We start from the raw sequence: 112675 nt of genomic DNA on the forward strand, positions 1-112675 counted from the left end.
CTGGAAAGGTTGGCCATAGAAGGTGATAGCCCTGTATTTAAAAGGGCCATTCCAGTGAAGACGAGTAGGGCGGGGCACGTGAAACCCTGTCTGAATATGGGGGGACCATCCTCCAAGGCTAAATACTCCTGACCGACCGATAGTGAACCAGTACCGTGAGGGAAAGGCGAAAAGAACCCCGGAGAGGGGAGTGAAATAGATCCTGAAACCGTGTGCGTACAAGCAGTAGGAGCTCGCAAGAGTGACTGCGTACCTTTTGTATAATGGGTCAGCGACTTACTGTTCGTGGCAAGCTTAACCGTATAGGGGAGGCGAAGGGAAACCGAGTCTGATAAGGGCGCATAGTCGCGGGCAGTAGACCCGAAACCGGGTGATCTAGTCATGCCCAGGGTGAAGGTCAGGTAACACTGACTGGAGGCCCGAACCCACTCCCGTTGCAAAGGTAGGGGATGAGGTGTGATTAGGAGTGAAAAGCTAATCGAACCCGGAGATAGCTGGTTCTCCTCGAAAGCTATTTAGGTAGCGCCTCGGACGAATACTGCTGGGGGTAGAGCACTGTTATGGCTAGGGGGTCATCGCGACTTACCAAACCATTGCAAACTCCGAATACCAGTACGTACTATCCGGGAGACACACGGCGGGTGCTAACGTCCGTCGTGAAAAGGGAAACAACCCAGACCCACAGCTAAGGTCCCAAATTCACTGCTAAGTGGAAAACGATGTGGAAAGGCACAGACAGCCAGGAGGTTGGCTTAGAAGCAGCCACCCTTTAAAGAAAGCGTAATAGCTCACTGGTCGAGTCGGTCTGCGCGGAAGATTTAACGGGGCTAAGCAGTGAACCGAAGCTTGGGGTGCATCGCGATAAGCGATGCGCGGTAGAGGAGCGTTCCGTAAGCCTGCGAAGGTGGATTGAGAAGTCCGCTGGAGGTATCGGAAGTGCGAATGCTGACATGAGTAACGATAATGCGGGTGAAAAACCCGCACGCCGAAAGCCCAAGGTTTCCTTGCGCAACGTTAATCGGCGCAGGGTGAGTCGGCCCCTAAGGCGAGGGCGAAAGCCGTAGTCGATGGGAAGCAGGTTAATATTCCTGCACCTCGCGTAAGTGCGATGGAGGGACGGAGAAGGTTAGGTGTACCGGGCGTTGGTTGTCCCGGGGAAAGGCGGTAGGTTTGGATCTTTGGCAAATCCGGGATCCTTTAAGACCGAGCACCGAGACGAGTCTTTTAGACGAAGTCACTGATACCACGCTTCCAGGAAAAGCTCCTAAGCTTCAGCTTACGCAGACCGTACCGTAAACCGACACAGGTGGGTAGGATGAGAATTCTCAGGCGCTTGAGAGAACTCGGGTGAAGGAACTAGGCAACATGGCACCGTAACTTCGGGAGAAGGTGCACCCTTTTTGGTGGCTCATGCGAGCTATAGCTGAAGAGGGTCGCAGAAACCAGGCCGCTGCGACTGTTTATCAAAAACACAGCACTCTGCAAACACGAAAGTGGACGTATAGGGTGTGACGCCTGCCCGGTGCTGGAAGGTTAATTGATGGGGTCAGCCGCAAGGCGAAGCTCTTGATCGAAGCCCCAGTAAACGGCGGCCGTAACTATAACGGTCCTAAGGTAGCGAAATTCCTTGTCGGGTAAGTTCCGACCTGCACGAATGGCGTAACGACAGCGGCGCTGTCTCCACCCGAGACTCAGTGAAATTGAAATCGCTGTGAAGATGCAGCGTTCCCGTGGCAAGACGGAAAGACCCCGTGAACCTTTACTATAGCTTTACACTGAACGTTGAGTTCGTCTGTGTAGGATAGGTGGGAGGCTATGAAACCATGGCGCTAGCTGTGGTGGAGCCATCCTTGAAATACCACCCTGTCGTGCTTGACGTTCTAACCTAGGTCCGTAATCCGGATCGGGGACCGTGTATGGTGGGTAGTTTGACTGGGGCGGTCTCCTCCTAAAGAGTAACGGAGGAGCACGAAGGTACGCTCAGCGCGGTCGGACATCGCGCACTGTGTGCAAAGGCATAAGCGTGCTTGACTGCAAGATCGACGGATCAAGCAGGTACGAAAGTAGGTCTTAGTGATCCGGTGGTTCTGTATGGAAGGGCCATCGCTCAACGGATAAAAGGTACTCCGGGGATAACAGGCTGATACCGCCCAAGAGTTCATATCGACGGCGGTGTTTGGCACCTCGATGTCGGCTCATCACATCCTGGGGCTGTAGTCGGTCCCAAGGGTATGGCTGTTCGCCATTTAAAGTGGTACGCGAGCTGGGTTCAGAACGTCGTGAGACAGTTCGGTCCCTATCTGCCATGGGCGTTGGAAGTTTGAGAGGGGCTGCTCCTAGTACGAGAGGACCGGAGTGGACGAACCTCTGGTGTTCCGGTTGTCACGCCAGTGGCATTGCCGGGTAGCTATGTTCGGAAGCGATAACCGCTGAAAGCATCTAAGCGGGAAGCGCGCCTCAAGATGAGACTTCCCGGGGCACAAGCCCCTTAAGGAACCATGTAGACTACGTGGTTGATAGGTCAGGTGTGTAAGTGCAGCAATGCATTGAGCTAACTGATACTAATGATCCGTGCGGCTTGACCATATAACCTCAAGGTGCTTCCAAGCATCCCTTAGCACGACACACGTCGATAGCTATCCAATCGCTCGCTACGTCACACCCTATGAGAGGCTGGCGCCAGTTGCCTTCTTCGACCACGCACATCCGTGCCCCGTCCGAAGCAAGCAACCCGGCGACACTCCAACCGTCTCCCTGGTGAAATTAGCGCTGTGGAACCACCCGATCCCATCCCGAACTCGGAAGTGAAACGCAGCTGCGCCGATGGTAGTGTGGCTCAAGCCATGCGAGAGTAGGTCATCGCCAGGGGCTTTACCCCAAATCCCCGTCCCTCCAAGGACGGGGATTTTTTATTGGCCGCCAGAAACCTCAAGCGCACAGGCAAAGGCACGCGCCGGCGCTCAGTCCGACTGCGCGCTCACCACGCTGCCGTCCGTCGGATCCGCGTACACCTCCACCCGCTGACCCGTCGACGTGTGCGCCTGCGCTTCCCACAGCCCATCCTCGTACTTGAGGTCGTGCACCTGCGAGTAACCTGACGCCGTCAGCGCCGCCCGCACCTCCGCCTCGCTCAGCTTCGACGGCACCCCTTCCGCATAGACACGGCCGCCGCGCGGGCCCACCCGCACCTCGCCCCGCTTGCCATCGCCGCTCGTGCCCTCCGTCTTCCACAGGCCGTCCTCGAAGTGCAGCTTGTCCAGCTTGGTGTAGCCCTGCGCGCTCAGCAGCGCTTGCACCTGCGCCTGGGTCAGGGGGGCGCTCCCTGGGGGGGCCGGCGATTGGGCCTGGGCACTGCCGACGGCCAGCGCGAGCGACAGCGACATCGCCAGCAGCGGCCGGGACGGGATCGTATGGATGGCGTTCATGACGTTGCTCCGTTTGACCAGAAGCGCCATGCTCCCAACGGAGGGTTCTGCAGCAAGTGAATATGCGCGCGCTTTGTTCAGCTTGCGCCTTGCGTCAGCGCCCGGCGTCCAGCAGCCAGACCTCGACGCGTTCGTTGCGCGCCTTGGCCGCCGCGCCTTCGCCGCCGACCAGTGGACGCGCTGCGCCCAGTCCACGCGCGCGTTTGACCACGATGCCGCGCTGGGACAGATAGGCGGCGACCACGTCGGCGCGGTCGTTGCTGGCGATGGTCGGATACAGGCGGTTGGCCGAGTCCGGCGTGGCGAAGCCGATCACGCCCAAGGCGCGGCCGCGCATTGCCGGCTGCTGCATGAAGGCAATCACCCGGTCCAGATCCTGCGCGCTGCGCGCCTCGAACATCGAGTTCAGCGACTGCAGGCTGAAACGCAAGGTGGTGGTCAGGCGTTGCGCGCCGGCGCCGGCCTGCGCGTAGGCATCGGCCTGCGGCGCGTTCGCGGCGGCGGCCGTCTGCGGCGTCGGATCGGTCGCAATGCCCATCGGCAGCGGGCCGATCCGGCGCACGACCTGCTGCGCCTGCGCGCCGACCGAATACAGCGCCAGGCTGCGGCCGAGCGCCGACATCATCTGCCCGCCGTACAGGCTGTAGCGCTGCACCAGCGGATAGTCTTCGCCGCGGATGCTGGCCGGCGTGGGCGCGACGGCGATGCCGCCGTCGGCGATGGCGAGCGCGCGGGTGCCGGCCGGCAGCGGCGTGGTCAGTCCCACGATCGCCAATGCGGCCGGGCGACCGGCCACGGCCTGTGCCGCCTCGGCCAGGCTGGGGTGGATGCGTTGCGAGGCCGCTTGCGCGGTCGCCGGCAGCGGCAGGCGCTCGCGCAGGAAATCGCCCAGGCCGCTGTTCGCCGCGTTGCGCTGCACCTCGATCGGCAGATCGGCGCCGCCGAGTTGCGACCAGCGCGTCAGCCGGCCGCTGAGGATGTCGCGCAATTGCGCCAGGCTGAGCGAGGTCAGCGGGTTGTCGGCGGCGACCAGCACGCGCGCGCCGTCCAGGGCCACGACGAAGTTCTGGTCCGGGGAGGACAGGTCGCCCAGTTGCCAGGCGGCATCGCGCTCGCGCGCATCGGGCGCGCGCGCCAGCATCGCCAGTTCGGCGTCGCCGCGGATCAGGTCGGCGAAGCCGGCGGCCGAACCGGCGCCCCCGATCTCGACCACCAGCGGCATGTCATCGCGCAGCGCGGAGATTTCCAGCGTCGCCGCATCGACGCGGCGGCGCTGGATCTGCCGGTAGCCGATGCTCTGCAGCCAGGATTCGACCAGCGCCGGCATCAACCGCGCGGCCAGGCTGTTGGAGCCATGCACGCGCAGGCGCTCGGCCTCCTGCGCGGTGGCGGACGAGACGGCGCACAGCGCGACGGCACCTGCCAACAGCAGGCGCAAGATGAAACGCGACATCGGATCCCCCTGGATCGGCATAAGCGCGGCAGTGTTGGCGATCGGCGTGACACGGCGGTGACCGTGAGCGTGGTCACGCGGAGCTGGGCCGCACGGCGGCGCACAGCCTGGATACCTGCACGCGCTGGCGCAGGTATCAAGGCAGTCGTCTCCGGGTCGGGATTAACACGCCCGTGGGGCGCATGGGAGAACGTGGGGACGCCGCAGGTGCACAACGGCGCACGTCAACGGGAAGCTAAGACATCGTTGCACCGCTCACGATGGGCCGCTACTGGGGCATCAGCCTGGGCCGGCTCCTCAGGCATTTCCTGCGCCAACAAGTCGACAACCCGCCGAGCGCCCGGATTCTGCCTGGTCGCTGCATCGCGCCCGTGGTGCGCATCATGGACATCCTGGGCCCGCCACTGCCGCCACTGCCGCCACTGCCACCGAAGCCGCCGCGGCCATCGCGGCCGGCAATGGCGTTGCCGCCTGAATTGGCGGCGAGCACTGCCAAGGAAATTCGCCCTCGGCCGATGCCACCTGTGGGAGCGAGTTCAGTCGCGACGGGCTTTACCGATGGCGCTCGCCGCCGTCCAGATTGCTTCAGTCCCGCGCCGCCGGAGATCTGACCGCACGTATGCGGGGCCGGGCCACCGATGGCGCCGCCATGCGTGATGCGACACAGCGCACGCGCGGCGCACGAAGCGCCAAGGAGAAAGTTGCAGCTGACGATGTACGCACCGCTCAGCCCGGCGCTGTCGCCCGCTTCTCCGCTGCCTGCGCCCAGCGCGCGGCGACCAGCGGCGAGGTGATGCAGACCGCGCTGTCGGTCACCGTGGTCACCGCGCGCTCCAGCAGCTGGATGTCGGCTTCGTGCTGGCGCGCCACGTGCGGGTCCTCGAAGAAGATCGCGCGTTGGCAGCGCCGCTCCAGCACGCGGTCGGCGATCTGCGCGTCGCCGCCCATCGGGCCGCTCTGGTAGCGATGCACCCAGTCCTGGCCCTGCGGCCAGCCGCGGCTCCAGGCCAGTTCGTTGAGGCGCTGGCCGGTGGTGCCGGTGGCCACGCGCTCGGCGAAGCGCGACAGCAGCTCGAAGTGCGCGCTGGCGAAGGCCAGCATCTGCGGCTTCATCGCATCGTGCGCGATCAGTGCCAGGGTCTGGCGCTCCAGCGCGTGCAGGTCGTCGGCGCCGGCGTCGGCCGCCAGCCCGGCGTGCACGCGTTCCACCTCGACCCAGTCGCGTGCGCTGGCCACGGTGGAGATGAAGGGCTTGCCGTGGATCACGCACTGCCGCTTGAGCGCGATCGCCTCGGGAAAGATCGAGGAGGGGTCGACCGGATCGATGAAGTAGATCGCCCCGTCGAGCGTGCGCTCGGCGCCTTCCAGGCCCACCACTTCGGCGACCAGCTTCATCAGCCCGCCTTCGCGGCCGAACGGATAGCGCTTGAGCCCCGCATAGCCGGACAGCCGGCCGGCGCGCGCGATCGCCTCATGGGTGCGGCCGACCGCATGCAGGCCGAGCTGGAGTTCGCGGATGCCGGCCTCGCAGGCGCGCAGCCAACGGAACAGGGCGGCGTCCTTGCCCTGGTGGTGCAGTCGGTTGGCGGCCAGGCCCAGGCGCATACGTGGATCCGTGCGGAGGAGGAGCGACAGTCTCGCCGGATCGCGGTACGGACTCAATCGCGGCGGCGGCGGTCAACTGGTCACCGATGCCGCGGCAGATGGCGCCACCAGTGCCAATGACAAGCACCCGCCCGCCATCCGCATCCTCGTGCAACGCCGCCGTCAGCAGCGCCAGCATGCCGACACGACGCAAGCCTCACCTCGCGCCACACCCACCAATCCCCGATCCCCAATCCCGGCTACTGTGTAACCTGCTTCGCCCGCGCCGCCAGCACGCCCATCTGCGGCTTGTCGGCGCCGTCCTTGCCCGGTTGCAGGCTGAAGACGTAATCGGTCTTCCACCAGGCGCCCGCCGACCATGCGGTCCAGCCCATCCATACGTCGGCGTTGTCGTGCATGTAGCCGAGCATGCCGTCGAGCGCGGCCATGCAGGTGGCGTCGCTGCTGGCGCCGAATTCGCCGAGGAAGCCGCGATAGCCGTTGGCGCGCAGCCAAAGGGTGAAGCCCTGCAGCCTCTCCGAGCCGACGGTGGCGCTGACGCAGGCGGCGCTGGTGCCGGAGGAGTCCGCATCCAGGTACTGGTGCACCTCGAATGCCAGGTTCTCGGCCGGATCCTCGATCGACACCATCGCCTGCGCGTTGGACACGCCGTACCAGCCGCTGTACCAGCTGTGCGCGCCGGTGAACGCGGTGCCCGGCACCAGGATCAGGTTATAGGCGCCGGTGCCGCGGATCGCGTCGATCGCCAGTTGCGCGGTGGCGGCCCAGTCGCCGGAGGCGACGCCGTTGGGCTCGTTCATCAGCCCGAAGATCACGGTGTCGTCGTTGCCGAATTCGATGCTCAGGCGTCGCCATAAGTCGGCCAGCGCGCTGGCCGGCACCTGGTCGCCGCCGATCCGCACGCCGTAGTACTTGGCGTAGTTGTGCGGGTCCAGGATCAGCCGCAGGCCATGGTTCCTGGCGCGCTCCACCGCGGTGCGCAGGTAGCCCAGCTGCGCGGCGTCCAGTTCGCCGTTGGCGACCGGCTGCAGGCGCTCCCACAGGAACGGCAGGCGCACGATGTTCATGCCTTGCGCGGCGACGTAGGCGTAGGCGCTGTCGGCCGGATAGACGTAGTCCTTGAACACCACGCCCGGCTTCTTCGCCGAGTTGAATTCGGCGCCGGCCAGGTTGACCCCGGCATAGCGCAGCGCGTTCTGGGCGATGGCGCCCGGGATCCAGGCGGCCAGCGCCAGGCACAGTGATGCGCGCAGCAGCCAGCGCGCGGGTGCGATGGGACGGGAATCGCGTTGCATGGAGATTGCCTCATTCGTGGGGACAGCGAGCGGCGCCGCCGCGACGATGCGTGGGCGACGGGAGTCCCGTTGGTTGCAATCGTCATGCCAGCGCTGGCGCGGCCGGCGCGTCAAGCGCGTGGCGCGCGCGTTCTACGCACGCGCGCCGCCGGCGTGGCGGCGCGCTGCTTGTCCGGCATGCATCCACGGCCACCACTGCGCGCGCAGCGCCATCGCGCCGGATTGGGCGCGAAGGTGCGTGGCGTATGCGTCAGCGCGTGATGCGCTTTGCCCGGTTCGACAGGATCGACATCTGCGGCTTGTCGCGGCCGTCCTTGCCGGGCTGCACGTTGAACGGATAGTCCTGCCGCCACCAGGCGCCGCCGGCCCAATAGCTCCAGCCCAGCCACACCGCGCGGTTCTGCTCGATGTAGCCGAGCATGCCGTCCAGCGCCTGCCTGCAGGCGGCATTGTCGGCCGCGCCGAACTCGCCCAGGAAGCCGACGTGCCCGGTGGCGCGCAGCCAGCCGGTGAAGCTGCGCAGGCGCTCGGCGCCGATGCTGCCGTTCACGCAGACGGCGCTGGTGCCGCTGGAGTCGCTGTCCAGATACTGGTGCACTTCGATCGCCATGCGCTTGAGCGGGTCGTACAGCGAGGCCAGCGCGGTGGCGTTGGACTCGCCGGCCACGGTCGAGTACCAGCTGTGCGCGCCGCTCCACAGCGCGCCCGGCACCAGGATCAGGTTGCGCGCGCCGGTGACGCGGATCGCGTCGACCGCGGCCTGGGCGGCGGCGGCCCACAGGCCGGGCGAGATGTTGTTCGGTTCGTTCATCAGGCCGAACACCACGGTGTCGTCGTCCTTGAACTCGCGCGCCAGGCGTTGCCACAGGTCGCTGAAGGTCTTGATCGGCACCGCTGCGCTGCCGATCTTGTGGCCGTAGTAGCTGGCGTAGTTGTGGATGTCCACGATCAGGTACATCCGGCGCGCCCTGGCCTGCTTGGCCGCCGTCCTGATCAGCGCCACCTGCGCCGCGTCCAGCCGGCCCTGCGCGCCGGGTTGCAGGCGTTCCCACAGCACCGGCAGGCGCACGACGTTCATGCCCTTGCCGGCGAAATAGGCGTAGTCGGCATCGGCCGGATAGAAATAGTCGACGTTGGGCACGCCGGGCTTCTTGGCGGACGCGATCTCCGCGCCGGACAGATTGACGCCGGCCAGTTTCAGCCTGTCCTGTGCATGCAACTGCGGCAGCACGGCGAGCAGGGCCAGCAGCAGCGCCAGACGCATCGCGCGCAGGCGCGGCGACGAACGAACCATGGTGGGCCTCTTCTGGATCAGCGGGGGGACGCGCGCCGACGCATCGCGGCGGGCCGAGTGGACGGCGACGCGCTGGTGGCGAACGGTACGCCTGCTGCACCGTACTGCATTCGCGCGACCGCCACCACGGACGGCGGGCGCGCAGGGCTGGATCTGTGCGGGGCGTGGCACGGTGAACGCGCACTGGTTCTCGACCACGCCGGCGGGCATGCACGTTCGCAGATGCGCCGCTGCGCGCAGGCGTGGAGCGGCGGTCCGCCGCGCGTGCACCGGTCGGCATGCGCAAGCGCGGACGCGGCCCGGATGCGCGGGCCGCGCATGCCGCCATGGCGAACCGGGCATTGCGCCCGGCAGCGCCCGCTTACTTCCCGGTGATCTTGCGCGCGTGCCTGGACAGGATCGACATCTGCGGCTTGTCGCTGCCGTCCTTGCCGGGTTGCACGTTGAACGGGTAATCGTTCTTCCACCACGCCCCGGCCGCCCACCAGGTCCAGCCGACGATCACGTCGTTGTTCTTTTCCATGTAGCTGAGCATGCCTTCCAGCGCGTCGTTGCAGACCGGGTTGTCGCCGGTGGCGAACTCGCCGATGAAGCCGACCTTCTTGTTTTCGCGCAGCCAGCTGACGAAGCCGGACAGTTTCTCGACGCCGGCGGTGGCGCTGACGCACTCGCCCTTGGTGCCGCTGTTGTCCTTGTCCAGGTACTGGTGCGCCTCGAAGGCCATGCGATTGCCCGGATCCTTCAGCGGCTGCAGCGCCACCGCATTGGAAGTGCCGTAGTAGGTGCTGCGCCAGCTGTGCGCGCCGGAGTAGGCGGTGCCGGGCACCAGGATCAGGTTCTTGGCCCCGGTCTTGCGGATCGCGTTGATCGCGGCCTGCGCGGCCCCGGCCCAGTCGGTGGAGGAAACCGCGTTGGGTTCGTTCATCAGGCCGAAGACGACGGTGTCCTCGCCCTTGAACTCGGTCGCCAGGCGCCGCCACAGGTCGGCGAACACGTCCGCCGGCGCGCCGGCGCTGCCGATCAGCGCGCCGTTGTACTTGGCGTAGTTGTGCGGGTCCAGGATCAGGTGCATGCCGCTGGCCTTGGCCTGCGCCACCGCCTTCTTGATCTGCGCCAGCTGCGCGGGGTCGAAGTCGCCCTTGGCGGTGGGCTGCAGGCGTTCCCACAGGAACGGCAGGCGCACGATGTTCATGCCCTTGCCGGCGAAGTAGCCGTAGTCGGAGGCGGCCGGGTAGGTGTAGTCCTTGTACAGCTTGCCCGGCTTCTTGCCGGAGTTGAATTCGGCGCCGGAGAGATTGACGCCGGCGTACTTGAGCACGCCTTTGCCGTCCTGGGCGGACGCGCCGAAGGCGGCGGCGAGCAGGAACACGGCGGGAGCGAGGGGACGCAACCGCGACGACCACAGGGAGGAAAGCGACATGGGGGAGCTTCCTGGAGAGAGGGGAGGATGCCGTTTTGCCATCAAGGGGAGGGACCGGCAGTGCAAGGGTGCGCGGATCGCACCGCAGCGGCCAGCCTAGGCGCCGGCGCGTTAGCGGGACATTCACTCGCGCGAAAGACGGCGTTGTGTCGGTGCCCGGCAGCGGTGAATGGGCGGTGGCTGCGTGGCTCGGGGAGCGTCGTTAGCGTCGTTGCAGCCTGAGAGTTGCCTGGCATGGCATCGAGGGGCTGTGGGAGGAGTTTCAGCCCGCCAGATGGCCGGACCGCACAGGTCCCGACGCCGCTCGTCGCGGCTGAAGCCGCTCCTACAAGGGGTCTTCTGCGCCTGCTGGGTGCACTTGTAGGAGAGCTTCAGCCCCGACAGACAGTTGGGCCGTACGGCGTTCCGACGCCGATCGTCGCGGCTGAAGCCGCTCCTGCAGGAAGCTTCGGTAACTGATGGGCCTGCTTTTGGGAGAGGCTTCGGCCCTGGGCGCTGCCTGATGCGATCAAGTTTCGTCGCTCCGCTCGTCGCGACTGAAGTCGCTCCCACAGAGGGGTTGCCGACCGCGCGCGCAGCCGGCAACGCTGGCGCGCCACTCAGCGCGCGATCGATCTCGGTTTCAGGCCGCGGCCTGGGTGGTCACCGGCAGGCGGTTGCCGATCCATTCGGCGATGCTGGCGGCCGCGTCGCGGCCTTCGGCCACGGCGGTGACCACCAGGTCGGCGCCGCGCACCGCGTCGCCGCCGGCGAACAGCTTCGGGTTGGTGGTCTGGTAGGGCAGGCGCGCGTCGCCGCCGGCCAGGATGCGGCCGTTGGCGGTGCCTTCCACGCCCTGCGCGGCCAGCCATTCGGGCACGCTCGGCGAGAAACCGAAGGCGATGATCACCACGTCCGCGTCCAGCAGCGATTCGCTGCCCTCGACCGGCACCGCGGCCTGGCGGCCCTGCGCGTCGGGTTCGCCGAGGCGGGTCTGCACCACGCGCACGCCGGCCAGCTTGCCGGCGGCATCGGCTTCCACCGCCAGCGGCTGGCGGTTGAACAGGAAGCGCACGCCTTCCTCGCGCGCGTTGGCCACTTCGCGCGCCGAGCCGGGCATGTTGGCTTCGTCGCGGCGGTAGGCGCAGGTGACCTTGGCCGCGCCCAGGCGGATCGCGCTGCGCACGCAGTCCATGCCGGTGTCGCCGCCGCCCAGCACCACCACGCGCTTGCCGCTCAGGTCCGGCAGCGCGATCGTGTCTTCCCAGCCGGCGATCGGCCGGCCCCACGGATCGTTGCCGCCGACGATGCGGCTGTTCTGCACCAGGAACGGCAGCGCCGGCAGTACCCCGGGCAGGTCCTGGCCGGCCAGGCCGCCGTCGGTGTAGCGGTAGGCGCCGGTGCCGAGGAACACCGCGTCGTATTCGCCGAGCAGCTGTTCCAGGCTCACGTCGCGGCCGATCTCCACGCCCAGGCGGAACTCCACGCCCATGCCTTCGAGCACCTCGCGGCGCTTGCCGATCACGCTCTTGTCGAGCTTGAAGCTGGGGATGCCGAACTGCAGCAGGCCGCCGATCTGTTCGTAGCGGTCGTACACAACCGCGTGGATGCCGGCGCGGACCAGGCGGTCGGCGCAGCTGAGCCCGGCCGGGCCGGCGCCGATCACCGCCACGCGCTTGCCGGTGGCCTCGACCTGGCTCAGGTCCGGGCGCCAGCCGTTGTTGAGCGCGGTGTCGACGATGTACTTCTCCACCGCGCCGATGGTGACCGCGCCGAATTCCTCCAGCGTGCAGCTGCCTTCGCACAGGCGGTCCTGCGGGCACACCCGGCCGCACACTTCCGGCAGCGGATTGGTGCTGTGGCACAGCGCCGCCGCTTCCTCGATGCGGTTCTCCTGCACCAGCTGCAGCCACTGCGGGATCGCGTTGTGCACCGGGCATTTCCAGCTGCAGTACGGATTGCCGCAATCCAGGCAGCGCCCGGCCTGGTACTGCGCGTCGGCCTTGTCGAACTTGCCGTACAGCTCGTTCCAGTCGCCGGACGTGCGCAGTTCCACCGGGATGCGCTGCGGCATCTGCCGGGGCAGGTCGAGGAACTGGAAGGCTTGTTTGCGGCTCATAGGGCTGGGATTCGGAATTGGGGATTGGGGATTCGCAAATGCCGGGAGAGATCGCTGGGGCCGGACGAATCCCGAATCCCCAATCCCCAATCCCGGTCGTTGCGGCGTGCCGCCATCAGGCGGCGCGCCGCAACGACTCGGTCAGCGACTCGATGCTCGCCGCCTTCGGCTTGACCAGCCAGAACTTGCCGACGTAGTCGCGGAACTCGTCGAGGATCTGCTGCGCCCAGATGCTGCCGGTCAGTTCGCGATGGCGGCTGATCAGCTTGTGCAGGTGCTGGCGGTGGCTTTCGAAGCCTTCGGCGGAGATGCGGTGGATGTCGATCAGTTCGTGGTTGTAGCGGTCGACGAAATCGCGGTCCACGTCGAGCACGTAGGCCAGCCCGCCGGTGAAGCCGGCGCCGAAATTGAGCCCGACCTTTCCCAGCACCAGCACGATGCCGTCGGTCATGTACTCGCAGCAGTGGTCGCCGGCGCCTTCGATCACCGCCAGCGCGCCGGAGTTGCGCACGCCGAAGCGCTCGCCGGCGCGGCCGGCGGCGTACAGCTCGCCGCCGGTGGCGCCGTACAGGCAGGTGTTGCCGATGATCGCGGTGTTGCGCGCCTCGAAGCGCGCCCCGCGCGGCGGGCGCACCACCAGGCGGCCGCCGGCCATGCCCTTGCCGACGTAGTCGTTGGCCTCGCCTTCCAGCTCCAGCTGCAGGCCGCCGGCGTTGAACGCGCCGAAGCTCTGCCCGGCCGAGCCGCGGAAGCGCAGGGTCAGCGGCGCGTCGTCCATGCCGTGGTTGCCGTGCGTGCGGGCGATGGCGCCAGACAGGCGCGCGCCGATCGAGCGGTCGGTGTTGTGGATCAGGAAGCGGTGCTCGCCGCCGGTCTTGTTGGCGATCGCCTCGGCGAGCAGGCCGTCCATCTGCGTGGCCAGGCTGTCCGGCGATTCGTACAGGCGCTGCGCCGCGCAGTGGCCGCCGTCGTAGCGCACGTCCTTGAGCAGCCGCGACAGGTCCACGCGCACGCCTTCGCGCGGCGACACGTCCAGCTGCTCGAGCAGTTCGGTGCGGCCGACGATCTCGTCCAGCGAGCGCGCGCCCAGGTACGACAGCCACTGCCGCACTTCCTCCGATAGCAGCCGGAAAAAGTTCTCCACGCGCTCGGGCAGGCCGGTGAAGTAGTTCGCGCGCAGGCGCTCGTCCTGCGTGGCCACGCCGGTGGCGCAGTTGTTGAGGTGGCAGATGCGCAGGTACTTGCAGCCCAGCACGATCATCGGGCCGGTGCCGAAGCCGAAGCTGTCCGCGCCCAGGATCGCGGCCTTGACCACGTCCAGGCCGGTCTTCAGGCCGCCGTCGGTCTGCAGGATGGTGCGGTCGCGCAGGTTGTTGGCGACCAGCGCCTGGTGCGACTCGGCCACGCCCAGCTCCCACGGCACCCCGGCGTAGCGGATCGAGCTGACCGGGCTAGCGCCGGTGCCGCCGTCGTGGCCGGACACGGTGATCAGGTCGGCGCCGGCCTTGACCACGCCGGCGGCGATGGTGCCCACGCCGGCATGGCTGACCAGCTTTACCGACACCAGCGCGGTCGGGTTGACCTGCTTGAGGTCGTAGATCAGCTGCGCCAGGTCCTCGATCGAATAGATGTCGTGGTGCGGCGGCGGCGAGATCAGGCCGATGCCCGGCTTGGCGTAGCGCAGCCGCGCGATCAGTTCGTTGACCTTGTGCCCGGGCAGCTGGCCGCCTTCGCCGGGCTTGGCGCCCTGCGCGACCTTGATCTGCAGCACTTCGGCGTTGACCAGGTACTCGGGGGTGACGCCGAAGCGGCCGGAGGCCACCTGCTTGATCTTGGAACGCTTGTCGGTGCCGTAGCGCGCCGGGTCTTCGCCGCCTTCGCCGGAGTTGCTGCGCCCGCCGAGACGGTTCATCGCGATCGCCAGCGCCTCGTGCGCCTCGGGCGACAGCGCGCCCAGGCTGATCGCGGCGGTGTCGAAGCGGCGCAGCAGGTCCGATGCCGGGGCCACTTCATCCAGCGGGGTCGGCACCTCGGCGCGCTTGAGCTGCAGCAGGTCGCGCAGCGCCGACGGCGGGCGCGAATGCACCGCCTCGGCGTACGCCGCCCAATCGGCCTGCGCGCCGCTGCGCGTGGCGCGCTGCAGGGTCAGCACCACGTCCGGGTTGTACATGTGGTACTCGCCGCCGTGCACGTACTTGAGCAGGCCGCCCACTTCCGGCTTGAGCAGGTCGTTCCAGGCGCGCGCGGCCAGCTGCCGCGCCTCGGTGTCCAGCCGCGCCAGGTTCACCCCGCCGATGCGCGAGGCGGTGTCCGGGAAGCACAGCTGCACCACGTCCGGGTCCAGCCCGACGATCTCGAACAGCTGCGCGCCGCGGTAGCTGGCGATGGTGCAGATGCCCATCTTGGAGATGATCTTGGACAGGCCCTTGTAGATGCCCTTGCGGTACTTGCGGCCGATCTGCGCCTGCTCGCCGCCGGTCTTCAGCAGCAGGATGCCGCGCCGGCCCAGGTCGAACAGGGTCTGGTAGGCCAGGTACGGATACACCGCGGTGGCGCCGAACCCGAGCAGGCAGGCCATGTGGTGCGGGTCGCGCGCGGTGCCGGTCTCGATGATCAGGTTGACGTCGCAGCGCAGGCCCGCGCGCGAGAGATGGTGGTGCACCGCGCCGGTGGCCAGCAGCGCATGCGCCATCGGCCGTTCCGGCACCGGGTAGCGGTCGGTCAGCAGCAGCATGACCTTGCCGTCGCGCGCGGCCTGCTCGGCCTGTGCGCAGATCCGCTCCAGGCCGGCCTTGAGGCCTTCCTCGACGCTGTAGGACAGGTCGATCTGCGCGTTGCGGGTCTGGTACTGCTCCATCTTCAGCAGCTGGCGCAGCTTGCGCTGGCTGAGCACCGGCGAATTGAGGATGACGTGGTTCACCGTCTCCGGGCCGGCATGGAAGATGTTGGTCTCCTTGCCGAGCTGGGTGGTCAGCGACATCACGCAGTCTTCGCGCAGCGGATCGATCGGCGGGTTGGTGACCTGCGCGAACGCCTGGCGGAAATAGTCGTACAGCGGCCGGGTGTGGCGGCTGAGCACCGCCATCGGGGTGTCGTCGCCCATCGAGCCGGTGGCTTCCTGCTCGGTCTCGGCCAGCGGCCGCAGCACCTGCTCCACTTCCTCGGTGCTGAGCTGGAACAGCTTGTGGTAGCTGCGCAGGGTGCGCTCGTCGAACGGCTCCTCGACCAGCGAGGGGTCGATCAGCTCGGTCTGCAGATAGGTCACGCCCTGCTGCAGCCACTGCTTGTACGGGGCGCGGCCGCGGTTGATGCGGTCGATCGCGTCCGAGTCGAGCAGGTCGCCGCGCTTGAGGTCGATGGCCATCATCTCGCCCGGGCCGAGCTTGCCCTTGCGGGTCACGCGCTCGGCCGGCAGTTCCCACACGCCGGCCTCGGAGGCGACCAGGAAATGGCGGTCGGAGGTCAGCATCCAGCGCGCCGGGCGCAGCCCGTTGCGGTCGAGCATGCACGCCGCGTAGCGGCCGTCGCAGGCGACGATGCCGGCCGGGCCGTCCCACGGCTCGGTGTTGAGCCCGTAGAACTCGTAGAACGCGGCCAGGTCGGCGTCCTTGAACTCCAGCGACTGGGTCGCCGGCGGCACCAGGATGCGCAGCGCCTGCAGCAGGTCCATGCCGCCGGCGACCAGCAGCTCGAGCATGTTGTCCAGGCTCTGCGAATCGGAGCCGTGCATCGAGATCACCGGGTCGAACTCGGCGATGTCGAAGCGCGGGGTCTTCCATACCTTGCTGCGCGCCTGCGCCCAGTGCCGGTTGCCCTCGATGGTGTTGATCTCGCCGTTGTGCGCGAGCAGCCGGAACGGGTGCGCCAGCGGCCAGCGCGGCAGCGTGTTGGTCGAGAAGCGCTGGTGGAACACGATCGCGCTGGAGGCCAGGTCGCTGCGCTGCAGGTCCGGGTAGAAGGTGCTGAGCTTGTCCGGCAGCACCATGCCCTTGTAGCTGATGCCGTTGGGCGAGAGCGTGGTGACGTAGAAGTCGGCGACGTCGCGCAGGCGCTGCTCGGCGCGGCGGCGCGCCAGGAACAGGGCCAGCGCGAACGCCTCTTCGCCGTGCTCGGCGCCGGCATCGACGAACACCTGCTCGATGTGCGGCAAGGTGTCCTTGGCCAGCTGCCCGCACACCGAATCGTCGGTGGGAGTGACGCGCCAGCCGCGCGGCTGGGTGCCGGCGCGGACCAGTTCCTCTTCCAGCACCTGGCGGCAGCGCGCGGCGGCGTCCGCGTCGTCGCGCGGCATGAACACCTGGCCGGCGGCGAAGCGCGCGCCCACCGCCAGGCCGGCATCGCGCGCCAGCGCGCGCAGGAACGTGTCGGGTTTGCGGATCAGCAGGCCGCAGCCGTCGCCGGTCAGGCCGTCGGCGGCGACGCCGCCACGGTGGGTCATCCGCGACAGCGCGGCGATGGCGGTATCGACGAGCGCCCGCGACGGTTGGTCGTCGAGCTGCGCGACCATGCCGAAACCGCAGGCATCGCGTTCGTCTTGGGGGTCGTAGAGCCCGTGGCGGTTGCGGGGGGCCATGTCTGCCTCTGAAAAGCGATCCGAAGGAACGCGGCGACACTCGCCCCCGCTCTGTCCTGGAGCGCATCTTGAGGTCACCGGAACATCGACTAAAGCACAGTTGGTGCGGTGCCGCAATACACGGTTGCAGCTGCAACCGTAGCCATGGCCGGCGCGGGCGGCGAACCCGCTGCGCCGGCCGCGGCGTGGGGTCAGCCGCAGCGCACGCCGGTGACCACGTTCTTGGCGTCGACCTCGATGTTCAGGCGCTCGCCGTTGAATTCCATCGTCACCATCTGGTTCGGGGTCAGCACCCGCACGCTCTTGGACCCGGTATCGATGCGCGCCTGGTCCACCAGCGCCTTTTCCGCGGGCTGGCCGACCAGGCCCTGCGCCTGCGAGGCGTCGCAGGTGCCGACCGGCGGGGCCTCCGGCGCGCTGGCCGGATTGGGCTTGGCGGCCTGTTCGGCGGCCTGCTGTGCCTTGGCGGCGACCTGTTCCTGCTCGTCCGGCGGCGGCGCGCTGCACGCGGCCAATGCCAGCGCCAGGCACGCCGCGCCGAACAGGCCGGCACGCGCGGACGGACGAGAAGAAAGGAAATTGCTCATCGGGGCTCCAGGAGTCGAGGGGAGAAGAGGTCCAGCATAAGCCGACAGCATCGGCGAATCCGCGTTCGCGCTTCGTTAACCGCGCCGGCATTGACGCGGCCTAGCCGCGGCGCTGCCGACAATCCCCGCTCCCCTCGCCGCGCGCGGTTTTTCGATGACCAAGGCTTCCCGCTCCACCGATGCCGCCGAGGCGGCCCGCGCGCTGCAGGCCCGGCAGGCCGCCAGCAGCGCCGGCCTGGTCTACGTCAGCGACCACGAGCCCGGCATCACCCGCCGCCGCGCCGGCAAGGGCTTCGGCTACCGTATGCCCGACGGCAGCCCGGTGCGCGATGCGCAGACCCTGCAGCGCATCCGCCAGCTGGCGATCCCGCCGGCCTATACCGAGGTGTGGATCTGCACCAAGGCCAACGGCCACGTGCAGGCCACCGGCCGCGACGCGCGGCGGCGCAAGCAGTACCGCTACCACGCCGACTGGGCGCAGGTGCGCGGCGACGGCAAGTTCGAGCGGATCATGGCCTTCGGCCAGGCGCTGCCGCGGCTGCGCCGGCGCCTGCGCCGCGACCTGGCGCTGCCCGGCTACCCGCGCGACAAGGTGCTGGCGATGGTGGTGGCGCTGATGGCCGAGACCCTGGTGCGCGTGGGCAACGCCGAATACGCGCGCAGCAACCGCTCCTATGGCCTGACCACGCTGCGCAACCGGCACATGGAGTTCGTCAAGGGCGGCCGCGCGCGGCTGAAGTTCCGCGGCAAGGGCGGGCAGGAGCACGACATCGAGGTCGACGACGTGCAGCTGGTCAAGCTGATCCGCGGCTGCCAGCAACTGCCGGGGCAGGCGCTGTTCCAGTACCGCGACGACGACGGCACCCTGCAGCCGGTGGATTCGGGCGAGGTCAACGACTACCTGCGCGAGGCGATGGGCGAGAGCTTCACCGCCAAGGACTTCCGCACCTGGGGCGGCACCCGCGCCGCGCTGCAGCGGCTGGCGCAGCTGCCGTTGCCCGAGCCCAGCAGCGAGCGCGCGCTGAAGCTGGCGCAGAACGCGGTGATCCGCGAGGTGGCCGATGCGCTGGGCAACACCCCGGCGGTGTGCCGCAAGGCCTACATCGATCCGTGCGTGTTCGACGGCTGGCGCTGCGGCGACCTGCACGGCCTGTGCGAGCGTGTGCGCGGCGAGCGGCAATGGGACCTGGTGACGCTGAAATACCTGGCGCAGGCGCGCGCGGCGACCCGCAAGGCGGCCAAGGCCGCCAAGGGCACGGGCAAGGCGAAGGCGCGCTCCAAGGCGGCAGGAACAGTGGCGACATCGGCGACGCCGCGCCGGGTGGGCCGGCGCGCGGCGCCGGGCGAGGCTGCACGCCCGCGCCGGCGCGCCTGAGCGAAGCGGCGCCGCTGCGGGCGGCGACCGGACAGGTCGAGCACGAGAGCCGGTAGCGGATGCAGGAGTGGAGCTACGAGCCAGCCTGCGGCCGCCAGCGGCCGCGTCGGCTCGACGACGGCATGGGGAGCGACTTCAGTCGCGACAGGCTTGCCGCTGCCGCCTATCGCAATGGGCGGCGCGAGACCAGCCAACGCCGCTCTGCTGTCGGCGTGCAGCGGCATTGCGCCGCTACACGCCGGCGCCTCCGCCGCGTCGGCGGAGATACGCGCTCAACCGCAATAAAGCGTGGTGATGTTGTTGTACGGGCCGACCTCGATGGTCAGGCGCTCGCCGCCGCTCTCGCCGGCGCCGCGGGTCGCGCTGTCCACGCCGCTGGCGGTGGCGCCGCTGCGGTCCACGCTGCTGTTCACCACCTGCACCTGCAGGCTGTCGCTGTCGACGCGGGCGCGTTCGACGGTGGTCTGCGCGGCGGCCAGGCCCACCGCGCCGCGGACCTTGTCGACGTGGCACTGGCCGGAGATGACGCCGTCGATCGGCTGCACCTGGGCGATCTGGGTGGTACTGCAGGCGCCAAGCAGCAGGCTGGCGGCGAGCGCGACGGCGGGGGCGAGCGTGGGGCGGTTCATGGGGTGTCTCCTTCTGCGGATAGCGCGAGCCTGTCGCGGCGGATGTTTGCGCGGCATGAAGAGCGCCGCGCCCGCTTTCACCCGACGTGGCCGCGGGCTTGGCCAGACTGCGCTTCCCAGCCAAACCGGAGCCGATCATGGCCACCTGCGATGTCTGCGGCGACGACGCCACCTTCGTGCTGATCCAGGGCGCATCGCGCGGCGCCTCCGGTGCGTCGAGACGTGCGATCCCGACCGTCGCCACGCACGGCGCGCACTGCGGCTGCCGCACGATCGAAGGCAGCGTTGCCTGCGTCTAGCGCGTCGCCGGCTGGCCCATCCCGATCACCCATCGCGCCGCGCTTGCCGCTGCCGCCTCCTTCCACGTACCGGAGCAATGCCAATGGCCTCCAGCAAACGTCCCGCCGCCTCCAAGTCCGCCCCGTCCAAGACCGCCGCCGCGGCCAAGCCGGCCGGTTCCGCCGGCGCCGACAAGACCGCGCAGAAGCAGCGCGCCCTGCAGCGCGAGATCGACGCCAGCGAGGCGCAATCCAAGGCCAAGGCCAAGAAGTCCGCGCCGACCCAGGCCGGAACGCGCAAGCAGCCGGAGACGATGCCCAAGCAGCACCTGCGCAAGCCCGGCAAGGAGCAGGACCTGGCGCTGCAACCGCGTTTCGAGGCGCCGGACTACGTGGGCAGCGGCAAGCTGCGCGGCATGAGCGCGATCGTCACCGGCGCCGATTCCGGCATCGGCCGCGCGGTGGCGGTGCTGTTCGCGCGCGAGGGCGCCGACGTGGCGGTGCTGTACCTGGACGAGCACGAGGATGCCGAGGTGACCCGCGCGCATGTGGAGAAGGAGGGCCGCCGCTGCCTGACCATCGCCGGCGACGTGAAGGACCCGGCGTTCTGCGCGGACGCGGTGGCGCAGACCGTGCGCGCGTTCGGCGGGCTCGACGTGCTGGTCAACAACGCCGCCTTCCAGCTGCATTGCCATTCCCTGGAAGAGCTCAGCGACGAACACCTGCAGGAGACCCTGCAGACCAACATCGCCGGCTATTTCCACATGGCGCGCGCGGCGTTGCCGCATCTCAAGCGCGGCGCGGCGATCATCAACAGCGGTTCGGAGACCGGCCTGTTCGGCAGCAAGTCGCTGCTCGACTACTCGGCGACCAAGGGCGCGATCCACGCCTTCACCATGGCCCTGGCCAGCCAGCTGCAGCCCCGTGGCATTCGCGTCAACGCGGTCGCACCGGGCCCGGTGTGGACGCCGCTGAACCCGGCCGACAAGTCCGCCGAGGACGTGGCCGAGTTCGGCAAGAGCAGCGCGATGGGGCGCCCGGCGCAGCCGGAGGAACTGTCGCCGGCCTACGTGTTCCTGGCCTCGCCGATCACCGCCAGCTACATCAGTGGCGCGATCCTGCCGGTGATGGGCGGGCCGCAGGGCTGAGGCACGCGACGGGGCCGGCGGCGCCGCGCCCCGTTGTCCGCCGCGGCGGCGCGCCCGGCGGCTATTCCTCCGACGAGGCCCAGCGCGCGAGGTTCTGCCGCACGTCGCCGATGCCCTCCCACGGATCCTTGCGGCGCCGCTTCAGCTTGGCCGGCACCTCGCGCATCTTGAACGCGTCGGCGCGATGCAGCTTGGGCAGCTCGCTCCAGGCCAGCGGCATCGCGACCGGCGCGCCGGGACGCCCGCGCAGCGAATACGAGGCCACCGCGGTGGCGCCGCGCCCGTTGCGCAGGTAGTCGACGAAGATGCGCTTGTTGCGCAGGCGCTTGGTCGCGGTGGCCAGGAAGCGCTCGGGTTGCGACTGCGCCAGCGCGTCGGCGAAGCCGTGCGCGAAGCGCTTGGTCAGGTCCCAGTCGCAGCCCGGCGCGAGCGGCACCACCACGTGCAGGCCCTTGCCGCCGGAGACCCGCAGGAAGGACTCCAGTTCCAGCTGCGCGAGCAGCTTGCGGATGTCCGTGGCCGCCTGCTTGACCTCGGCGAACGGCACGTCGGGGCCGGGATCCAGGTCGAACACCACCCGGTTGGCCGAATCGGGACGCTCGGCGTACGACCCCCACGGATGGAATTCCAGCGCGTTGAACTGCACCAGTTCCAGCAAGCCGGCGGCATCGTTGACCACCAGGTAGTAGGCGTTGTTGCCGGCCTCCTCCTTCAGGCGCACCGAGGACACCAGTTCCAGGCCCGCGGTGTGGTGCTTCTGGAAGAAGCACGGCCGTTCGGCGCCGCTGGGGCAACGGATGATCGACAGCGGCCGGCCGGCGATTTCCGGCAGCAGGTGGTCCATGACCGCGCTGTAGTAGTCCCACACCTCCTGCTTGGTGGCGCCGATGTCGGGGAAGATGATCTTGCCGGGGCTGGACAGCGCCGGCGGCACGCGCCCGCCGTCATCGCCGCCGCCGGGTTTGCGGCGGCCCTTCGCCGCCGGTGCCGGCGCCGCTGCTTGCGTTGCCGGCGCGTCCGGCGCCGCGCGATCCGAATCGCGCAGGTCGGCGACGTCCTTGTCCGGCCGTACCGCCTTCAGCGAGGCCTGGCGCAGCAGCTGCTGGCCGCCGATGCCGCGGTAGAACACTTCCACCACGAAGCGCGGCGCGAACCATGTGGCCGCGCGCAGATCGGTTTCGGTGGTGGGCACGTGGGCGGTCGGGGTCTTGCCGCCGGCCTTGCCGATCAGTTTGGTCACCTCGCGCAGCAAGGTATCGGAAAAGCCCGAGCCCACGCGGCCGGCGTACAGCCAGCCGTGCTGCGGGTCGGGCCGGGCCAGCAGCAGCGAGCCGAAGCCGGAACGGCTGCCCTTGGGCGCGGTGTAGCCGACCACAGCGAACTCGTCGGAGACCAGCTGCTTGGTCTTGCGCCAGTCCTCGCTGCGGCCGCCGTGATAGCCGCGGTCGGCGCGCTTGGAAATGATGCCCTCGAAGTGCTGCTCCCCCGCTACCCGGAAGGCGGCCTCGCCATCGCCTTCGATGTGCGAACTGAAGGCCAGGTGCGCGTCGGCGCCGTGCAGCAGTTCCTGCAGCAGGGCCTTGCGCGCGGCCAGCGGCGTATCGGCGATATCCACGCCGTCGACGTGCAGCAGATCGAACAGCGCCAGCGCCAGCGCGGCCTGGCGTTCGCCGGACAGCACCGCCTGCAGCAGGTTGAAGTCCTCCTTGGTGCCCTTGCCGGCGATCAGCTCGCCGTCCAGTGCCGCGGAGGTCAGCCCCAGCGCGGCGATGGCATCGCGAACCTCGGGAATCTTGTCGGTCCATTCGATCGCATTGCGCGACCACAGGCGCACCGCGCCGTCGGCGACAGTGGCCAGGATCCGGTAGCCGTCCCACTTGATCTCGTGGATCCAGTGCTCGCCCTTGGGCGGGGCTTCGCCCAGTTTGGCCAGTTGCGCTTCGAACGGCCCGGATGGCGCGGCGGCGCGCTTGGCCTTGGGCAGGGCCAGGGCGCGCTTCGCCCAGTCGGTCTTCTTCGCCTTGCGCGGGAGCGCGATGGCGGTCAGCGCCTTGCGCTTGTCCGCCTTGCCCGCGCCGGCGCGCTTGAGGTCCTCCGGCGGCGGCGCGGTCACGTCGGCGAGCAGGTCGTCCGCCTCCACGTCGCTGGCGAAGGCATCGTCTTCCTTGAACAGCAGCCATTGCGGCTGGCGCGCCGGCTTGCCGGACCGCACCAGGTGCCAGCCGCCCTTGAGCTTGGTCCCGAACAGTTCGAAGCGCAGGTGGCCCTTGGCCAGCTGCGCTTCGGGATCGCCGTCAGTGGTCCACACGCCGTGGTCGAACTGCGCCACGTGCCCGCCGCCGTACTCGCCCTTGGGGATCTCGCCCTCGAAGGCGGCGTAGTCGACCGGATGGTCCTCGACCTCCACCGCCATGCGCTTGACCTGCGGGTCGTAGCTCGGGCCCTTCGGCACCGCCCAGCTCTTGAGCGCATCGCCGACCTGCAGCCGGAAGTCGTAGTGGCGGCGGCTGGCGTGGTGCAGCTGCACCACGAAGATCGGGCGCTGCCCCTTGGGCAACGCCTTGCCCGGCTCCGGCTCCCTGGTCTTGTCGAAGCTGCGCTTGCGGCGGTATTCGGCAAGACTCATCGCACGGGCCCGGACACGCTACTTGCCCAGGTGCGCGCGAACCGCCTTGGCCGTCGGACCTACCGCCTCGACCGCCGCACGCAGTTCGTCGGCGGAGACGCCGAGCGTCTTGGTCCAGTACTGCAGCTCGTAGTCTTCGTTGACATTGATGCGGTCCCGGTCCGGGGAACCGGATTTGTTCTTGTCGTCGCTCATGCTGGTGCTCCTGCTCACGATGGGAAGCGCCGAGGGCGTGGATACGTCGCCGGCTGTCGATCGACGCTGCGCAGGCCGGTCGCTGTGCGGTTGCGGCCTCGCGCGTTGTCTACGAACTTCTAATCGCGGCGGCGTCGGTTCGACGTGAACGGCGGAGACCCTGAATGCGGCGATCGGGATGCGGCGCGCGCAGGCGGCGCCGTCGCGCCACCGCTCTGCGCACGCCCGCTATTTCTCGCGATGGAACACCATCCCGCCGTGGTGCAGTTCGTCCTGGCCGACGAAGGTGCCGTCGGCGGTGAAGCCGGTGTCGTCCCAGTAGTCGATGTGGTTGCCGTCGATGGCGTAGCGGCCCTGGTAGGCGCTCTGGCGCGATCCGCGCGCTTCGTCGTAGCGGCCGTTGGGCAGCAGTTCCTGGCGGACATGGCCATCGGCCGTGACCCACATGCCCAGATACGGATGGTGTTGCATGGTCTGGCCTCGTTGCGTCGGTACAGCGGAGGGGGACGTGCCGGATGCGGCGGGCTGCGCGCTGGCGACGGCAACCGCGGCGGCGGCGAGCGCCGCCACCAGCCCGCACCGTGGTGCGTTCGCGCGCTTCACTGCGCACGCTCGCGTGCGGGAATGCGGCGCAGCACGTCGTCGTAGGCGGCAAGGTCGAGGAAGGCGTGCGCCTCGACGGCCTTCCCGTCCGCCATGCGGAAGATCCACGCGTAGCGATTGCGGTAGGGGCGGCCGTCGCGCGCGACGGCCCGGCCCTCCCAGTGCACGATGACGTGGTCGCCGTCGGCCCAGATCCGTCTGGAGACCGGCCGCACCGGCTCGCGCAAGCGGATGGCGAAGGGGCGCACGGCCTGCGCCATGAACGCGTCGCGGCCGCGATAGGTGCCCGCGCTCGGGCCGGAGCCTTCGATCGTCCAGACGACGTCGCGGGCGAGCAGCTCGTCGAAGAAGCCCGGGCTGCCCTCGGCCCAGCGCTCGAACGCGGCGCTGACGGCCTGCCGGTTGCGCTCGGTCTGCGCGGCCGCCGGTACCGCCGCCGGCGCGGCGTTCACCCGCGCCGGCCCGCATGCCGAAGCCGCCAGCACGAGCGCGGCGAGGATGGTCGTTGCTGCCTTGGTGCCGATGCATGCCATGGCCTCACCTCCGGCCCTGCACGGTGGAGGTGCCGAAGATCAGCTGCTGGCCCATCGGCCGGCCGATGAAGTTCTCCGGGAAGATCGGCGCGACCGCGCTGGCCTGGTCGAGGCGGCGGAGCTGGTCCTCGTCGAACACCACCTCCAGCGCGCCGAAGTTGTCTTCGGCCTGCTGCAGCGTGCGCGCGCCCATCACCGGCGCGACCACGGCCGGGTGCTGCAGCGTCCACGCCAGCGCCACCTGCGAGCGCGACACGCCCAGTTCCCCGGCGATCTGGCCGACGACGTCGGCGATGTCCAGCGCACGCGCGTTGAGATGGCCCGAGGAGGCGATGACGCCCTTGCGGGTCGCCGACACATCCGCGTCGTTGTCGTCGGTCAGGTCCGCGCGGCCGTACTTGCCGGTCAGGATGCCGCCGCCCAGCGGCGACCAGGGCAGCACGCCCAAGCCCATCGCCTGGGCCATCGGCAGCAGTTCGTGTTCGACCGTGCGCTCGACCAGGCTGTAGCCGATCTGCAGCGCGACGAAGGGCGACCAGCCGCGCAGGTCGGCAAGCGTCTGCATCTGCGCCACCCGCCATGCCGGCGTGTTGCAGATGCCGGCATAGACGATCTTGCCGGCGCGGACCAGGTCGTCGAGCCCGCGCATCACCTCGTCGGGCGCGGTGGTGAAGTCCCACGCGTGCAGATAGAACAGGTCGATGCGCTCGGTATCGAGCTGGCGCAGGCTGGTCTCGACCGACCGCACCAGGTTGAAGCGGTGATTGCCGCCGGAATTGATGTTGGCCGCGTCGCGCGCCATGGTGAACTTGGTGGCCAGCACGATGCGCTCGCGCCTGTCCTTCAGCAGCGCGCCGAGGATGCGCTCGGACGCGCCGTTGGTGTAGTTGACCGCGGTGTCGACGAAATTGCCGCCGCGCTCGGTGTAGGCGTCGAAGATGCGCTTGGCTTCGGCGTGGTCGGCGCCCCAGCCCCAGTCCTGGCCGAAGGTCATGGTGCCCAGCGCGAGCGGCGAGACGCGCAGGCCCGAGCGGCCGAGCAGGCGGTACTGGGAGAGGGAAGAGGGGGCGTTCATGGGCAGGCGCTCCTGGAAAGTGCGAGGCGCCATGGTTGCGCCGGGGCGGCCCGGGGCGATAGCCGGCTTGTCCGGAATGCTTGCACGATCGTCCGGTGCGGGCCGCGGCGCGCTTCCACGGCGGCGGCGGATGTGGAATAACACGGACATGACCCTGCGCACGCTGACCGACCTCATCGCCCGCCACGCACCGCACGACGGCACGTTCGATGGCCGCCTGCCCGGCGTGAAGCTCATCCGCGCGTCGATGCCGACCCTGCCCATGCCGGTGATCTACGAGCCGACCGTGTGCTTCGTCGCGCAGGGGCGCAAGCGCGCGATGCTGGGGACCACCAGCTACGTCTACGACCCGGCGCGCTACCTGGTCGCCTCCGTCGGCCTGCCGATCATGGGCTCGGTGATCGAGGCCAGCGCCGCGGCGCCGTATCTCAGCCTGCAACTGGATCTGGACCTGGCCGAACTGGGCGAACTCGCCATCCGCCACCCGCCCATGGCCGACGCGGCGGCCGCCACGCCGATGGGGCTGACCCTCAACCAGACCACGCCGGCGCTGCTGGACGCGGTCGTGCGCCTGGCCAGCCTGCTGGACACCCCGCGCGACATCGAGGCGCTGGCGCCGCTCACCATTCGCGAGATCCTGTACCGCCTGCTCACCGGGCCCGAAGGCGGCGTCATCCGGCACATGGCGCAGGCCGACAGCCGGCTCAACCACATCGCCCGCGCCATCGTCTGGATCCGCACCCACTTCCGCGGCGCCTGCCGCATCGAGGAGGCCGCGGAGATCGCGGGCATGAGCCGCTCCACGTTCCACCAGCACTTCAAGGCGGTCACCTCGTTGAGCCCGATCGAATTCCGCACCCAGTTGCGCATGCAGGAGGCGCGCCGGCTGATGGTCGGCAATGCGCTGGATGCCGCCAGCGCCGGGTTCCAGGTCGGCTACGACAGCCCGTCGCAGTTCAGCCGCGACTACGCGCGCCTGTTCGGCATGCCGCCGGCGACGCACGCCAGGCTGCTGCGCGCTTCGTCCTGATCGTGCGGTGGCGCCTGCGGTTCCAGCGCGCCAGTGCCGGGCCGGCAAGCCGAAGATCGCGGCGGCACAGGCGCAATGCCAGGGCGACGCGCCGACACCTGATGCCCATGGCTGTGACAGGCGCCCGCAGACCGTGTCGGCACGATCGGACGCCGCCGGCGCCCGGTCACATCAGCTGCTCTTGTACCGCCTGGTAGACCGTTCTCACGCTGGGCTGGAAGCCGAGGCTGCGTGCAAGCGAGCCATCGACATGGAGGTGCCACGGGTTCTCCATCGGCTCGGACGAGGATTCCAGCGTTTCTCCCGCCAACGCGGCCAGTTCGTAAATCGACGTTGGCGCCTCGTCGGAAATGTTGACGATGCGGCCGTCGAACGCACCGTTCAGGGCGAGGCGGAAGGCGATGGCGATGTCGCGATGGTGGATCGTGCTGATCCGCTTTGCCGGGTGCCATCTTCCGGCGATGGCATGCTTGGGCAATTGCTCAAGGTGACCGTCCCGGTCGCCGTAGACGAAAGGCAAGCGGAGGACGGCCCAAGCGAGTCCGCTGTCCCGTAGCTCTTTCTCGGCCGCGACCTTGCTGGCCGGATACGCCTGTTTCGGATCGACCGCGTCGTCCTCGCGCCCGGGATGTGCGCTCTCCATGGCGTAGACGTTGCTTGTGCTCGCAATGATGAAGCGGGCACGCGGTGCATGGGCCTTGACGGCAGCGATGAGGTTGCGCGTCCCCTCCAGATTGCTCTTCCAGATGAGGTCGGTGTCCTGGCTGCGGAAGACCGCCGCAAGATGGATGACCGACGAGATGCCCTCCACGGCCTGCGTGAGCGCCGAGGGATCGAACAGATCGCCCGCCACCGGCGTTGCGCCGGCAGGAACCTCTTTCCCGCCGCGCACCAGCGCGCGGCAATCCACGCCCGCCTCCACGAGGCGGGGAACCAGCCGGGCGCCGACCAGCCCGGTTGCACCAGTGATCAAGACGCTCACGTCTCAGCTCCTGTCTATGAAGTGTTCGAGGCGTTCGGTAGCGGTTTGGAGCACCTGGACGGCGGCAGCGATGGCCGCGTCATCCAGGCCCTTGAATGCCACGTCATGGATGACCTCCAGATCGGGCAGTTCCTTCCATAACGCGGTGCCCGCCGCCGTCATCCGCAGCAGTTTCTGTCTTTGGTCGACACGATCAGGCACCTGCTCGACAAGCCCCTTGCGGACCAGCGCGCCGATGATCGCGCTCAAGGTGGCGCGCTCGACCTGGAGCGCCTTCACTAGTTCGCGCTGCATGGTCGGGCCGTCGTGCGCGAGCCGATGCAGCACGTACCACTGCGTCGTTCCGAGGTCATATGGGCGGAGCATCGCTTCCATCGCGGCACGGCCAGCCATGTAGCACCGCTTCGCCCAGGCGCCGACGGAGTCGTGATGGATCGCGGTGGTTTTGTTAGCCATCTAGCAATTATGTTAGGTGGCATACGAGTTGTCAACGTTTATGTCCTGTCTTCGGTGCGGCGCGGTCGGTCCCCGTGCGTGGACCGGTGCGGCCGCCGCCGGCAATGACCACCGGCCTATTGACGACAGTTGTCGTCACGGGTAGTTTGGCGACAGTTGTAGTCACCAGGAGCGGGCGGATGCGGCGCAAATCGATCGGGGACCAGGAGCTGGCCCTGCTGCAGTACATCGCCGAACAGGGCGAGGCCAGCGTCGGCGAAGTCGCCGCCGCCTTCGGCGAGGCGCGAGGGCTGGCCCGCTCCACCGTGCTGACGATGATGGAGCGGCTGCGCGCCAAGGCCTATCTGCGCCGGCGCCAGGTGCAGGGCGTGTACCGCTACGCCGCCACCGCCGGCCAGGACGACGTGGTGCGCAGCGCGGTCGGCAGCTTCGTCGAGAAGACCCTGCAGGGCTCGGTGTCGCCGTTCGTGGCGTGGATGTCGCAGCGCGCGGAGGTCAGCGACGACGAGCTGGCCGAACTCGAGGCCCTGGTGGCCAAACTGCAATCGCAACGGCGCGAGGACTGAGACATGCACGCGATCTTCGGGACGAGCTTGTTCGAGACCCTGCTGTCGCGGCTGCTGGCCACCAGCGTGCAGGCGGCGGTGTTGGTCGCAGCGATCTGGGCGCTGTGCCGCTGGCTGCCGGCCTTGCCGGCGGCCACGCGCTGCCGGCTGTGGTGGCTGGTCGGCGCGCAGACCGTGCTCGGCCTGCTGTGGGCCGGCGCGCTGAGCCTGCCGGTGCTGCCGGCCGCGCCGGCGCCGGCGCTGCAGGCCGTTGCGGCGTTGCCGGCGGCCTCGCTGCAGGAACCGGCCGCCGCGACGACGGCGCCGTCCGCCGCCGCCGCCGCCGCCGCGCCGCAGGCTGCCTCTGCCGCGGCGCCGCTGTCCTGGGCGCAGGCATTGGTCGCGCTGTGGCTGGCCGGCGTGCTGCTCGGCGCGCTGCGCAGCGGCGCCGCCTACCGCGCCAGCCGGCACCTCGTGCACGCGGCCACGCCGTGCACCGACGCCAGCTTGCTCGGCGCCTTGCGCCTGGCCGCCGAGGCGCACGGCCTGCGCCAGCCACCGCAGCTGCGGCTGTCCGCGCAGATCGACTCGCCGCAGCTGATCGGGCCGTGGCGGCCGGTGCTGCTGCTGCCGGCGCGGCGCCTGGCGGCGCTGCACGCCGACGACCTGGACATGGCGCTGACCCACGAACTGGTGCACCTGCAGCGCCGCGACCTGTGGTGGGGCTTGCTGCCGGCACTGGCGCAGCACCTGTTCTTCTTCCACCCGCTGGTGCACCTGGCGGTGCGCGAGTACGCACTGGCCCGCGAGGCCGCCTGCGATGCGGCGGTGGTCGCCGGGCACCGGCACTGCCGGCACAACTACGCGCGCCTGCTGGTGCAGCTGGGCGTGGCGCCGCGGCCGGCGGCCGGCGTCGCCAGCGCCTCGCCGAGCTTCGTCAGCCTGAAGCGGCGCCTGCTGATGCTGCAGAGCACGGCCTCGTTCTCCCGTCTCGGCGCCGGCCTGATCACCGCCGCCATCGCGCTGGCCGGGGTCATGCCGCTGCGCCTGGTCGCCAAGCCGGTCCCGGCAGTTGCAGCGTCGGCGCCGGCGCCAGCCGCCGCGCCGGCCACCCCGGCGGTGCCCGCGGAGGCCTCGGCCCCGGCCCCGGCCGCCCCGGCGGCGACGTCGATCGTCGCCAGCGTGCTGGCGCGGCCCGCCCCTGCCGCCGCGTCGACAGTCCCCGAGCCGCCTGCCGCGCCATCGCCGCCGGCCGCCCCGGCGGCACCCGCCGCGCCCGCACCCGCCGAGGCGCTGGTCACCCACGGCCGCACCACGCTCTCCCGGCACGACGGCGAGGACGCCTACGTGCTGGTGCAGGATGGGCACAACCTGATGGACGCCTCGCTGGACGACCTGCGCGAGGCGAACCGCCTGGCCGGCGACGGCGGCGCGCTGCTGTGGTTCCGGCATGACGGCCGCCGCTACGTGGTCCGCGATCCGGCCGCGCTGGCGCGCTTCCAGGCGCTGCACGCACAGAGCCTGCGCCTGGCCGAGACGCAGGCCGCGCTGGGCGACCGCCAAGGCGATCTCGGCGATCGCCAGGGCGAACTGGGCGAGCGCATGGCGCAGTTGAGCGAGCAGCTGACCGACAGCGCGACGCGCCAGGCCGAGGCGGCGGTCGCCGCCAGCCGCGCAGCCGGCGACCAGGCGCAGCGCGCCCGCACGGCGGCGCTGCGGGCGAGCGAACGGATGCGCCACGACGCGTTGGGCGAACAGCTCCAGGCCCTGGCCCGGCAGCAGGCGCAACTGGGCCTGCAGCAGGCCGAGCTGGGCAAGCAGCAGGCCGACGCCAGCCTGCGCGCGCGGCAGCAGGCCGAGGAACTGATCCGGCAGGCCATCGCGCAGGGGCTGGCCACGCCGATCGGCGGCTGAGTCATTCCTGCGTGCCGGCGCTGCGCGGATAATCGCCGCCGACGCCGACAGGACGAGCAGGGACGCGATGGCAGTTTGCAAGGTGGTGGTACTGGGGGGCTATGGCCATTTCGGCGCGCGCATCGTGCGCGCGCTGGCGGCGACCCCGACGCTGCAGGTGATCGCGGCCGGGCGCCACCCCGCAGCCGCGGCCGACAATCTGGCCGGCGCCGACCTGGGCGGCGTCGCGCTGTGCCGCCTGGATACCGCGGCGGCGGACTTCCCGGCGCAGCTGGCCGCCACCGGCGCGGACATCGTCGTGCACACCGCCGGACCGTTCCAGGGCCAGGACTACGCGGTCGCTCGCGCCTGCCTGCAGGCCGGCATGCACTACATCGACCTGGCCGACGGCCGCGCCTTCGTGCGCGATTTTCCCGCCGCGCTCGATGCGCTGGCGCGGCAGGCCGGACGCAGCGCGATCAGCGGCGCCAGCACCCTGCCGGCGCTGTCCAGCGCGGTGGTCGACGCGCTGCGCCCGCGCTTTTCGCAGCTGCACGACATCGACCTGGTCATCGCGCCGGCGCAGGCCACGCCGTTGGGCATGGCCACGGTGCGCGCGGTGCTGTCGTATTGCGGCCAGCCGTTCGACTGGTGGTGCGATGGGCGTTGGCAGCGGACGCGCGGGTGGGCCGCGCCGCAGCCGGTCGCGTTCGCGCGGCTCGCCCCGCGCCTGGCCGCGCCCTGCGACGTGCCCGACCACGACCTGCTGGTGGCGCGCTATCCCGGCGTGCGCAGCGTGCGTTTCCGCGCGGCGCTGGAGCTGCCGTTCCTGCAGCGCTGCCTGGCCGCGCTCGCGCGCCTGCGCGGGCTCGGCGTGCCGTTGCCGATGCAGGCGCTGGCGGCGGCGTTCGCGCGCGCCGGGCGCTGGTTCGACCGCTTCGGCAGCGACCTCGGCGGCATGTCGGTGCAGTTGCGCGGACACAACGACGGCCGCCCGCACGCCCTGTGCTGGGAACTGACCGCGCCGACCCTGCACGGCCCGGAGATCCCGTGCCTGGCCGCGATCCTGCTGGTGCGCAAGCTGGCCGCCGGCGCGGCGTTGCCGGTGGGCGCGCATGCGTGCATGGGCCTGCTGAGCCTGGCCGAGTTCGAAGGCGAATTCGCGGCGTGGCGGATCGAGACTGCGGTGCGGGAGATCTAGGGCGGTTGTCGGGCATCGATTGCCCTGTTCCAATCGGACCGTGGCTTCCTTTTAAGTGAAGGTCGCCCGGGGACATGGACGAGGTACGAGCCAAGCCTCGTGCTTCCGAATCAAGCGAGACGCTTTCGCGCCGTACCCCCGACACGGCATGACGCTTAAACAGGCTTTCGCCAGCGAAGCACGCCTGCCTACGGCGCCTCGATGCAGGGCACCACTTCGCGGTCCTCGGCCTCTGCGTCGACCAGGCGCTGCAGCAGCAGGGCCAGGGTCACCACGTCCTGGTGGTTGTGCGCGGCGACGCGGCGCAGGTTGCGCGCGCTGCCGCCGCGCAGGTAGCCCAGCCAGGCGGCCGGGGCTTCGGAGCCGGGCAGGTCGTCCTCGCGCACGATGCGCAGCAACTGGCGCTCGATCGTGGCCAGCTTGCAGTTCTCCCAGGTGCCGCGGTAGCGGCGGCGGGTGGGGTGCAGCAGGTCCACGTGGTCCAGCGCCGACAGCGGATCGGCGCAGCGCGCCAGCCGGTAGCGGGTCTTCAGCAGCGGCGCGTCGTAGCAGCGGCCGTTGTAGCTGGACAGCACCGTGGTCGGCGCCAGCCAGGCGCGGAACGCCTCCAGCATGGCCTTCTCCGCGCCCATCGTGGCCATCATCAACTGGCGGATGCGCAGGCCGGGGCCGTCGACAGGATGCAGGTACCAGTCGGCCGCGCCGATCATGAAGGCGCGGGTGCCGGTGCCGCCGGCCAGGCCGGTGGTCTCGGTGTCGAAGAACAGCAGGTCCGACGGCTGCACCGCGTCCTCGCGCCGGGCGAAGGCCAGCGACAGCGCGCTGGCCGGGATCGGCTGCGGCAGGAACGCTTCGATCAGGTGCAGGCCGGGCGCGATCTCCACGCCGGGCAGGTGGCGGTCGGCCGCCTGCGGCTTGCGCGGCGCCGCGGCCGGCGCCACCGTGCGTTCGCGCAGGCCGAGCAGGCGCCGCAGCGAGGCGACGTCGGCGCCGCGCTGGTCGAATGGTTCGATCGCGATCGGCGGCGCCACGGCGGTCGCGGCCTCGCCGCCGGGCGCGGGCGCGCGTGGCGTGGACGGGATGGGCGCCGCGTCCGTCCCGCGCGGCTTGCGCAGCAACGTGGAGCCGCCGGCGGGCGCCGCTGCACGCGCGAGCGCAGGCGCCACCCCACCCGCGGCGATCGCACTGCCGATCGGCCGGGCGCTCGGCGCCTGAGTCGGTGTTCGCGTCGGTGTTTGCGCCGGTGTTTGCACCGGCGCGCGCGGCGCGTCCACGCTCGCATCGCCGGCCTGCTTGCGCAGCGCGCGCAGGCGTTCGAGGCTGATGCTCATGCGCTCCACTCCGGCAGCGCGTCGAGGTCGCCGTCGATCGCGGTGGTCTCTTCGTCCAGCGCCACGTCCTCCAGCAGCAGGCGCAGCACGTGCAAGGCCAGCGCCTTCGGCGTGGTCGCGCTTTCCTCCTGCGCGGCCAGCACCGGGCCGACGCAGGCCGGGCAGCCGGCCACGCAGTCGCAGCGCTGCACCAGTTCGCGCGCGCGCTGCACCAACTCGCCCTGGCGCTGCCACAGCGGTTCGCTCAGGCCCACGCCGCCGGGGAAGTTGTCGTACAGGTACACGGTGGGCACGAACTGCTGCAGTTCCACGCCGACCGGCTCGCCGTTGTCGCCGCCGCGCAGCTGGCCGCGGCCCTTGGCGTCGGCCATCGCGAACCAGGCGCCGTCGCCGTCGCCCACCGCCTTCTGCAGGTCGCGCGCGTCGGCCATCACCGCCACCGTCGCCACCACGTGCAGCGCGTAGGCCGCGCCGAGGAAGCCGTCCAGCGCGTCCTGCTTGGAGGCGAACGCCTTCAGCAGCGTGGCCTGCGGCAGCTGCCACCACACCGCGGTGGTGTGCAGTTCCTGGTCGGGCAGGGTGACCGGGCCGTAGCCGATGTTCTCGTGGGTGTAGTAGCGGATCTTCTTGTAGCCGGCCACGCGCCGCACCACGTGCACCTCGCCGTGGTGGCTGTCGCCGCGCCCGGCCGCGCCGCCGTCGAAGCGGTCCAGCACCTTGAGCTTGGTGAAGTCGATGCTGTCGGTGTAGTAGTCCACGTGGGTGCGGGTGACGTAGGCCTTGCGTCCTTCCCAGTCCAGCTTCTCCACCTGGTACGGGGTGCTCTGCACCATGTGGATCGCGCCTTCGTACAGGGTCAGCGCGGCGGCGGAATAGTCCACCTCGGCGATGATCTGCTGCTTGCCGTCGGTCTTGTCGACCACCACGAAGTTGCCGTCGGCGACCGAGCGCAGGCTCACCGCGTTGGCCGGGTAGCTGTCGGCGATCCACTCCCAGCGCTCGCCCTCCTGGTGCACCACCTCGCTCTCGGCCAGCGCCTGCAGGAACACCTCCGGGTCCACCGGCCCGAACGCCTCGCCGGCGACGAAGGTCAGCTCGAACGCGGCGCAGCGGATGTGGTCGAACAGGATCAGCGGCTGGTCCGGCGCGGTGCGCGCGTGTTCGGGCGAGGCGTCGGCGAAGAAGTCCGGATGCCGCACCACGTACTGGTCCAGCGGTTGCGAGCTGGCCACCAGCACGCCCAGCGACGGCTGCTGGCGGCGTCCGGCGCGGCCGAAGCGCTGCCAGGTCGCGGCGACGCTGCCCGGATAGCCGTTGAGCACCACCACGTCCAGCGAACCGATGTCCACGCCCAGCTCCAGCGCCGAGGTGGAGACGATGCCGTCGATGCTGCCGGCACGCATCGCGCGCTCGGCCTCGCGGCGCTCGGTGGGCAGGTAGCCGCCGCGGTAGGCGCGGATGCGCGGCGGCTTGCGCGGGTCGTGGTCGAAGATGTCCTTCAGGTACTTGGTCAGCACCTCCACCATCAGCCGGGTCTGCGCGAACACCAGCGTCTTCAGCCCGGACTTGATCGCGATGCGCGCGATGCGGTTGCTCTGCGAGCGCGCCGACGCGCGCAGGCCCAGGTCGGCGTTGACCACCGGCGGGTTCCACAGCAGCACGTGCTTGTCGCCGGACGGCGCGCCGGACTCGGTGATCGCATGCACGCGCTGCTCGATCAGCGCCTCGGCGTGCGCGCGCGGATTGCCGATGGTGGCCGAGCACAGGATGAACTGCGGGTTCACCCCGTAGAACGCGCAGATGCGCTTGAGCCGGCGCAGCACGTTGGTGACGTGGCTGCCGAACACGCCGCGGTAGGTGTGGATCTCGTCGATCACCACGTAGCGCAGGTTCTCGAAGAACTGCGCCCACTTGGTGTGGTGCGGCAGGATCGCCTGGTGCAGCATGTCCGGGTTGCTGACCACGATGTCGCCGTGCAGGCGGATCGCCTGGCGCGCGTCGCCCGGGGTGTCGCCGTCGAAGGTGAAGGCCTTCACCCCCAGCTCGCCGGCGCGGTTGAGTTCCAGCAGCTCGGCCACCTGGTCCTGCGCCAGTGCCTTGGTCGGGAACAGGTACAGCGCCTTGGCCTGCGCGGTCATCGCCGCGGCCACCACCGGCAGCGTGTAGCACAGCGACTTGCCCGACGCGGTGGGGGTGACGATGGCCACATGCTCCCCGCGCTGCGCCGCCTCCCAGGCCTGCGCCTGGTGGCTGTACAGCTGTTCGATGCCGCGCGCCTTCAGCGCCGCGGCCAGCGCCGCCGGCACGTCGTCCGGGATCGGCGCATAGCGGCCCGCGCGGCCGGGAATCATGAAGCTGCCGGTGATGCGGTCGTGGTAGCGCCGCTCCAGCCGCTCGGTCAGCAGCGCGCCGTCGCGCGAAGGCTCCCCGCCGGTGGTGGACAGGGCGCGCTCGGCGTCCTCGGTGCGGCGGGCTAGGGCGTGGGCGGGCATCGGAACGGCTCTCAAAGCGGGACAGGGAAGCGGAAAGGCGTCTCAGGGTATGAGACGGCGGCCGACCGGGCGAGGGCGGCTGGCTGAGCGGATTCAGCCAGCCTGACGAAACGCAGCGGGGATCGCCATGACGGCTGCGCCATATGACGAGTGGCGTTATGGTTGGCGGGTGATCCGGACCTTTGTCGACAAGGAAGCCGAAAAGATCTGGCAGGGCACGCCGTCCCGGCGATTGCCGGCCGATATCCAGGTCGTGGCGCGGCGCAAGCCGCGCATGCTCAACAGCGCGGCCGCGCTGGACGACCTGCGTGTCCCGCCGGCCAACCGCCTGGAAGCGTTGAAGGGAAACCGCAAGGGCCAGTACAGCATCCGGATCAACGACCAATGGCGCGTGCGCTTCCAGTGGAAGGACGGCGATGCGCCGAACGTGGAAATCGTCGACGACCACTGACCATCGAGCTGCCATGAAGACTCTGCCCAACATTCACCCCGGCGATGTCCTTCTGGAGGAATTCCTGACCCCGCTGGGCATCAGCCAGAACGCGCTGGCGCGCGCTGCAGGCGTGCCGCCGCGGCGCATCAACGAAATCGTGCTGGGCAAGCGCAGCGTCACCGCCGACAGCGCGATCCGGCTGGCCGCCGCGCTCGGTACCAGCGAGCGCTTCTGGCTCGGCCTGCAGGCGGACTACGACCTGGAACAGGCGCGGCGCGCATTGGGCGCGCAGGCCGGGAAGATCGAGCGCATCGCGGCCTAGCCCGTCGCGGTACGCCACCGCTGGCGCGATGCCTGCCGGCCACGGCGTTCGCGGTCCGGCGACGCTGACCTGATCGTCGCGGCCAGCGCGTATCCTGTGCTCCCCTCTCGCGCAGCGGCGCCGTCCCCCCGGCGCGCCGAAGACTCGCCTTGTCCGTGCCTGCCCCCGCCATCGCCGCGCACTACAAGACCGCCGGTGCCCGCCGCGCCGACCTGATCGTGCACGCCGCCGGCCTGCTGCTGTCCATCGTCGGCGGCGCCATGCTGGTCTGGCGCCCCCACGCCAACCACGCGCTGCTCCTGGCCACCTGCGTCTACGCGCTGGGGATGCTGGTGATGTTCGCCTGCTCGGCGGCCTACAACTTCGCCCCGCCGCAGCGCCAGCCGATCCTGCGCAAGCTCGACCACGCCGGCATCTTCGTGATGATCGCCGGCTCCTACACCCCGCTGTTCGTGCTGGCGCTGTCCGGCGCCTGGGTCTGGTCGATGACCCTGGCGGTGTGGGGTGTGGCGCTGTTCGGCGTGTTCGCCAAACTGTTCCTGCCCGGCATCAGCAAGGGCTTCTGGGTGGCGATCTACCTGTTGCTGGGCTGGGCCGGCATCGTCGCGATCAAGCCGCTGATGGCCAGCCTGGACAGCGCCGTGCTCTGGTTCATCGCCGCCGGCGGCATGTTCTACACCGTCGGCGTGGGCTTCTACGTGCGCAAGTCGATGGTCTACAACCGCGCCATCTGGCACGCGCACGTGCTGGGCGGCGCGCTGTCGCACTGGTGCGCCATCTGGTTGTGCCTGCAGCCGTTGCAGGCGGCATGAGCGCGTTGCGGACGGGCGGCGCTGCCGGCGGGGCGCGTCGTCCCGCCGTCGCGATGGCGACGTTCAGCCACCGGCCGTAAGCTCAGGCCTGCCATGGCCATGCATGGGAAAGGACCGATCTCGATGTGCAATGCCGCGCGTTTCTTCGCTGCCGCAGTGCTGCTTGGCGTGCTCGCGCAAGCGCATGCGCAGCAGGCCGACCCCGACCCGGCGCCCGCAGCGAGCGATCCGCCGCAGGCCGCGAGCGGCCCACCGCAGCAGGACATCCAGACCCTCGACGAAGTGCGCGCGCTGCCGCCGGACGAGGAGCAGCCGCTGGACCTGTACCGCTTCAAGAATCCGGTCAGCATCCAACCCAACCGCTTCGACAAGGACTGGCGGCCACCGCCCTCGGTGGAGCAGGTGAGCCAGGGCGGCGGCTACCTCGCGCTCGGCATCTACTACGTGGCAGGCAAGGCCGCCAAGGGCCTGCACGCCCTTACCGGCGCGCCGGACCAGGTCCAGGCTGCGGTCGCCCGCCCGCCGCCGTTGAGCGAGGCACAACTGCGCCGCGCCTCAGAACTCTGTAACGCACAACACGCGGATTGCGCCGCGGGGCAGTGAGAGCCGCCCCGAACAGCGCCTGCTCGCCCGGTTGCAATGCGGACGGAGGATCGGAAGGATCGGAAGGGGCGGAATGGTGAGGCGTCATGGGGAGGCCTGGCGGGAGGTGGCAAGGCACTTAGGGGACGCACGGAACCACACACTGCGGCAGCGGCAGGTCGTCGCTGCCGCCACGTTGCCCGGAACACTGCTCCAGCGCCGGGTGCAAAAAAGCAAAGCCGTACGGTTCTATTGTCGAGCGGGTGTCTGTGCTGTCAACACGATACCCAGGAAGCAGTTCAGTTCGCGGCCGGCCGCTCCGCCGATGCGTGTCCCGCACCCGCCGCCAGGACGATCTAGCTGCCCGCGTCCTGCGTGTCCTCCAGCAACGCCGCGATACGCGCGGCATCCTGCGGGGTGGACGCGGTGTACACCACCAGGCCGAGGTCGGGTTGGCCATCGACGGCGAAGGCGGAATATTCCAGGCTGATCCGTTCGCGGCCGGGCTTGTGGATGGTCTTGCTGCCTTCGCCATGGCTGCGCACGTCGCGTTCGCTCCACAGCTCGCGGAAGCGCGGGCTGGCCTGGCCGAGTTCGGCGACCAGTTGCTCGGCGCGCTGGGCGACGGCGCCGCCGGCGCGCGCGGTCTCGGCGCGGAAGGTGGCCACGGCGAAGCGCGCGACCCGTTCCCAGTCGGGCATGGTCTCCGGTGCGCCGGGCCGGCAGAACACCAGGTGCAGGATGTTGCGCTCGGCCGGCGGCAGCTGGCCGTAGTCGGTGAGCACCACGCTGGCGGCGCGGTTCCAGGCCAGCACGTCCCAGGTGGCGGTCTTGACGTAGGCCGGGCTCAACGGCAAGGCGTCGAGTACGCGCCGCAGCCGTGGGGTGACCTGCGCCGGCACCGGCCCCCGCGTGCGCGGCGGGCGCTGCCGCGCCAGCAGGAACAGGTGCTCGCGCTCGTCTTCGTTGAGGTTCAGTGCGGTGGCGATGCGCTGCAGCGCATCGGCCGAGGGCGCGCCGCCGCGGCCCTGCTCCAGCCAGGTGTACCAGGTGGCACTGACGTGGGCGCGTTGCGCCACTTCCTCGCGGCGCAGGCCAGGGGCGCGCCGGCGCGCGAGCGGCAGGCCGAGCGTGGCCGGGTCCAGGCGCGCACGCCGCTCGCGCAGGTAGTTGCCCAGGGGGTTGTGCTCGCTCATGCCGCTGTCCTGCCTGTTAGTGCCTATACCGGTATCGCGCCCCGGCTGCAGCGCCGCGGCGGTCTGCGACAGCATGCACCGCATTCCATCCAAGGAGAATCGCATGCATGTATTCGTGACGGGCGCCACCGGCTTCGTCGGCTCGGCCGTGGTGCGCGAGTTGCTGGATGCCGGCCACCGGGTCACCGGCCTGGCGCGTTCGGACGCGTCGGCCGCGGCGCTGCGCGCAGCCGGCGCGCAGGTGCACCGCGGCGCGCTCGACGACGCCGATAGCCTGCGCCGCGGCGCGGCCGCGGCCGACGGCGTGATCCACACCGCCTTCATCCACGACTTCGCCCATTACCTGGACAACTGCCGGGCCGACGGGCAGGCGATCGCCGCCCTGGGCGCGGGACTGGCCGGCAGCGATCGTCCGTTGCTGGTGACCTCGGGCACGGCGGTATTGCCGCAAGGCCGCCTCGGCACCGAGGCCGATCGCGCCGATCCGGCGAGCGCGCCGCCACGCGCGATCTCCGAGACCGCGGCGCTGGCGTTGCTGCCGCAGCGGGTGCGGGCGATGGTGCTGCGCCTGCCGCCGTCGGTGCACGGCGAGGGCGACCACGGCTTCGTGCCCATGCTGATCGGCATCGCCCGCGACACGGGCATGGCCGCCTACGTGGGCGACGGCGCCAATCGCTGGTCGGCGGTACAGCGGACGGACGCGGCGCGGCTGTACCGGCTGGCGCTGGAGCGCGGCGAGGCCGGTGCCTGCTACCACGGCAATGCCGAGGAGGGCGTGGCATTCGGTGCGATCGCCGCGGCCATCGGGCGGCATTTGCAGGTGCCGGTGCGGTCGGTGCCGGCCGAGGCGGCGCCGGCGCACTTCGGCTGGATGGCGCGCTTCGCCAGCCAGGACGTTCCCACCTCCAGCGCGTGGACGCGCGAACAGCTGGGCTGGCAGCCGAGTGGTCCCGGCCTGTTGCAAGACCTGGACGGCGCCGGCTATTTCGCGGGCTGAGCTGCAGGTGGCGCGGTCCCGCCGCGCCGAGGTCGGCCGCAGTCCGGTCGAACCGCATGTCCTTGACGCCCAGCTGCGCGTTGCCGCAGCCGAAGCGGTGGCCGCCGAACGCTTCCTCGAACGCGATGTAGGACGGGCCGAACCCCGGTACGTTCCGCGCCGGGCGCATGGTGCCGCCAAGGTGCTGGCGGCGTGGCCGGCGGTCCCGTCGTGTTCGCGGTAGCTCTCGGTCGCGATCTCGCTGCCCTGCCAGCAGGGGAAGGGCTGTAGGCGCCGTCGCCGGCGCATCGCCGACGTACTCCCGCGGCGGCCTGCCGCACTCCGCTCCCACCTCAACGATCGACCCGCGGAAGACACAAGCGGCTTCAGCCGCGACAAGAGACCTGGCGAAGCACGGCGCGGTGGATTATGCCGAGGCTGAAGCCGCCCCCGCAGGATTCGGCAGCTCGACGCGCGGTCTCGAGGAGCGACGTCGCCGTGCCGATCGATCCGCTGCCAAGCGCGGGTCGGTTCAGCGCGCCGCGCCCAGATACTTCTCCAGCTCGTCGGCGCGCGCGCAGGTCCGCCACAGCGCCGCTTCGGCGCGTTGCAGGCTCTCGGCCTGGGTGCCGCCATAGAGCGAGCTGTCCAGGTCGCTGGCCTGGGCATTGGCCTGCTCCCAGGCGTACTGCGCGTCCATCAAGCGCGCGCGCGCGCTGCCTTCTAGCTCGTAGCGCAACCGGTCGTAGACCTGGGCCAGGCGGTCGTCCTGCAAGGTCTGCTCGCGCTCGATGCAGCGTTCCTGATCGACGCCGCCGCGCGCCTGCTTGCGACAATTCAGGTACGTGGCCGACAGGCCCCTGGGCGCGCCAGAGTTCTCCTGCGGTGGCGGCTGCTGCCGTTGCAACTGCTGAAGTTGCTGCAGTTGCTGCTGCATCAGCTGCTGCTGTTGCATCTGCTGTTGCTGCAGTTGCAACTGCTGTTGTTGTCCCTGCTGTTGCGCGCCGGCTTCGGCGCTGGCGGCAGCGGCGGCCAGCAACACGATCCACAGCAGCCAGTTGCGCTTCTTTTCCCTGGTTCCCACGTGTCCTTCCCCTTGTCGCGTTCGCGTGTGCGGATGCAGCTTTACAAGCATGCGGTTAATGTTTTGCTAAGGATACGGAATACGCGCCGATCCGGCGGCGCGACCTGCACGACGTTGCCGAGGTAACACGGCCCTCTGCCAGGGATGCGGAACACGGACCGCAGCCGATGCCGGAGCTATACTGCGGTCGCTGCTTCGTTTCGCGACGTCGATCCGCCTGGAGCCATGGATCGGTTCGCGCGCCGCCACCGGTCGCGTCCCTGGAGTGTCATGATCGTCAAGCTCTTGCCACTTGTGCTGGTCACTGCACTGCTCGCCGCTTGCCAGCCCGGTCAGGATCCCGTCGCGGCGCCTGCCGCGACATCGACTGCGGCGGCCACTGCCGATCCTGCGCCGGCTACGCCGGCAAGCGCGGCGGTATCACCTGCATCGGCCGAGGCCATGCCGGCCACCGCATCCTCGTTGCGCGATGCCCTGGTCGTGCTGGCCGCCGCGCAACCCCCCGCCTGGGCGCAGGTGAAGGCGCTTCCCGGGCTGGGCGAGCTGGCGCCGGCCGATGGCGTGCGTATCTATCCGGTGGCGGTTCGCGGCAAGACCACCCTGGCCGGCTTCGGCGAAGCGCCGCTGCCGGACGGCAAGGTGGGAGCGGATGCCGGACTGCGCACGGGCAATGCGGGCGAGGCCAGCGTGACCTTCGCCGGCGATGCGACGACGGCTTTGCTGGTGGTGGTCCGCAAGTTCTATCCGAGCACCGACTACGCCAAGGTCTTGCGCGCGCAGTTGCGTGCCGGCGACCGGGTGGTGCGCCGCGATGGCGTGTGCGACGACCGTCCCGCCTCGCCCGCATCGGCGGCAATGGAATATTGGGTGGCGCTGGAGGGCGCCGAGCGACCGTTGGCGGTCACCGCCTCGACGGTCGATGGCGGCAAGAACGGGCCGGGTTACACCGATTTCGAATTCAGGCGCGGCGGCGCCCACGTCACGCTGGCGCAGTGCGATCGCTGAGGCGATCGGATCGCCGCGCCGATCGCAGGTTGCAACACACGCCGACACCGGCCTGGGGCCGGTCATCGCAAGGAGCATCGAAATGGACGACAAGCGCAGCGAGAACTCGATCGCGACCGCACGTGCGTGGACGCAAGGCAACATCGCCGGTCTCGACGACAGCATGACTAGGCGGTTGGTGGCATCGACCGTCTACACCGAGAGCAATGGCGGCGATCTGGCGATCACCAACGGCCAAGGCTACGTGGGCCGCTACCAGGCCGGCGCCGGCTGGCTGGCCGATGCCGGCCTGGTCGACCAGGAGCGCTATCGGCAGGCGCTGAAGGATTCCGGCTACACGCGCGAATGGGACTGGGCGGTGTCCGGCGGCATGACCCGGTTCCTGAGCAACGCGGAAAACTGGAACAACGGCCTGAGCCTGGAGCAGTACAAGGCGTCGGCCGACCTTCAGGACGGCGCCTTCAAGACCATCAGCGATGCGGCCTACCAGCAGGCCATGCGCACCGGCGTGCTGCACGAGGGCGATACACCCGAACATATCGCCGGCATCTTGAAGGCGCGACACATTTCCGGTGCCGGCGGTGCGGCGCAGGTGGTGCAGGGCAGTTCGGTCGCCGATTCCAACGGCACCAGCAATGCCGACTACTACAACGACATCGCGATCAACCAGGATCGCCTGGATGCCGGCATGGGGCTGGACCCGGCGCGCGATCGCAGCGTGCTGATCCGTGGTGCATTGCAGGACGGGCAGCTGGCGCTCAACGAGAAGGGCGAGGGTGTGCGTCAGCTGCAGGAAGCGCTGGCGGCACAGGGCCATGCGGTGGGCACGCCGGACGGCAAGTTCGGGCCGGCCACCGAAAGAGGCGTGCGTGCCTATCAACAGGCCCAGGGCTTGCCGGTGACCGGAACCGCCGACGCGGCGATGCTCGCGGCGCTGGGCGTGGGCCAGCACATCCATGCGATGCCCGACGGTGCATTGCGCGACGGCCGCCTGGAGCATGGTGAGAAGGGCGATGCGGTGCGCGCCTTGCAGCAGGCGCTGCGCGACAACGGCGAGCAGGTCGGGGTCGATGGCGATTTCGGCTCCGGCACGCAGCGCGCGCTCAAGCATTACCAGGAGACCGCCGGCTTGGCGCCCACCGGCGTCGCCGATCGGGAGACGCTGCAGTCGCTGGAGCTGGGCGGATTGCTGCAGCAGATTCCGCAATCGCAATCGCCTGCGCAGCCCGCCGCACCCGTGGCAACGCAGACGTCGCCGGCGCAGTCCACCGCTCCCACGACAGCGGCCGCACCGGTCAGCATGGCCGATCCAGGGCACCAGGAGCATGCGCTGTACACCGGTGTGGTCGGCAAGCTCGAGGCGCTCGGGGATCGCGCCGGGTTCCAGGGACGCGAGGCGCTGGAGCGCGCGGCGGCGCAGATCGTGGTCGAGGCCCGGGTCAGCGGCTTGCAGAAGGTGGACCACGTGGTGGCGAGCAACAATGGCGGCTTCATCGCCGTGGAGGGCGGATTGCAGGATCCTGCGCATCGCCGTGTCTATGTCGATCAATCGCAGGCCGTGCGGCAGTCGGTCGAGCAGAGTTCGCGTCAGCTGGACACGTTGAACGCGGACGTGCAGCGATTGCAGGCACAGGAGCCGGCACAGAATCAGGCGCGCAGCGTTCCGATGTGACCGGCGCGAACGTCGTTTGCGCAGCGAGGGCGCAGACCGCGGCCTCGTGGTCTGCAGCGGGCTCGTCCGCTCTACCCGTCATGAGGGCGTCCACATGCCGGTGGATTCGGTGCAGTGCAGACCCTGCGCGCACGCCTAGAATGGCGCGCCCGGCAGCGACCCGGCTGATGTGCTCGCTCCCCTTCCTACTTGCCTTGCCATGACACCAAGACGCCTGCTGGTCCACGCCCTGTTCGCCCTCGCGCCGCTGCTCGCGGCCACCGCCCATGCCAACGACAGCAGCTTCGGCGACGCCAACGGCACCATCCAGCTGACCCGGCAGCCGGACATCCGCATGAGCAAGGAGGCCTTGTTCATCAGCGAGGACCTGGTGCGGGTGGACTACGTGTTCACCAACACCAGCACGCGCGATCTGCTGGTGCCGATCGCGTTTCCGATGCCGCCGATGTACTTCGGGCCGGCCGACCACAGCGAGCTGACCGAGTTCAAGCTGTGGGTGGACGGCAAGCCGGTGCGCACCGAGCGCAAGCTGGTGGCGCAGCTCGACGGCGCCGACGTATCGCGCGTGTGGGCGGCCAGCGGCTGGAGCAGCGACGATCTGGCCGCCTACATCGATTCGGGCAAGACGCCCAAGGGCCGCAAGGCGCTGCCCAAGGACTGGTTCGACCCGGACGGGCAGCCGCTTTTCACGCTGAGCGAGTATTTCACCTGGCAGCAGCGCTTCGCCGCGGGCAAGTCGGTGTCGATCCGCCACAGTTATGCGCCGAGCCTGGCGACCGGCGTGCCGATGCCGGCCGCCGACCTGATCCGCGACTATGCCAAGGACACCTGCCTGGATGCCGGCGCGCAGCGCACCGCGCGCCGCCGCGAGCGCGAGTACGGCCTGGAATGGAGCAACCTGCGCTACATCCTGCTGACCGGCAACAACTGGAAGGGGCCGATCCAGGAGTTCCACCTGACCCTGAAGAAGCGCGCGCCGACCGACATCGTCAGCCTGTGCTTCGACGGCGAGCTGAAGCGCACCGATCCGCTGACCTTCGAGTTCGAGCAGAAGGACTTCGTGCCGACGCAGGATCTGGACGTGCTGTTCCTGCGCTAGCGCGGCGCGGTCGTGGGCGCTCGCCGCCGGATGGCGACGCTGGCGGCGTTCCCACGTTGCAGGCGATCGGCCTCTCCGGCTTCGGCAGCGTGCATGGGGTGCGCTATGCCTTTGCGATCCCGCCGGTCTGCCCTGCCGACGGTGGCCGGCGTCACCGGCGTGCTCGGCCCGCGCACCCGCACGCCGGAGCAGATCGCAGGCTGGGGGCCGTCCGTCCGCGTTCCGTCATCTGCCCTCGACAGCATCGCGCCGCCGACCGGTGCATGCTGTGCGCTCCCACGCCACCGTTCCTGGCCATGACCTCCACTCTCCCCATTCCCGCCATGGATGCCGCCGACCACCGCGACCTGGCCCAGGCGCACGCGCTGCTCGAACATCCCGGCCTGGCGGCGAAGATCGCCAATACCGTCGGCGCGCCGATCGAGGACCTGCTCAGCAAGCGCCTGCCGAAGGCGCTGTCCTCGCGCATCGACGCGGTCAGCCAGCGCGCGCTGCGCATCGCCCTGCGCTCGGCGCTGCTGACCCTGCGCACGCAGGCGCCGGGCACGGCGCGGACGCGCCTGCACGGCATGGCGGTGGCGGCGACCGGCGCGGCCGGCGGCTTCTTCGGCCTGCCGGGGCTTCTGGTGGAACTGCCGCTGACCACCACGCTGATGCTGCGCTCGATCGCCGACATCGCGCGTGCCGAAGGCGAGCGGCTGGACGACCCGGCCACCACGCTGGCCTGCCTGGAAGTGCTGGCGCACGGCGGGCGCAGCGCGCGCGACGACGGCAGCGAGTCGGGCTACTTCGCGGTGCGCACGGCGATGGCGCAGCAGCTCAGCGCCGCCGCGCAGTACATCGCCGCGCACGGGCTGGGCAGCAAGGGCGCGCCGGCGCTGGTATCGCTGATGTCGCGGATCGCGGCGAAGTTCTCGATCACGGTCAGCGAGAAGCTGGCGGCGCAGGCGGTGCCGCTGGTCGGCGCGGCCAGCGGCGCGCTGCTCAACACGGTGTTCATCGCGCACTTCCAGGCGATGGCGCGCGGCCACTTCATCGTGCGCCGGCTGGAGCGGCGCTATGGCGAGGCCGCGGTGCGCCAGGCCTACGAGGCGTTGCCGGCGGCACAGTGAAGGAACAGCCGGGCGGCCGTTGCGCCTGGTCGATGCGCGCGTCGGGCTGGCGGCGCTCCGATCGCGGCGACGGGTGCCGGCGATGCGCCACGGCCCCCCGCTTCGATGCCGGCTAGCCCAGCTCGCGCAGCACCTCGATGAAGCCCTGCAGTCCCGCCGGCACATGGCGGTGGCCGGAGTAGTACAGGAACAGTCCCGGCAGCGGCGGGCACCATTCGTCGAGCACCCGCACCAGCGCGCCGCCGTCCAGCTGCGCCTGCACCGCCACTTCGGACAGGTAGGCGATGCCCATGCCGGCGACCGCGGCGTCGGCCATCAGCCCGAGGTGGTCGAGGGTGAGCGGGCCGCCGACCTCCACCGCCAGTTCCTCGCCGTGGCGCGCGAACTCCCACCGATACGGCTTGCCGCTGGGCAGGCGGAAGCCGATGCAGGTGTGCTGCGCGAGTTCGTCGGGCGTGCGCGGCGGCGGGTGCTGCGCGAGGTACGCGGGCGAGGCGGCGGCGATGAAGCGCTGCGGGCCGCCGAACGGGACCGCGATCATGTCCTGCGGCAACGCTTCGCCCAGGCGGATGCCGGCGTCGAAGCCGGAGGCGACGATGTCGACCAGGCGGCCCTCGCTGACCAGGTCCAGCGCCATCGCCGGGTAGCGCTGCAGGAAGGCCGGCACCACGCGCTGCAGCAGCAGGCGCGCGGCGGTCTCGTTGGCGTTGATGCGCAGCGTGCCGCTGGGGCCGTGGGCGAAGCTGCCGGCGTCGTCCAGCGCCTGATCCAGTTCGTGCAGCAGCGGTTGCAGCCGTGCGGCCAGCCGCGCGCCGGCTTCGGTGGGCGCGACGCTGCGCGTGGTCCGGTGCAGCAGGCGCACGCCCATGCGCGTCTCCAGCGTGCGCATCATGTGGCTGAGCGTGGAGGGCGACAGCCCCAGCTCGTCGGCGGCCTTGCGGAAGCTGCGATGCGCCACGATCGCGGCGAAGGCACTGAGATCGGTCAGGGCGGGCCGCTGATTCATGGGAAATTTTCACTGCCGCATGCGGGATTGGACGGATAGTAACAGCGGTGCGCCAGGCCTAGCCTGATCCCGACCGCCACGCTTTCCGTGGCTTTTGCGAGAGGGCAAGCCCATGAACCGCACGCATTTCATCACCGGGACCTCGTCCGGCTTCGGCCGCCTGCTGACCGAGCAACTGCTGGCGCGCGGCGACCGCGTCGCCGCCACGCTGCGCCGGCCCGAGGCGCTGGACGACCTGAAGGCCGAATACGGCCAGCGCCTGTGGGTGGCGCCGCTGGACGTGAGGGACGACGATGCGGTGCGCGCCGTCGTGGGCCGCGCCTTCGCCGAACTCGGGCGCATCGACGTGGTGGTCAGCAATGCCGGCTACGCGGTGTTCGGCGCCGCCGAGGAAGCCAGCGACGCGCAACTGCGCCAGCAGCTGGACACCAACCTGATCGGCTCGATCCAGCTGATCCGTGCGGCGCTGCCGCACCTGCGCGCGCAGGGCGGCGGTCGCATCGTGCAGGTGTCGTCGGAAGGCGGGCAGATCGCCTATCCGGGGTTCAGCCTGTACCACGCCAGCAAGTGGGGCATCGAGGGCTTCGTCGAGGCGGTGGCGCAGGAGGTGGCCCCGTTCGGCATCGCCTTCACCCTGGTCGAGCCCGGCCCGGCGGCGACCGACTTCGGCCGCGGTCTGGACCGCACCGCGCCCAGCGCGACCTATGCGGGCACGCCGGTCGATGCGCTGCGCCGCGCGCTGGACGAAGGCCGCTTCGTGCTCGGCGACGCGCACAAGATGGTGCGCGAGATGCTCGCTTCGCTCGATGTCTCCCCGGCGCCGCGGCGTCTGCTGCTCGGCGCGCAGGCGTATGCGCAGGTGCGCACGGCGCTGCAGCAGCGCCTGGCCGAACTGGACGCGCAGCGGGCGATCGCGCTCTCCACCGAAATGGATGCGGCATGAGGCGCGGCCTGCGCTGAGCGCGGCGTCGCGATGCCCGGCACGTTGCCGGCGCCGCGGTTGCCCGGATCGCGCAAAGCCGCACGCACGCGGCGCCGGTATCCTCTGCGCTCGATTGCCTGGGGAGAGCATGGACGTGATGGGAAACGTGTGGAAGACGAAGGCGGCAGCGCTTGCGCTGCTGGCGAGCCTTGCGGCGCCGGGCGCGCTCGCAGCCGATGCCCCGGCGCACGATGGCGTGCGGCACATGCCGGCCTTCGATCTGCCGCTGTCGCCGTTCCTGAGCGCCGAGGCGCAGGCGGCGGCGCGCGAGGACATGGCCCGCGGCGATCCGCTGGCGAAGATGGACAACGCCACGCTGGCGCGCGAACTGCCGCGCATCCGCGCCGAGACCGAGGCCTGGGCCAGGGGCGTGGTGGAACCGCTGCGCGAGCGCTACGGGGTGACGATCAGCACCGCGACCTGGAACGGCGTGCCGGTGACCTTGGTGCAGCCGCGCGATGCGTCGCCGGCGCAGCGCCAGCGGTTGCTGATCGAACTGCACGGCGGCGCGTTCGTGATGGGCAGCGCGGCCTCGTTCGGCATGATGGAGGCGATCCCGGTGGCGGCGATGACCGGCGTCACCGTGCTCAGCGTCGACTACCGGCAGGGGCCGGAACACCGGTTCCCGGCCGCCAGCGAGGACGTGGCCAAGGTGTACCGCGAAGCGCTCAAGCGCTACGCGCCCGAGCATATCGGCCTGTTCGGCTGCTCGGCCGGCGGCGTGCTGACCGGCGAATCGCTGGCCTGGTTCGCCAGGGAAAAGCTGCCGATGCCGGCCGCGGCGGGCATGTTCTGCGCCGGCGGCGATGCGCGCTACCGCGGCGATTCGCGCTACGTGGTGGCGGCGGTGAACGATGCGCCGCTGCCCGATGCGCAGGGCGCGCTGCCGATCATGGAGGACCTGTACTACGGCCCCGGCGTGGATTTCCACGACCCCTTGGTGTCGCCGGTGTTTTCCGACGCGGTGCTGGCGCAGTTTCCGCCGCTGCTGTTCATCACCGGCACGCGCGCGGCCGAGCTGAGCAACGTCGCCTACACCCATTCGCGCCTGGTCGACCTGGGCCGCGAGGCCGACCTGCACGTGTGGGATGGCATGGGCCATGCGTTTCATCTCAACGACGCGCTGCCCGAAACCCAGCAGGCCTTGCGGGTGATCGCGCGCTTCTTCCGCAAGCACCTGGATCTGCCGCAGGCGCCGGTCGCCACGCCTTGAGCGGCGATGCCGGGCGCCTGGCCGCTGGCGCGGCGCGACGATGAACTTCCCGGCCGCGCTCGGGCGCGGTCGCGCGCAAGGTATCGGCGGCCGGCGGCGATGCAATGCCTTCGCATCGTTGCCGCCGCCCACCAAGACTGGCCGCCGACGGTCCGAAGGTGGCACAGTGGCGACCGGCGCCGCCGCGCCAACCGCGCGCGCTCCCGCCGCCGCTTTCGCCGCCATGCAGGTCCCCGCCATGAAAACCCGTTCCAGATCCGACTCCGACGACGACCAGCCGCGCCTGGCCGTGCTGATCGATGCCGACAACGCGCAACCGTCGGTGATCGAAGGATTGCTGGCCGAAGTGGCCAAGTACGGCGTGGCCAGCGTCAAGCGCATCTACGGCGACTTCACCAGTACGCGCATGACCCAGTGGAAGCAGGCGCTGCTGAAGCACTCGATCAGCCCGGTGCAGCAGTTCGCCTACACCAGCGGCAAGAACGCCACCGACAGCTCGCTGATCATCGACGCGATGGACCTGCTGTACACCGGCCGCTTCGACGGCTTCTGCCTGGTCTCCAGCGACAGCGACTTCACCCGCCTGGCGCAGCGCCTGCGCGAGGAAGGCCCGACCGTGTACGGCTTCGGCGAGCGCAAGACCCCGGACGCGTTCGTGCAGGCCTGCGACAAGTTCATCTACACCGAAGTGCTGCGCAGCGAGGCGGCCAGCGCCGAGCCGTCGAAGCCGGCGGCCGCGGCGGCCAAGCCGGCGGGCAAGGGGCGCAAGGCGCCGCAGGCTGCGCAGGCGCAAGCCGCCAAGCCCGAGGCCGCGACGGTACCGGCCACCGCCGCGGCGACGCCCGTCGCGCCCGCCGACGCCAAGGCCGCGCCGCTGGCGGCGCCGCTGAAGCTGCTGCGCCAGGCGATCGAAGAGGCGTCCGACGACCAGGGCTGGGCCGGGCTGGGCAGCGTCGGCAGCTACCTCAACAAGGTGCGCCCGGATTTCGACCCGCGCCTGTACGGGCACAAGAAGCTCAGCGACCTGCTGCGCCGGCTGTCGGCGCAGTTCGAGATCGAGGAGCGCGGCAACGAGGGCGGCGGCAAGCGCATCTTCGTGCGTTCGCGCAATTGAGCCGCGCAGCCGCTGTATGCGGCACGGCCGCGTGCGCTACCGTCGCAGCGGCCAGGCCGGAGAAGAGGCGATGACCGATAGACCTTACGCGCCTTCCTGCGACCGCAACCGCGAGCCGATCCTGCAGGTGCTGCGGCGGCACTTCGCCGACCGCCGCCACGTGCTGGAGATCGGCAGCGGCACCGGCCAGCATGCGGTCCACTTCGCCGCCGCGCTGCCGCAGTTGGTCTGGCAATGCAGCGAGCGTCCCGAGCACCTGCCCGGCATCGCGCAATGGCTGGCCGCGGCGGCATTGCCGAACACGCCGCCGGCGCTGGCGCTGGACGTACAGGCCGGGCCGTGGCCGGCCGCCGGCTACGACGCGGTGTTCACCGCCAACACGCTGCACATCATGGGCTGGCCCGCGGTACAGGCGTTCTTCGCCGGCGTCGGCAGGCTGCTGACCGACAGCGAGCGCGGCACGCTCGCCGTATACGGGCCGTTCAACTACGGCGGCACGTTCAGCAGCGACAGCAACCGCGAGTTCGATGCCTGGTTGAAGGCCCGCGATGCGGCAAGCGGCATCCGCCACGCCGAGGCGGTCGCCGCATTGGCGCAGGCGCAAGGCCTGGCGCTGCAGGAAGACGTGGCGATGCCGGCCAACAACCGCTGCCTGGTGTGGCGCCGCGGCTGATCGCGCGATTGCATCGGCGGGTGTTGGCCGCTTCGTTGCGACCACGTGACGGCGCAGCTCTCGGCGCGTCATCGCACGCTCACTCCGGTGGCACGAAGGATTAACCGCGCGCTTGCCACTGTGGATCGCCACGGGCCAGTGCATGGCCGGTGACCCCTTTTCACAGCGGAGCGACGCCATGAGCAGCAACAACGAAAGCCGCGATCTCAATCGCGACCCCATCTCCGGTACGCCGGGCTCGCACCCGGTCGGCGTCGGCATCGGCGGCACCGCGGGCGGCGTCGCCGCCGGCGCGCTGGCCGGCACCGTGTTCGGGCCGCTCGGTACGCTGATCGGCGCGGCGGTTGGTGTGGTCGCCGGCGCGGCGGCGGGCAAGGGCGTGGCCGAACGCATCGACCCGACCGGCGAAGCGGAATACTGGCGCGAGGAATACCGCAATCGCGACTACGTCAAATCCGACTACGACTACGATCGCGACTACGCGGCCGCGTACGGCTTCGGCCTGCAGGCGCGCGAGCAGTATCCGAGCCGCAGCTGGGAAGAGACCGAACCCGAGCTGTCGCGCGACTGGGGCACGCGCCGCGGCGAGTCGCGCCTGGAATGGGAGGACGCACGGCTGGCCGCGCGCGATTCCTGGCAGCGCGCCGACACCACCTACCGCACCTACGAAGACACCGACCGCTACTACGCCGAACGCTTCGACAGCGTCGACTATCGCGATGCCGATGCCGGCTACGACGACTACCGCCCGGCCTACCGCTACGGCGTCCAGGCGCGCAGCCGCTACCGCGACCGCGACTGGGACGACCGCCTGGAAACGGACCTGGAAAGCGGCTGGGAGCGTGCCAAGGACCGCTCGCGGCTGACCTGGGCGCAGGCCAAGGCGGCCGTGCGCGAGGCCTTCCATTCGGACCGCTACCCCGGTTCCGATCGCGGCACGCCGCAGGATCCACGGGTCTGACCGCCTGCTGAGTTGAGCATTCGAATCGAGCGGGCGTAGCCGGACATCGCGCGCCTGCTTCGCTCGACGCTCTTCGCCGCGTTCCACAACGCTGCCGGCATGCATGCCGGCAGCTTTTTTTGTGGCGAACCGAATGCTCGGTCCGGTTCACTGTAGGAGCGGCTTCAGCCGCGACCGCTTTCCGTCCTTCGGCGACGTTGGCCGCGCCGCGCAGGGCAGGTCGCGGCTGAAGCCGCTCCTACCAGAGCGCGCGTCAAGCCGCCTGCACGATATGCAGCGCCTTGGGATTGCGCCAGGTCGCCAGCAGCCGCGCTTCGCGCTGCTTGGCCTCGTGCAGGTGCGCCTCCTTGACGTGGCCGTAGCCGCGGATGTGTTCCGGCACGCTGGCGATCTGTACCGCCAGCGCCAGGTTGTCCGCCGCCAGCCGCTCCAGCAGTTCGCCCACGGTGCGTTCGTAGTCGGCGATCAGTTGCCGCTCGCCGCGGCGTTCGGCGCTGTAGCCGAAGATGTCGAACATGCCGCCGCGCAGCACGCGCAGCCTGGCCAGCCACTTGAACGCGGTGAACATCCACGGCCCGTACTCGCGCTTGAGCGCGCGGCCCTGCGCGTCCTTCCTGGCCAGCAGCGGCGGTGCCAGGTGGAAGCGCAACGAATACGCGCCGTCGAACTGCTGCTGCAGCTGGCGCTGGAAATCGCCGCTGGTGTACAGCCGCGCCACTTCGTATTCGTCCTTGTACGCCATCAGCTTGAAGGCGTAGCGCGCCACCGCCTCGGTCAGCGCGGTCGAACCTGGCGCGACGCGCTGTTCGGCGTCGCGCACGCGTTCCACCAGCGCGGCGTAGCGCGCGGCGTAGGCGGCATCCTGGTAGTCGACCAGGAACGCGCGGCGGCGCGCGACCAACTCGTGCAAGGAGCGCGACAGGCGGGTGTCGTCCAGCGGCGCGTGGCCGCTGTCGGCGGCATCGGCGGCGGCCGGCAGGTCGCGCGCCTGGCGGGCGTTGTGCGGATTGCGCGGCGCGGCGCTGGCACCGGCCTCGTGGCCTTCCCATTCGCCCGGCGGCAGCTGCTGCAAGCGCTGCACGGCCGGTTCGGCCCCGGCCGCGGCGCCGCCGGCCATGCCCGCCGCCTGGCGCACCGCGGCCAGGTCCAGCGCCGCCAACCGGCCCCAGGCGAAGGCCTGCTGGTTCATCGCCACCGCGGCGCCGTTGAGTTCGATCGCGCGCATCAGCGCTTCATGCGACAGCGGCACCAGCCCCTGCTGCCAGGCATAGCCGAGCATGAACAGGTTGCTGGCGATGGCGTCGCCGAGCAGCGCGGTGGCCAGTTGCGTGGCGTCGAGCAGCAGCGGCTCGCGCCCGCCCAGGGCCAGCCTGACGCCGGCGACGATGTCGGCGGCGGGGAACTGCATGTCCGGATGCGTGGTGAAGGTGCCAGGCATGGCTTCGTAGGTGTTGAGCACCACCTGCGAGCGGTCGCCGCGCACCTTGGACAGCGCCCAGTAGTCGTTGACCACCACCATGTCGCAGCCCAGCACCAGGTCGGCCTCGCCGGCGGCGATGCGCACCGCGTGCAGGTCCTCGGGCTGGCGCGCCAGGCGGATGTGGGTGGTGACCGCGCCGCCCTTCTGCGCCAGGCCGGTCTGGTCGAGCACGCTGGCGCCCTTGCCTTCCAGGTGCCCGGCCATGCCCAGCAGCGCGCCGATGGTGACCACGCCGGTGCCGCCGACGCCGGTGATCAGGATGTTCCAGGGCTGCGCCAGGTCGCTGCGGAAGGTCGGTGCCGGCAGGTCCTGCAACAGCGCGGCCGCGTCGGCCTTGCGGCCCTTGCGCAGCTGCCCGCCATGCACGGTGACGAAGCTGGGGCAGAAGCCGGAAACGCAGGAATAGTCCTTGTTGCAGCCGGACTGGTCGATCTGCCGCTTGCGCCCGAACTCGGTCTCCTTCGGCAGCACCGACACGCAGAAGCTCTTCTCGCCGCAGTCGCCGCAGCCTTCGCAGACCAGCGAGTTGACCAGCACGCGCTTGGCCGGATCGGGCAGCTTGCCGCGCTTGCGCCGGCGCCGCTTCTCGGTGGCGCAGGTCTGGTCGTAGATCAGGATGCTGGTGCCCTTGACCTCGCGCAGGCGCTTCTGCACCGCGTCGAGCTCGCTGCGGTCGTGGAATTCCACGTCGCTGGGGAACTGCTCGCGGCGCCGCGTCCACTTGCCGATGTCGTCGCTGACCAGGGCGATGGTGTGCACGCCCTCGGCGCGCATCTGCCGGGCGATGTCGGGCACGCTCAGGGTGCCGTCCACCGGCTGCCCGCCGGTCATCGCCACCGCGTCGTTGTAGAGGATCTTGTAGGTGATGTTGACGCCGGCGGCGATCGACTGGCGGATCGCCAGCGAGCCGCTGTGGAAGTAGGTGCCGTCGCCCAGGTTCTGGAACACGTGCGGGGTGTCGGTGAACGGCGCCTGCCCGGCCCAGGTCACGCCTTCGCCGCCCATGTGGGTGAAGGTGTCGGTGGACCGGTCCATCCACGTCACCATGTAGTGGCAGCCGATCCCGCCGAGCGCGCGCGAGCCCTCCGGCACCACGGTGGAGGTGTTGTGCGGGCAACCGGAGCAGTAGTGCGGCACGCGCGGGAAATTGGCGCGCGGCAGGGCCATTTCCGCTTCCTTGGCCTCCATCCAGCGCAGCCGCTGCTCGATCGACTCGGTGTCGAAGAAACGCTGGATGCGCTTGCCGATCACCCCGGCGATGGTCGCCGGCGTCAGCTCGCCGGTGGACGGCAGGATCCACTCGCCGGCCTCGTCGTACTTGCCGACGATGCTCGGGCGCGGGCCGGCGCTGGCCGGCCAGTTGTAGAACTGCTCCTTCATCTGCCGCTCGATGAAGGCCTTTTTCTCCTCCACCACCACGATGTCGTCCAGGCCCTGCGCGAACGCGGCGATGCCCAGCGGCTCCAGCGGCCAGGTCATGCCGACCTTGTACACGCGGATGCCGATGTCGCGGCAGGCGCGCTCGTCCAGGCCCAGGTATTCCAGCGCCTGCAGCACGTCCAGGTAGCTCTTGCCGGTGGTGACGATGCCCAGCCGCGCATGCGGCGAATCCAGCACCGTGCGGTCCACGCCGTTGGCGCGGGCGAAGGCCTGCGCGGCGCGCACCGCATAGCGATGCAGGCGCATTTCCTGGTCCAGCGGCGGATCCGGCCAGCGGATGTTGAGACCGCCCGGCGGCAGCTCGAAATCCTCCGGCAGCACGATCCGCCGCGCGAACGGATCCACCTGCACCGAGGCCGAGGACTCCACCGTCTCGGCGATGGTCTTGAAGCCGATCCAGCGCCCGGTGTAGCGGCTCATCGCCCAGCCGACCAGGCCCAGGTCGAGGATGTCCTGCACCCCGGCCGGATTGAGCACCGGCATCATCGCGCTGACGAATTCCTCTTCCGAGCCGTGCGGCAGGGTCGAACTGCGGCAGGCGTGGTCGTCGGCGGCCGGCGCCAGCACGCCGCCGTGGCGCGAGGTGCCGGCGGCGTTGCCGTGCTTGAACACGTCGCCGCAGCGGTCCACGCCCGGCCCCTTGCCGTACCACATCGCGTACACGCCATCCACGCGCGCGCCGGGGAACAGGTTGGTCTGCTGCGTGCCCCACACCATGGTCGCGCCCAGGTCCTCGTTGAGGCCGGGCTGGAACTTCACGTTGGCTGCGTCCAGGTGCTTGCGCGCGCGCCACAGCTCCAGGTCGAAGCCGCCCAGCGGGCTGCCGCGGTAGCCGCTGACGAAGCCGCCGGTGTTGAGCCCGGCGGCGCGGTCGCGCAGCTGCTGCATCAGCGGCAGGCGCACCAGCGCCTGCACGCCGGACAGGTAGATGCGGCCGTCGGTGCGGGTGTACTTGTCCTCCAGGGTGTAGCCGGCGTCCACGCCGGTGGCCGGCACGGCGAGGGAGGACGGCGGACGCGGATCGGCGATGCGGTTCATGGCTTGCCCGGAGATGGAAGGCTGGCGCGTGCGCGGCAGGCCACGCACGATCGGCCGATTGTATCAGCGGCCTTTTGTGCGCCCGCCTCTCGCCCCCGGCCGCCGACGCGGTTAGGATGCGGTTGGGGGAGGGGACCACCTCCAAGGGGTTGTCAGCAGTGAATGCACATAAATACGCACTGGCCGCGATGCTGGCCTGGGTGAGCGTGGCCGCGGTCGATGCGCAGGCGCAGGCCCTGCCGGCGCCGAAGGAGTTCTACTTCGACCAGGACCGTTCCACCACGCGCCCGGTGACCGCGCTCGCCGGCAGCGGCGATGCGCTGGTCGATCGCCTCGCCAGCACCGTGCAGCGCGATCCGAACGCGGCCGAGGCGCGCGCGCAGCTGGCGTCCATCGCCATGGCCGGCGGCCGCCGCGAACTGGGCGAAGAGCTGTACCAGGCGGCGCTGCGGTCGCTCACCGCCGGCGCGCAGCGCCGCCAGGTCGAGTGGAACTACGGCTGGGACCTGTTGCGTGCCGGCGACCCGGCGCGCGCGCTGGCGCAATGGAGCGGCCTGGTCAACGGCCGCCCGGCGGCGCCGGACTGGGTGCCGCCGACGCTGGCGCTGGTGCTGTGGCGGCTGGACCGCAAGGACGAGGCGGTGAAGTGGTACGCCGCCGCCGTGCGCACCTGGCCCGAGCAGTGGGGGGCGGGCGCCGATTTCGCCAAGCTGCTGCCGGCCTGGCGCGACGACGAACGCGCCACCCTGGGCGAAGTGCAGGCCGCATGGCAGGCCAAGCCGCCGGCGTGGCCCTGAGGCGCGGGTGCTTGCGCGGCGTGGCGCGGAGCAGGCGACGCTCCTGATGGCGTAGTGCATCGGAAATCCGCGACCGGGTCGGTTGCGGTTGAAGGCCGCCGAAAGTTGCTCTGCAGGATGCGCAGCGGGCCAGCCCGGTGCACTGCAGGAGGGATTTCGGCCCTGGTATCCGACGCCGCAGATCCAATGCTGCGCGCGTCGCGACTGAAGTCGCTCCCACAAGGGGCTGCGGCGAGGGGCTGGCTGCGCTGTGGAGAGTTTCAGGTCTCAACCGCGCACTGCGGCTGAAAGGCCTTCGCTTCGCCGGTCGCGGCTGAAGCCGCTCCTACAAGGAGGCATGGCGAGTGGCCGGAAATGTTGTGGGAGCGACTTCAGTCGCGGCACGGCGCGGCTCCGTGGGCTAGTGCAGCCAAGCCGCGCCCGGCGGCGCGGCGAGCACGGCCACGGCTCCGCACATCGCAGCGATGATCCCGCGCGCAGGCCAAAGGCCCGTGGCGAGCGGGCCGGGACGCAACTGTGGGAGCGACTTCAGTCGCGACGCAGTGCAGCCGGATGCGCTGGCACAGCCAAGCAGCGCATCGGCGCACGAGGTGCCCGGCCACGGCCCGGCCGCACACCGCATGCGATGATGGCGCCGTACCCGCCAGACTCCTGTTGTATCGATGGCTTTCGACGCGTTCGCCCTGATCCTGGCCATGCTGGCGCTCGGCATGCTGTTCGCGCGCTTGCGCGCGCTGCCGGCCAACACCACCGAAGTGCTCAACAGTGTGGTGCTGTACCTGTGCCTGCCGGCGTCGGTGCTGATCTACGTGCCGCGCCTGCAGCTGGATGTCGCCCTGCTCGGGGTGATGCTGACGCCGTGGCTGCTGACCGGCGCGACCGTGCTCGCGGTGCTGGCCCTGCGCCGGCCGCTGCGCCTGCGCCGCGACCAGCATGCGGTGCTGCTGCTGTGCGTGGCGCTGGGCAACTCCAGCTTCATCGGCTATCCGATGGTGCGCGCGCTGCTGGGCGAGGCGGCGCTGCCGTATGCGGTGGTCTATGACCAGTTCGGCACCTTCGTGCTGCTGTCCAGCTTCGGCCTGTACGTGCTGGCCCGTTACAGCGGCGAAACCCCGCTGTCGCCGCGGCAGACGCTGCTGCGCATGGCGAGGTTTCCGCCGCTGTGGGCGCTGGCCCTGGCGCTGACGCTGATGCCGGCGCAGCCGCCGGCGTGGATCGCCTCGGGCCTGCAGCACCTGGCCGATGCGATGCTGCCGCTGGTGATGCTGGCGGTGGGGTTCTCGATCCAGCTGCGGCTGCCGCGCGAGGAGCTGAAGCCGCTCGCCGCCGGGCTGCTGCTGAAGCTGCTGCTGTTGCCGGCGCTGGCCTGGCCGCTGTCGTGGGCGCTGGGCCTGCGCGGGCAGGCGCTGCAGGCCAACGTGCTCGAATCGGCGATGCCGACGATGATCACCGCGGCCGCGCTGGCGATCTCGCACCGGCTGGCGCCGCGCCTGGCGGCGGCGCTGGTCGGCTACGGCATCCTGCTGTCGCTGGCCACGCTGCCGGCCTGGGCGTGGCTGCTCGGGGCGCTGGGCTAGCGCCCTTCTGCAGGAGGGGTTTCAACCCCGACCGGGCGTTACCGATATGTCCCCGTCGGGATCGAGCCCCACAGGGATCGACGCCCGTTTGGCCGCTCAGTCCGCCGGCACCGTGCGTTCGCGCGCCCATTCGCGCAGCGCCTGCACCTGCTCGGCCATCACCACCGACAGCGGCCGCGTGCCGCGGATCTCCTGCATCAGCAGCTCGGTGTCCAGCGGCCGGCTCTCGGCGTGCGCGGCATACAGGCCGGAGACGATGGCCTGCTCGATCTCGGCGCCGGAAAAGCCGTTGGCCGCCGCCGCCAGCGCGGGCAGGGCGAAGTCGTCCTCGCGCAGCGCGCGCCGCGCCAGGTGCAGGCGCAGCAGTTCCACCCGCGTGTCCGCATCGGGCAGGTCGACGAAGAAGATCTCGTCGAAGCGGCCCTTGCGCAGCAGCTCGGCCGGCAGTTCGTGCACCTGGTTGGCGGTGGCGACGATGAACACCCCGCCGGCGCCAGCCTGGGCGCCGCGTTCGGCCATCCAGGTCAGCAGGTAGCCGAGCACGCGCCGCGACACGCCGCCGTCCTCGCCGCCGCTGGCCAGGCCCTTCTCGATCTCGTCGATCCACAGCACGCACGGCGCCAGCTGCTCGGCCGCGGCCAGCGCGCCGCGCAGGTTCTTCTCGGTCTCGCCGTGGTACTTGTCGTACAGCGAGCCGAAGTCCAGGCGCAGCAGCGGCACGCCGAAGCCGGCCGCGGTGGCCTTGGCCAGCATCGACTTGCCGCAGCCCTGCACGCCGAGCAGCAGCACGCCCTTGGGCGGGTCCAGCCCGGGCGGGGCGCTGCCGGCGAACACCGCGCGGCGCTGCTCGATCCAGCGCTTGAGCCGGCGCGCGCCGGCCACGTCGGCGAAGCGGGTGGCGTCGTATTCGTAGTGCAGGTGGCCGCTGCGGTTGAGCAGCTCGAACTTGAGCTTGGCCAGCTGCGGCAGGTCGGAGGCGTTGAGCGCGCCGTCGGCGTAGATCAGCTGGCGGGCGATGCGCCGCGCGTCGATCAGGCTCAGCCCCTGCAGGTTGCGCAGGATCTGCTTGATCGCCTCGCCGTCCACCTCGACCCGGCGCCCGCCGAACTCGCGCGCGTAGCCGGCCGCCTCTTCCTGCACCATCTTCAGCAGCGCGTTGGCGTCGGGCAGGCGCGGGTTGAAGCGGGTGGCCAGCGCTTCCAGCTCGGCCGGCAGCTCGATCTTGGCGCCGATCAGCACCAGCACGTGCGGCTGGCAGTGGCGGCGCTCGACGATGTCGCGCAGCAGCCGCTGGTGGCTGGCGTAGCCCAGGTACGGCACCACGTCCAGCAGCAGGTAGATGCCGCGCTGGTCGGCCTGCTTGATCGCCTGCAGCACCGCGCTGGCGTCGGGCGGGCCGCTCGGCTCGTCCTCCCGGTCCAGGTCGATGCGGCGCATGCCCTCGGTGATCGACCAGCGGTACAGCGCGCGCCAGACCTGCATCAGCGCCTGCCGGAACAGCGCCACGATGCGCGCCTCCTCCTGGGTCTCGATGACGATCAGGGGGGTGTTGGCGCGGATCAGCGCGGTCAGGTCCTGCAGCTCGCTCATGGGCGGTCCGTTGCCGTGGGGCCGCCACGATAGCAACGCGCCGGCCCGGCTGCCACGCATTGACTACCGGCCAACGGGGGGCCGGTGTACGCTGCGGCCTCTTCTTCCGGAAGCGAGGCGCGCATGAAGACGATCCTGGTGGCCGGCTCCAAGGGCGGCGTGGGCAAGACCACCGTCGCCACGCACCTGGCCGCGTACTACGCGCTGGCCGGCAAGCGCACGGTGCTCGCCGATGCCGATCCCCAGGGCTCCTCGACCCGCTGGGCCGAGCGCCGCGCCGGCCTGGACAGCGCGGTGCTGCCGATCGACGCCAGCCGCAAGCGCAACTGGCGCGCGGCGCTGCCGGACGACGCGCAGCGGGTGATCATCGACGGCGCCGCCGGCGCCATGGCCGAGGACCTGGCCCAGTTCCTGGACGAGGCCGACGCGGTGGTGGTGCCGGTGATGCCCTCGGCGCTGGACATCGAGGCCACCGTCGGCTTCCTCAACACCCTGGCCAAGGTGCCGCGGGTGCACCAGCGCAAGTTGCCGGTGGGGCTGGTGATCAACCGCAGCAAGCCGTGGACCCATGCCACCCAGCAGGCGCTGGAGATGCTCGGCGGCTGGCCGTACCCGGTGCTGGCGCAGCTGCGCGACAGCCAGGCCTACGTGGTGCTGGTCGGCCTCGGCCGCAGCCTGTTCGACTACCGTTCCGCCCAGGTCCGCGATCACCAGCAGGACTGGGAACCCTTGCTCAAGTGGCTCAAGAAGGCCTGACCGATGACGATCGTGCTGCGTGAAGTGATCCTGCTGCGCCATGCCCATGCCGAACCGGCCGATACCGGCCAGGCCGATTTCGACCGGCCGCTGTCGCCGCACGGCCTGGCCGAGGCCGAGGCCGCCGGGCGCTGGCTGCTGGAGCAGCGGCTGGTGCCCGACCGGGTGCTGTGCTCGCCGGCACGGCGCGCGCGCGAGACCCTGGAGGCGGTGCTGGGGCTGACCGGCTACGTCGAACAGCGCCTGGAGCCGCGGGTCTACGAGGCCACTTCCGGCACCCTGGCCGCGTTGCTGGACGAGCATCGCGACGTTGAGCGGCTGCTGCTGGTCGGCCACAACCCGGGCCTGGAGCAGCTGGCGGCGCTGATGCACAGCGGCCAGTCCGGCGACTACCGCGGGATGCCCACCGCCAGCGTGGTGGTGCTGAGCGTGCCGCAGGAGGCGGCGATCGAGCCGGGCGTGGCCCGATTGACCGCGTTCTGGTGGCCCTGAACGCATCGCGCCGGCGCCTGCGCCCGGCGCTGTGCATGGCGCTGCTGTCGGCCTGCCTGCTGCCGGTGTGCGGCAGCGCGCAGGCGCCGCCGCTGTCGCCGGGCGAGCACGCCTTCGACCAGGCGCAGTCGCGCTTCGGCTTCGAGATCCGCACCCGCTTCGGGCAGCGCATCGAGGGCTTCTTCCCGCGCTTCGAGGGCACCGTGGAGATGCTGCGCGACGGCCGCCACCAGGTGCGCCTGCGCCTGTTCACCGCCTACGTGCAGATCCCCGGCAAGCCGCGCTACACCGGCTGGATGCGCGGCGAGGATTTCTTCGACGCGGCGCGCTTCCCGACCGTGTCGTTCGATTCGCAGCCGTTCTCCCCGACCTTGCTGACCAGCGGCGGCGCCGTGGTCGGCACGCTGAACATCCGCGGGATCAGCCATACCGAGACGCTGACCATGATGCCGTCCGCCTGTGCCCGTCCAGGCTATGATTGCGACGTGATCAGCCGCGGTACGGTTCTGCGTGGACGTTATGGAATGGACAAGTGGGATCTGGCCTTGAGCGATCGGGTCACCTTCGTGCTGCGCGCACGGTTGACGGAGGCGGGCGCTCCGTGACCTCACTGCTGCGGGTCCTGGTGCTGGCGGCGATGCTGCTCGGCAGCGGTTGCGCGAGCCTGTCGCAGGCCCAGCACGGCCGCGCCGTGGCGATCGCCGAGGCCGCGCGCGACCACCAGGTCGACTGCACCCAGGCCGACCGCTGCGCGCTGGCCTCGCCGCTGCGCGGACTGGCCGGCAAGGCCTTCGCCGCATCCGCCGAGCAGGCCCCGCACCACTACGCCACGATCCTGGACCATGGCGAGGAAGCGCTGGTGGCGCGGGTCAACCTGATCCGCAGCGCCAGCCGCAGCATCGACCTGCAGACCTACATCTTCGACAAGGACGACAGCGCGCGGCTGGTGATCGACGAACTGCTGGCCGCGGCGCGGCGCGGAGTGCAGGTGCGGGTGCTGATCGACCAGCTCTCGGCGATCTCCGACCTGCAGATCCTCGGCGCCCTGGCCGGCGCGCACCAGAACTTCTCGCTGCGCATCTACAACCCCACCTTCGGCCTGGCCAAGCCCAACTACATGCACTACGCGGCCAGCGTGCTGTGCTGCTTCCGCCGCTTCAACCAGCGCATGCACAACAAGCTGCTGGTGGTGGACGACGCGATCGGCGTGGTCGGCGGGCGCAACTACCAGGACGACTACTACGACTGGGACAGCGAGTACAACTTCCGCGACCGCGACGTGCTGGTGGCCGGGCCGGTGGCGCGGAGCATGGCCGCCAACTTCGACGCCTACTGGGCGGCGCGGCGCAGCGTGCCGGTGGCGCGGCTCAACGACGTCGGCAAGCTGCTGCTGCGCGACGGCGTGCCGCCGATGCCGCCGGCGCAGTTCCTGCGCCCGGAGCGGGTGCAGCGGGTCAGCGAGGAGGCCGCCGACCCGGCCTTCGTCGCCGATGCCTTCGTGCTGCCGGCGCTGCCGGTCAGGCACGTGGACTACGTCGCCGACCTGCCGCAGAAGCACCGCCGCGAACACGGCCCCAAGGCGATCTCGACCGCGCCCAGGCTGGACAGGCTGATCGCCGAGGCGCAGCAGGAAATCATCCTGCAGACCCCGTACCTGGTGCTGTCGGACCCGGCGCAGCAGATCTTCCGCGACCTGCGCAAGCGCGCGCAGCCGCCGAAGGTGATCGTGGCCACCAACAGCCTGGCCGCCACCGACAACCCGGTGGTCTACGCGCTGTCGTACAAGTACAAGCGCCGCAACCTGCGCGAGATGGGCTTCGACATCTACGAGTACAAGCCGTTCCCGCTCGATGCGCCGGTGGACTACGCCAACCTGCTGCCGTCGCCGCTGCAGCTGCCGGGCAGCGAGGAGGCCGGCGGCCGCAACCCGCTGATCGGCGGCAGCGCCGCCGGCAGCAACGCGCGCAGCGGCCGCAGCGCGGTGCTCGGCAGCGGCAGTGGCGGCAGTGGCGACGGCCGCCGCGGCGACGGCAGCGCGGTCGACCGCCGCGTGCTGCGCACCGAGACCCGGCCCTCGTTCCTCAGCCGCCGCGTGGCCAACCGGCCGCTGCCGGTGACCCGCGACGGCGCGCGCATGGGCCTGCACGCCAAGTCGCTGGTGGTGGACCGGCGCATCGGCGTGATCGGCACCCACAACTTCGATCCGCGCAGCGAGACCTACAACACCGAAGGCGCGGTGATCATCGACGATCCGGCGTTCGCCCAGGCGCTGGCGGCCAGCATCGGCCGCGACATCGAGCCGGAGAATTCGTGGACGGTGGCGCCGCGGATCAAGCCGCCGGTACTGTCGGGGCTGAACTACAGCATGGGCAAGGCCTCCGAGGCGCTGCCGGTGCTGGATTTCTGGCCATGGCGCTACGCCACCAACTACGAATTCCAGCCCGGCCCGGACTGCCCGGCGCCGCTGACCCGGCGCGATCCCGGTTTCCACCGCTGCTACAGCGCGGTCGGCGACTTCCCCGAGGTCAACGTCGGCCCGAAGTGGCTGCTGGTGCGGATGCTGACGGCGTTCGGCTCCGGACTGGTCCCGATCCTCTGAAGGCCGGGATCGGGGAGTCGGGATTGGGGGATTCGCAGAGCGGGTCCCTCGCGCCGACAATCCCGCTTTTGCCAATCCCGAATCCCGAATCCCCAATCCCGGACACACACAAATGGCCTTCCGCGACTCCGTCGACCTCGATGCCCTCAACGCCGCCGCCCGCGGCACCCTGATCGCGCACCTGGGCATCGTCTTCACCGAGGCCGGGCCGGACTGGCTGCGCGCGACGATGCCGGTCGATGCGCGCACGCTGCAGCCGTACGGGCTGCTGCACGGCGGCGCCTCGGTGGTGCTGGCCGAGACCCTGGGCAGCAGCGCCGGCAACCTGTGTGTGGAACCGGACCGGATCTGCGTGGGGCTGGAGATCAACGCCAACCATCTGCGCGCCGCGCGCGCCGGCACCGTCACCGGCACCGCGCGGCCGCTGCACGTGGGCCGCGCCACCCAGGTCTGGGAGATCCGCATCGAGGACGCGGCCGGCAAGCCGGTGTGCGTGTCGCGGCTGACCCTGGCGGTGATCGCGCGCACCTAGGACGCGGGTCAACTCCGATCCGGCAGCGAGGTAGGCCTGCTGCGGATGCGGGCGACGGAGCAGCCGCGCCGCGCGACGACTGCCCCGGGCGCAGGCGCGGTCCGGCCGCTTGCCTTGCCGCCAGGCGGCGCCGTGCGGATCGACCCGGCACCGGTCGGCGCTGCGCCATGCAGCCCGTTCGCGGTCGGCCCGTCGCCTTGGCCGGTTGCGACCGATGGGCCGACGGCCGGCCCTGGCAGCGGCGGCAACGCCGCGTCCGGCAGTGCAGGTGCCCGGGCGTGGCCGGCGCGTTCGGGTCCGGGCCGCCGACAGCCCGTTAACGCATCCTCAGCCGCAACCGTCTTCATGCTGACACAATAGGGTGCTTCCCTCCCGGCTTCCGGTACCCTTGTCCGAATGAGCGAGTTCTCCCCACCCGCCACGCGCCACCACGGTGGGGCGCTGCGCTGGGTCCGTTACGGCTACCGTGTTCCGTTGCTGGCGCTGCACGTGTTCGTGTCGCTGCCGTTCCTGCTGACCTGCATGGCGCTGTCGCCCGGCCGCGCCGGCACCGAATCCTTCGGCGACCGCGTGGTGTGCTGGTGGTCGACCTGGCTGCTGCGCATCTTCGGCCTGCGCGTGCGCCGCGTCGGCACGCCGCTGCCCAACCCGGTGCTGTTCGTGGCCAACCACGTCAGCTGGATCGACATCGTGATGCTGCACAGCCAGCGCATGATGGGCTTCGTCGCCAAGCGCGAGATCGCCGGCTGGCCGCTGGTCGGCTGGCTGGCCACGCGCGGGCAGACCATCTTCCACCAGCGCGGCAATACCGAATCGCTGGGCGGGGTGCTGCAGGCGATGCTGGAGCGGCTGCGCACCGGGCGCTCGGTCGGGGTGTTCCCGGAAGGGCGCACCCGCGGCGGCCACGAGGTCGGCCCGTTCCACGCGCGCATCTTCCAGGCCGCGGTGGAAGCGGAGGTGGCGGTGCAGCCGGTGGCGCTGCGCTACGGCGCCGGCGGTTCGGCGCAGACCGTCGTCGCGTTCGGCCCGCACGAGAGCTTCTTCGCCAACTTCCTGCGCCTGCTCGGCGAGCCGGGGCGCGTGGCCGAAGTGCATTTCCTGGAGCCGATCCGGCTGCAGGACGTGGAAGGGCGCCGGCGCATCGCCGAAATCTCGCGCGCGCGCATCATCGCGGCGATGGCGCAACGCTGAACATGGAACACTGCGGCCCGGGCGATTTGACCTATTGCTCCAATCGCCCGGCGCAAGCTCGCTGCCGATGATGAATGCCGCCGACTACCTCCCCCCGCGTTGGCTGCGCAACCCGCACCTGCAATCGGTGCTGGGCTCCAGCGCGCTGCGCGTGCGCCGCGGCGAACAGCTGCTCGCCGCCAGCGGCGCGACCACCACCTCGCACATCCTCGACGGCGGCGACGGCGTGCGCCTGCAGGGCTGGCTGAGCGTGCCGGCCGACACCGCGCCGCGCGGCACCGTGCTGCTGCTGCACGGCTGGGAAGGCAGCGCCGACTCCAGCTACATGCGCCTGACCGCCGCGCAGATGCTGGCGCGCGGCTACCAGGTGTTCCGGCTCAATTTCCGCGACCACGGCGGCACCCACCACCTCAACGTCGACCTGTTCCATTCCGAGCGCCTGGACGAAGTGGTCAACGCCGCCGCCGACCTGTGGCGGCGCTTCCCGGCGCCGGCGCTGCTGGCCGCCGGCTATTCGCTGGGCGGCAACTTCGCGCTGCGCCTGGCGCTGCGCGCGCCGGCCGCCGGCCTGCCGCTGCAGCACGTGGCGGCGGTGTGCCCGCTGCTGGATCCGGCCAAGACCATGCAGCGGATCGAGAACGGCCCGCAGTTCTACGACTGGTACTTCCGCCGCAAGTGGCGCGAATCGCTGCTGCGCAAGCGCGAACTGTTCCCCGAGCGGCACGGCTACGACGACGCCACGCTGGCGCTGGACATGCGCGAGCTGATGGCCTGGCTGGCGCAGCGCCACGCCGGCTTCGCCAGCCTGGACGCGTATTTCGACAGCTATTCGATCGCCGGCGATCGCCTGCTGGGCCTGAGCGTGCCGGCCGACATCCTGATGGCCGAGGACGACCCGGTGATCCCGCTGGACGATTTCCGCAGCTGGCGCCTGCCGCCGCCGGCGCGGCTGGAGATCGCGCGCTGGGGCGGGCATTGCGGCTTCATCGAGAACGCGCGCGGCGACGGGTTCGCCGAGCGCTGGGTGGCCGAGCGCCTGACCGACGGCCTGCCCGGCTGATCCTGGCGTGCGCCGGCGCGGGCCGGCCGGAACGTCCCGCTACAATGCCGGTTTGCCCAGAGCCGGACCCTCATGCAAGAGCAAATTCTCGACGCCCTGCGCCGCCAGGCCAACGCTGACGCGCTGCGCATCGCCCAGACCTGGGCGGCCGACGCCGCCGGCGACGCGCAGGCGCACCGCTGGCTGGCGCTGGCGCAGCAGCAGAACGGCGACACCGCCGCCGCGCTGGCCAGCATCGACCAGGCGATCGCGCTGGCGCCGGAAGACGCCGGCCTGCACCTGCTGCGCGCCGGCATGCTGCTCGGCGCCAACGACCTGGCCCAGGCCGAGGACGCGCTGGCGCGCACCGCCGCGCTGGATCCCAACCAGTTCCTGGCCTACGTGATGCGCGCGCACCTGGCGCTGGGCCGCGGCGACCTGGACGAAGTGGAACGGCTCAGCCGCACCGCCGCGCGGCTGGACCCGGAGCATCCGCAACTGCTGGGCCTGGACGGCATGCTGGCGCTGCGCCGCGGCGATGCCGATCGCGCGCTGGCGCTGCTGTCGCGCGCCAGCAAGGCGCTGCCCGACGATCCGCGGCTGCTGTACGCGCTGGGCTTCGCCTACCTGGAGAAGCAGCACCTGGCCTTCGCCGAGACCGCGTTCCGCCGCGTCGCCGCGCTGACCCGCGGCACCAGCGCGCTGATGGCGCTGGTCGCGCAGCTGGCGCACCGCCAGGGCCGGCTCGACGACGCGATCGCGGCGCTGGACGCGGTGCTCGCCGACCCGGTCAGCGACACCGCCGGCATGCGCCGGCTGGCCGGCGAATACGCGCTGCAGGCCGGGCGCCCGGACGACGCGTTGGAACACCTGCGGCGCGCGCTGGGCGCCGCGCCGGCCGACCGCCGCACCCTGCACGCGGCGCTGATCGCCTGGCAGCGGCTGGGCGCGGTCGACGACGCCCGCGCCACCCTGGAGGCGGCGCTGGCCACCACCACCGACGCGCACGACCTGTGGCTGGCGCGGCTGGCGCTGGAGCCGGTCGGCGGCGCCGAGGCGCGCGCGCTGATCGCGCGCTGGCAGGCGGCGATGCCGACCCACGTGCCGGCGCTGGAAGCGCAACTGCGGGTGCACGACATGGCCGGCGAAAGCGAGCAGGCCGAAGCGGTGGCGCAACGCATCGTGGCGATGGAACCGGGCCGCATCAGCGGCGAGGAACGCCTGGTCGAGGCGCTGCTGGAGCGCGGCGAGCATGACGCGGCGATCGGCCACGTGCGCGGCCTGATGCTGCGCCTGCCCGAGAACGAGCAGACCCGGGTGCGGCCGTGGCTGGCGGCGGTGCAGGACGCCGCCGGGCGTCCGGCCGAGGCGCTGGCGACCTGGCTGACGTTCCAGCAGGAGCAGCTGCCGCACCTGCTGCCGCTGCCGCCGCTGGGCCAGGCCCCGGCGCAGTGGCCGGCGCTGGCGCAGATCGATCCGCAGATGCGCGCCCGCCCGCTGTTCGTGTGGGGCGCGCCGGGCAGCGGCGTGGAGCGGCTGGTCGCGGTGATGGGCGCGGCCAGCCAGGTGCTGCGCAACGACCGCTTCGGCGCGCAGCCGCCGACCGACGGCTTCCAGCGCTACCGCACCGTTCCCGAGCTCGACAGCGGCGAACTCGACGGCGCGGCGCTGGTCGCCGAGTGGCGCGCGCAGCTGCCGGCGCGCGGCATCGACGACGGCAACATCGTCGACTGGCTGCTGTGGTGGGACAACGCGCTGCTGCGCGCGCTGCGCCCGCAGCTGCCGGAAGGGCGGCTGCTGATCGCGCTGCGCGATCCGCGCGACATGCTGCTGGACTGGCTGGCCAACGGCGCGCCGACGCCGCTGGGCCTGGCCTCGCCGGAGACCGGCGCGCAGTGGCTGGCGGCGCTGCTGACCCAGGTCGCCGAGCTGCACGAACAGGACCTGTATCCGCACCGGCTGCTGCGCCTGGACGGCATCGAGGCCGACCCGGCGGCGGTGGCGGCGGCGCTGGAGCAGGCCTTCGGCATCCCCTTCCCGAGCGTGCCCACGGTCGGCCCGCCGCGCCTGCCGGCCGGGCACTGGCGCGCCTACGCCGAACCGCTGGCGGCCGCCTTCGCGCTGCTCACCCCGGTCGCGGTGCGGCTTGGGTACGCTGAAACCTGATCCCCCACCTGGAGTTCTTCGCATGCGTCTTCGCAGTGACAGCATCCAGCCCGGCCAGCCGATCGCCGCGACCTACGCGATGGGCCAGGCCGACGGCTTCGCCGCCAACCGCAACCCGCACCTGGCCTGGGACGACGTCCCGGCCGGCACCGCCTCGTTCGTGCTGCTGTGCATCGATCCGGACGTGCCGACCGTGGCCGAGATGGTCGGCCGCGACGACGTGCAGATCCCGGTCGAGCAGCCACGCACCAATTTCGTGCATTGGGCTGCCGTTGAGATTCCCGCCGGGCTGCGCGAGATCGCCGAAGGCAGCGCCAGCGACGGCGTGGTCGCCAGGGGCAAGCGGCCACCGCCGGGGTTGCCTGGCGCGCGGCAGGGCCTGAACAGCTACACCGACTGGTTCGCCGGCAACGCCGAGCTGGGCGGGGACTACTACGGCTACGACGGCCCGTACCCGCCGGCCAACGACCTGCGCGTGCACCGCTATTTCTTCCGCCTGTTCGCGCTGGACGTGGCCACGCTGGACCTGCCGGCCCGCTTCACCGCCGCCGACGCGCTGCGCGCGATGCAGGGCCATGTGCTGGCCGAGGCCAGCCTGTACGGCACCTACAGCCTGAACCCTGCGCTTTAAAGCCCTCTCCCCGGGAGAGGGGTTGGGGTGAGGGTCCGGCGCGAAGCGTCTCGCGGAATGGGTGCACGAGGCTTTCGCCCGCTTCCCCTTCGGGACACCTTCCCGCGAAAAAGGGGGGCCATGGTCCCGAATGGGAGAAGGGAACGGCGCAGCGTTCTTTTAGCCCCTCTCCCACCGGGAGAGCGGGTGGGGCGAGGGTATGCCCGCCAAGCGCAGCCAGGCCGCCCTCAGGCCGCCGGCAACCACAGCAGCAGCGCCGCGCCCAGCACGATGCGGTACACCGCGAAGGCGGTGAAGCGGTGCGACTTGATGTAGCCCAGCAGCCACTTCACCACGATGAAGCCGGTCGCCACCGCGGCGGCGAAGGCGATCGCCACGTCGCCCCAGTCCTCGCTGCCGACCGCGCCGTCCTTGTACAGCTCCAGGAACGAATAGCCGCTGGCCGCGAACATGGTCGGGATGCCGACCAGGAACGCGAAGTCGGCCGCGGCCGAGCGCTTGCTCAGGCCCAGCAGCATCGCCAGGAAGATCGTCGCCGCCGAGCGCGAGGTGCCGGGGAACACGCCGGCCACCACCTGCGCCAGGCCCACCGCGATCGCCACCTTCCAGGTCACCAGCTCGCGCTCGGGCATGCGCGCGGCGAAATGCTCGGCCACCAGCATCCACACGCCGCCGATCACCAGCGCCCAGGCCACCGGCTGCACGGTCTCCGGCAGCTGCCAGCCGGCCTTGCGCACCGCCAGGCCGACCACCGCGGTCACCAGGAACGCGGTGCCCAGCTTGAGCACGTAATCGCGGTTGGCGCGGTCGCCCAGGCCGGTGGCCAGGGTCCACAGCCGCTGCCGGAACACCAGGGTGGTGGCCAGGATCGCGCCGGCCTGGATCACGATGTTGAAGAAGTCCGAACGGCGGCCGAGCCATTGCTCGGCGATCAGCAGGTGGCCGGTGCTGGAGATCGGCAGGAACTCGGTCAGGCCTTCGATGATGCCCAGCAGCAGGGCGGAGAACATGTCGCTCATGGGGGAGGTTCGGCTCGTGGGGGAGGGGAGCCGGGCAAGGATAGAGCATTGCTCGAAGCACCATTTTGGTGCTCAAGCCGGTCATCGCACAGATTTGGTGCGGACCTCGCGCCCTGTTCGCGTGCGCCCTTCACCAAAATCAAGGACTTGTGAATCCGTCACAGTTGGCACGGCGATTGCTGTCACTGGATCAAGTCATTCACCCACCCGAGGTTGCATCGATGTCTGCGGAAAATATTGAGAAGCTGGTCAAGGACAACAAGGTCGAGTTCGTCGACCTGCGGTTCGTCGATATGCGCGGCGTGCAGCAGCACGTGACCTTCCCCGTGAGCATCATCGAGCCGGCGCTGTTCGAAGAGGGCAAGATGTTCGACGGCAGCTCGATCGCGGGCTGGAAGGGCATCAACGAGTCGGACATGGTCCTGCTGCCCGACGCCGACACCGCGTTCATCGATCCGTTCATGGCCGACCCGACCCTGGTCCTGACCTGCGACATCCTCGACCCGGCCACCATGCAGAGCTACGACCGCGACCCGCGCGGCGTGGCCAAGCGCGCCGAGGCCTACCTGAAGTCCAGCGGCATCGCCGACCAGGCGTTCTTCGGCCCGGAGCCGGAATTCTTCATCTTCGACGGCGTGCGCTTCGGCAACGAGATGGGCCACACCTTCTTCAAGATCGATTCGGAAGAAGCGGCGTGGAGCAGCGGCAGCAAGATCGAAGGCGGCAACAGCGGCTATCGCCCGGCGGTCAAGGGCGGCTACTTCCCGGTGCCGCCGACCGACTCGCTGCAGGACCTGCGCGCGGAGATGTGCAAGACCCTGGAGCAGGTCGGCATCGAGGTCGAGGTGCACCACCACGAGGTGGCCACCGCCGGCCAGTGCGAGATCGGCACCAAGTTCAACTCGCTGGTGAAGAAGGCCGACGAGCTGATGATGATGAAGTACATCATCAAGAACGTCGCCTACCGCAACGGCAAGACCGCGACCTTCATGCCCAAGCCGATCGTCGGCGACAACGGCTCGGGCATGCACGTGCACCAGTCGCTGGCCAAGGGCGGCACCAACCTGTTCTCCGGCGACGGCTACGGCGGCCTGTCGCAGCTGGCGCTGTGGTACATCGGCGGCATCTTCAAGCACGCCAAGGCGATCAACGCCTTCACCAATTCCGGCACCAACAGCTACAAGCGCCTGGTCCCGGGCTTCGAGGCGCCGGTGATGCTGGCCTACTCGGCGCGCAACCGCTCGGCCTCGTGCCGCATTCCGTGGGTGTCCAACCCGAAGGCGCGGCGCATCGAGATCCGCTTCCCGGATCCGCTGCAGTCCGGCTACCTGACCTTCGCCGCGCTGATGATGGCCGGCCTGGACGGCATCAAGAACCAGATCGACCCGGGCGCGCCCAGCGACAAGGACCTGTACGACCTGCCGCCGGAAGAAGAGAAGCAGATCCCGCAGGTGTGCTCCAGCCTGGACCAGGCGCTGGAAGCGCTCGACGCCGACCGCGAGTTCCTCAAGGCCGGCGGCGTGTTCAGCGACGACTTCATCGACGGCTACATCGCGCTGAAGATGCAGGAAGTGACCAAGTTCCGCGCCGCAACGCACCCGCTGGAATACCAGCTGTACTACGCCAACTGAGTTCCACGCGCGGCGGTGGCGAAGGTCTCCCCTCCCTCCTTCGCCACCGCCGCCACCTACTCGGCTGGGGAGCCGTGCCGGTGGTCCGCGCCGAACCAGATGCAGCAGGTTTTCCAGGGGATGCACCACGAAAGACAGCGCTTGCGTGCCGTGGGCCACGCTCCCTCCCACGTCGCCGTTGCCGTCGCGCCGCCAGCGCGCCGCGCCACGGCGTGATCCGCGGGACGCACCGCGCAGCAGGACGGCGCCGTTCGCGGCGCCGATGACATGCAGACCGCCGGCCGGTGTCCGGCGGCCGGCTCCTTCCACCAACGGGGTATGCGCATGAAACTGATCACCGCCATCATCCGGCCGTTCAAGCTCGACGAGGTCCGCGAGGCCTTGTCGCAGGCGGGCGTGTCCGGCATCACCGTCACCGAGGTCAAGGGCTTCGGCCGGCAGAAGGGACACACCGAGCTGTACCGCGGCGCCGAGTACGTCGTCGACTTCCTGCCCAAGATCAAGATCGAGACCGTGGTGACCGACGAACGCCTGGATGCCGTGGTCGAGGCGATCCAGACCGCCGCCGGCACCGGCAAGATCGGCGACGGCAAGATCTTCGTTACCGCGATCGAACAGGTCATCCGGATCCGCACCGGCGAGATCGGCGCAGATGCGCTCTAACCCCACCTTGGAGCCCTTCATGAAGACAGGTCTTTTCTCCGGGTGGAAGGCCCGGTTCTACGCGGTATGCATGCTGATGCTGGTCAGCGCGATGGCGGTGGGCGTGCCGGTCACGGCCTTCGCCCAGGCCGAGGTGACACCGGTGCCGACGCCGGACGTGGTGACCGAACAACTGACTCCGCCGGCGCCGCCCGCCGCCGCGGCCGCGCCCGCCGAAGCGGCGCCGACCGTGGACAAGGGCGACGTGGCCTGGATGCTGACCTCCACGCTGCTGGTGCTGCTGATGGTGGTGCCGGGCCTGGCGCTGTTCTACGGCGGCATGGTGCGCGCCAAGAACGTGCTGTCGGTGCTGATCCAGGTGGCGGTGGTGTTCTCGCTGATCGCGGTGCTGTGGGTGGTGTACGGCTACAGCCTGGCGTTCTCCGGCGAAGGGCCGTGGATCGGCAACCTCGACAAGGCGCTGTTGAAAGGCGTGACGATCGAGTCCCTGGCGGCCACCTTCACCAAGGGCGTGAGCCTGCCCGAGTACGTGTTCGTCGTCTTCCAGCTGACCTTCGCCGGCATCACCGGCGCGCTGATCGTCGGCGCCTTCGCCGAGCGAGTGAAGTTCGGCGCGGTGCTGCTGTTCTCGGTGATCTGGTTCACCTTCGGCTACCTGCCGCTGGCGCACATGGTCTGGGCCACCGGCGGCTACCTGTTCGACAAGGGCGCGCTGGACTTCGCCGGCGGCACCGTGGTGCACATCAACGCCGGTATCGCCGGCCTGGTCGGCGCCTACTTCGTCGGCAAGCGCACCGGCTTCGGCCGCGAGGCGATCAAGCCGCACAACGTGACCCTGACCTTCGTCGGCGCCTCGCTGCTGTGGGTGGGCTGGTTCGGCTTCAACGCCGGCTCCAACCTGGAAGCCAACGCCGGCGCGGCGCTGGCCTTCCTCAACACGCTGCTGGCCACCGCCGCGGCGATCCTGGGCTGGTCGCTGACCGAGAAGATCATCAAGGGCAAGTCCTCGGCGCTGGGCGTGGCCTCGGGCATGGTCGCCGGCCTGGTCGGCATCACCCCGGCCTGCGGCACCGTCGGCCCGTTCGGCGCGATCGCCATCGGCCTGGCCGCCGGCGTGCTGTGCGTGTGGGGCGTCACCGGCCTCAAGCGCCTGCTCGGCGCCGACGACAGCCTGGACGTGTTCGGCGTGCACGGCCTGGGCGGCATCATCGGCGCGATCCTGACCGGCGTGTTCTCCGCCGCGTCGCTGGGCGGCCAGAAGGGCGGCGACTACAGCATCGGCCACCAGGTGCTGATCCAGGCCGAGGGCGTGCTGATCACCCTGGTGTGGATCGGCCTGGTCTCGGTGGTCGGCTTCCTGATCGCCAAGCTGGTGTTCGGCCTGCGCGTGCCGGAAGAAGCCGAGCGCGAGGGCCTGGACATCACCTCGCACGGCGAATCCGCGTACGAGTCCTGAGCAGGACCGGCCCGCGACCACGCGTCGCGGGCCGCTGCGGCAATCCCGCCTGCGACCGGCCTGGGCCGGTCCTGGCGGTCAGAGGCCATCGCCGGCGCTCCATGGGGCGGAACGACGGCAGTTCTTCCAGCGATCGAGGTATTCCCGCGTGGCCGCTAGCCTCGCCAGACCCCCACTCCTTGCATTCCCGGTTGCCTGCGGCGTCGCGTGCCCGCACGCGGCCGCGACAGCGGCAGGTGCCGCCTCGGCGGCCGCCGGCGCGACCGGCAGGCCCCGGCGTGAGCCCCGCGGCGCCAGGCGTTCAGCGCCTTCCGGCAGCCTTTGCACTACATTGGTGCAATGCCCATGACCTCGCCTCCCCCTCCGCTCGACGCGCTCGGCACCCCGGTGGTCTGGGCCGATGCCGACGGCCGCCTGCTCGGCGCCAATCCAGCCTTCGCGCGCTGGCTGGGGGTCAGCGTGCGGCGCCTGCTCGACCAGCCGCTGGCCTCGCTGGAAGTGCAGGGCGACGCGCTGGCGCGGTTCCTGCTCAACGACGAGCGCGACGTGCTGCGCCTGCACCGCATGGCCCTGGCCGTTCCCGGCGAGCCCCCGCGCTTCGCCGAGGGCTGGCTGTCGCGGATGGACGACGGCGGCTGGCTGCTGGAAGCGCACCCGGTCGACGAATTCCCCACCATGGACCCGGCGCAGGCGCTGCCCAGTGCGCTGGGCGCGGCGCTGAAGGGGCTGGCGCACGAACTGCGCAACCCGCTGGCCGGGCTCAAGGGTGCCGCGCAGCTGCTGGCGCGGCGCGCGCAGCACCGCGACGAGGACGAGCGCGAGCTGATCGAGCTGATCGGCGCGGAGATCGAGCGCCTCAACAGCCTGCTCGACCAGTTGCTGTCGCCGGCGCCGGCCCGCCCGCACGCCATGCTCAATATCCACGCGGTGCTGGAACGGGTGTTGCGCCTGGCCGAGAACGAGGGCGGCTGGTCGGTACGCCTGCAGCGCGACTACGACCCCAGCATTCCCGAATTCCTCGGCGATGCCGACCGCCTGACCCAGGCGGTGTGGAACCTGGTGCGCAACGCGATCCAGGCCGGCGCCGCGCAGGTGACCCTGCGCACCCGCGTCGAGCACGGCCAGCGCATCGGCGACCGCGTGCATGCGCGCGGCCTGCGCCTGGAGATCGTCGACGACGGCCGCGGCGTGCCCGAGGAGCTGGCCGAGCACCTGTTCCTGCCGCTGGTCAGCGGTCGCGCTGAAGGCAGCGGCCTGGGCCTGGCGCTGGCGCAGCAGGTCGCGCGCGAGCACACCGGTTCGCTGAGTTTCCGCTCCCGCCCCGGGCATACCGTCTTCACCCTGCTGCTGCCGCAGGCCGCAGCGGACCCCGACTAGGAGCAGTCCGATGACCGAATCCCCGGAAGGAGCGCAACGCATCTGGGTGGTCGACGACGACCGCTCGGTGCGCTTCGTGCTGTCCACCGCGTTGCGCGACGCCGGCTACAGCGTGGACGGCTTTGACAGCGCCGCCGCCGCGCTGCAGGCGCTGGCGCAGCGGCCGCTGCCGGACCTGCTGTTCACCGATGTGCGCATGCCCGGCGACGACGGCCTGGTGCTGCTGGACAAGCTCAAGGCGGCGCATCCGCAGCTGCCGGTGATCGTGATGTCCGCCTACACCGACGTGGCCAGCACCGCCGGCGCGTTCCGCGGCGGCGCGCATGAATTCCTGTCCAAGCCGTTCGACCTGGACGACGCGGTGGCGCTGGCCGCGCGCGCGCTGCCCGAGGCCGGCGCGGTGGCCGAGGCCGCGCTGCCGGCGTCCAGCCCGGGCAGCGCCGAACTGATCGGCGACACCCCGGCGATGCGCGCGCTGTTCCGCGCCATCGGCCGCCTGGCGCAGGCGCCGCTGTCGGTGCTGATCAACGGCGAGACCGGGACCGGCAAGGAGCTGGTCGCGCACGCGCTGCACAACGAATCGCCGCGCGCGCGCAAGCCGTTCGTCGCGCTCAACACCGCGGCGATCCCGGCCGAACTGCTGGAGAGCGAACTGTTCGGCCACGAGGCCGGCGCCTTCACCGGCGCGCAGCGTCGCCACATCGGCCGCTTCGAGCAGGCCGACGGCGGCACCCTGTTCCTCGACGAGATCGGCGACATGCCGCTGCCGCTGCAGACCCGGCTGCTGCGCGTGCTGGCCGAGAACGAGTTCTTCCGCGTTGGCGGCCGCGAACTGATCCGGGTCGACGTGCGGGTGATCGCCGCCACCCACCAGGACCTGGAAGCGCTGGTCGAGCAGGGCCGTTTCCGCGCCGACCTGCTGCATCGGCTGGACGTGGTGCGGCTGCAGCTGCCGCCGCTGCGCGAGCGCCGCGCCGACGTGCCGCAGCTGGCGGAGAACTTCCTGGCGATGGCCGCGCGCAAGCTCGACACTCCGCCCAAGCGGCTGTCGCCGGCGGCGCTGGACGCGCTGCGCGGCTATGCCTGGCCGGGCAACGTGCGCGAACTGGAGAACGTGTGCTGGCGGCTGGCCGCGCTGGCGCCGGCAGAGGTCATCGATGCGCACGACGTGGACAGCGCCCTGCTGCGCGGCAGCCGCCGCGAGCGCAGCGGCGAGGGCGGCGAATGGGATGCGCAGCTGTCGGCCTGGGCGCAACAACGCCTGACCGACGGCGCCGAAGGCCTGCACGCCGAAGCGCGCGACCGCTTCGACAAGGCGCTGCTGGAAGTGGCGCTGCGCTTCACCCAGGGCCGCCGCGCCGAAGCCGCCGCGCGCCTGGGCGTGGGCCGCAACACGGTCACCCGCAAGCTGGGCCCGGGGCGGCGCCGGCGCTGAAGCCGGCCGGGACTGGGGACTCGGAACAGCGGATTCCAGTGCGCTGGCAGGCAGAGGCCAGTGCGGGATGCGGCACGGCCTCACAAGCCATTGCAGTGATGCGCATCGCGGATACGCTTTTCCCGATTCCCGATTCCCGATTCCCGATTCCCGATCGCTACGGCGCCGGCGGCCGCAGCGCCAGGAACACCGTGCTCCACAGCTGCGCGGCATTGGATTCGTCCGCGTCGCCGTGCGCCTGGCCGAACGCGCGCACCGTGTAGTGGCCATCGGCATAGGTCCACGACCACAGTTCCGAGGTGCGCACCGCATGCGCCGCCCCGATCGCCGTCCACAGCCGCCGCCGCGCGTCCAGCAGGCGCGTGCGGGTGGCCGCCGGCAGATCGGGACGTTGCAGCTGGCGCTCCAGGCCCGCGGCCAGCACCGCCTGCTGCCAGGACCAGACCACCGTGCCGTGATAGGCCTCGGCGCCGAACTGCGGCTGCAGCGCCGGGGCGTAGGCGGGATTGGCGACCAACAGCCCGACGCCGGTCATCAGCCCGGCGGGGAACGGGCGTAGCAGCGCGTCCACCAGCGCGTCGAGCTCGGCCGCCGGCGGCTCCAGGAACAGCAGCGCGAAGCCGCCGTCCGAATGCAGCACCGGCAACGGCCGCCCGTCGGCGTCCAGCGCCAGCGCGGCGAAGCGCAGCGGCGTGCGCGGCAAGGCCGCCAGCGCAGGCGCCGGATCGACGCCGGCCACCCGCGCGTAGGCGCCGACCGCAGCGCGTGCCTGCGCGGGCGTGCGTTCGACCGCGAACAGGGCCGGCGCATGCCGCTGCCAGCGTTCGGCGAAGGCCGCGGCGCGCTGCAGGCGTTGCGCCTGCGCGGCGCCCAGGTAGGGCTGCAACAGGCCCTGCGCCTGCAGCCGCGCGATCGCCTGCAGCGCCGCCGGCACGAACACCGCGTTGACGTCGTAGGCGTAGCGACCGCCGCCCAGCCCGTGTTCGCTGTCGCGCCACTGGCCGGCGTCGTGGCCCGGCTGCAGGGGGATCAGGCGGTCCCAGCGCGGCGTCTCGGCGAAGGCCGCGCTGCGCTCCACCACCCACAGCAGGTTGCGCGCCAGCGCGGCGCCGTAGCGCTCGCCGGCGGGCGTGGTGCGGGCGAGGAAGGCGTCGGCGCGCGCGCGGCCGCCGGCGGTGTCCAGCAGCCAGGCCGCCGCCACCGGCGCCAGCATGAAATCGTCGTCGACCATGCCGTAGTCGTAGAGCGGCGTGGCGTCGTCGCGTCCGTCGCGCTGGCGGTGGCGCAGCACCGCGAACTCGCCGATGTCCTCTTCGTGCGCGACCTCGCCGTCGCCGTCCAGCCGCGCCAGCACCGCGCCCAGCCCGGCCTCCACCGCCTCCGGCGCCAGCGCCGGCAGCAGCAGTTGCAGCGACATCAGCGTGTCGCGGCCGAAATAGGTGTCGAAACGCCAGGAGCCGGCCAGCAGCTTTTCGCGATAGCTGAGGAACGCCAGCGCCTGGCGGCTGCGCGGATCGCTGCCGGCACCCGGCGCGAACAGCTGCGCCGGGCCCAACGGGGTCAACGGCGGTTCCCCGGTCAGCGCGCTGAAGCGCACCCGCAACGGCTTGCCCGGCAGCGCATGCAGCACGAGCGGCTGGCCGGCGCGCGCCTCGATGCGGCCGTCGAGCACATCCAGTTCCAGCGCATAGCCGGGCGCGCCGTCGAGCCGGTCGCGCGCCCAGCGCAGGCGCTGGCCCTCGCGCAGCGGCGCCAGCGCCACCGCGGCCGGCCGCTGGCCCAGCGCCTGGAAGTCGCGCAATACGCGGACGCTGCCCAGCACCGCTTCGCGCAGCGTGAGCGTGGCCGCGTCGCTGCTGGCCTCCAGCGCGACGCCGCGCAGCGGGCGCCCGCGCGCGTCGGCGCGGACCAGTTCGCGCAGGTCGCCGTGGACCTGCCATCGCACCGGCACCGCGCTGGCCTGGAACCACAGCCCGGCGCCGCTGTTGCCGGCCGGGAACGCCGCCAGCAGCCGCGGCTGCGTGCCGGAGGTCAGCAGCGCATGCGCGGCGACCGGTCCGTGCCGGTAGAACAGGTTGTCGTTGCGGCCTTCGCTGATCCGGAAGCGCAGGATTTCGCCGGTGTCGCCAGCAGCCTGCGCTGCCTGCGCGGCCGATGCAGGCGCCGCGAACGCCACGGACAGCGACAGCACGGCGGCGGCCGCGCGGCGGAAAAGGACGGACATGGAGGCGGCTCCTCGCTCAGAAATCGTAGGTCAGGCTCAGCAGCAGGTTGCGGCCCAGGATCGGCCGCGCGTAGAACGCGCCGGACACGCCGCTGTTCTCGGCGAAGCCCGAGCGCGGATTGCCCTCGGTCAGGCCGACTTCGTTGGTCAGGTTGTCCAGGTTCGCCTGCAGCTGCCACTTCGGCGCGAGCCGGTACGTCACCCCCGCGCTCCACACGCCATAGCCGGGCAATTCCAGCGTGTTGGCGATGTCCGAATACATCTTGTCCAGGTAGTGGTAGGACACGTAGATCTCGCCGCGTCCCTCGGGCAGCAGCAGGCTCGGGGTCACGGTGACGTTGACCGGCGGCGTGCGCTCGGGTTTGTTGCCGTCGAACAGCCGCGCAAAGCCGGTGCCCTGGTCGTCGTTGACCTGGACCTTGGAGCGTTGCACCACGCCGGTGGCCTGCAGCTGGAAGTAGCGCGCCGGCTTCCACAGCACGTCGAACTCCACGCCGTTGGAGACGATGTCCGAGTAGAAGCGCACCTCGGTCGCCGCGCCCGGCGGCAGGCGCGAAAACAGGAAGTCCTTGTAGGTGGTGCGAAAGCCGGTCAGCGAGGCGGTCAGCACCCGGCTCTGGTAGCGCACGCCGACCTCGCCGAAGTCGATCTTGACCGGGTCGAAGCGGCCGTTGGCCTGGAAGCCGCGCGCATAGCGCGCGTACAGCGCGAAGTTGTCGCCGAGCAGGTAGGTGCCGCCCAGGGTGGCGGCGGTCTCGGTGAAGCCGCTGTCGTAGTGGGTGTAGCGGCCGGTGAACGCGCCGCCGCCGAACTGCGCCAGGTAGTTGTTGGCGATGATGTCGTCCACGTCGTTGCCGTTGGCGTCGAACGCGCCTTCGACCGGCTGCATCGGCGTGGAGATGCCTTCGTAGAAGTCGATGTCGTAGCGCTCCACGCGCACGCCGCCGTCGATGCGCAGGCGCTCGGTGGCCTGGAACTCGTCGTTGAGGTACAGCGAGAACGAATCGGCGCTGTAGCGGTTGTTGCTGTCGCCCCAGTTGCTGTAGTTGAGCAGGCCGTTCTCGGTCAGCGAACCGACCACGTTGCCGGCGGCATCGAGCGCGACGATGTCCATGCGGTCGGGCCGGTTGCGCACCTCGCTGACGAAGGTCGAGGCGCCGATGTTGGAATCGCGCACCCGGCTGTGGAAATACAGCAGGCCGGCGGTGAAGCTGTTGCGCTCGTTCTGCCAGGTCAGGCTGGCGTCGTTGACGAACTCCTCCACGTCGCGGCGGTTGTTGCCGGTGATGCTGTGGGTGACCAGGCCGTTGCCGTTGAGCGCGTTCAGCGCGTCGGCGCCGGCGATCACCTCGCCGTTGTTGACCCGGCGCAGCCCGGCCTGCACCGCGCCCTGCGCGGCGAAGCGGTCCAGCAGCACGCCGATGTCGCCGAAGTTGGCGCGGTCCAGGCGATAGGTGGCCGGCACCAGCGAGGCGTTGTCGGAACTGAACACCGAATTGAAGTCGCTCTTGAAATCGGTGTAGCGGCCCTTGGAGCGGAAGCTCAGGCCGTCGTTGATGTCGTACTCGAAGTGGTAGCCGGGCGCGACCGCGGTGGCATGCACGCCGTCGCGCAGGTCGTGGCGCTGCCAGCTGCGGCCGGAGGCCGGCGCGGTGCGCACGTCCATCACCGCGTTGTCGCGGCTGAGCATGGTGCCGGTGGTGGCGTCCAGGCCGGGCACGCCGCGCGGATCGCCGGCATCCTGCAGCGGGATCGGCAACTGGAAGGTGTTGTGGTCGTCGACCAGCTTGAGGGTGAAGCCGAACTCGCCGCGCTCGAAGATGCGCCCGATCGCGGCGCGGAAGCTGCCGCCGTGGTCGCCGGTGAAGCCCGGATCGCGGACCCCGTCGGCGCGGCGGTAGAAGCCGCCGACGCTGTATTGCCAGTTGGCGTCGATCGGCCCGCCCTGCCACAGGTCGATGCGGCGCGTGCCGAAGTCGGAGGTGGTCAGGCGCAGCGTGCCTTCCGGTTCGGCGCCGGGCTTGCGGGTCAGGAAGTTGACCGTGGCGCCGGCGCCGTTGACGGTGAGGATGCCGGAGGTGCCGCCGCGCACCGCCTCCATGCGGTCGATGCTCACCTCCTGCTTGAGGATCGTGTCGGCCAGCGCGTTGGTGTAGAACACCGGCAGCCCGTCCTCGGACAGTTGCACGAACTGCTGGCTGCCGCCGGGCATGCCGCGCACCGAGAAGTTGTTGGAGATCTCGCCGCCGGAGGCTTCCACGAACATGCCCGGGATCAGCTCCAGCGCCTGCGCGGTGCTGCGCGGCGCCTTGCGGTCCAGCGCCTGCTGGTCGGCCACGGTGATCGCCGAGGACGACTGCAGCACGGTGCGGTGCGCCGCGGTGGTGCCGGTGACGATCACCGCATCCAGGGTCTGCGCGCCGCCGCTGGCTGGCGGCGCCTCGATCACCAGCACCCCGTTGCCGGCCGCGCGCGCCTTCAGCCCGGTTCCGGCCAGCAGCAGGTCCAGGCCTTCCTTGGCGTCGTGGCTGCCGCTGAGCGCGCTGCTGCGCTTGCCGGCGACCACCGCGCGGTCGTACGCCAGCTGTTGCTGGGAGACGCGGCCGAACGCGGCCAGTGCGCCGGCCAGGTCCTGGGCGGGAATGTCGAAGGCGATGCGGGCGGCGCCAGGCGCCGGCGGCGATTGCGCCAGCGCCAGCGCCGGCGCGCACAGCGACAGGGCCAGGCCGAACTGCAGGCAGGCACGCACGGCCTGGGGAAGCGGATGGGGACGCGACGATGGCGACATGACGGGCTCTCTCTCCTCATGGCAGGGACCGCGCCGCCGGCAAGGCGACACGCTTGCTAGGAAGAACACGCATCAGTGAGGCAAACCCACACTTGCCGCCGTTGGCGGCGGGATCTGGGCAGCGCGCGGACGCATGACGTGCCCGGGATGCGCTGTGGCGAATCCCCAACCCCGAATCCCCGATCCCGGCTTCTCAGCGCGCCTCCAGCACGATCGCCCCGGCGGCATCGGTGCGCGCGCGCAGTGGCAGCACCGCGGTCACGCCGGACGCGAAGGCGGCGCTGTCGCCGGCCTTGAACATACCGCTGACCCGCAATTGCCCGACGCTGCGGTCGGCCAGTTGCAGCTGCACCGGGCTGTAGCGGTTCACCCGCGCCACCGCGATCGCCAGCGGTTCGTCGTCGAACAGCAGCAGGCCGTCGCGCCACGCCTGCTCCTGCGCCGGTTCCACGCGCACCACGCGCGGCCGCGTCGTCCCCGGTGCCGCCGAGGTCCAGGCCTGGCCGGCGGCCAGCCGTTGCGGCGCCGGCGCGGCGGCGGCCGCGTGGCGGTCCCGGTCTTCGATGCGCACGCTGCCTTCGTACAGCACCACCCGCACCTGCTCGCCGACCCGTTCGACGCTGAATGCGGTGCCGGTGGCGACCACGCGGCTGGCGCCGGCCTCCACCACGAACGGTCGCTCGTGCTGCTTGGCCACGCTGAACGCGGCGCGCCCGCGGCGCAGCCGCACCTCGCGCAGGCGGCCGCTGTAGCGCACCTCCACCCGGCTGTCGGCGTCCAGCGCCAGCGCCGAACCGTCGTCCAGCACCACCTGGCGCTGCTGCGCCAGCCCGGTGCGGTACACCGTTGGCGCCAGCCCCCACCATGTGCCGATCGCCGCCAGCGCCAGCGCCGCGGCCGCCGCCCAGGCCACGGACGGCCGCCGGCGCGCGCGCTGCAGATCGGCGCGCGCGGCGTGGCGCAGCGCCTGCACGCGCGGATGCGCGGCGGCGGCGCCGGTCATGTCCCAGGTGCGCTGCGCGCGCGCGAACAGGCGCGGATGCTCGGCGTCCTCCTGCAGCCAGCGCTGCAGCGCCTGCTGCTGCGCCGGCGACAGCTCGCCGGCGGCCAGCAGCAGGCACCAGCGCGCGGCGGCTTCGGCGTTGTGCGCGCGGCTCACGGCGCACGCTCCATCAGCTCGGCCAGCTCGGTCATGGCCCGCAGCAGGTGCTTCTGCACCGCGCTGACCGAGATGCCGTAGCAGCGGGCGATCTGCGCCTGGCTCATGTTCTCCAGGCGGAACTGCAGGAAGATCGCGCGGGTGCGCGGCGCCAGCCGTTCCAGCGCATCGGCGACCTCGCCCAGCGCCTGGCGCCCGGCCAGCACCCGCGGCGGGTCCAGCGTCTCCACCGCATGTTCGGCCGCCGCGCCCTGTTGCTGCCGATGCAGCGTGCGCACCTTCTCGCGGCGGGCGCGGTCGCGCAGCAGGTTGGCCGCGCTGCGGAACAGGTAGCCGTCGTCGCAGACCGCGCCCGGCGACGCGGCCAGGTTGGCGAACACCTGGTGGGTCAGGTCTTCCGCCTCGGCGGGGTCGGCGACGCGGCGGCGGAAGAACGACATCAGTGCCGGCCGGCAGCGTTGGTACAACGCGCTCAACGCGCCGCCGGGCCATGCGGTCGTCGCCAGCGCGGGACGGAGTTTGCGGGTAGCCATCGCGCCGGGACTATAGGTGCAGCGATGCCGCGAGGCGTGACACATTGCAGCAAAGCGCTGCCCGCCCGCGCCGACGCGGCAGTTAGACTTGCGCGCCGCCTTCATGAGCCGTGAACGGCCCTCCCTCTAGTTTTCACCGCACAAGGAGCCAATGCCGATGCGTTACAGGTTGCATGCCATCGTGGGAAGCGCGTTGCTGATACTGGCCGGCTGCAGCAGCACGCCGCCCGCGCCGCCGGCGCCGCCACCGCCGAAGGCGCCGCCACTGCCCACCAGCGGCACCGCGCAGCAGGCGCAGGCGGTGCTCGCGCCGGCCTCGGGCAGCCTGGTCAGCGGCAAGCTGTCGCTGGTGGCCGCGCCCGGCGGCGTGCGCATCACCGGTACCCTCGGCGGCCTGCAGCCGAACCGCCCGTTCGCGTTCCACGTGCATGAGCGCGGCGATTGCAGCGCGGCCGACGCCAGCAGCGCCGGCGGCCACTTCAATCCGCTCGGCGCCCCGCACGGCCGCGCCGGCAGCGGCCCGCACCATGCCGGCGACATGGACAACCTCGGCGCCAACGCCGACGGCGTCGCCCAGGTCGACGTGCTGCTGCACGGCGTGGTGCTCGGCGGCGGCGCGCCCAACGACATCGCCGGCCGCGCGCTGGTCGCGCATGCCGATGCCGACGACTACCGCAGCCAGCCGGCCGGCAACGCCGGCGCGCGCGTGGCCTGCGGCGTGATCCGCGTGCTGCGCTGATCGCCCACCCGCCCGGAGCCCGGCTCCCGGCGAACGTCCGCATTTCGCGGCCCCCAAGGAGAACCTCCATGCGTACGCTTCCCACCGCCCTGTTCCTGGCCACCACCCTCGCGCTCGGCGCCTGCAAGCGCGAAGAACCCGCTGCCGATGCGCCCGCTGCGGCGGCGACGCCGGCCGCCACGCCGGCACCGGCCGCAGAGCCGGCGCCCGCCGCCGCCGCCCAGGCCGCCGCCAGCGCCGCGCTGAGCCCGACCCAGGGCAACCAGGTCGCCGGCGAGGTCAGCTTCAACGTGGTCGACGGCGCGGTGCGCGTCACCGGCACCGTCACCGGGCTCAAGCCCAACAGCGAGCACGGCTTCCACATCCACGAGTTCGGCGACTGCAGCGCGCCCGACGGCAGCAGCGCCGGCGGCCATTTCAACCCGGCCAAGTCCGACCACGGCCAGGTCGGCGCCGATCCGCACCACGGCGGCGACATGCCCAACCTGAAGGCCGACGCCGAGGGCAAGGCCACGATCGACGCGCCGGTGTCCAACAACGTCAACATCGGCAAGGGCGACGGCTTCGACATCCTCAACCACGCGGTGATCGTCCACGCCGACCCGGACGACTACAAGACCCAGCCCACCGGCAACGCCGGCGGCCGCCTGGCCTGCGGCGTGATCAAGGGCAACGCCAACGCGGCCGCTCCGGCCCCGGCGGGCGCCGCGGCGGCACCGACCGGGCAGTAAGAGCAAGCGCGACGAGGCGTCGCACGCCTTCGTAGGCGAGGGTGGAACGTGTCAGCTTCGGCACCGGCCACGACGTGGCCGGTGCTGGCACGTCGTCCGGCTGCGCAGCGCCACCCTGCTGCCGCGGACCTAGCCGCACGCCGCAATCCATGTGGGAGCGACTTCAGTCGCGACGAGCGGAATCAGAAACCGACGGCGCCCCAGCCGCCGTCAGACTGAGGTCTCCCCACAACGCGCCCGCCCGGACGCCCAGGCTTTATTGTAGGGGCGGCTTCAGCCGCGACAGACGCAATCAGCAAACCGCCCAGCTTCTGCGCCAATCGGGGGTGAACCCCACCCGCCAGCGGCACCGGCGGCGCCGGATGCTGGTTGCCGAAGCGGTTCCAACCGCGCCAGGCGAAGCCAGCAAGCCGCCCGGCGACGCATCATCGAGCCCGCCCTTGCCAAGGCCGGCCGCCCCGCAGCCAGGCGCGACTCACGCCGCCAGCAACGCCTGCTTCGCGTCCTGCCCGGCCTCGCAATGCACGTACAGCACCGGCATGCCGTGCGCTTCCAGCACCGCGGCCAGTTGCCGCTGCCGCGCCAGGTAGTGTTCGTAGACCCGCTGCAGGCGCTCGCAGTCCTGGCGGTCCTGGGCGTAGTGCGCGCACCAGCCGGCCGGGTCGAACAAGGCCATGCGCACCTCGCCGCCGCGGTAGCGCAGCAGTGGCTCGGGCGGGCTGGCCAGCCATTCCTCCTGGTCCGGGGCCAGCAGCGCGGTCTCGATTAGCGGCCACAGCGGCGCCAGGCCCTGGTTGTCGTACTGCATCGACATCATCGCGGCCAGGTCGTTGACCGTCAGGTAGCGCGCATGTTCGATCTGCGCGCCGAACGCCTGCTGCGCCAGCAGCGCGGTGTCCGGCTGCGCCATGCCCTGCGCCAGCAGCACGTCTTCCAGCGCCTCGGCCACCGGCTGCAGCACCTCCGCCGGCCCGCTGAGCAGGAACGGCACCACCCGCAGCGCGCCGCCGAGCAGCGCGGCATCGGCCTGGAACGGCAGCGGCACGGTGCCGTCGGCATCGGCGCCGAACGCCAGCAGGCGCGGGCCGCTCTCGCGGCCGGGGGCGCGCGCGCGCAGCTCGTCCAGGCGCCGGTGCATCGGCCAGCCCGGACGCAGCACCTCGGCGGGGTCGAAATGCGCGCCGGCCAGGCTCAGCTCCAGTTCGCGCACACCCGGCACCAGCTGCGCCAGGTCGCGGCCGACCTTCTCGGCCAGTTCCCCGGCCAGCGCGTGCGGCAGCGCGGCGTGGGCCGGGGCGAGCCCGGCGGACAGTTCCAGGGCGATCACGCCCCGGGCATCGATGCTGGCAATGGCTTGGCTCATGGCTTGGCGGTTGGCCCGTCGCGGGCGCAAAGCTACACTCGCTTCATTATGCCTGCGCTAACGTGCAGGTCATGTCCCCGACTCTCCTCGCGCGAGGTAATCCCATGCCAGCAGCCCGTCCCGTCGCCATTCTCGGCGGCGTCCGTATTCCGTTTTGCCGCCAGAACACGGCGTACGCGGATGTCGGGAACCTCGGCATGTCGGTGCGCACGCTCGGGGCGCTGGTCGAGCGCTACGGCCTGCACGGCCAGCAGCTGGGCGAGGTGGCGATGGGGGCGGTGATCAAGCACTCCAGCGACTGGAACCTGGGCCGCGAGGCCGCGCTGTCCTCGGGGCTGTCGCCGCTGACCCCGGGCATCACCCTGCAGCGCGCCTGTGGCACCAGCCTGGACAGCATCATCACCGTGGCCAACAAGATCGCGCTGGGGCAGATCGACTCGGGCATCGGCGGCGGTTCGGATACCACCTCCGAGGTGCCGATCGTCTATGGCAAGAAGCTGCGCGCGCGGTTGCTGGCGGCCAACCGCGCCAAGACCACCGGCGACAAGCTCCGCGCGCTGACCCGCAGCTTCAAGTTCGCCGAACTCAAGCCCGAGTTCCCCGGCGTGGCCGAGCCGCGCACCGGCAAGAGCATGGGCGACCACTGCGAGGACATGGCCAAGCAGTGGAACATCGCGCGCGACTCGCAGGACGCCTGGGCGGTGTCCTCGCACAAGAAGCTGGCCGCCGCCTACGAGCGCGGCTTCTTCGCCGACCTGATCGCGCCGTTCCGCGGCGTGGAGCGCGACAACATCCTGCGCCCCGACACCTCGCTGGAGAAGCTGGCCACGCTGAAGCCGGCGTTCGACAAGGTGTCGGGGCGCGGCACCCTGACCGCGGCCAATTCCACCCCGCTGACCGACGGCGCCGCGGCGGTGCTGCTGGCCTCGGAGGAGTGGGCGCAGGCGCACGGCCACGTGCCGATGGCGTACCTGCGCGATGCACAGGTGGCGGCGGTGGACTTCGTGCATGGCGAAGGCCTGCTGATGGCGCCGACCATCGCCGTGCCGGACATGCTCAAGCGCCACGGCCTGAGCCTGCAGGACTTCGACATCTACGAGATCCACGAGGCCTTCGCCGCGCAGGTGCTGTGCACGCTGCGCGCCTGGGAGAGCGAGGACTACTGCCGCAACCGGCTCGGGCTGGACGCGCCGCTGGGCCAGATCGACCCGGCCAAGATCAATCCGCTGGGCTCGTCGCTGGCCACCGGCCACCCGTTCGCGGCGACCGGCGCGCGCATCGTCGCCACCGTCGCCAAGCAGCTGCAGGAGCGCGGCGGCGGCCGCGCGCTGATCTCGATCTGCACCGCCGGCGGCATGGGCGTGGTGGCGATCGTCGAGCGTTGAGCGCGGCGCGCCCGGCACCCGCTTCGGCGTGTCCGGGCCGGCACGACAAGGCCCGATTTGCGTGCCCCTGTCGCCGGAGCGGGACCGTCATCCTGTCGCGTCCGTTGGCAGCACTCAGCATTGCGCAGCCGCCGCGCTACATGCGCGCCGGTTCGCCTGCATGACGCGGGCGAGACGGCGCGCAGGGGGCGCATGCCATGGCACAGCAGGACAGCTTCAATCCGTACCAGGCGCCTGGCGCCGCCATCCAGGCCGCGACCGCGCCGCCGCCGCTGCCCGGCGAGGCGCTGTGGCGCGACGGCAACGATCTGCTGTGCGTGCGCGATACGCCGTTTCCGGCGCATTGCGTCAAGTGCGGCATGGCGCTGCGCAACGACGAACTCAAGAAGCGCACGTTCTATTGGCATGCGCCAGCGTGGTACGCGTTGGTCCTGGTGAGCATCGTGATCTATGCGATCGTGGCCGTGATCGTGCGCAAGCGCAGCGGCCACATGCTCGGGATGTGCACGGCGCATCGGCGCCGACGCAACTGGTTCGTCCTGCTTGCGGTTGGCGCGTTCGTGGCCGGCCCGCTGTTGGGGTTCGCGGTCGGCGGCGACGCCGGGTTCGGGCTGGGGCTGGTCGTGTTCCTGGCCATGTCCGTCACTGGCATGATCGGCGCACGCATCCTGGTGCCGAGGCGCATGGACGAGCGCTATGCGCGCTACAAGGGCGTGGCGCCGGCGTTCCTGGCGCGCCTGCCGTCGTTGCCGCCCGCGTTGCGGGGCTGAGGGGCTTCAGTCCCTATCGCATTCCAGGCCGGTAAGCGGCCGGGCGTTTCGCCTCCGGCCGCAGGGGACCGGACCCTGCGCCGGCAGATCCGCGCTGTCGTGCGGCCAGCGACCAGCGGTCAGCCACGCCAGCCGGTGGTTGCCAGCTCACTCCTGCAGGCGAGGAAATCCATGCGCGTCGCGGCGTTCGGCCGCGGCCGGATCCGGATCGAGCGGGACCACCGGCGTGCTCGGGCCGGGCAATGGCTCGACCAGTTCGCCGCGCTGCGCGCGCAGCGCATTGGCGTAGCAGCGCTGGGCCATGAGCATGTCGCCGGCCTGGGCATAGCCGTCGCCGAACGCCTCCCAGGCCTCGGCACCGGCGCCCAGCGCCAGCGCGCGGTGCAGGAATTCCTCCGACTGCGGCCACTGCTGTTGCTGGCGCGCCAGCCGCGCCAGGGTCAGCAGCAGGCCCGGGCTGTCCGGATGGCTCTGCAGCCAGCGCTGTGCGCTGGCGCGGCGCGAATCGTATTTCTCCACCGGCAGGCGCCCGTACAGCGCGGCCAGGCCTTCGTCCCAGCGCGTGTCCAGCGCCTGTTCCACGCTGCGCAGCGCCGCGTCGTCCCAGTGCAGCGCGGCGGCGCGGATCGCGTAGGCCGCGACCACCGGTGGTTCGCTGCGCAGCGCCTTGGGCAGGCTTTCCCAGCGCGCGGCCAGTTCGTTGGCGTCGGCCGCCTGCTGCAGCGACGCCGTGGCCAGGCGCGACTCCAGCGTGCCGATCGCCTCCAGCGGCAAGGCCTGCTGCTGGCGGATCGCGCCGAGCTGCCCGTAGGCCTCGCCGGCGCGGCCGACGCTGGCCAGCGCCTCGGTGCGCAGCAGCAGCCCGCGCGGCGGCAGCGGCTGCGCCGCGGCCACGTCCAGCGCATTGATCGCCTCGACCGGATGCTGCCGCGCCAGGTGGCGTTCGGCCTGCAGCAGCGCATGCGCGCCGGCGTCGCGCTCGGCCAGGCGCAGCAGGTAGCGGTCGGCCGCCTCCGCATCGGCGCGCGCATCGGCCACGCGCACCGCCGCGACCAGGGCGATGGCGCTGACCTCCGGGTCGTCCGCGGCGGCGTTCAATTGCTTCTCGGCGCGGGCCAACTGGCCGTTGTGCAGCGCGGTCAGGCCTTCGATCAGGCGCGCGCGTGACTGCTTGCGGCGATGCCGGCCCCAGGCCCGGAACGGGAAGCTGAGCAGGTTCCACAGCAGCAACAGCGCCAGGAACGCGATCACCAGCAGCAAGGCGGCCTGCGGCAGCGGCGAGATGTAGTCGTTGCCGCCGGCGCGCACGATCACCTCGCCGAGGTCGCCCAGCCGGTCCTGCGCCAGCCATTGCGCGCCGATCACGCCCAGGGCGATCACCACCAGCAACACGATCACGGAACGTAGCGATTTCATGGTTGGCTCCTTGCGTCGCGCATGCTGCGCAACTGCTGCAGGGTGGTGCCCAGCTCGGGAACGGCCGGGCGCAGGGCGGTATCGCGCAGGGTCTGCAGCGTCGCGCGGCGTTCGCGCAGCGCCGCCGAATCGGGCCACAGGCGTTGCAGCCAGGTGCCGGCACGGGCCAGCGCGCTGCGGTAGCCGCGCGCGTCGCCGCGTTCCAGCGCGGCGCGGGCCAGGCTCAGGTCCAGTTGCAGCGCGTCGCGCGCGGCGACCCGCTCCGAATGCGCGACGAGCACGCCGCCCTGCGCGGGGCGGATCTTGACCAGCGGCGACAGCAGCCGCTGCCACAGCGGCGCTTGCGCGCGTTCGGGAAGCTGCGTCGGCAGCGCATCCAGGCTGGCGGCGAAGGCGTCCAGCTGCGCCGACAGCCGCGCCTGCGGTCCGTCGCCGAGCGCGTCCAGCGCGGTGCGTTCCTGCAGCAGCACCTGGCGCAGGTTGAGGTAGCGCGGATCGTCCACGCCGTCGAGCACGCCGCCGGCCAATGCATAGGCGCGGCGCGCGCCCTGCGCGTCGCCGGCCACGTCCAGGCGCTGCCGGCCCTGGCTCAGCAGCAGTTCCACTTCGTCCAGGCGCAGCGCCTGCGCGCCGTGGCGGCTGGAATCGGCGAGCTTGGCGACGTTGTCCTCCAGCAGTGCACTGCGCTGGCTCAGGCCGAGCATCTCGTCGCGCAGCACGCGGTTGGTGCTGGCCGCGTCCTGCACCCGCTGCACGGTGGCGCGCTGGTCGCGGCGCAGCGTCTCCAGGTTCTGCTGCAGGGCTTCCACCTGTTGCTGGAGTTGCGACTGCTCGGCCAGCACGCGCGCGTTGCGCGCCTGCCACCATTCCCAGCCGCGCCAGCCGGCCAGCGCCAGCGCCGCCAGCATGGCCAGCGCCAGCAACAGCCAGATCCAGCGCGTGGAGCGGCGGGGCGTGGACGGAATTTCGGTCATCGGCAGCAATCCTTGTCGGCCCGCGTCCCGTCGCGACGAGGGCGACGGCCGGACGCGCGGCACCGCGGGAGCATGGCGTGAGCGGCACCGCGCCCGCAAGCCGGCGGCCGGCGCGCGTTCAGCGAGATGGCGAGCGCGTCATCGCCGCGGCGGCTGCCGCGGCCAGGTGCTGCGGCAGCGGACCGGCCGCGCAGGCGACGTCGGCGAAGCCGAGATCGACGGCCTGCGCGGCCAGCCGCGCGCTGGCGGCGACCAGCGGCTGCGCGCGCCACGTGGCGACCACGTCGTCGGGAAGCTGCGGCAGCACCAGCTGCAGCGCCTCGCCGCTGCTCAGCGCCAGCACCCCCGGCGCGGCGCGGCGCAGCCGCGCGATGCAGGCCGCGGACACCGGCAACGGCAGCCGGCGGTAGACGTCGGCGCGTTGCAGCGGGGTGCCGCGCGCCTGCAGTTGCGCGGCGACCAGGCCACGGCCGCCGGGCGCGGTGACCAGGCCGACCGCGCCGTCGGCGGCGGCCAGCTGCGGCAGGGCGAGCAGGCCCTCGCTGTCCATCCGCGCCGGCGTGGCGACGTCGGCGATGCCGTGGCGTCGCAGCGCCCGCGCCGTGCCGGCGCCCACCGCCAGCCAGCATTGCCCGGGCGCCGCCGCCAGCGGCTGCAGCGCCGCGGCCGCGCGCACCGCGGCGGGACTGCTGAAGATCACCCGCGGCGCGGCCAGCGCCAGCGCCAGCGCCGCGCGCGTGGCCGCGTCGGCGCTGGCCTGCAGGCGCCACGGCGACACCGCCAGCAGCCGCGCGCCGACCCGCGCCGCCGCGCGCCGCAGCGCCGCGTGTTCGCCCTGCGGGCGCAGCGAGATCAGGGTCCACGCCGCGGTCGCAGCGGTTGCATATGCGCTCATGCCAGGCATTATGCGAGCCCCCACCGGCAGCACAAATCGCACCATGGCAGCGGATCCTTCCTTCGATGCGTTCCTGCAGCAGTTGCAGCGGCAGTTCGACGCGATGCCGCCGGTGGCGGCGCTGCAGGTCGCGCTGCAGGGCTACGCCGCGCAGCGGCTGCAGCTGACCGCGCCGCTGGCCGCCAACATCAACGACAAGGGCAATGCCTTCGGCGGCAGCCTCGGCTCGGTGATGACCCTGGCCGGCTGGGCGCTGGTCAACTGCGAACTGCAGCGCGCCGGGCTGCAGGCCGACGTCTATGTCGCCGACACCCAGGTGCGCTACCTGGCGCCGCTGTACGCCGACCTGCACGCGCAGGCCAGCGCCGATGCGGATGCCGACTGGGCCGCGTTCGTGCAGACCTTCCGCCAGCGCGGCCGCGCCCGGATCGGCATCCGCGCGCAGGTCGGCCCCGCCGATGCCGCCGCCGCGGCGACCCTGAGCGGACGCTTCGTCGCCATCGCGAAAGGGTAGGATGCGCGCACCGCTTCGCGCCTGACCAGGGGATCCGCCATGCACTCGATGTTCCGCGCCCTGGCGTTGCTGCTGGTGCTGGGGTTCGCCGGCACCGCGCTGGCCGGCAGCCGCAGCCAGCAGAGCAAGCTCGACGCGCTGCAGACCGCCTACGGCGCGGCGATCCGCTGGAGCGAGTTCGAGTCGGCGTGGGAAGCGGTGGATCCGGCCTACCGGCAGGCGCACCCACTGACCGACCTGCAGCTGGAGCGCTACCGCCAGGTGCAGGTGTCCTCCTACAAGGTCGGGCGGGTCGGCGCGCAGGACGGCGACGTGGTGCGCGACATCGAACTGGGCGTGATCAACCGCAATACCCAGGCCGAACGCATCGTGCGCTACCGCGAACGCTGGCGCTGGGACGCGCAGGCCAAGACCTGGTGGCTGCTGGACGGCCTGCCGGACTTGTGGAACGGCCAGTAGCGCCGCCGGCCAGCTGTGCGACAATCGGCGCCCGCTTCCAGCCCCCTATTCCCGTGAACTTCGAAGAACTGCTGGCCTTCGCCGGCCGCAACCCGATGCTGGCCCTGGCCCTGGCGGGCCTGACCATCGCCCTGATCGTCACCGAGATCGCGCGCCTGTTCCGCGGCTTCAAGACCCTGCGCCCGGCCGAACTGACCCTGCTGATCAACGCCGGCAACGCGGTGCTGGTCGACCTGTCGGCCGCGGCCGATTTCGAGAAGGGCCACATCGCCGGCAGCCGCAACGCCACGCCGAGCCAGTTCGGCCCCGAGCACAAGCTGGTGGCCAACGCCAAGTCCTCGCCGGTGGTGCTGGTGTGCCGCACCGGCAACACCGCCGACGCCGCCGCCAAGCAACTGAAGAAGGCCGGCTTCGAGCAGGTCTACGTGCTCGACGGCGGCATCGCCGCCTGGCAGCAGGCCGACCTTCCGCTGGTCAAGGGCCGCTGATCGCGCCTTCCGGCCGGGCGCCGAGCGCCGCGGCCGGCATGTGATAATCCCGATTCTTTCTGTTCCCTGAATTCACCGGAGTACGACATGTCCGACGTCACCAACAACGGCGCCGCGGCGCCGGCCGAAGCCGCGGCTGGCCCCGCTTTCACCATCGAGAAGATCTACGTCAAGGACGTGTCCTTCGAGTCGCCGAACGCGCCGGCCGTGTTCAACGACAACGTGCAGCCGGAGCTGCAGCTCAACCTCAACCAGCGCGTGCAGCGCCTCAACGAGCAGGCCTTCGAAGTGGTGCTGGCCGTGACCCTGACCTGCACCGCCGCCGGCAAGACCGCGTACGTGGCCGAAGTGCAGCAGGCCGGCGTGTTCGGCCTGGTCGGCCTGGACCCGCAGGCGGTGGACGTGCTGCTCGGCACGCAGTGCCCGAACATCCTGTTCCCGTACGTGCGCGCGCTGGTCAGCGACCTGATCCAGGCCGGCGGCTTCCCGCCGTTCTTCCTGCAGCCGATCAACTTCGAGGCGCTGTACGCCGAGACCCTGCGCCAGCGCGCGCAGCAGGGCGAGACCCAGTCGCTGGCCGACTCGGAGCCGGCCGGCAACGCCTGAACGCGTCCGCCGTTGCCCATGCGCGATAACCCCGCGAAGAAGATCGCCGTCCTCGGCGCCGGCTCCTGGGGCACCGCCCTGGCCGCGCTCGTCGCCCGGCACGGTTTCCCGACCGTGCTGTGGGGGCGCGACGCCGCCATCGCCGAGGCGATCGGGCAGCGCCACGAGAACCCGCGCTACCTGCCGCAGATTCCGCTGCCGGCGTCGCTGCAGGCCACCACCGACCTGGCGGCGGCCGTGCACGGCGCCAACTGGATCCTGGTGGTGGTGCCGTCGCACGCCTTCACCGAGACCCTGCGCCAGCTGGCGCCGCTGCGCCCGCCGCAGGCCGGCGTGGCCTGGGCGACCAAGGGCTTCGAGCCCGGCTCCGGGCGCTTCCTGCACGAGGTGGCGCAGCAGATCCTGGGCGAGGACGTGCCGCTGGCGGTGGTGACCGGTCCGTCGTTCGCCAAGGAAGTGGCGTTGGACCTGCCGACCGCGGTGACCGTGCACGGCGACGCCGCGTTCGCCCAGCAGGTCGCCGACGCGATGCACGGCCCCACCTTCCGCGCCTACACCGGCGACGACATGGTCGGCGCCGAGCTGGGCGGGGCGATGAAGAACGTGCTGGCGGTGGCCACCGGCGTGGCCGACGGCATGGAGCTGGGCCTGAACGCCCGCGCCGGCCTGATCACCCGCGGGCTCAACGAGATGCTGCGGCTGGCCGCGGCGATCGGCGCCAAGCCGGAGACGCTGATGGGCCTGGCCGGGCTCGGCGACCTGGTGCTGACCTGCACCGGCGACCTGTCGCGCAACCGGCGCCTGGGCCTGGCCCTGGGCCGCGGGCAGACCCTGGCCGACGCGGTGCGCGCCATCGGGCAGGTGGTCGAGTCGGTGCAGACCGCCGACGAGGTGATGCGCCAGGCCGAACGCCATGGCATCGACCTGCCGATCTCCAACGCGGTGCGCGCGGTACTGCACGGCGAACTGACCCCGGCGGTGGGCCTGCAGCAGTTGCTGGCCCGCGAGCGCAAGCCCGAGTACCCGACCACGCTGTTCAGCTGATCGCGTGGCCGTTCCAGCGACGAAAAAGCCCGGCTTCGGCCGGGCTTTTTTTGTGTCTGCAATCGTTCGACCGGACAAGCCGCACAAAAAAGAAGCCCGGTCCTGGGACCGGGCTTCGAACCGCGCGCAGCGGGAGAGAGAGACGCGGCGCGCAGCGCTACGCGGTATCGCTTACCAGCTGAAACGCGGGCCGACGAACCATTCCTTGTCGCCATCGCGGTTCATCTTCAGGTCCGCGCTCAGGCCCCAGTTCTGGTTGAGCTTGGCCTGGGCGCCGAGGCGGCCGTAGAACTCGCCGTCCGGGTTGATGCCGTCCTTCTTGGTGTAGTCCTCGTAACCGCCCAGCGCATACACCTCGAGGTACGGGTTGAACGCGGTGCGGATGCCGACTTCGGCGCTGTAGCCGTTGAACTTGGTGCCGTACTCCGGATCGAAGCGGTTGTAGGCCACGCGGGTCACCAGGTCGGTGCTGGTCGAGATCTCGTGGTTGTAGCCGGCGCCGATGCGCCACTGGTCGACGTCGACGTCGCCGAAATCGGTCTTCTGGCGGTTGAAGTCGCCGAACACGCTGAAGTTCGGGTTGATCGCGTAGGAACCCTTGACGGCCCAGCCGTCCGCGTCGCCACCGTCGGCGTCGGTCTTGATGTAGCCGCCTTCGACGTAGTTGTAGGAGAGGCCTTCGGCTGCAGAGGCAGCGAACGGCAGGGTGGCCAGGAGGCCAAGAGCGAGCAGAGAGGTCTTCATGATCGGGATACCCTTGTTATTGGTTTAGTCGGCGCTGAGGCGTGGGGCCGTTCGCTGCCGATATGTAAATTATCCGTTAGCCACCCGAACTTGCCCTGAATTTCAAACTGACCAGTACATAAATTAAACGCCCTGTTCAGGAACTTCCGGCGCGCGCCTTCTTGAGGGCGGCGATCGGTGGCGCGAGTCAACAGCTGGCCCGGACATCGAGTGCCCAGGCCCGCTGTCCTGCAGCGATCACTCGCGCAGGAAATCGAGCAGATCCTGGTTGAGCCGATCCTTGTGCGTATCCGTCAGGCCATGCGGCGCGCCTTGGTAGACGATGAGCTTGGCGCCCTTGATCAGCGCGGCCGAGGCCTTGCCCGAGCTGTCGATCGGCACGATCTGGTCGTCGCTGCCGTGGATCACCAGGGTCGGCACATCGAACTTCTTCAGGTCCGCGCGGAAGTCGGTGGCGGAGAACGCGGCGATGGAGTCGTACGTATTCTTGTGGCCGGCCTGCAGGCCCTGCGCCACGAACGACTGGATCAACGCCGGGCTCGGCGTGTGGCCGGGGCGGTTGAAGTTGAAGAACGGGCCGGACGCGATGTCCGTGTACAGCTGCGCGCGGTTGTCCAGCGAGCCCTTGCGCAGGCCGTCGAACACGTCCAGCGGCAGGCCGCCCGGATTGTCGGCGGTCTTGAGCATCAGCGGCGGCACGGCGCTGACCAGGACGGCCTTCTTGACCCGGCCGGTGCCATGGCGGCCGATGTAGCGGGCCACTTCGCCGCCGCCGGTGGAGAACCCGACCAGGGTGACGTCCTTCAGGTCCAGCGCTTCGATCACCGCCGCCAGGTCGTCGGCATAGTGGTCCATGTCGTTGCCGTCCCACGGCTGGCTGGAGCGGCCATGGCCGCGGCGGTCGTGGGCGACCACGCGATAGCCCTTGGAGGCCAGGAACAGCATCTGCGATTCCCAGCTGTCCGAGTTCAACGGCCAGCCATGGCTGAAGGTGACCACCGGACCGTCCTTCGGGCCCCAGTCCTTGTAGTACAGCTGCACGCCGTCGCGGGTGGTGACGTAGCTGCTGCTCACGCTGGCGGCGGCCTGGATGGTGGCTTGCTTCTGGGGTTGGGCGGCATGGGCGGCGACGCCGGCCTGCGCGGTGAAGGCGAGGAGCGCGACGGCGACGGAGCGGGTGAGAGCGTTCATGGCGTGGATTCCTGGGTGGGAGGAAGGGGGTATGCGGCTGGTGGGCCGTGCCGGCTGGCGAGGTGTACTTTGCGCGCCAGGGCGATACGATTGGCCGCCAATCGTCCTGAAAACTTGATCGAGAGTCCCGATGACCGACCGGCTCGCCGTATTGCTGGAGCGTTTTTCCGTCACCGCCCAGATGTTCCATGCCGGCGCCCTGTGCGGGATCAACCTGCTGGAGGCCGACGACGGCCTGGGCCAGTTGCACCTGGTGAAACAAGGCGCGGTCGAGGTGGTCCATGGCGGCGCCTCGCACCGCGTGGAGGTCCCCAGCCTGTTGCTGTACCCGCGGCCGATGTCGCATCGCTTCGTCACCGATCCGGTGCGCGGCGCGGACATGGCCTGCGCCAACGTGCGGTTCGAGGGCGGCGCGGGCAATCCGATCGCCGCCTCGCTGCCGGAGTTCATCTGCCTGCCGCTGCACGCGATCGACGGCGCCTCGCCGGTGCTCGACCTGCTGTTCGACGAGGCGTTCGCGCAGCGCTGCGGCCGCCACACGCTGATCAACCGGTTGTTCGAGGCGTTGATCGTCCTGATCCTGCGCCAGCTGATGGAGCGCGGCGAGGTGCGCGGCGGCATGCTCGCGGGGATGGCGCATCCGCGGCTGCGCCATGCGCTGGTCGCCATGCATGAGGCGCCGGCGCAGGAATGGACGCTGGACGCCCTGGCCGCAGCGGCAGGCATGTCGCGCAGCGTGTTCGCCAGTGCGTTCCGCGACACGGTGGGCGTCACGCCCGGGCAGTACCTGCAAGGCTGGCGGGTCAGTCTGGCCCAGCAGGCCCTGCGTCAGGATCGCCCGTTGAAGGTGGTGGCCGCCGACGTGGGATACGGCAGCGAAGCGGCGTTGTCGCGTGCGTTCAAGGCGCACGTAGGCCTGGCCCCACGTGACTGGCGGCGCGCGCAGGCTTCGACCTGAATTTCTCCAGTGGCCCTCGCAGAACCGCGTGGGTTCCGAGCTTCGACGGGTTCAGTGCGTAGATGCACGGTGCCTCCCCATCGGGCGGGTGCGCACGGCAGTTGGCAGCGCCTCACAGCGCGGCGAGCGTCTCTATCGCATTGCGGACGCTCTTCCTGCTCATGCGCACCACCGAACGGTGGATCGTGGCTCCTTCGATGAACGCATCGATGGCGCTGGACGCTGCCTTGGAGAAATGCGTCTCCAGCGCCGCCCTGCTTCTGGCCATCCACTGCTGCATGATCGCCGTCATCTCGGGATGCCGGCGGGCGAAGGCATACAGCTCATAGCTCAGCAGCAGCACGCGCGGGGACGCCGTGCCTTCGGCGAAGATGATGTTCACCACCGCGTCGCAGGCCTGTTCGCGCGTCCGCGCGGCGCGTATCTCGGCCGTGAAGTCCGTCGACACTTCCTGGGAGAAGCGGGTGAACGCCGCGATCAGCAGCTCATTCATCGAGCCGAAGTAGTACGTCGTGGCGCCAAGCGGAACGCCGGCCTCCTCGGCGACTTTGCGGAACGTGGTGCCCGAGACGCCGTGGTCCAGGACCACCCGCAACGCAGCCTGCTCGATGGCCTCCTTCCTGTTCGGATCCTGGCGCCAGGTCCTGCCGCTCATGCCTGTCCAACGCGTTCGACGGATGCCGATGATGGCAGTTCGCGGTTGACACCTCAATTGGTACGGATGTACAAATTCGATGGTGTTGGTAGTGCAGGCCATCGGCGCACCGCTGCCGCCTTGGCATCATTTACGCGAGGGAAGACCCATGACGAGTTCTGGAGAGCGGGACGTCGATGTCGGCCGCAGGGCCACCCTGGGCGGCCTGGCCGCCGGCGGGGTCGTGCTCGCGGCCGGCACGCGCGCTGCGGCGCCGGCCGGCTGGCAGGGGGGCAACTGGCTCAACGAACCCAAAGTCCACCGGATTCTGCCCGGCGGCATCCTTGAAGTGGTCACCGACAAGGGAACCGACTTCTGGCGCGAAACCCACTATGGCTTCACCCGCGACAGCGGGCACTTCCTCGGCATCGCCGCACCGGCGAGTTTCACCTGCCAGCTGCGCATTCGCGGCAGGTTCGAGCAGCTCTACGACCAGGCCGGGATCATGTTGCGGATCGACGAGCGCCGCTGGGTGAAGGCCGGCATCGAACTCAGCGATGGGCGGGCGATGCTCAGCAGCGTGTTGACCGATGGCCGGTCGGACTGGGCCACCGGGCCGTACGAGGCGGACGCGTCGGACTTCTGGATGCGCGCCACCGTGGCCAAGGGCGTGCTGCGGCTGCAGGTGTCGCGCGATGGGAAATACTGGCCGCTGGTGCGGCTGTGTCCCTTCCCGGTGGCATCCCGGTACCTGGTCGGCCCGATGACGTGCACGCCGGAACGCGAGGGGCTGAAGGTCCAGTTCTCCGACTGGAAACTCGGGCCGGTGCTTGGGAAGGAGTTGCACGATCTCTCGTAGCGCTTGGGGCCGGGATCGGGGATTGGGGAACCGGGATTGAGGCTGAAACGGTGCGGTGCGACGTCTATGCCGCCAAGGCTTCATCGGAAGCCGATCGGCTGCATGAGCATGGCCGGCGTTCTGGGGAAATACGGCGGATGCCGCGGCGCGTTGGCCGCGGCATCCCGCCCGTCACGCCGGGCATCGGCAGGTGCGCTCAGATCGTCTGGCCGCCGGAGACTTCGATGCGTTGGCCGGTGACCCAACGGTTGTCCGGTCCCAGCAGGCTGGCGATCATCGGGCCGATGTCGTCGGGCACGCCGACGCGGCCCAGCGCGATCATGCCGGCGAACTGCTGGTTGAGATCGGGCATGTCGCGCACCGCGCCGCCGAGGAAGTCCGTTTCGATCGCGCCGGGGGCGACGGTGTTGACGGCGATGCCGCGGCTGCCCAGCTCCCTGGCCAGGTACACGCTGAGGATCTCGACCGCGCCCTTGGCCGCGGAATAGGCGGAGAAGCCCGGATACGTCACCCGGGTCAGCCCGGAGGACAGATTGACGATGCGCCCGCCATCGGCCAGCAGCGGCAGCAGCGCCTGGGTGAGGAAGAACACGCCTTTGACGTGGACGCCGAACAGCGCGTCGAACTGCGCTTCGGTGGTCTCGGCGAAGGCCTCCATCTCGCCGTGTCCGGCGTTGTTGACCAGGTGGTCGAAGCGATCGCGGCTCCAGGTGTCGGCCAGCGCCGCGGCGACGCTGCGGGCGAAAGGCGCGAAGGTCGACACGTCGCTGGTATCCAGCTGCAGGGCGACGGCCTTGCGGCCCATCGCCTGGATCTGGCCGACGACCTCGCGCGCCTGGGCTTCGCCGCTGCGGTAGGTGAGGATCACATCGCCGCCGTGGGCGGCGATGCTCAATGCGGTGTTGCGGCCGAGGCCGCGGCTGGCGCCGGTAACAAGCGAAATGGTGGACATCTGAGGGCTCCTGTCGAGTGGTGTCGGGGCGACGGAATCAGTGTCGGACCGGACCATCCGCGCCGGTTGCCGGTTCCTCGGTTGTTCTTGCCTATTTCCATGCCTGCCGCCGCCAGGCGCTTGTCCCAAAACGCACGCACCACCGCGCCTGGCACGGTGGTGCGTGCGTTGCAACGCCAATGCAGGCGATCAGCGGCGCGCGAGTACGCGATCGACCGTCTCCGGCTGCGTCCGCGCCGCGCGCCGCGCGCGCAAGCGGCGCCGCCGATGCTTCCCGGTGGCCTGGCGATCCTCCCGGCCCCCTCGCCGCCGCCCGGTGCATGCCGCCGATCGGCACCGCAGCCGAAGACGTTGCGTTGGCTCCGGGCGGTCGCGCGCCGCACTCAGCGCAGGGCGTCGAGGATGGCGCGGTTGAAGGCCGGAATGTCCGAGGGCATGCGGCTGGTGATGATGTTGCCGTCCACCACCACCTCGGCATCGACCACGTCCGCGCCGGCGTTCTTCAGGTCCACGCGAATGGAGTACCAGCCGGTGGCGCGGCGGCCGCGCACCAGGTCCGCCTCGATCAGCAGCCAGGGGCCATGGCAGATCGATGCCACCGGCTTGCCGGCGTTGGCCACGGCGCGAATGATCGCGATGGCCTTGGGGAACATGCGCAGCGCATCGGGATTGGTGACGCCGCCGGGCAGCACCAGTGCGTCGTAGGCGCCGGCATCGACCTGCTCCAGGGTCATGTCGGGGGTGAACGTGTGTTCGGACGGGTTGGAGACGCCGCTGGCAGCGTCGTAGACCACGCCGCGGATCGGCTGGGCGTGGGGGGCCGCCAGCGTGACCTCGATACCGGCATCGAGCAGGGCTTGGCGCGGCTGGGCCAGTTCGGCCTCCTCGAAGCCATGGGTGGCCAACATCAGAACTCGGGGCGTGCGTGTCATGGTGCGTCTCCTGGCGAGAAGCGGGCCGGGCGGAATGCCCGGCGCCGGTGCACGATCACTGTCGGCCCGAACATCCATGGCGGGTTGCCGGAACGTCGGATCTTCTTGCCTGATTCTCTGGTCCCGTTGCGCCCGCCGCGCGGCTGGGACTATGGTTCGCCCATGGCCGACACCCTGCTCGCAGCCGTCCGCAGCTATGCGGAGTTCCATGCCGACGCCGATGGCGTCGCCGCCACCCCGATCGCGGGAGTGACGGCGATTCGCGCCACCACGCCCAGCGAACTGCAGTACGCCATCTCGCGGCCGTTGATCGCACTCGTCGTGCAAGGCAGCAAGCGCGTGATGATGGGCCATCGCAGCTTCGACTTCGGTGCCGGCGACTCCCTGCTCATCACCGCCGACGTGCCCACCGTCAGCCAGATCACCTGCGCCGATGCGCGTGCGCCGTACTACTCGCTGGTGTTCGAATTGGACCCGTCCGTGATCGAAGCGCTCGCGCTGGAGATGGACGTGGCGCAGGAGGAGACCGGTGCGCCGGTGCGGGTCGAGCCGACCGAACGCGAGGTCGCCGACGCCGCGCTGCGCCTGATGCGCCTGCTCGATCGGCCGGCCGCGGTGCCGGTGCTGAAGGCGCAGTTCGTCCGCGAGATGCATTTCTGGCTGCTGGCCGGACGCCATGGTCCGGCGATCCGCAACCTGGGCCTGGCCGAAGGCAACGCCCAGCGCGTGGCGCGGGCGGTGGCGGTCATTCGCTCCGACTACGCGCAACCGCTGCGGGTGGAACGCCTGGCCGAGGCGGCGGGCATGAGCCCGTCCACGTTCCATCAGCACTTCCGTGCGGTCACCACGCTCTCGCCCCTGCAGTTCCAGAAACAGCTGCGCCTGATCGAAGCGCGGCGGATGATGCTGTCGGAAGGCATCTCCGCCAGCAACGCCGCCTATGCCGTGGGCTACGAGAGCGTGCCGCAGTTCACCCGCGAATACGGGCGGATGTTCGGTGCCCCGCCGGTGCGCGATATCAAGATCGCCAAGACCAGGCTCTACGCCACGGCTTGAGCGTAGGGCCGACCGGCTGCGCCAGGAGCGGATGCGTTCGAGCGCGGGCGCGCCGGTCCGTGGTACCGCGGACCGGCTTGTCGATCAGGACGAAACGGCGAACCAGCGCCCTGTCGAGCCTGTTGTCGCGGATCGGGGCGTTCCGCCGGTTCTTGCCGCATGCAGGATGAGCGGTGCGTATTTCGCGCCGCCGCGCGCCGTGTCATCGATGCAGGGACAGGCCCTTCGTGGCCTTGTCGATGGCCTTCTTCGGCCCGCGCAACCCGATCCCGACCAGGTTCAGGTGGCCGGGGTCTTCGGCGGCAAACGCGTGGCGGTTGGCGGCGTCATGCCCGGTCGAGAACATGGCGAACACGTACGGCAGCACGGTGATCGCGCGTTCCAGGCCCACCCGGTGCGCGGCCTGGAGGCCGGCGAGGTCGGCTTCGAACACCAGCATCGGCTGCCCGAGCAGGGTGCCGTAGCGGTGGCCGTTGGCATCGACGTAGGGTTCGCCCATGGCCTCGGGGGCGGCCGCGGCGATGCCGGTGGCCAGGAAGGCGACGACGTTCAAGCGTTGCCAGGTCGCCAGGTCGTTGCGGACGATCAGGGCCACTTTGGTATCGAACATTGGGGGACTCCGTACTTTCTGGACACAGTGGCCATGGTCGGAGCCGCCGCAGGTTCAATCTAGAACGCCCGTGCACTGCCGCCTGTAGGCGGCCGGGGTCAGCCGGTAGGTGCGCTTGAACCAGCGGCCCAGATGGCTCTGGTCGGCGAAGCCGACCTTGATCGCCACGTCCGCCGGCTCCTGGCCATTGGCCAACAGCGCGCGGGCGACGCGCAGCCGCAGCCGGATGAGATAGGCATGCGGCGACAGGCCGAAGGTGCGCTGGAATTGCCGGGTGAGGCGGAACCGGTCCATGTCGGCGTGGACGGCCAGTTCGTCGAGGCCGACGTCGCGCTCCATCTGCGCGTGAAGGAAATCCCTGGCCCGCGCCATCCGTGCCGCCGAATCGCCCGGGATCCGGGCGTCCGCGGACAGATGCGGGGACAGCAGGCGCAGCATGCGATCCAGGCTCTGGTCCCGCGCCAGGCGGCCTTCGCCATGGTGCACGGCAAGGAACGCCTGCCGTATCGCCGCGCTCAACGCGGTGTCCGTGGTCAGGGTGCTTCGGAACGCCGGCTGGATCGCGGCGATGTCCCACTGGCCGAGGCGTTGCAGCATGTCGGCCACCCAGGATTGCGGGAGGTAGAGCATCGCGTAGGTGAAGCCTTCTTCTTCCGGCGCATGCCCGTCATGGACCGCGCCGGGCTCGATCAGGATGGCGCGCCCCGGCGTGCTGGTGTGGAGCGAACGGTGGCAGTGGAAGCGCTGGACGCCCTGCAGGGTCACGCCGACCAGCACTTCGTCGTGGTCGTGGGGATCGTAGGCGTGGCCGCGGAAGTGCGCGTGCACGCTCTCGATGCCGGTGTCCTGATCGCGGCGGATCCTGACCCAATCGTCGTCGCCGGTCGTTTTTCGGGAGGTCGAGGCCATGGGCTACCCTTGCAAGCGCGCCGCGGGCAGCGCGCTCGGATCGGTTCCGGCGATGCGCCTCGATCCAGTGTAGGAACGCAGCGCTGCCGGCTTCAACCGCAACGAGGAGGCGTCGGCGCCACCGGGCTGCGCGGCAGGCAGCGCCCGCGCTGCGCCGTCGGGCTGGAAGGACGCATTGGCCATCGACCGGCGCCGCCTAGTCCGCGCCGGGGAAGCCCAGCTGCCGCCATGCTTCGAACACCACCACCGCCACCGCGTTGGACAGGTTCAGGCTGCGGTTGTGCGGGCGCATCGGCAGGCGCAGGCGCTGATCGGGCGGGACCTGCTCCAGCACCTCGGCGGGCAGGCCGCGGGTCTCCGGGCCGAACAGGAATGCATCGCCATCGGCGAAGGCGGGCGCATCGTAGCGGGTCGTGCTGCGGGTACTTAGGGCGAACAGGCGGCGCGGGGCGATGGACTGCAGTGCGGCCTCCAGCGAGGCATGCACCTGCAGGCGTGCGTACTCGTGGTAGTCCAGGCCGGCGCGTTTGAGCTGCTTGTCGCCGAGGTCGAAGCCGAGCGGCTCGATCAGGTGCAGCTGCGCGCCGGTGTTGGCGCAAAGGCGGATGGCATTGCCCGTGTTGGGCGGAATTTCGGGTTGGAACAGCAGGACGTGCAGCGTGGGCGTGGCGGTCATCGGCGCAGTTTACGCGCCGGCTCCGGCCTGCGCCGGCGTGAGGCGCAGGCTTAGCGGGTCAGGCTGGTGGCCAGGTCCTGGCTCAGGTTCTGCAGGCTCGGCTGCAACTGCAGCATCGCGTTGTCCAGGGCGCCGCTGACCACGCTGCCGATCGCGAACACGCTCTGGGTGTCGGCGTTCGGGCGCACCTGCAGCGTCGCCAGGGTGACCACGCGCTGGCCGGCTGCCTGCTCGGCATCGCGCGCGGCGAGCTGGTCGGCCGACGGACGCACCTGCACCGACGCCAGCGTGGCGATGCCGCTGGACAGTTCGGCCTCGCGCTGCGCCAGCTGCTCGGCGGAGGGGCGGACCTGCACTGCGGCCAGGGTGGTGATGCCGCTGTTGCGCTCGAACGTGCGCTGGGCGATCTGCTCGGCGGACGGACGCACCTGCACGCGGTCCAGGGTGGTGACGTTCGGAGCGGCGAGCGCCGGAGCGGAGAGCAGCGCGGCGATGGCGAAGGTCAGGGCGAAGGAAGCGGTTTTCATGGCGGGCCTCGTTGGTGTTGTTGAGCAGTGGTGTGGTAGTAAGGTAGTACACCTAATCAGGGGCTGCAAGAACTTTTTGCGATTTTGTACTTTCATTAAGCGTTTGTTCATTGTTTGCCCTGGCCGATCTTGCGCAGGAGGAAACACAGCAGATCCTGTGCCAACTCCAACTGGTTGTTGTGCAAGGGGTTTGTGCGAGTCCGGGGTGTCCGCGGGCGGACAGTCGGCCGCTTGCGTACGTCCGGTTCCTGGCGATGGCCGCGCCTCGAGGCGCGGCATCGGTGCAATGCGTTCAGCCCGGGCGCATCGGCCAAGGCCCGAAACAGGCCCAAAAGGCATGCGCGGACGCAGGTGCGGCCCGTTACGATCCAGGTCTCGTCGCCTTTCCACTCATTGCCAAAAAGGAACTTGCATGACCGTGTCGATCCGCCCGCGTGGGGCCCTGCTGGCCATCGCCCTGTCCACCGCGCTCGGCGCGCTGAGCTATGCGCCGCCGTCGAGCGCGGCCAGGCCGCCGGCCGCCGCGAAGGTGGACATCGCCTACGAACAGTTCACCCTGCCCAACGGCCTGCGGGTGATCGTGCACACCGATCGCAAGGCGCCGATCGTGGCGGTCAACCTCTGGTACCACGTCGGCGCCAAGGACGAGCCGGCCGGGCGCACCGGCTTCGCGCACCTGTTCGAACACCTGATGTTCCAGGCCAGCGAGAACCACCGCGGCGAATTCTTCGAGCCGTTCAAGCAGGTCGGCGCCACCGACCAGAACGGCACCACCAACAGCGACCGCACCAACTATTTCGAGAACGTGCCGACCACCGCGCTGGACATGGCGCTGTGGATGGAATCGGATCGCATGGGCCACCTGCTCGGCGCCATCGACCAGGCCGCGCTCGACGAGCAGCGCGGCGTGGTCCAGAACGAGAAGCGCCAGGGCGAGAACCAGCCCTACGGCCAGGCCTGGGACAAGCTCAGCCGCGCGCTGTATCCGAAGGGACACCCGTACCACCACAGCGTGATCGGCTCGATGAACGATCTCAACGCCGCCTCCCTGGCCGACGTGAAGCAGTGGTTCCGCGCCTGGTACGGCCCCAACAACGCGGTGCTGGTGCTGGCCGGCGACATCGACGTGGCCAGCGCGAAGGAGAAGGTGGCCCGCTACTTCGGCGACATCCCGGCCGGGCCGAGCATGGCGCAGCCGAAGGTCGACGTGGCCCGGCGCCCGCAATCCACCCGCGAGACGATGACCGACAAGGTGCCGCAGGCGCGCATCTACCGCGTCTGGAACGTGGCCCAGACCGGCACCGAGGACATCGACCGCCTGCAGTTGCTGGCGCAGGTGCTGGGCGGCGCGAAGTCGTCGCGGCTGGACCGGCGCCTGGTGCACGAGGACAAGCTGGTCGACCAGATCAGCGCCAGCGCCTGGCCGTCGCAGCTGGGGTCCGGCTTCGGCATCATCGCCACGGTGAAGCAGGGCGTGGATCCGGCCCGGGTCGAGGCGGTGATCGACGAGGAACTGCGCCGGCTGCTCGACGAGGGCCCGGACAAGGACGAACTGGCGCGCGCCAAGACCGCGTTCCGCGCCGGCTTCATCCGCGGCATCGAGCGCATCGGCGGCTTCGGCGGCAAGGCCGACGCGCTGGCCGAATGCGCGGTGTTCACCGGCGATCCGGGCTGTTTCCGCACCTCGCTGGCGACCATCGCCTCCACCCGCGCGCGCGACCTGAAGGCGGTGGGCCGCACGTGGCTGGGCAAGGGCGACCATACCCTGGTGGTGGAGCCGGGCGAGCGCGTGGCGCTGGCCGAGGACCCGGCCGTGGAGCCGGTGCCGCTGAACCCGCCGCCGGTCGATCCGAAGTACCGCACGCTGCCCAGCGTCGTGGACCGCAGCGCCGGCCCGCCCAGGACCGCGCAGTTCCCGGAGCTGAAGTTCCCGGCGCTGCAGCGCGCCACCTTGAAGAATGGAACCCGGCTGATCCTGGCCGAGCGCCACGACGTGCCGGTGGTGCAGTTCAGCTACGAATTCCCGGGCGGCTTCAGCGCCGACCAGGGGCGCAAGTCGGGCACCGCCAACTTCACCATGGGCATGCTCGACGAAGGCGCCGGCGACTACGACTCGCTGGGCTTCGCCGATGCCGCCGACGCGCTGGGCGCCACGCTCAGCGCCGGCGCCTCGCTGGACGCCAGCAGCGCGCAGCTGTCGGCATTGAAGGAGAACCTGGCGCCGTCGCTGGCGCTGTATGCCGACATGCTGCGGCGCCCGCGGTTCGAGCCGAAGGAGATCGAGCGGATCAAGGCGACCCGGATCGCCGCCATCCGCCAGGAAAAGGCCCAGCCCAACGCGGTGGCGATGCGGGTGCTGCCGCCGCTGCTGTACGGCGAGGGCCATCCGTATGCGATCCCGTTCAGCGGCAGCGGCACCGAGCCGGCGATCGCCGCGCTGCAGCGCGAGGACCTGGTCGGTTTCCAGCGCGACTGGATCCGCCCCGAGCAGGCCACCCTGGTGGTGGTCGGCGACACCACCCTGGCCGAGATCGTGCCGCTGCTGGACGCGCAGTTCGGCGACTGGAAGGGCGAGGGCGCCGCGCCGTCGCTGCCGTCGCTGGCGGCGGTGCCGCGCCCGGCCAAGCCGCGGGTGTACCTGATCGACCAGCCGGGCGCGGTGCAGGCCAACCTGTTCGCCGCCGAACTGGTGCCGCCGTCCACCGATCCGGCCTCGACCCGCTTCGACATCGCCAACGGCGTGCTCGGCGGCGACTTCACCTCGCGGCTGAACATGAACCTACGCGAGAACAAGCATTGGTCCTACGGCGCGCGCAGCTCGGCTTCCAACGCCCTGGGCCAGCGGCCGTGGGCGGCGATGGCGCCGGTGCAGATCGACAAGACCGCGCCGGCGCTGCAGGAGATGCACAAGGAGATCACCGCCTTCGCCAGCGGCAAGACCCCGCCGTCGGCGGAGGAAGTGGCGCGCATCCGCAACATCCAGACCCTGAGCCTGCCCGGCGCCTACGAGACCTCCAGTTCGGTGCTCGGCACCATCGTCGGCATCGTCCGCAACGGGCGCCCCGACGACTACGTGTTCAAGCGCAAGGCCGAGATCGAGGCGATGACCCCGGCGCAGGTGCGCGAGGCGGCGGCGACGCTCGACGCGAATGCGCTGACCTGGGTGGTGGTGGGCGACCTGAAGCAGATCGAACGCCCGGTGCGCGCGCTGAAGCTGGGCGAAGTGACGGTGATCGACGCCGACGGCAAGCCGCAGGGCGCGGCCGCGCCGGCGTCGCCCAAGCGCTGATTCGGCGGCGGACGCACCCTCGCCCCAACCCCTCTCCCGGCGGGAGAGGGGCCGCGCTGGTCCCTTCTCCGATCGGGAGAAGGTGGCCCGCAGGGCCGGATGAGGGTACGGGCGAAGCCCTGCGCAAGCCGGCTTCTTGCGTCCGGCGGCACTGGGTCCGGCGGGCGTCATTGCCAATTCAGCGATCTGCGGCACAATCCGGGTTCCTTCCATCTGCGGTCCCTGTCCATGCGCCTTCCGATCGCCTTGTGCCTGCTCGCCAGTCTCGCCGCCTGCACCTGGGTGCCGATGGCGCCGGAAGGCAAGACCGTGCGCGTGCTGCCGCCAGGGCAGGCACCGGCGGGCTGCGACAAGCGCGGCGAGGTGGTGGTGTCGGTGAAGAGCAACGTGGGTTTCTACCAGCGCAACCCGCTGCGGGTGCGCGAGGAACTGGAGACCCTGGCCCGCAACGAGGCGCCCGGCGTCGGCGCCAACACGGTGCAGGCGATGGGCGAACCGGCCGGCGGCGACCAGCGCTACGCCGCCTATCAGTGCAGCCTACGCTGAACGGGTTAAGCAAGGCGCCTGGCCTGAATTTGTTAAAGATGCGGTAAAACCGGGCAACCGCTAGAATTGGCGCCCCTTCGCCTTATCCCGGCGTACATCTCGATGCTCTTCAACAATGTCTCCATTGCGGGACTGGCGCACATCGATGCGCCGCACACGCTGACTTCCAAGCAGATCAACGAACGTCTGCAGCCCACCTACGACCGCCTCGGCATCCGCACCGACGTGCTCGGCGACATCGCCGGCATCCATGCGCGGCGCATGTGGGACCACGACATGCAGGCGTCCGACGCGGCCACGCTGGCGGCACGCAAGGCGATGGCGGACGCGGGCATCGATGCCGGCCAGGTCGGGCTGCTGGTCAACACCTCGGTCAGCCGCGACTACCTGGAACCGTCCACCGCCAGCATCGTCTCCGGCAACCTGGGCGTGGGCGAGGAATGCATGACCTTCGACGTCGCCAATGCGTGCCTGGCCTTCATCAACGGCATGGACATCGCGGCGCGGATGATCGAGCGCGGCGAGATCGACTATGCGCTGGTGGTGGACGGCGAGACCGCCAACCTGGTGTACGAGAAGACCCTGGAGCGGATGACCTCCCCGGACGTGACCGCGCAGGCGTTCCGCGACGAGCTGGCCACGCTGACCCTGGGCTGCGGCGCCGCGGCGATGGTGCTGGCGCGGGCCGAGCTGGTCCCGGACGCGCCGAGCTACCGCGGCGGCGTGACCCGTTCGGCGACCGAGTGGAACACGCTGTGCCGCGGCAACCTGGACCGCATGGTCACCGACACCCGCATGCTGCTGATCGAGGGCATCAAGCTGGCGCAGAAGACCTTCCTCGCCGCCCGGCAGGCGCTGGGCTGGGCGGTGGACGAACTGGACCAGTTCGTGATCCACCAGGTCAGCCAGCCGCATACCCAGGCCTTCATCAAGAACTTCGGCATCGACCCGAAGAAGGTGATGACCATCTTCGGCGAGCACGGCAACATCGGCCCGGCCAGCGTGCCGATCGTGCTGAGCAAGCTGCGCGAACTGGGGCGCCTGAAGAAGGGCGACCGGATCGCGCTGATGGGCATCGGCTCGGGCCTGAACTGCTCGATGGCCGAGGTGGTCTGGTAAGCGGGTGCGCGAAGCGGCTATTGCGGAGAATCTGCCGACATTTTCCTTAGCGGGTGCCATCTGGCATTTATGGAAAATTATTGCTAGGTTTCTTTCCTTATGTCTGCGTTTGCTGGCTGCAAGGAAAGTCCGATGCCTCTCCACCGTTCCACCGGCCACTACGTTTCCGGTTCGCTCGCTGGGAGTCGCTATCAGGCGTTTGTTCCCGATCCGCTGCCCCCCTCGCCGCCGTTGGACCTGGCCGCGCCGGAACTGATCGCGTGCAAGGAGCGCGCGGATCAGGCCCTGGGACGCCTGGACGGCATCACCTTGATGCTGCCGGATCCGGAACTGTTCCTCTACCAATACGTGCGCAAGGAGGCGTTGCTGTCCTCGCAGATCGAGGGCACGCAGTCGTCGCTATCGGACCTGCTGCTGTTCGAGCTGGACGAGGCGCCTGGCGTGCCGCTGGACGACGTAGAAGAAGTGTCCAACTACGTCGCCGCGCTGAACCATGGGCTTAAACGCTTGCGCGAGGACGACTTTCCGCTGTCCTTGCGCTTGATCCGGGAAATGCACGCCTTGCTGCTGCGGGGCGGGCGTGGCGCCGGCAAGCGGCCTGGAGAATTCCGCTCGGGGCAGGTGTGGATCGGCGGCGCCTCGCCAGCGCTGGCGCATTTTGTGCCGCCACCGCCCGAAGCGTTGGAGGCCGTGTTGGGCGCATTCGAGCGCTTCCTGCATGCACCGGCCAGCGACGTGTCGCCGCTGGTCAAGGCCGCGTTGGCGCATGTGCAATTCGAGACGATCCATCCTTTCAGCGACGGCAACGGCCGGCTGGGTCGATTGCTGATCGCGCTGATCCTGTGCAACGAAGGGGTGCTGCGCGAACCCAGCCTGTATCTGAGCCTGTTCTTCAAGCGCCACCGCGCGGAGTACTACGAGCGTCTCAATGCCGTGCGCATCGGCGGCGATTGGGAAGGATGGCTGAGATTCTTCCTCGACGGCGTGGCGGATACGGCGCAGCAGGCGGTCAGTACCGCGCAGCGCCTGTTGGCATTGCTGGCCGCAGATCGCTTGCGCATCGCTGGCCTGGGCACGCGTGCCGGCAACGTCGGGCTGGTATTCGAACAGTTCGCACGCAGGGTGCTCCTCGGTGTGCCGCAGGTGCAGCCGCATCTACCGCTAAGCGCACCGACGATCCGCGCCGCCATCCGTACCCTGCAGGAACTGGCGATCGTCAACGAACTCACCGGCCAGCAGCGGCATCGCGTCTTCGCCTATCAGGCGTACCTGGACATCCTGAGCGAAGGCGCGCAGCCGCTATGACGGCCTGTGCGCGAACCATTACTTGTGCGGCATCCCAAGCAACGACCCGGCGCACGAGCGCGCCTGCGGTCGCCCTCACTTCCATTTTCGATCGGTCGATGCAGATGAACTACCCCGGCTACCCCTTCACCCCGCAGCGCTTCCAGGTCCGCCCTGGGCTGACCATGTCCTATCTCGACGAGGGCCCGCGCGACGGCGAGGTGGTGGTGATGCTGCACGGCAATCCGTCGTGGAGCTATTACTGGCGCAACCTGGTCTCCGCGCTCAGCGACCGGTACCGCTGCATCGTGCCCGACCACATCGGCATGGGCCTGTCGGACAAGCCGGACGATGCGCCTGGCGCGCAGCCCGGTTACGACTACACGCTGCAGTCGCGCGTGGACGACGTCGCCGCGTTGCTCGCGCACCTGCGCATCGACGGCCCGGTGACGCTGGCGGTGCACGACTGGGGCGGCATGATCGGCTTCGGCTGGGCGCTGTCGCACGCCGCGCAGGTCAAGCGCCTGGTGATCACCAACACCGCTGCGTTCCCGATGCCGGCGGCCAAGAAGATGCCGTGGCAGATCGCGCTCGGCCGCGACCTGAAGCTGGGCGAGCTGGTGATCCGCGGCTTCAACGCGTTCTCCGCGGGCGCTTCGTGGATCGGCGTGGAGACGCCGATGCCGGCCGACGTGCGCCGCGCCTACGTGGCCCCGTACGACAGCTGGACCAACCGCATCAGCACCGTGCGCTTCATGCAGGACATCCCGCTGAGCCCGCGCGACAAGGCCTGGCCGCTGCTGGAAGAGGCCGGCCGGCGCCTGCCCGAGTTCGCCGACCGTCCGGCCTTCATCGGTTGGGGCCTGAAGGACTTCGTGTTCGACAAGCACTTCTTCGCCGGTTTCCACGCCGCGCTGCCCGACGCCGAGGTGCATGCGTTCGAGGACGCTGGTCACTATGTGCTGGAAGACAAGGCCGCGGTGCTGGTGCCGGCGATCCGGCGGTTCC

Annotated in this window: 96 protein-coding genes and 2 rRNA genes (2 of these 98 running past the window's edge); 56 read left to right on the forward strand and 42 right to left on the reverse strand. The window is 70.5% G+C overall.

Translation table 11 applies throughout. The annotated features are described in order from the left end of the window. Both OCJ37_RS00815 and rrf read left to right on the forward strand, forming a co-directional pair. Nucleotides 1-2586, forward strand: a 23S ribosomal RNA gene (locus OCJ37_RS00815) (it extends 293 nt beyond the left edge of the window). Between the two features lie 167 nt (nucleotides 2587-2753). Further along, a 5S ribosomal RNA gene (rrf, locus tag OCJ37_RS00820) occupies nucleotides 2754-2868 on the forward strand. A 92-nt stretch (nucleotides 2869-2960) separates the two neighbouring features. On the opposite strand, the gene OCJ37_RS00825 is transcribed toward rrf, so the two are convergent. The 9 genes from OCJ37_RS00825 to OCJ37_RS00865 form a co-directional block, all read right to left on the reverse strand. Further along, entirely contained in the window at nucleotides 2961-3425 is a 465-nt protein-coding gene (locus tag OCJ37_RS00825; RefSeq protein ID WP_263111768.1) for a PepSY domain-containing protein, read from the reverse strand. Between the two features lie 94 nt (nucleotides 3426-3519). Beyond that, complete coding sequence (locus tag OCJ37_RS00830; protein ID WP_263111769.1) at nucleotides 3520-4878, reverse strand: substrate-binding domain-containing protein; 1359 nt, start codon at nucleotides 4876-4878, stop codon at nucleotides 3520-3522. Nucleotides 4879-5604: 726 nt separating this feature from the next. Continuing rightward, nucleotides 5605-6483 carry a methylglyoxal synthase gene (locus tag OCJ37_RS00835; protein WP_263111770.1) on the reverse strand — a complete coding sequence of 293 codons (879 nt, stop codon included), beginning with the start codon at nucleotides 6481-6483 and terminating at the stop codon, nucleotides 5605-5607. A gap of 239 nt (nucleotides 6484-6722) precedes the next feature. After that, the gene (locus OCJ37_RS00840; RefSeq protein ID WP_263111772.1) at nucleotides 6723-7778 is read right to left on the reverse strand and encodes a glycoside hydrolase family 5 protein; all 1056 of its coding nucleotides are present in this window, start codon (nucleotides 7776-7778) and stop codon (nucleotides 6723-6725) included. A 250-nt stretch (nucleotides 7779-8028) separates the two neighbouring features. Next, a complete protein-coding gene (locus OCJ37_RS00845; RefSeq protein WP_263111773.1) occupies nucleotides 8029-9072 on the reverse strand; it encodes a glycoside hydrolase family 5 protein in 1044 nt (347 codons plus the stop codon). 361 nt (nucleotides 9073-9433) lie between these two features. Next, nucleotides 9434-10492, reverse strand: a complete 1059-nt coding sequence (locus OCJ37_RS00850) for a glycoside hydrolase family 5 protein (protein WP_263111774.1) — start codon at nucleotides 10490-10492, stop codon at nucleotides 9434-9436. 622 nt (nucleotides 10493-11114) lie between these two features. Then, entirely contained in the window at nucleotides 11115-12590 is a 1476-nt protein-coding gene (locus OCJ37_RS00855) for a glutamate synthase small subunit GltD family protein (protein ID WP_263111775.1), read from the reverse strand. Between the two features lie 115 nt (nucleotides 12591-12705). Continuing rightward, entirely contained in the window at nucleotides 12706-17163 is a 4458-nt protein-coding gene (gene gltB / locus OCJ37_RS00860) for a glutamate synthase large subunit (protein WP_263111776.1), read from the reverse strand. A 191-nt stretch (nucleotides 17164-17354) separates the two neighbouring features. Further along, entirely contained in the window at nucleotides 17355-17750 is a 396-nt protein-coding gene (locus tag OCJ37_RS00865; RefSeq protein ID WP_263111777.1) for an I78 family peptidase inhibitor, read from the reverse strand. A gap of 154 nt (nucleotides 17751-17904) precedes the next feature. On the opposite strand from OCJ37_RS00865, the gene OCJ37_RS00870 reads away from it, so the two are divergent. Further along, nucleotides 17905-19125, forward strand: coding sequence for a DNA topoisomerase IB (locus OCJ37_RS00870; protein WP_263111778.1), 1221 nt, complete (start codon nucleotides 17905-17907; stop codon nucleotides 19123-19125). 272 nt (nucleotides 19126-19397) lie between these two features. On the opposite strand, the gene OCJ37_RS00875 is transcribed toward OCJ37_RS00870, so the two are convergent. Then, nucleotides 19398-19754: a hypothetical protein gene (locus tag OCJ37_RS00875; protein ID WP_263111779.1), complete on the reverse strand. Its 357-nt coding sequence runs from the start codon at nucleotides 19752-19754 to the stop codon at nucleotides 19398-19400. 137 nt (nucleotides 19755-19891) lie between these two features. On the opposite strand from OCJ37_RS00875, the gene OCJ37_RS00880 reads away from it, so the two are divergent. Together OCJ37_RS00880 and OCJ37_RS00885 are read left to right on the forward strand one after the other, a co-directional pair. Continuing rightward, entirely contained in the window at nucleotides 19892-20053 is a 162-nt protein-coding gene (locus OCJ37_RS00880) for a hypothetical protein (RefSeq protein ID WP_263111781.1), read from the forward strand. A gap of 83 nt (nucleotides 20054-20136) precedes the next feature. Beyond that, the gene (locus OCJ37_RS00885) at nucleotides 20137-21180 is read left to right on the forward strand and encodes an SDR family oxidoreductase (protein ID WP_263111782.1); all 1044 of its coding nucleotides are present in this window, start codon (nucleotides 20137-20139) and stop codon (nucleotides 21178-21180) included. Nucleotides 21181-21241: 61 nt separating this feature from the next. On the opposite strand, the gene ligD is transcribed toward OCJ37_RS00885, so the two are convergent. The 5 genes from ligD to OCJ37_RS00910 form a co-directional block, all read right to left on the reverse strand. Continuing rightward, entirely contained in the window at nucleotides 21242-23806 is a 2565-nt protein-coding gene (gene ligD, locus OCJ37_RS00890; RefSeq protein ID WP_263111783.1) for a DNA ligase D, read from the reverse strand. A gap of 18 nt (nucleotides 23807-23824) precedes the next feature. Then, nucleotides 23825-24001, reverse strand: coding sequence for a DUF3606 domain-containing protein (locus OCJ37_RS00895; protein ID WP_263111784.1), 177 nt, complete (start codon nucleotides 23999-24001; stop codon nucleotides 23825-23827). A gap of 228 nt (nucleotides 24002-24229) precedes the next feature. Beyond that, nucleotides 24230-24571, reverse strand: coding sequence for an Atu4866 domain-containing protein (locus tag OCJ37_RS00900; protein ID WP_263111785.1), 342 nt, complete (start codon nucleotides 24569-24571; stop codon nucleotides 24230-24232). Nucleotides 24572-24600: 29 nt separating this feature from the next. Next, a complete protein-coding gene (locus tag OCJ37_RS00905) occupies nucleotides 24601-25137 on the reverse strand; it encodes a nuclear transport factor 2 family protein (protein ID WP_317633206.1) in 537 nt (178 codons plus the stop codon). A 4-nt stretch (nucleotides 25138-25141) separates the two neighbouring features. Beyond that, nucleotides 25142-26212 (reverse strand): aldo/keto reductase, encoded by a 1071-nt coding sequence (locus tag OCJ37_RS00910; protein WP_263111786.1) that lies wholly within the window; start codon nucleotides 26210-26212, stop codon nucleotides 25142-25144. A 130-nt stretch (nucleotides 26213-26342) separates the two neighbouring features. On the opposite strand from OCJ37_RS00910, the gene OCJ37_RS00915 reads away from it, so the two are divergent. After that, nucleotides 26343-27242 (forward strand): AraC family transcriptional regulator, encoded by a 900-nt coding sequence (locus OCJ37_RS00915; protein WP_263111787.1) that lies wholly within the window; start codon nucleotides 26343-26345, stop codon nucleotides 27240-27242. Nucleotides 27243-27408: 166 nt separating this feature from the next. Here OCJ37_RS00915 and OCJ37_RS00920 read toward each other — a convergent pair whose 3' ends face one another. Beyond that, on the reverse strand, nucleotides 27409-28224 hold the full coding sequence (locus OCJ37_RS00920) for an NAD-dependent epimerase/dehydratase family protein (RefSeq protein ID WP_263111788.1): 816 nt from the start codon (nucleotides 28222-28224) through the stop codon (nucleotides 27409-27411). 3 nt (nucleotides 28225-28227) lie between these two features. Continuing rightward, complete coding sequence (locus OCJ37_RS00925) at nucleotides 28228-28680, reverse strand: MarR family winged helix-turn-helix transcriptional regulator (protein ID WP_263111789.1); 453 nt, start codon at nucleotides 28678-28680, stop codon at nucleotides 28228-28230. Between the two features lie 179 nt (nucleotides 28681-28859). Between OCJ37_RS00925 and OCJ37_RS00930 the strand changes: the two genes are divergently transcribed. The 3 genes from OCJ37_RS00930 to OCJ37_RS00940 all read left to right on the forward strand — a co-directional run bounded on the left by OCJ37_RS00930 (nucleotide 28860) and on the right by OCJ37_RS00940 (nucleotide 32319). Next, nucleotides 28860-29246 (forward strand): BlaI/MecI/CopY family transcriptional regulator, encoded by a 387-nt coding sequence (locus OCJ37_RS00930; protein WP_263111790.1) that lies wholly within the window; start codon nucleotides 28860-28862, stop codon nucleotides 29244-29246. Between the two features lie 3 nt (nucleotides 29247-29249). Continuing rightward, nucleotides 29250-31139 carry a M56 family metallopeptidase gene (locus tag OCJ37_RS00935; RefSeq protein ID WP_263111791.1) on the forward strand — a complete coding sequence of 630 codons (1890 nt, stop codon included), beginning with the start codon at nucleotides 29250-29252 and terminating at the stop codon, nucleotides 31137-31139. Between the two features lie 67 nt (nucleotides 31140-31206). Then, nucleotides 31207-32319 (forward strand): saccharopine dehydrogenase family protein, encoded by a 1113-nt coding sequence (locus OCJ37_RS00940; protein WP_263111792.1) that lies wholly within the window; start codon nucleotides 31207-31209, stop codon nucleotides 32317-32319. A gap of 188 nt (nucleotides 32320-32507) precedes the next feature. On the opposite strand, the gene OCJ37_RS00945 is transcribed toward OCJ37_RS00940, so the two are convergent. Beyond that, nucleotides 32508-33650: a ribonuclease H-like domain-containing protein gene (locus tag OCJ37_RS00945; protein WP_263111793.1), complete on the reverse strand. Its 1143-nt coding sequence runs from the start codon at nucleotides 33648-33650 to the stop codon at nucleotides 32508-32510. Next, nucleotides 33647-36142: a DEAD/DEAH box helicase gene (locus OCJ37_RS00950; protein WP_263111794.1), complete on the reverse strand. Its 2496-nt coding sequence runs from the start codon at nucleotides 36140-36142 to the stop codon at nucleotides 33647-33649. The genes OCJ37_RS00945 and OCJ37_RS00950 overlap by 4 nt, the downstream gene beginning before the upstream one ends. Before the next feature lie 169 nt (nucleotides 36143-36311). On the opposite strand from OCJ37_RS00950, the gene OCJ37_RS00955 reads away from it, so the two are divergent. From OCJ37_RS00955 to OCJ37_RS00970, 4 genes are all read left to right on the forward strand, one after another. Beyond that, nucleotides 36312-36593 (forward strand): type II toxin-antitoxin system RelE/ParE family toxin, encoded by a 282-nt coding sequence (locus OCJ37_RS00955; protein WP_263111795.1) that lies wholly within the window; start codon nucleotides 36312-36314, stop codon nucleotides 36591-36593. 13 nt (nucleotides 36594-36606) lie between these two features. Beyond that, a complete protein-coding gene (locus tag OCJ37_RS00960) occupies nucleotides 36607-36897 on the forward strand; it encodes a HigA family addiction module antitoxin (protein WP_263111796.1) in 291 nt (96 codons plus the stop codon). Between the two features lie 149 nt (nucleotides 36898-37046). After that, nucleotides 37047-37709 (forward strand): PAQR family membrane homeostasis protein TrhA, encoded by a 663-nt coding sequence (locus tag OCJ37_RS00965; protein WP_263111797.1) that lies wholly within the window; start codon nucleotides 37047-37049, stop codon nucleotides 37707-37709. Between the two features lie 123 nt (nucleotides 37710-37832). Further along, a complete protein-coding gene (locus OCJ37_RS00970; RefSeq protein WP_263111798.1) occupies nucleotides 37833-38312 on the forward strand; it encodes a hypothetical protein in 480 nt (159 codons plus the stop codon). Nucleotides 38313-38647: 335 nt separating this feature from the next. On the opposite strand, the gene OCJ37_RS00975 is transcribed toward OCJ37_RS00970, so the two are convergent. Further along, nucleotides 38648-39487, reverse strand: coding sequence for a helix-turn-helix transcriptional regulator (locus OCJ37_RS00975; RefSeq protein WP_263111799.1), 840 nt, complete (start codon nucleotides 39485-39487; stop codon nucleotides 38648-38650). Nucleotides 39488-39590: 103 nt separating this feature from the next. On the opposite strand from OCJ37_RS00975, the gene OCJ37_RS00980 reads away from it, so the two are divergent. Next, nucleotides 39591-40484 carry an SDR family oxidoreductase gene (locus OCJ37_RS00980; protein ID WP_263111800.1) on the forward strand — a complete coding sequence of 298 codons (894 nt, stop codon included), beginning with the start codon at nucleotides 39591-39593 and terminating at the stop codon, nucleotides 40482-40484. 511 nt (nucleotides 40485-40995) lie between these two features. Here the strand turns inward: OCJ37_RS00980 and OCJ37_RS00985 are convergent. Next, on the reverse strand, nucleotides 40996-41547 hold the full coding sequence (locus tag OCJ37_RS00985) for a lysozyme inhibitor LprI family protein (RefSeq protein WP_263111801.1): 552 nt from the start codon (nucleotides 41545-41547) through the stop codon (nucleotides 40996-40998). 270 nt (nucleotides 41548-41817) lie between these two features. Between OCJ37_RS00985 and OCJ37_RS00990 the strand changes: the two genes are divergently transcribed. The 4 genes from OCJ37_RS00990 to OCJ37_RS01005 all read left to right on the forward strand — a co-directional run bounded on the left by OCJ37_RS00990 (nucleotide 41818) and on the right by OCJ37_RS01005 (nucleotide 46435). Next, nucleotides 41818-42552 (forward strand): hypothetical protein, encoded by a 735-nt coding sequence (locus OCJ37_RS00990; protein WP_263111803.1) that lies wholly within the window; start codon nucleotides 41818-41820, stop codon nucleotides 42550-42552. Between the two features lie 82 nt (nucleotides 42553-42634). Continuing rightward, nucleotides 42635-44224, forward strand: coding sequence for a peptidoglycan-binding domain-containing protein (locus tag OCJ37_RS00995; protein WP_263111804.1), 1590 nt, complete (start codon nucleotides 42635-42637; stop codon nucleotides 44222-44224). 199 nt (nucleotides 44225-44423) lie between these two features. Next, a complete protein-coding gene (locus OCJ37_RS01000; RefSeq protein WP_263111805.1) occupies nucleotides 44424-45323 on the forward strand; it encodes a DUF4424 family protein in 900 nt (299 codons plus the stop codon). 296 nt (nucleotides 45324-45619) lie between these two features. Then, the gene (locus OCJ37_RS01005; protein ID WP_263111806.1) at nucleotides 45620-46435 is read left to right on the forward strand and encodes an EcsC family protein; all 816 of its coding nucleotides are present in this window, start codon (nucleotides 45620-45622) and stop codon (nucleotides 46433-46435) included. A gap of 112 nt (nucleotides 46436-46547) precedes the next feature. Here the strand turns inward: OCJ37_RS01005 and OCJ37_RS01010 are convergent, their stop codons facing one another. After that, nucleotides 46548-47441 (reverse strand): LysR family transcriptional regulator, encoded by an 894-nt coding sequence (locus tag OCJ37_RS01010; RefSeq protein WP_263111807.1) that lies wholly within the window; start codon nucleotides 47439-47441, stop codon nucleotides 46548-46550. A 112-nt stretch (nucleotides 47442-47553) separates the two neighbouring features. Here OCJ37_RS01010 and OCJ37_RS01015 point away from each other — a divergent pair, with 112 nt between their 5' ends. The 5 genes from OCJ37_RS01015 to OCJ37_RS01035 all read left to right on the forward strand — a co-directional run bounded on the left by OCJ37_RS01015 (nucleotide 47554) and on the right by OCJ37_RS01035 (nucleotide 52384). Beyond that, a complete protein-coding gene (locus OCJ37_RS01015; protein ID WP_263111809.1) occupies nucleotides 47554-48384 on the forward strand; it encodes an SDR family oxidoreductase in 831 nt (276 codons plus the stop codon). Between the two features lie 136 nt (nucleotides 48385-48520). Continuing rightward, nucleotides 48521-49636, forward strand: a complete 1116-nt coding sequence (locus OCJ37_RS01020) for an alpha/beta hydrolase (RefSeq protein ID WP_263113539.1) — start codon at nucleotides 48521-48523, stop codon at nucleotides 49634-49636. Between the two features lie 238 nt (nucleotides 49637-49874). Further along, on the forward strand, nucleotides 49875-50750 hold the full coding sequence (locus OCJ37_RS01025; protein WP_263111810.1) for an NYN domain-containing protein: 876 nt from the start codon (nucleotides 49875-49877) through the stop codon (nucleotides 50748-50750). Between the two features lie 70 nt (nucleotides 50751-50820). Continuing rightward, entirely contained in the window at nucleotides 50821-51423 is a 603-nt protein-coding gene (locus OCJ37_RS01030) for a DUF938 domain-containing protein (RefSeq protein WP_263111811.1), read from the forward strand. Between the two features lie 178 nt (nucleotides 51424-51601). Further along, nucleotides 51602-52384: a hypothetical protein gene (locus OCJ37_RS01035; RefSeq protein ID WP_263111812.1), complete on the forward strand. Its 783-nt coding sequence runs from the start codon at nucleotides 51602-51604 to the stop codon at nucleotides 52382-52384. Between the two features lie 253 nt (nucleotides 52385-52637). Here the strand turns inward: OCJ37_RS01035 and OCJ37_RS01040 are convergent, their stop codons facing one another. Beyond that, on the reverse strand, nucleotides 52638-56342 hold the full coding sequence (locus tag OCJ37_RS01040) for an indolepyruvate ferredoxin oxidoreductase family protein (protein WP_263111814.1): 3705 nt from the start codon (nucleotides 56340-56342) through the stop codon (nucleotides 52638-52640). 188 nt (nucleotides 56343-56530) lie between these two features. Here OCJ37_RS01040 and OCJ37_RS01045 point away from each other — a divergent pair, with 188 nt between their 5' ends. Both OCJ37_RS01045 and OCJ37_RS01050 read left to right on the forward strand, forming a co-directional pair. Then, entirely contained in the window at nucleotides 56531-57139 is a 609-nt protein-coding gene (locus OCJ37_RS01045; protein WP_263113540.1) for a tetratricopeptide repeat protein, read from the forward strand. A gap of 662 nt (nucleotides 57140-57801) precedes the next feature. Further along, the gene (locus tag OCJ37_RS01050; protein ID WP_263111815.1) at nucleotides 57802-58716 is read left to right on the forward strand and encodes an AEC family transporter; all 915 of its coding nucleotides are present in this window, start codon (nucleotides 57802-57804) and stop codon (nucleotides 58714-58716) included. Between the two features lie 96 nt (nucleotides 58717-58812). Here the strand turns inward: OCJ37_RS01050 and OCJ37_RS01055 are convergent, their stop codons facing one another. Further along, the gene (locus OCJ37_RS01055) at nucleotides 58813-60306 is read right to left on the reverse strand and encodes an AAA family ATPase (RefSeq protein WP_263111817.1); all 1494 of its coding nucleotides are present in this window, start codon (nucleotides 60304-60306) and stop codon (nucleotides 58813-58815) included. Nucleotides 60307-60429: 123 nt separating this feature from the next. Between OCJ37_RS01055 and OCJ37_RS01060 the strand changes: the two genes are divergently transcribed. From OCJ37_RS01060 to OCJ37_RS01100, 9 genes are all read left to right on the forward strand, one after another. Beyond that, nucleotides 60430-61062 (forward strand): nucleotide-binding protein, encoded by a 633-nt coding sequence (locus tag OCJ37_RS01060; protein WP_263111818.1) that lies wholly within the window; start codon nucleotides 60430-60432, stop codon nucleotides 61060-61062. A 15-nt stretch (nucleotides 61063-61077) separates the two neighbouring features. Further along, entirely contained in the window at nucleotides 61078-61554 is a 477-nt protein-coding gene (locus OCJ37_RS01065) for a SixA phosphatase family protein (RefSeq protein WP_263113541.1), read from the forward strand. After that, the gene (locus OCJ37_RS01070; protein ID WP_263111819.1) at nucleotides 61545-62159 is read left to right on the forward strand and encodes a YceI family protein; all 615 of its coding nucleotides are present in this window, start codon (nucleotides 61545-61547) and stop codon (nucleotides 62157-62159) included. Before OCJ37_RS01065 ends, OCJ37_RS01070 begins: the two co-directional genes overlap by 10 nt. After that, the gene (locus OCJ37_RS01075; RefSeq protein WP_263111820.1) at nucleotides 62156-64153 is read left to right on the forward strand and encodes a phospholipase D family protein; all 1998 of its coding nucleotides are present in this window, start codon (nucleotides 62156-62158) and stop codon (nucleotides 64151-64153) included. The genes OCJ37_RS01070 and OCJ37_RS01075 overlap by 4 nt, the downstream gene beginning before the upstream one ends. Before the next feature lie 112 nt (nucleotides 64154-64265). Then, on the forward strand, nucleotides 64266-64685 hold the full coding sequence (locus OCJ37_RS01080; RefSeq protein WP_263111821.1) for a hotdog fold thioesterase: 420 nt from the start codon (nucleotides 64266-64268) through the stop codon (nucleotides 64683-64685). 396 nt (nucleotides 64686-65081) lie between these two features. Beyond that, complete coding sequence (locus tag OCJ37_RS01085) at nucleotides 65082-65876, forward strand: lysophospholipid acyltransferase family protein (RefSeq protein ID WP_263111822.1); 795 nt, start codon at nucleotides 65082-65084, stop codon at nucleotides 65874-65876. 70 nt (nucleotides 65877-65946) lie between these two features. Beyond that, nucleotides 65947-66936 (forward strand): YheT family hydrolase, encoded by a 990-nt coding sequence (locus OCJ37_RS01090; RefSeq protein WP_263113542.1) that lies wholly within the window; start codon nucleotides 65947-65949, stop codon nucleotides 66934-66936. Between the two features lie 72 nt (nucleotides 66937-67008). After that, nucleotides 67009-69081 carry a tetratricopeptide repeat protein gene (locus OCJ37_RS01095; protein WP_263111823.1) on the forward strand — a complete coding sequence of 691 codons (2073 nt, stop codon included), beginning with the start codon at nucleotides 67009-67011 and terminating at the stop codon, nucleotides 69079-69081. Nucleotides 69082-69103: 22 nt separating this feature from the next. Next, nucleotides 69104-69712 (forward strand): YbhB/YbcL family Raf kinase inhibitor-like protein, encoded by a 609-nt coding sequence (locus OCJ37_RS01100; RefSeq protein WP_263111824.1) that lies wholly within the window; start codon nucleotides 69104-69106, stop codon nucleotides 69710-69712. A gap of 227 nt (nucleotides 69713-69939) precedes the next feature. On the opposite strand, the gene OCJ37_RS01105 is transcribed toward OCJ37_RS01100, so the two are convergent. After that, nucleotides 69940-70731: an undecaprenyl-diphosphate phosphatase gene (locus OCJ37_RS01105; protein WP_263111825.1), complete on the reverse strand. Its 792-nt coding sequence runs from the start codon at nucleotides 70729-70731 to the stop codon at nucleotides 69940-69942. Between the two features lie 221 nt (nucleotides 70732-70952). Between OCJ37_RS01105 and glnA the strand changes: the two genes are divergently transcribed. The 5 genes from glnA (at nucleotide 70953) to ntrC (ending at nucleotide 77293) form a co-directional block, all read left to right on the forward strand. Continuing rightward, entirely contained in the window at nucleotides 70953-72362 is a 1410-nt protein-coding gene (glnA, locus tag OCJ37_RS01110; RefSeq protein ID WP_263111826.1) for a type I glutamate--ammonia ligase, read from the forward strand. A gap of 324 nt (nucleotides 72363-72686) precedes the next feature. Further along, a complete protein-coding gene (locus tag OCJ37_RS01115; protein ID WP_003470522.1) occupies nucleotides 72687-73025 on the forward strand; it encodes a P-II family nitrogen regulator in 339 nt (112 codons plus the stop codon). A gap of 19 nt (nucleotides 73026-73044) precedes the next feature. Then, a complete protein-coding gene (locus OCJ37_RS01120; protein WP_263111830.1) occupies nucleotides 73045-74481 on the forward strand; it encodes an ammonium transporter in 1437 nt (478 codons plus the stop codon). Between the two features lie 339 nt (nucleotides 74482-74820). Further along, nucleotides 74821-75858 (forward strand): two-component system sensor histidine kinase NtrB, encoded by a 1038-nt coding sequence (locus tag OCJ37_RS01125; protein ID WP_263111831.1) that lies wholly within the window; start codon nucleotides 74821-74823, stop codon nucleotides 75856-75858. A 10-nt stretch (nucleotides 75859-75868) separates the two neighbouring features. Then, nucleotides 75869-77293, forward strand: coding sequence for a nitrogen regulation protein NR(I) (ntrC, locus tag OCJ37_RS01130; RefSeq protein WP_263111832.1), 1425 nt, complete (start codon nucleotides 75869-75871; stop codon nucleotides 77291-77293). A gap of 157 nt (nucleotides 77294-77450) precedes the next feature. Here ntrC and OCJ37_RS01135 read toward each other — a convergent pair whose 3' ends face one another. The 4 genes from OCJ37_RS01135 to OCJ37_RS01150 form a co-directional block, all read right to left on the reverse strand. Further along, complete coding sequence (locus tag OCJ37_RS01135; RefSeq protein ID WP_263111834.1) at nucleotides 77451-79517, reverse strand: hypothetical protein; 2067 nt, start codon at nucleotides 79515-79517, stop codon at nucleotides 77451-77453. A 16-nt stretch (nucleotides 79518-79533) separates the two neighbouring features. Then, a complete protein-coding gene (locus OCJ37_RS01140; protein ID WP_263111835.1) occupies nucleotides 79534-82305 on the reverse strand; it encodes a TonB-dependent siderophore receptor in 2772 nt (923 codons plus the stop codon). A 193-nt stretch (nucleotides 82306-82498) separates the two neighbouring features. After that, nucleotides 82499-83464 carry a FecR family protein gene (locus OCJ37_RS01145; RefSeq protein WP_263111837.1) on the reverse strand — a complete coding sequence of 322 codons (966 nt, stop codon included), beginning with the start codon at nucleotides 83462-83464 and terminating at the stop codon, nucleotides 82499-82501. After that, a complete protein-coding gene (locus OCJ37_RS01150) occupies nucleotides 83461-83940 on the reverse strand; it encodes an RNA polymerase sigma factor (protein ID WP_263111838.1) in 480 nt (159 codons plus the stop codon). The genes OCJ37_RS01145 and OCJ37_RS01150 overlap by 4 nt, the downstream gene beginning before the upstream one ends. Before the next feature lie 214 nt (nucleotides 83941-84154). On the opposite strand from OCJ37_RS01150, the gene OCJ37_RS01155 reads away from it, so the two are divergent. Both OCJ37_RS01155 and OCJ37_RS01160 read left to right on the forward strand, forming a co-directional pair. Next, nucleotides 84155-84736, forward strand: a complete 582-nt coding sequence (locus OCJ37_RS01155) for a superoxide dismutase family protein (protein ID WP_263111839.1) — start codon at nucleotides 84155-84157, stop codon at nucleotides 84734-84736. 68 nt (nucleotides 84737-84804) lie between these two features. Beyond that, on the forward strand, nucleotides 84805-85467 hold the full coding sequence (locus OCJ37_RS01160; RefSeq protein ID WP_263111840.1) for a superoxide dismutase family protein: 663 nt from the start codon (nucleotides 84805-84807) through the stop codon (nucleotides 85465-85467). Nucleotides 85468-85942: 475 nt separating this feature from the next. Here OCJ37_RS01160 and OCJ37_RS01165 read toward each other — a convergent pair whose 3' ends face one another. Further along, entirely contained in the window at nucleotides 85943-86830 is an 888-nt protein-coding gene (locus tag OCJ37_RS01165; protein WP_263111841.1) for a hypothetical protein, read from the reverse strand. A 104-nt stretch (nucleotides 86831-86934) separates the two neighbouring features. Between OCJ37_RS01165 and OCJ37_RS01170 the strand changes: the two genes are divergently transcribed. Together OCJ37_RS01170 and OCJ37_RS01175 are read left to right on the forward strand one after the other, a co-directional pair. Then, nucleotides 86935-88215, forward strand: a complete 1281-nt coding sequence (locus OCJ37_RS01170; protein ID WP_263111842.1) for an acetyl-CoA C-acetyltransferase — start codon at nucleotides 86935-86937, stop codon at nucleotides 88213-88215. 197 nt (nucleotides 88216-88412) lie between these two features. After that, a complete protein-coding gene (locus tag OCJ37_RS01175) occupies nucleotides 88413-88985 on the forward strand; it encodes a hypothetical protein (protein ID WP_263111843.1) in 573 nt (190 codons plus the stop codon). Between the two features lie 147 nt (nucleotides 88986-89132). Here the strand turns inward: OCJ37_RS01175 and OCJ37_RS01180 are convergent, their stop codons facing one another. From OCJ37_RS01180 to OCJ37_RS01190, 3 genes are all read right to left on the reverse strand, one after another. After that, entirely contained in the window at nucleotides 89133-90401 is a 1269-nt protein-coding gene (locus OCJ37_RS01180) for a heme biosynthesis protein HemY (protein WP_263111844.1), read from the reverse strand. Next, the gene (locus OCJ37_RS01185) at nucleotides 90398-91375 is read right to left on the reverse strand and encodes a uroporphyrinogen-III C-methyltransferase (RefSeq protein WP_263111845.1); all 978 of its coding nucleotides are present in this window, start codon (nucleotides 91373-91375) and stop codon (nucleotides 90398-90400) included. The genes OCJ37_RS01180 and OCJ37_RS01185 overlap by 4 nt, the downstream gene beginning before the upstream one ends. A gap of 118 nt (nucleotides 91376-91493) precedes the next feature. Next, nucleotides 91494-92279 carry a uroporphyrinogen-III synthase gene (locus tag OCJ37_RS01190; protein ID WP_263111846.1) on the reverse strand — a complete coding sequence of 262 codons (786 nt, stop codon included), beginning with the start codon at nucleotides 92277-92279 and terminating at the stop codon, nucleotides 91494-91496. 34 nt (nucleotides 92280-92313) lie between these two features. Here OCJ37_RS01190 and OCJ37_RS01195 point away from each other — a divergent pair, with 34 nt between their 5' ends. The 5 genes from OCJ37_RS01195 to OCJ37_RS01215 all read left to right on the forward strand — a co-directional run bounded on the left by OCJ37_RS01195 (nucleotide 92314) and on the right by OCJ37_RS01215 (nucleotide 95381). Continuing rightward, nucleotides 92314-92784, forward strand: coding sequence for a YiiD C-terminal domain-containing protein (locus OCJ37_RS01195; protein ID WP_263111847.1), 471 nt, complete (start codon nucleotides 92314-92316; stop codon nucleotides 92782-92784). A gap of 39 nt (nucleotides 92785-92823) precedes the next feature. Continuing rightward, nucleotides 92824-93243 (forward strand): hypothetical protein, encoded by a 420-nt coding sequence (locus OCJ37_RS01200; RefSeq protein WP_263111849.1) that lies wholly within the window; start codon nucleotides 92824-92826, stop codon nucleotides 93241-93243. A 53-nt stretch (nucleotides 93244-93296) separates the two neighbouring features. Beyond that, on the forward strand, nucleotides 93297-93731 hold the full coding sequence (locus OCJ37_RS01205) for a rhodanese-like domain-containing protein (RefSeq protein WP_263111850.1): 435 nt from the start codon (nucleotides 93297-93299) through the stop codon (nucleotides 93729-93731). Nucleotides 93732-93818: 87 nt separating this feature from the next. Continuing rightward, nucleotides 93819-94337: a protein-export chaperone SecB gene (gene secB, locus OCJ37_RS01210; RefSeq protein ID WP_263111851.1), complete on the forward strand. Its 519-nt coding sequence runs from the start codon at nucleotides 93819-93821 to the stop codon at nucleotides 94335-94337. Between the two features lie 18 nt (nucleotides 94338-94355). Next, a complete protein-coding gene (locus OCJ37_RS01215) occupies nucleotides 94356-95381 on the forward strand; it encodes an NAD(P)H-dependent glycerol-3-phosphate dehydrogenase (protein ID WP_263111852.1) in 1026 nt (341 codons plus the stop codon). Nucleotides 95382-95552: 171 nt separating this feature from the next. Here the strand turns inward: OCJ37_RS01215 and OCJ37_RS01220 are convergent, their stop codons facing one another. After that, entirely contained in the window at nucleotides 95553-96125 is a 573-nt protein-coding gene (locus OCJ37_RS01220) for an OmpO family porin (RefSeq protein ID WP_185814848.1), read from the reverse strand. 237 nt (nucleotides 96126-96362) lie between these two features. Beyond that, nucleotides 96363-97316: an alpha/beta fold hydrolase gene (locus OCJ37_RS01225; RefSeq protein ID WP_263111853.1), complete on the reverse strand. Its 954-nt coding sequence runs from the start codon at nucleotides 97314-97316 to the stop codon at nucleotides 96363-96365. A 130-nt stretch (nucleotides 97317-97446) separates the two neighbouring features. Here OCJ37_RS01225 and OCJ37_RS01230 point away from each other — a divergent pair, with 130 nt between their 5' ends. Next, nucleotides 97447-98274, forward strand: coding sequence for an AraC family transcriptional regulator (locus OCJ37_RS01230; protein WP_263111854.1), 828 nt, complete (start codon nucleotides 97447-97449; stop codon nucleotides 98272-98274). Between the two features lie 112 nt (nucleotides 98275-98386). Here the strand turns inward: OCJ37_RS01230 and OCJ37_RS01235 are convergent, their stop codons facing one another. Then, nucleotides 98387-98929: a TetR/AcrR family transcriptional regulator gene (locus OCJ37_RS01235; protein ID WP_263111855.1), complete on the reverse strand. Its 543-nt coding sequence runs from the start codon at nucleotides 98927-98929 to the stop codon at nucleotides 98387-98389. A gap of 148 nt (nucleotides 98930-99077) precedes the next feature. Between OCJ37_RS01235 and OCJ37_RS01240 the strand changes: the two genes are divergently transcribed. Next, nucleotides 99078-99767 (forward strand): DUF1349 domain-containing protein, encoded by a 690-nt coding sequence (locus OCJ37_RS01240; RefSeq protein WP_263111856.1) that lies wholly within the window; start codon nucleotides 99078-99080, stop codon nucleotides 99765-99767. Nucleotides 99768-99963: 196 nt separating this feature from the next. Here the strand turns inward: OCJ37_RS01240 and OCJ37_RS01245 are convergent, their stop codons facing one another. Both OCJ37_RS01245 and OCJ37_RS01250 read right to left on the reverse strand, forming a co-directional pair. Next, nucleotides 99964-100719, reverse strand: coding sequence for an SDR family NAD(P)-dependent oxidoreductase (locus OCJ37_RS01245; protein ID WP_263111857.1), 756 nt, complete (start codon nucleotides 100717-100719; stop codon nucleotides 99964-99966). A 383-nt stretch (nucleotides 100720-101102) separates the two neighbouring features. After that, nucleotides 101103-101651, reverse strand: coding sequence for a type 1 glutamine amidotransferase domain-containing protein (locus OCJ37_RS01250; protein WP_263111858.1), 549 nt, complete (start codon nucleotides 101649-101651; stop codon nucleotides 101103-101105). Here OCJ37_RS01250 and OCJ37_RS01255 point away from each other — a divergent pair. After that, the gene (locus tag OCJ37_RS01255) at nucleotides 101577-102707 is read left to right on the forward strand and encodes an AraC family transcriptional regulator (RefSeq protein WP_263111859.1); all 1131 of its coding nucleotides are present in this window, start codon (nucleotides 101577-101579) and stop codon (nucleotides 102705-102707) included. The two genes, OCJ37_RS01250 and OCJ37_RS01255, sit on opposite strands and share 75 nt — an antisense overlap. Before the next feature lie 202 nt (nucleotides 102708-102909). Here the strand turns inward: OCJ37_RS01255 and OCJ37_RS01260 are convergent, their stop codons facing one another. From OCJ37_RS01260 to OCJ37_RS01275, 4 genes are all read right to left on the reverse strand, one after another. Further along, nucleotides 102910-103302, reverse strand: coding sequence for a PTH2-like family protein (locus OCJ37_RS01260; protein ID WP_263111860.1), 393 nt, complete (start codon nucleotides 103300-103302; stop codon nucleotides 102910-102912). Between the two features lie 69 nt (nucleotides 103303-103371). Beyond that, the gene (locus OCJ37_RS01265) at nucleotides 103372-104226 is read right to left on the reverse strand and encodes an AraC family transcriptional regulator (protein WP_263111861.1); all 855 of its coding nucleotides are present in this window, start codon (nucleotides 104224-104226) and stop codon (nucleotides 103372-103374) included. Nucleotides 104227-104422: 196 nt separating this feature from the next. Beyond that, a complete protein-coding gene (gene trmL / locus OCJ37_RS01270; protein WP_263111862.1) occupies nucleotides 104423-104902 on the reverse strand; it encodes a tRNA (uridine(34)/cytosine(34)/5-carboxymethylaminomethyluridine(34)-2'-O)-methyltransferase TrmL in 480 nt (159 codons plus the stop codon). A gap of 50 nt (nucleotides 104903-104952) precedes the next feature. Continuing rightward, entirely contained in the window at nucleotides 104953-105429 is a 477-nt protein-coding gene (locus OCJ37_RS01275; protein ID WP_263111863.1) for a hypothetical protein, read from the reverse strand. 412 nt (nucleotides 105430-105841) lie between these two features. Here OCJ37_RS01275 and OCJ37_RS01280 point away from each other — a divergent pair, with 412 nt between their 5' ends. The 5 genes from OCJ37_RS01280 to OCJ37_RS01300 form a co-directional block, all read left to right on the forward strand. Continuing rightward, complete coding sequence (locus OCJ37_RS01280) at nucleotides 105842-108718, forward strand: M16 family metallopeptidase (protein WP_263111864.1); 2877 nt, start codon at nucleotides 105842-105844, stop codon at nucleotides 108716-108718. 228 nt (nucleotides 108719-108946) lie between these two features. Further along, nucleotides 108947-109264 carry a DUF4156 domain-containing protein gene (locus tag OCJ37_RS01285; RefSeq protein WP_263111865.1) on the forward strand — a complete coding sequence of 106 codons (318 nt, stop codon included), beginning with the start codon at nucleotides 108947-108949 and terminating at the stop codon, nucleotides 109262-109264. 102 nt (nucleotides 109265-109366) lie between these two features. Then, entirely contained in the window at nucleotides 109367-110383 is a 1017-nt protein-coding gene (locus OCJ37_RS01290; protein ID WP_263111866.1) for a 3-oxoacyl-ACP synthase III, read from the forward strand. 132 nt (nucleotides 110384-110515) lie between these two features. After that, the gene (locus OCJ37_RS01295) at nucleotides 110516-111688 is read left to right on the forward strand and encodes a Fic family protein (protein ID WP_263111867.1); all 1173 of its coding nucleotides are present in this window, start codon (nucleotides 110516-110518) and stop codon (nucleotides 111686-111688) included. 104 nt (nucleotides 111689-111792) lie between these two features. Beyond that, nucleotides 111793-112675, forward strand: partial view of an alpha/beta fold hydrolase gene (locus OCJ37_RS01300; RefSeq protein ID WP_263113543.1) — the 5' portion only. Its footprint extends 23 nt past the window's final position; only the first 883 of its 906 coding nucleotides appear in the window; its start codon is at nucleotides 111793-111795; its stop codon lies beyond the right edge, outside the window.

Source organism: Xanthomonas sp. AM6 (genome assembly GCF_025665335.1).
GTDB lineage: Bacteria > Pseudomonadota > Gammaproteobacteria > Xanthomonadales > Xanthomonadaceae > Xanthomonas_A.

Excerpts from the sequence above, each read along its gene's own strand:
- OCJ37_RS01100 (WP_263111824.1), top strand. The coding sequence starts at position 69,104 with ATGCGTCTTCGCAGTGACAGCATCCAGCCCGGCCAGCCGATCGCCGCG.
- OCJ37_RS01020 (WP_263113539.1), top strand. The coding sequence starts at position 48,521 with ATGGGAAACGTGTGGAAGACGAAGGCGGCAGCGCTTGCGCTGCTGGCG.
- OCJ37_RS01045 (WP_263113540.1), top strand. The coding sequence starts at position 56,531 with ATGCTGGCCTGGGTGAGCGTGGCCGCGGTCGATGCGCAGGCGCAGGCC.
- OCJ37_RS01085 (WP_263111822.1), top strand. The coding sequence starts at position 65,082 with ATGAGCGAGTTCTCCCCACCCGCCACGCGCCACCACGGTGGGGCGCTG.
- OCJ37_RS01080 (WP_263111821.1), top strand. The coding sequence starts at position 64,266 with ATGGCCTTCCGCGACTCCGTCGACCTCGATGCCCTCAACGCCGCCGCC.
- OCJ37_RS01265 (WP_263111861.1), bottom strand. The coding sequence starts at position 104,226 with ATGGCCTCGACCTCCCGAAAAACGACCGGCGACGACGATTGGGTCAGG.
- OCJ37_RS00940 (WP_263111792.1), top strand. The coding sequence starts at position 31,207 with ATGGCAGTTTGCAAGGTGGTGGTACTGGGGGGCTATGGCCATTTCGGC.
- OCJ37_RS01200 (WP_263111849.1), top strand. The coding sequence starts at position 92,824 with ATGCACTCGATGTTCCGCGCCCTGGCGTTGCTGCTGGTGCTGGGGTTC.
- OCJ37_RS00850 (WP_263111774.1), bottom strand. The coding sequence starts at position 10,492 with ATGTCGCTTTCCTCCCTGTGGTCGTCGCGGTTGCGTCCCCTCGCTCCC.
- OCJ37_RS01295 (WP_263111867.1), top strand. The coding sequence starts at position 110,516 with ATGCCTCTCCACCGTTCCACCGGCCACTACGTTTCCGGTTCGCTCGCT.
- OCJ37_RS01195 (WP_263111847.1), top strand. The coding sequence starts at position 92,314 with ATGGCAGCGGATCCTTCCTTCGATGCGTTCCTGCAGCAGTTGCAGCGG.
- OCJ37_RS01220 (WP_185814848.1), bottom strand. The coding sequence starts at position 96,125 with ATGAAGACCTCTCTGCTCGCTCTTGGCCTCCTGGCCACCCTGCCGTTC.
- OCJ37_RS01005 (WP_263111806.1), top strand. The coding sequence starts at position 45,620 with ATGACCTCCACTCTCCCCATTCCCGCCATGGATGCCGCCGACCACCGC.
- OCJ37_RS00960 (WP_263111796.1), top strand. The coding sequence starts at position 36,607 with ATGAAGACTCTGCCCAACATTCACCCCGGCGATGTCCTTCTGGAGGAA.
- OCJ37_RS01275 (WP_263111863.1), bottom strand. The coding sequence starts at position 105,429 with ATGAAAACCGCTTCCTTCGCCCTGACCTTCGCCATCGCCGCGCTGCTC.
- OCJ37_RS00855 (WP_263111775.1), bottom strand. The coding sequence starts at position 12,590 with ATGAGCCGCAAACAAGCCTTCCAGTTCCTCGACCTGCCCCGGCAGATG.
- OCJ37_RS00885 (WP_263111782.1), top strand. The coding sequence starts at position 20,137 with ATGGCCTCCAGCAAACGTCCCGCCGCCTCCAAGTCCGCCCCGTCCAAG.
- glnA (WP_263111826.1), top strand. The coding sequence starts at position 70,953 with ATGTCTGCGGAAAATATTGAGAAGCTGGTCAAGGACAACAAGGTCGAG.
- OCJ37_RS00915 (WP_263111787.1), top strand. The coding sequence starts at position 26,343 with ATGTGGAATAACACGGACATGACCCTGCGCACGCTGACCGACCTCATC.
- OCJ37_RS01160 (WP_263111840.1), top strand. The coding sequence starts at position 84,805 with ATGCGTACGCTTCCCACCGCCCTGTTCCTGGCCACCACCCTCGCGCTC.
- OCJ37_RS00895 (WP_263111784.1), bottom strand. The coding sequence starts at position 24,001 with ATGAGCGACGACAAGAACAAATCCGGTTCCCCGGACCGGGACCGCATC.
- OCJ37_RS01240 (WP_263111856.1), top strand. The coding sequence starts at position 99,078 with ATGACGAGTTCTGGAGAGCGGGACGTCGATGTCGGCCGCAGGGCCACC.
- OCJ37_RS01125 (WP_263111831.1), top strand. The coding sequence starts at position 74,821 with ATGCCCATGACCTCGCCTCCCCCTCCGCTCGACGCGCTCGGCACCCCG.
- OCJ37_RS01175 (WP_263111843.1), top strand. The coding sequence starts at position 88,413 with ATGGCACAGCAGGACAGCTTCAATCCGTACCAGGCGCCTGGCGCCGCC.
- OCJ37_RS01290 (WP_263111866.1), top strand. The coding sequence starts at position 109,367 with ATGCTCTTCAACAATGTCTCCATTGCGGGACTGGCGCACATCGATGCG.
- OCJ37_RS00840 (WP_263111772.1), bottom strand. The coding sequence starts at position 7,778 with ATGCAACGCGATTCCCGTCCCATCGCACCCGCGCGCTGGCTGCTGCGC.
- OCJ37_RS01090 (WP_263113542.1), top strand. The coding sequence starts at position 65,947 with ATGAATGCCGCCGACTACCTCCCCCCGCGTTGGCTGCGCAACCCGCAC.
- OCJ37_RS00975 (WP_263111799.1), bottom strand. The coding sequence starts at position 39,487 with ATGAGCGAGCACAACCCCCTGGGCAACTACCTGCGCGAGCGGCGTGCG.
- OCJ37_RS01245 (WP_263111857.1), bottom strand. The coding sequence starts at position 100,719 with ATGTCCACCATTTCGCTTGTTACCGGCGCCAGCCGCGGCCTCGGCCGC.
- OCJ37_RS00845 (WP_263111773.1), bottom strand. The coding sequence starts at position 9,072 with ATGGTTCGTTCGTCGCCGCGCCTGCGCGCGATGCGTCTGGCGCTGCTG.
- OCJ37_RS01215 (WP_263111852.1), top strand. The coding sequence starts at position 94,356 with ATGCGCGATAACCCCGCGAAGAAGATCGCCGTCCTCGGCGCCGGCTCC.
- OCJ37_RS00910 (WP_263111786.1), bottom strand. The coding sequence starts at position 26,212 with ATGAACGCCCCCTCTTCCCTCTCCCAGTACCGCCTGCTCGGCCGCTCG.
- OCJ37_RS00995 (WP_263111804.1), top strand. The coding sequence starts at position 42,635 with ATGGACGACAAGCGCAGCGAGAACTCGATCGCGACCGCACGTGCGTGG.
- OCJ37_RS01035 (WP_263111812.1), top strand. The coding sequence starts at position 51,602 with ATGAGCAGCAACAACGAAAGCCGCGATCTCAATCGCGACCCCATCTCC.
- ligD (WP_263111783.1), bottom strand. The coding sequence starts at position 23,806 with ATGAGTCTTGCCGAATACCGCCGCAAGCGCAGCTTCGACAAGACCAGG.
- OCJ37_RS01180 (WP_263111844.1), bottom strand. The coding sequence starts at position 90,401 with ATGAAATCGCTACGTTCCGTGATCGTGTTGCTGGTGGTGATCGCCCTG.
- OCJ37_RS00830 (WP_263111769.1), bottom strand. The coding sequence starts at position 4,878 with ATGTCGCGTTTCATCTTGCGCCTGCTGTTGGCAGGTGCCGTCGCGCTG.
- OCJ37_RS01105 (WP_263111825.1), bottom strand. The coding sequence starts at position 70,731 with ATGAGCGACATGTTCTCCGCCCTGCTGCTGGGCATCATCGAAGGCCTG.
- OCJ37_RS00930 (WP_263111790.1), top strand. The coding sequence starts at position 28,860 with ATGCGGCGCAAATCGATCGGGGACCAGGAGCTGGCCCTGCTGCAGTAC.
- OCJ37_RS00825 (WP_263111768.1), bottom strand. The coding sequence starts at position 3,425 with ATGAACGCCATCCATACGATCCCGTCCCGGCCGCTGCTGGCGATGTCG.
- OCJ37_RS00935 (WP_263111791.1), top strand. The coding sequence starts at position 29,250 with ATGCACGCGATCTTCGGGACGAGCTTGTTCGAGACCCTGCTGTCGCGG.
- secB (WP_263111851.1), top strand. The coding sequence starts at position 93,819 with ATGTCCGACGTCACCAACAACGGCGCCGCGGCGCCGGCCGAAGCCGCG.
- OCJ37_RS01060 (WP_263111818.1), top strand. The coding sequence starts at position 60,430 with ATGAAGACGATCCTGGTGGCCGGCTCCAAGGGCGGCGTGGGCAAGACC.
- OCJ37_RS01155 (WP_263111839.1), top strand. The coding sequence starts at position 84,155 with ATGCGTTACAGGTTGCATGCCATCGTGGGAAGCGCGTTGCTGATACTG.
- OCJ37_RS01185 (WP_263111845.1), bottom strand. The coding sequence starts at position 91,375 with ATGACCGAAATTCCGTCCACGCCCCGCCGCTCCACGCGCTGGATCTGG.
- OCJ37_RS00945 (WP_263111793.1), bottom strand. The coding sequence starts at position 33,650 with ATGAGCATCAGCCTCGAACGCCTGCGCGCGCTGCGCAAGCAGGCCGGC.
- trmL (WP_263111862.1), bottom strand. The coding sequence starts at position 104,902 with ATGACCGCCACGCCCACGCTGCACGTCCTGCTGTTCCAACCCGAAATT.
- OCJ37_RS01040 (WP_263111814.1), bottom strand. The coding sequence starts at position 56,342 with ATGAACCGCATCGCCGATCCGCGTCCGCCGTCCTCCCTCGCCGTGCCG.
- OCJ37_RS00925 (WP_263111789.1), bottom strand. The coding sequence starts at position 28,680 with ATGGCTAACAAAACCACCGCGATCCATCACGACTCCGTCGGCGCCTGG.
- OCJ37_RS01120 (WP_263111830.1), top strand. The coding sequence starts at position 73,045 with ATGAAGACAGGTCTTTTCTCCGGGTGGAAGGCCCGGTTCTACGCGGTA.
- OCJ37_RS00990 (WP_263111803.1), top strand. The coding sequence starts at position 41,818 with ATGATCGTCAAGCTCTTGCCACTTGTGCTGGTCACTGCACTGCTCGCC.
- gltB (WP_263111776.1), bottom strand. The coding sequence starts at position 17,163 with ATGGCCCCCCGCAACCGCCACGGGCTCTACGACCCCCAAGACGAACGC.
- OCJ37_RS01010 (WP_263111807.1), bottom strand. The coding sequence starts at position 47,441 with ATGAATCAGCGGCCCGCCCTGACCGATCTCAGTGCCTTCGCCGCGATC.
- OCJ37_RS00865 (WP_263111777.1), bottom strand. The coding sequence starts at position 17,750 with ATGAGCAATTTCCTTTCTTCTCGTCCGTCCGCGCGTGCCGGCCTGTTC.
- OCJ37_RS00870 (WP_263111778.1), top strand. The coding sequence starts at position 17,905 with ATGACCAAGGCTTCCCGCTCCACCGATGCCGCCGAGGCGGCCCGCGCG.
- OCJ37_RS00905 (WP_317633206.1), bottom strand. The coding sequence starts at position 25,137 with ATGGCATGCATCGGCACCAAGGCAGCAACGACCATCCTCGCCGCGCTC.
- OCJ37_RS01285 (WP_263111865.1), top strand. The coding sequence starts at position 108,947 with ATGCGCCTTCCGATCGCCTTGTGCCTGCTCGCCAGTCTCGCCGCCTGC.
- OCJ37_RS01095 (WP_263111823.1), top strand. The coding sequence starts at position 67,009 with ATGCAAGAGCAAATTCTCGACGCCCTGCGCCGCCAGGCCAACGCTGAC.
- OCJ37_RS01055 (WP_263111817.1), bottom strand. The coding sequence starts at position 60,306 with ATGAGCGAGCTGCAGGACCTGACCGCGCTGATCCGCGCCAACACCCCC.
- OCJ37_RS01050 (WP_263111815.1), top strand. The coding sequence starts at position 57,802 with ATGGCTTTCGACGCGTTCGCCCTGATCCTGGCCATGCTGGCGCTCGGC.
- OCJ37_RS01235 (WP_263111855.1), bottom strand. The coding sequence starts at position 98,929 with ATGAGCGGCAGGACCTGGCGCCAGGATCCGAACAGGAAGGAGGCCATC.
- OCJ37_RS00950 (WP_263111794.1), bottom strand. The coding sequence starts at position 36,142 with ATGCCCGCCCACGCCCTAGCCCGCCGCACCGAGGACGCCGAGCGCGCC.
- OCJ37_RS01250 (WP_263111858.1), bottom strand. The coding sequence starts at position 101,651 with ATGACACGCACGCCCCGAGTTCTGATGTTGGCCACCCATGGCTTCGAG.
- OCJ37_RS01135 (WP_263111834.1), bottom strand. The coding sequence starts at position 79,517 with ATGTCCGTCCTTTTCCGCCGCGCGGCCGCCGCCGTGCTGTCGCTGTCC.
- OCJ37_RS00875 (WP_263111779.1), bottom strand. The coding sequence starts at position 19,754 with ATGAACCGCCCCACGCTCGCCCCCGCCGTCGCGCTCGCCGCCAGCCTG.
- OCJ37_RS01170 (WP_263111842.1), top strand. The coding sequence starts at position 86,935 with ATGCCAGCAGCCCGTCCCGTCGCCATTCTCGGCGGCGTCCGTATTCCG.
- OCJ37_RS00970 (WP_263111798.1), top strand. The coding sequence starts at position 37,833 with ATGTGCAATGCCGCGCGTTTCTTCGCTGCCGCAGTGCTGCTTGGCGTG.
- OCJ37_RS01025 (WP_263111810.1), top strand. The coding sequence starts at position 49,875 with ATGAAAACCCGTTCCAGATCCGACTCCGACGACGACCAGCCGCGCCTG.
- OCJ37_RS01115 (WP_003470522.1), top strand. The coding sequence starts at position 72,687 with ATGAAACTGATCACCGCCATCATCCGGCCGTTCAAGCTCGACGAGGTC.
- OCJ37_RS00880 (WP_263111781.1), top strand. The coding sequence starts at position 19,892 with ATGGCCACCTGCGATGTCTGCGGCGACGACGCCACCTTCGTGCTGATC.
- OCJ37_RS00835 (WP_263111770.1), bottom strand. The coding sequence starts at position 6,483 with ATGCGCCTGGGCCTGGCCGCCAACCGACTGCACCACCAGGGCAAGGAC.
- OCJ37_RS01190 (WP_263111846.1), bottom strand. The coding sequence starts at position 92,279 with ATGCCTGGCATGAGCGCATATGCAACCGCTGCGACCGCGGCGTGGACC.
- OCJ37_RS01030 (WP_263111811.1), top strand. The coding sequence starts at position 50,821 with ATGACCGATAGACCTTACGCGCCTTCCTGCGACCGCAACCGCGAGCCG.
- OCJ37_RS01000 (WP_263111805.1), top strand. The coding sequence starts at position 44,424 with ATGACACCAAGACGCCTGCTGGTCCACGCCCTGTTCGCCCTCGCGCCG.
- OCJ37_RS01230 (WP_263111854.1), top strand. The coding sequence starts at position 97,447 with ATGACCGACCGGCTCGCCGTATTGCTGGAGCGTTTTTCCGTCACCGCC.
- OCJ37_RS00980 (WP_263111800.1), top strand. The coding sequence starts at position 39,591 with ATGCATGTATTCGTGACGGGCGCCACCGGCTTCGTCGGCTCGGCCGTG.
- ntrC (WP_263111832.1), top strand. The coding sequence starts at position 75,869 with ATGACCGAATCCCCGGAAGGAGCGCAACGCATCTGGGTGGTCGACGAC.
- OCJ37_RS01015 (WP_263111809.1), top strand. The coding sequence starts at position 47,554 with ATGAACCGCACGCATTTCATCACCGGGACCTCGTCCGGCTTCGGCCGC.
- OCJ37_RS01140 (WP_263111835.1), bottom strand. The coding sequence starts at position 82,305 with ATGTCGCCATCGTCGCGTCCCCATCCGCTTCCCCAGGCCGTGCGTGCC.
- OCJ37_RS01280 (WP_263111864.1), top strand. The coding sequence starts at position 105,842 with ATGACCGTGTCGATCCGCCCGCGTGGGGCCCTGCTGGCCATCGCCCTG.
- OCJ37_RS01225 (WP_263111853.1), bottom strand. The coding sequence starts at position 97,316 with ATGAACGCTCTCACCCGCTCCGTCGCCGTCGCGCTCCTCGCCTTCACC.
- OCJ37_RS01165 (WP_263111841.1), bottom strand. The coding sequence starts at position 86,830 with ATGAGCCAAGCCATTGCCAGCATCGATGCCCGGGGCGTGATCGCCCTG.